The organism is Streptomyces sp. SID8374, assembly GCF_009865135.1.
GTDB lineage: Bacteria > Actinomycetota > Actinomycetes > Streptomycetales > Streptomycetaceae > Streptomyces.
Genome location: NZ_WWGH01000001.1, coordinates 794047 through 909389, shown reverse-complemented (window position 1 = coordinate 909389; position 115343 = coordinate 794047). Strand labels below are relative to the sequence as shown.

Genomic DNA, 115343 nt, shown 5'->3' with positions numbered 1-115343 from the left:
CGCCGACGGCATGTACCCGCCCATGCAGCTGGACGACGGGGTGGACTACTACCTCAAGCCGATGAACTGCCCGATGCACAACCTGATCTTCGACGCGCGCGGCCGCTCCTACCGCGAACTGCCGCTGCGCCTTTTCGAGTTCGGCACGGTGTACCGGTACGAGAAGTCGGGCGTCGTGCACGGCCTCACCCGCTCGCGCGGCTTCACGCAGGACGACGCGCACATCTACTGCACCAAGGAGCAGATGGCGGAGGAGCTGGACCGCACGCTCACCTTCGTGCTGAACCTGCTCCGCGACTACGGGCTCACCGACTTCTATCTGGAGCTCTCCACCAAGGACCCGGAGAAGTACGTCGGCTCGGACGACACCTGGGAGGAGGCCACCGAGACGCTCCGCCAGGTCGCCGAGAAGCAGGGCCTGCCCCTGGTCCCGGACCCGGGCGGCGCTGCGTTCTACGGCCCGAAGATCTCCGTGCAGTGCAAGGACGCCATCGGCCGCACCTGGCAGATGTCGACCGTGCAACTCGACTTCAACCTGCCGGAGCGCTTCGACCTGGAGTACACCGGCCCCGACGGCTCCAAGCAGCGCCCGGTGATGATCCACCGCGCCCTGTTCGGCTCCATCGAGCGCTTCTTCGCCGTGCTCCTGGAGCACTACGCGGGCGCCTTCCCGGTCTGGCTCGCCCCGGTCCAGGCCGTCGGCATCCCGATCGGCGACGCCCACATCCCCTACCTCCAGGAGTTCGCCGCCAAGGCGCGCAAGCAGGGTCTGCGGGTGGACGTGGACGCCTCCTCGGACCGGATGCAGAAGAAGATCCGCAACGCTCAGAAGGCGAAGACGCCCTTCATGCTCATCGTGGGCGACGACGACATGAATGCGGGCACGGTGTCCTTCCGCTACCGCGACGGTTCGCAGGAGAACGGTGTTCCGGTGGATCAGGCGCTGGCCAAGTTGGTCGACGTGGTCGAGCGTCGGGTCCAGGCATGACCGGTCCCCGCTGACGCGGGGTGTCCCGAGGATTCGGAAGCAGCACAGGACGAAGGTTGCGTGGTCCCCGCACAGGCGGGGCTCGGCCCCCGGAGCGCTAACCCCGCTCCGGGGGCCGTTTCTCGTCCTCCCGGGTGAACATCTGGATCAGCCACGACGAGAACGACCCCGTCACCGCCCCCAGCAGCGCGAGACCGCACGCCATCAGCCCCGCCGCCACCACCCGCCCCCAGAACGTGACCGGTGCGGCATCCCCGTAACCGACCGTCGAGAGCGTCGCGCACGCCCACCACACCGCGTCGCCGAACGTGCGGATGGAGGCGCCCGGGGCGTCGCGCTCCAGGCGGTACACCGCGAGCGAGGCGGAGAAGCCGAGCAGGAGGGCGCTCAGGCCGGCGTACGACATCACCCGGGCGTACAGGTTCAGCCGCGGCCGGTCGTGGCGCTGCTGCACCGCCGAGTAGACCTTGACCATCTGGAGCGGGCGCAGCAGCGGCAGCAGGAGGACCAGGGTGTCCAGCCAGTGCCTGCCGATGAAGCGTGCGCCCAGACCGCTGAGGCGCAGCCGTACCGTGTAGTCCACCAGGAACAGCAGCCAGGTCGACCAGACCAGGGTCAGGGAGATGTCGTGCCACGGCTGGGCGTCGTGCGGGGCCAGCACCCGGAACGCGTACCCCGCCAGGAAGAGCAGGGAGGCGGCGAAGAGCGGAAGCTCCGTGCGCTGCTCCCAGCGGGTCAGCCGGGCGGGGGCCTCCGGGGCGGGTCGCTCGCTCATCGCCTCAGCATCGCCGGGCGGACTCGGGCGCGGCCCCGGCGACACGCTCCGCGCGGGTGACGCAATATGCTGATCGGCATGACGAGTGAGCCGGAGCAGCAGATCGGCGTGGGGACGCCCGACGCGTTTCAGCGTCTGTGGACGCCCCATCGGATGGCGTACATCCAGGGCCAGGACAAGCCGAGCGGTTCGGGCGCCGAGGACGGCTGCCCGTTCTGTTCGATTCCGGCGAAATCCGACGAGGACGGCCTCGTGGTGGCGCGCGGCGAGCACGTCTACGCGGTGCTGAACCTCTACCCGTACAACGGCGGGCACCTCATGGTCGTCCCCTACCGGCACGTCGCCGACTACACGGAGCTGGACGGTCCGGAGACGGCGGAGCTGGCGGACTTCACCAAGCGGGCGATGGCGGCCCTGCGCGCCGCCTCCGGGGCGCACGGCTTCAACATCGGCATGAACCAGGGCTCCGTCGCCGGCGCCGGGATCGCCGCCCATCTGCACCAGCACCTGGTGCCGCGCTGGGGCGGGGACACCAACTTCATGCCGGTCATCGGCCACACCAAGGTGCTGCCGCAGCTGCTGGGGGACACCCGGGCGATGCTGGCGGATGCCTGGCCGACCGGCTGAGCGATCCGGCGCGTACGGAAGAGGGCCCCGCCGATCGTGCCGGTGGGGCCCTCTTCCGTACGTACGGTCATGCGTCGTAGACGTCCGCCTTGCGCGGGGAGGGGTCCTGGACGAGGCCGCTCAGTATCATCGACCGGCTGTCGAAGCGGTCGGTGTCCACGCCGTTCTCCGCGAGGACCCGCATCGCCGCCGAGTGGACCACCCGCAGCACCGGCGTCGCGGCCCGCATGGCGTCGTCTGCCATGAAGCGGTGGTTCCACGGCTTGGCGGCCCAGGCGTGCCGCAGTCCGAAGGGCTCGGGGAGCACTATCTTCCCGCCCAGGTAGTCCAGCAGCGGCGGATACCAGGTGAAGGGCGCCCGCAGCGCGAGCCGGACGACCTCCCTCGGCTCCACCACCGGCAGCTGGATGTCCCGGGTCTCCCAGAACCTGACGGTCTTGTTCACCGTCTTCGTCCGGGCGGCCGGCTTGGCGAAGAACAGCCCGTGCACCGGGCCCAGCGCATGGCCGGTGACCTCGATGCGCAGCGTCTCGTGGAGCACGGTCACCGTGATCATCATCGTGATGACGAGCTGACCGTCCCAGAGGGTGAACTGCACGCCCAGGTAGTGCCGGTCACCGCTGCCGAACTGCTGGTGGTTGCAGATCCGCTGTATCTCGTGCGGCTTCACCTGGAAGGTCGCGACGTCCTCCCCTTCGGGGCGGGTGACGGAGTCCGCGTTCTCGCCGATGGGGGAGACGATCCAGTGCTTCACGGACGGCTTGGGGAAGCCGCCGGTGTTCAGCGGGCCGCGCTCCAGCATCTTCAGCTGGTCGTGGATGATCCGGATCAGATCCCAGCTGCGGAACTGGTGGATCTCCTTCGTCGGGTCCTTCGGCGTCAGCTCCTCGGCCAGCTGCCAGCTGCCCCACCGGGTGCCCATGCCCAGGATGCCCTTGGGGCCGGCGTAGAAGACCGCGTTGGACTGCTGCTCGGCGGAGAGCTTCTCCAGCCCCTGGCGCAGCGCCTCGCGCGCGGTCTCGTTGGGGTTCTTCGGCACCGCCTCCGGGATCTTGGCGATCACCCCGGTGCCGGAGAGCAGCCCGCCCCAGCGGGCCCGCAGGTCCTGGGCCGAGGTCTCCGCGATCCGCTTGGCGAGGAACCAGCCGATCAGCGGCGCCACGATCGCGGCCCGGACGTAGAGCGGCCAGAAACCGTCCGTGGGCAGCTTCCACAGCAGGACCAGCGCACCGACCCCGAACGCGGCGAGCAGCACCGTGCCGACCGCCCGGAACGCGCCGTCCTTCGACTTGGCGAGGGCGTCCTTGATACGGAAGGCGATGACCCAGGCGATCATCCCCGGCAGGAACAGGAAGCCGAACACCGCGGTCACCAGCGTCAGCCGGGTGTCGCGCGCCTTGCGGAGGTTGTTCGCCGACAGGCAGTGCTCCACCACCGTCTGCGGATCGGTGCCGAAGGACTGGATCAGCGCCGCACGGGAGCCGCCCAGCATCCGCTCCTGGACGGCGCGGGAGAACGCCTCACCCAGATTGGGCTTGAAATAGTCGGACTTGAAGAGCTTGGAGGAGCCCGGCTTCACCGTCGACTTGTGCCACTCGCTGTTGGCGTCGAGGATCACGTCCACCGGGCTGTCGCGGTACGCCGCCGAGGCCAGGGCGTTGGTCGCCACCGACTGGCCGCCGGACCCCTGGATCGGGATCTGCGCCCCCGGTGAGAAGTCGAATACGTCGTTGGCCACTGTCTGTCGCCCCCACTCGCCGCACGGTCTGCTCCTGCGGTGTGCCCAACTACCGTACGCGGCATACCTTCTGAGCTGCGCCCACAGCGTATCGTCCACGCCCGCGCACCGCCCGTCACCCGACGGGACGCGGGCGGTGTTTGCGACAGTGCGCCGGTCACGCGCCGGGTGATCCGTTCCCCTGCTCCGCGCGCACCCGGTCGGCCAGCTGCGGCGGCATCGCCTCGAACCGGGCGTGCGTACGGTCGAAACGCCCGGTGCCGTGGGTCAGGGAGCGCAGGTCGAGTGCGTACCGGCCGATCTCCGTCTCCGGCACCTCGGCCCGTACGAGGGTGCGCCCGCCCGGACTCTGCTCGGTGCCCACCACCCGGCCCCGCCGCCCCGACAGGTCGCTCATCACCGGACCCACATAGTCGTCCGGCACCAGCACGGAGACCTCGCAGACCGGCTCCAGGAGCTGGATACGGGCGTCCGCCGCCGCCTCGCGCAGGGCGAGCGCCCCGGCGGTCTGGAAGGCGGCGTCGGAGGAGTCCACCGAGTGCGCCTTGCCGTCGAGGAGGGTGACGCGTACGTCGACGAGCGGGTGCCCGGCGGACAGGCCCCGGGCGGCCTGGGCCCGTACCCCCTTCTCCACCGACGGGATGAACTGGCGCGGCACCGAACCGCCGACGACCCTGTCCACGAACTCGATGCCGCTGCCCGTCGGCAGCGGCTCCACCTCGATCTCGCAGATCGCGAACTGGCCGTGCCCGCCGGACTGTTTGACGTGCCGTCCGCGCCCGGCCGCCCGGCCGCCGAACGTCTCGCGCAGCGCCACCCGGTGCGGTTCGGCGTCGACCTGGACGCCGTAGCGGCTGCGCAGCCGGTCCAGGGCGGCCTCCTGGTGGGCCTCGCCCAGACACCACAGGACGACCTGGTGGGTGTCCGGGTTCTGCTCCAGGCGCAGGGTGGGGTCCTCCGCGATCAGCCGGGCCAGAGCCTGGGAGAGCTTGTCCTCGTCCGCCTTGCCGTGCGCCTTCACGGCCGTCGGGAGCAGCGGGTCCGGGGTCGACCAGGGCTCTATGAGGACCGGGTCGCCGGAGGCGGAGAGGGTGTCGCCGGTCTCCGCCTCGCCCAGCCGGGCCACGCAGACCAGATCACCCGCGACGCACCGGTCCACCGGATGCTGCTGCCGGCCGAACGGCGAGGTCAGGGACGTCACCCGGACCTCCGCCTCATGGCAGGGGCGCGGCTCCTGCCCCGCCGCGTCCAAGCCGTGGCCGCACAGGTGGACGGTGTCGTCGGGCCGCAGGGTGCCGGAGAAGACCCGGACCAGCGAGATGCGGCCCGCGTACGGGTCGGACGACGTCTTGACGACCTCCGCGAGCAGCGGGCCATCCGGATCGCAGGTGGGGGCGGTCCTGGGTTCGCCGGAGGGGGTGGTGACGGTGGGCGGGGTGCGCTCCAGCGGGGTCGGGAAGCCGCGCGTGATCAGCTCCAGCAGCTCCACGGTGCCGATGCCCTGCCGGGCGCCCTCGGCGGCGGGGGCGGCCGCGAGGACGGGGAAGAAGGTGCCCCGGGCGACCGCCCGCTCCAGATCCGCGATCAGTGTCGATATGTCGATGTCCTCGCCGCCGAGATAGCGGTCCATGAGGGACTCGTCCTCGCTCTCGGCGATGATTCCCTCGATCAACCGGTCCCGGGCCTGTGCGAGGGCCTCCTCCTGCTCCGGCGCGGGCGGCAGCTCGGCCCGCTCCCCGGAGGCGTAGTCCAGGATCCGCTGCGTGAGCAGCCCGGTCAGCCCGGTGAGCGGCGCGTGCCCGTCGGCGCCCTCGGGCCCCAGCACCGGCAGATAGAGAGGCAGTACGGCATCGGGGTCGTCCCCGCCGAACGTCTCCGCGCAGATCCGGGTCATCTCCTCGAAGGAGGTGCGCGCGGTGTCGAGATGGGTGACCACGATCGCCCTCGGCATCCCGACCAGCGCGCACTCCTCCCACACGGCCCGGGTCGTCGCGGCCACGGACTCCGCCTCCTGGGCCGCCGAGACGACGAAGAGGGCCGCGTCCGCCGCCCGCAGACCGGCCCGCAGCTCCCCGACGAAGTCGGCGTACCCGGGGGTGTCCAGCAGATTGACCTTGCAGCCGTCCCACGCCACCGGCACCGTCGAGAGGTGGACGGAGCGCCGTCGCCGCCGCTCCATCTCGTCGTGGTCGGAGACGGTCGCCCCGTCCTCGACCCGGCCCGCCCGGTTGAGCGCCCCCGCCGTCAGGGCAAGCGCCTCGACCAGCGTGGTCTTGCCCGATCCGCTGTGGCCGACCAGCACCACGTTCCGTACGGCGGAGGGATGGCCGGCCGCCGGTACGCCTCCGGCGGCTCCGGGGTGTGCGTGCGTCTTCTCGCCCATGGTGTGCCTCCCGGTGGGTGACGCGGTACGGGAGGGGAGCAGCCGACCGCGCTGGGTGTCCGGCGGGTACGGGAGAGCCGCCGAGGCGGCCTCGGTCCTTCGAGCTTGGCACCCGGGCGGCGAGGCGTCCATACGTCGGGCGCGGGGCCCGCGCCTGCCCGTGACACCCCTGCGGGCGGGTGCCCGTCCGGTGGAGGGCACCGGTCGTGACTACGATGGGCCAGCCGGTGGCCGAAGGGGCCGCTCGGCCAACCGAACCCTCGGGAAAGCCATGCTGAACAAGTACGCGCGTGCATTTTTCACGCGTGTCCTCACCCCGTTCGCCGCCCTGCTGCTCCGCCTCGGGGTCAGCCCCGACGCGGTCACTCTCATCGGCACGGCCGGAGTGATGGCAGGTGCGCTGGTCTTTTTCCCGATGGGGGAGTTCTTCTGGGGCACCATCGTCATCACGGTCTTCGTCTTCTCGGACCTCGTCGACGGCAACATGGCGCGGCAGGCCGGGATCTCCAGCCGGTGGGGAGCCTTCCTCGACTCCACGCTGGACCGGGTCGCCGACGGCGCGATCTTCGCCGGCTTCGCCCTCTGGTACGCGGGCAGCGGTGACGACAACGTCCTGTGCGCCGTCGCCATCTTCTGCCTGGCCAGCGGCCAGGTGGTCTCGTACACCAAGGCGCGCGGCGAGTCGATCGGCCTGCCGGTCGCGGTGAACGGGCTGGTGGAGCGCGCCGAACGCCTGGTCATCTCGCTGGTCGCCGCAGGCCTCGCCGGACTGCACAAGTTCGGCGTCCCGCACATCGACATCCTGCTGCCGATCGCGCTGTGGATCGTCGCCGTGGGCTCCCTGGTGACGCTGATCCAGCGCGTGGTGACCGTACGCCGTGAGTCCGCCGAGGCCGACGCGGCCTCCGCCGGCAGCGGACCGGCGGACCGGTGAGCGCGCTGAAGGGCCGGATCACCGACGGCCTGTACGGACTGGGCTGGGGCGCGGTGAAGAAGCTGCCCGAGCCCGCCGCCACGGCCCTCTTCCGCACCATCGCCGACCGCACCTGGAAGCGGCGCGGCAAGAGCGTGCTGCGCCTGGAGTCGAACCTGGCGCGGGTCCTCCCGGAGGCGGGCCCGGAGCGGCTGGCCGAGCTGTCCAAGGCCGGGATGCGCTCGTACATGCGGTACTGGATGGAATCGTTCCGGCTGCCCACCTGGACCCCGGAGCGGATCAGGGCGAGCATCGACGTCAAGGACGTTTACCACCTGACCGAGGGCCTGGACGCCGGGAAGGGCGTGGTCATCGCCCTGCCGCACCTGGGCAACTGGGACCTCGCCGGAGCCTGGGTCACCACCGAACTGAAGGTCCCCTTCACCACCGTCGCCGAACGGCTGGAGCCCGCCACGCTCTACGACCGGTTCGTCGCCTACCGCGAGGGCCTGGGCATGGAGGTCCTGCCGCACAGCGGTGGCGCCGCCTTCGGCACGCTGGCCCGGCGGCTGCGCGCGGGCGGACTGGTCTGCCTGGTCGCCGACCGGGACCTCTCCTCCTCCGGGGTCGAGGTGTCGTTCTTCGGCGCCACCGCCCGGATGCCCGCGGGCCCGGCACTGCTGGCCCAGCAGACGGGCGCACTGCTGCTGCCGGTGACGCTCTGGTACGACGGCACGCCGGTGATGCGCGCACGCGTCCACCCGGCGATCGAGATGCCGGAGGAAGGCACCCGCGCCGAGAGGACGGCCGCCATGACCCAGGCCCTGGCAGACGCCTTCGCCGGGGGCATCGCGGAGCACCCGGAGGACTGGCACATGCTCCAGAGGCTCTGGCTGGACGACCTGGAACCCCGGGGAGAGCGCGCGTGAGGACCGAAGCCCCGGGGGAGCGCGTGACGGCCGAACCCCGGGAAGAACGCACATGAAGACCGGACTCCGGGGAGAACGCACGTGAAGATCGGCATCGTCTGCCCGTACTCCTGGGACGTACCGGGCGGCGTGCAGTTCCACATCCGGGACCTGGCCGAGCACCTCATCGGGCTCGGCCACACCGTCTCCGTCCTGGCCCCGGCCGACGACGAGACCCCGCTGCCGCCCTACGTCGTCTCGGCGGGCCGAGCCGTCCCCGTCCCGTACAACGGCTCCGTCGCCCGGCTGAACTTCGGCTTCCTCTCCGCCGCCCGGGTCCGCCGCTGGCTCCACGACGGCACCTTCGACGTCATCCACATCCACGAGCCGACCTCCCCCTCGCTCGGCCTGCTCGCCTGCTGGTCGGCGCAGGGCCCGATCGTGGCCACCTTCCACACCTCCAACCCGCGCTCCCGGGCGATGATCGCCGCGTATCCGATCCTCCAGCCCGCCCTGGAGAAGATCAGCGCACGGATCGCGGTGAGCGAGTACGCCCGGCGCACGCTGGTGGAGCACCTCGGCGGGGACGCCGTGGTCATCCCGAACGGCGTCGACGTCGGCTTCTTCGCCAAGGCCGAGCCGAAGCCCGAGTGGCAGGGCCAGACCCTCGGCTTCATCGGCCGCATCGACGAACCCCGCAAGGGCCTGCCCGTCCTGATGAAGGCGCTGCCCGCCATCCTCGCCGCCCGCCCCGAGACCCGGCTGCTGGTCGCGGGGCGCGGGGACGAGGAGGAGGCGGTGGCATCGCTGCCCAAGGAGCTGCGCGAGCGCGTGGAGTTCCTCGGCATGGTCAGCGACGAGGACAAGGCCCGGCTGCTGCGCAGCGTCGATGTGTACGTGGCCCCGAACACGGGCGGCGAGAGCTTCGGCATCATCCTGGTCGAGGCGCTGTCGGCGGGGGCGCCGGTGCTCGCCAGCGACCTGGACGCCTTCGCGCAGGTGCTGGACCAGGGCGCGGCGGGCGACCTCTTCGCCAACGAGGACGCCGACGCGCTGGCCGCCGCCGCGATCCGGCTGCTGGGCGACCCGGAGCGCCGGGCCGGACTGCGGGAGCGGGGCGAGGCCCACGTACGACGGTTCGACTGGGCGACCGTGGGGGCCGACATCCTCGCGGTGTACGAGACGGTGACGGACGGGGCCGCGTCGGTGGCGGAGGACGAGCGGTCGGGGCTGCGGGCGCGGTTCGGGCTGGCGCGGGACTGAAGGAGGGGCGGGGGCTCCAGCCGAACGCGGGGCGGGGGCTGCCCGTTGCGGTCGGGGCCTCTGCTGAAGGCGGGGCCGGGCCCGCCCGTTGAAAGGGCCGGGCCCCGGCGACGGTAGCGTGTGCGACCGTGACCGTAACCCTCATCGTCTGGATCGTCGTCGCCCTCATCGCGATCGGCGTCTACCTCAGCTGGACCGCCGGCCGCCTGGACCGCCTGCACTCCCGGATCGACGCCGCCCACGCCGCCCTCGACGCCCAACTCCTGCGCCGCGCCTCGGTCACCCAGGAGCTGGCCACCTCCGGCGTCCTGGACCCGGCCGCCTCCATCGTGCTGTACGAGGCCGCGCACGCCGCCCGGCAGGCCGAGGAGGACCACCGCGAGGTCGCCGAGAGCGAGCTGAGCGCCGCCCTGCGTGCCGTCTTCGGTGAACCGGCCCAGGTGGAGGCGGTGAAGGAGGTCCCCGGCGGGGAGGACGCGGCCACCGAACTGGCCGCCGCCGTACGCCGCGTACCGATGGCCCGCCGCTTCCACAACGACTCCGTGCGCGCCGCCCGAGCGCTGCGCCGGCACCGCACCGTACGGCTGTTCCGGCTGGCCGGGCACGCGCCGTTCCCGCTCGCCTTCGAGATGGACGACGCCCCGCCGGTGGCTCTGGCGAACCGTCCAGGAACTTAGTTTTGGGCGGAAAACGATCCACGCCCTCCCTATTGGCCCTTGCTGTGGACTGCTCCCACAGCGTTTGCTCGGCGATGCAGTAATTCAGCGTCTTTCACCGAGTGAGGTCCCGTGTCCACGCTTCCCAGCACCCCGCAGTCCGCCGAGTCCCCCGCCACCGGCACCGCCCGCGTCAAGCGCGGCATGGCCGAGCAGCTCAAGGGCGGCGTGATCATGGATGTCGTCGACGCCGAGCAGGCGAAGATCGCCGAGGACGCGGGCGCCGTGGCCGTCATGGCCCTGGAGCGGGTCCCGGCCGACATCCGCAAGGACGGCGGCGTGGCCCGGATGTCCGACCCCAACATGATCGAGGAGATCATCGGGGCCGTCTCCATCCCCGTCATGGCCAAGTCCCGCATCGGCCACTTCGTCGAGGCCCAGGTCCTCCAGTCCCTCGGTGTCGACTACATCGACGAGTCCGAGGTCCTCACCCCGGCCGACGAGGTCAACCACAGCGACAAGTTCGCCTTCACCACCCCCTTCGTCTGTGGCGCCACCAACCTGGGCGAGGCCCTGCGCCGTATCGCCGAGGGCGCGGCCATGATCCGCTCGAAGGGCGAGGCCGGTACCGGCAACGTCGTCGAGGCCGTCCGCCACCTGCGCCAGATCAAGAACGAGATCGCCCGCCTGCGCGGCTTCGACAACAACGAGCTGTACGCCGCCGCCAAGGACCTGCGCGCCCCCTACGAGCTGGTCAAGGAGGTCGCCGAGCTCGGCAAGCTGCCGGTCGTGCTCTTCTCCGCAGGTGGTGTCGCCACCCCGGCCGACGCCGCGCTGATGCGCCAGCTCGGCGCCGAGGGCGTCTTCGTCGGCTCCGGCATCTTCAAGTCGGGCGACCCGGCCAAGCGTGCCGCCGCCATCGTCAAGGCCACCACCTTCTACGACGACCCGAAGGTCATCGCGGACGCCTCCCGCAACCTGGGCGAGGCCATGGTCGGCATCAACTGCGACACCCTGCCCGAGTCCGAGCGCTACGCCAACCGCGGCTGGTAACCACTGATGAGCGACACCCCTGTGATCGGCGTCCTGGCTCTCCAGGGCGACGTACGGGAACACCTGATCGCCCTGGCCTCGGCTGACGCCCAGGCCAGGCCGGTCCGGCGCCCCGAGGAACTCGCCGAGGTCGACGGCCTTGTCATCCCCGGCGGCGAGTCCACCACCATGTCCAAGCTGGCGGTCCTCTTCGGCATGATGGAGCCGCTGCGCGAGCGGGTCCGGGCCGGGATGCCGGTCTACGGCACCTGCGCCGGGATGATCCTGCTGGCCGAGAAGATCCTCGACCCTTCCCCAAGCTCTCAGCTCCGTTCGAGCAGGGGATACCCCATTTCGGGCCAGGAGACCGTCGGCGGCATCGACATGATCGTGCGCCGCAACGCCTTCGGCCGGCAGAACGAGTCCTTCGAGGCCGCGGTCGAGGTCGACGGCATCGACGGCGGCCCGGTGGAGGGCGTCTTCATCCGCGCCCCCTGGGTGGAGTCCGTCGGGGCCGGGGCCGAGGTGATCGCCGAGCACGGCGGCCACATCGTGGCCGTACGGCAGCGAAATGTCCTCGCCACGTCGTTCCATCCCGAACTGACCGGCGACCATCGCGTGCACGCCCTGTTCGTGGACATGGTGCGCGCGGTGAAGTGAGCGGACCCCGGTAGGATCTCTCGGGTTCGACTCGATTTTGGTGACGCGAAGGAGAAGGCAGATGTCCGGCCACTCTAAATGGGCTACGACGAAGCACAAGAAGGCCGTGATTGACGCCAAGCGCGGCAAGCTCTTCGCGAAGCTGATCAAGAACATCGAGGTCGCGGCGCGCTCCGGCGGCGTGGACCCCGATGGCAACCCCACCCTCGTCGACGCCATCCAGAAGGCGAAGAAGAGTTCCGTCCCGAACAAGAACATCGACTCCGCGGTCAAGCGCGGCGGCGGTCTCGAAGCGGGCGGCGCCGACTACGAGACGATCATGTACGAGGGTTACGGCCCCAACGGTGTCGCGGTGCTCATCGAGTGCCTCACCGACAACCGCAACCGTGCCGCGTCCGACGTACGTGTCGCGATGACCCGGAACGGCGGCTCCATGGCCGACCCGGGCTCCGTCTCGTACCTCTTCAACCGCAAGGGCGTCGTGATTGTCCCCAAGGGCGAGCTGGGCGAGGACGACGTCCTCGGCGCGGTCCTCGACGCCGGTGCCGAGGAGGTCAACGACCTCGGTGAGACCTTCGAGGTGGTCAGCGAGGCCACCGACATGGTCGCGGTGCGCACCGCGCTCCAGGAGGCGGGCATCGACTACGACTCCGCCGAGGCCAACTTCCTGCCGACCATGCAGGTGGAGCTGGACGAAGAGGGCGCACGCAAGATCTTCAAGCTCATCGACGCGCTGGAGGACAGCGACGACGTGCAGAACGTCTTCGCCAACTTCGACGTGTCCGACGAGGTCATGGAGAAGGTCGACGCCTGAGGCGCGATCCGCACAGCTCGGTGCCACGTGACGACGGGCCGACGGGGACACCCCGTCGGCCCGTCGTCCTGTCGGATGCGACGGATTGTCAGCGCGAGCCGATAGCCTGCGGGAACAGATGAACGAGTGGGCAGGGCGAGCAGCGAGGACAGGGGGCCCCATGCGGGTTCTGGGCGTTGACCCGGGGCTGACCCGGTGCGGTGTCGGCGTGGTCGAAGGGGTCGCGGGCCGCCCGCTGACCATGCTCGGCGTCGGCGTCGTGCGCACCCCCTCCGACGCGGAGCTCGGCGACCGGCTCGTCGCCATCGAGCGCGGCATGGAGCAGTGGCTGGACGAGCACTCCCCGGGTTACGTGGCCGTGGAGCGGGTCTTCGCCCAGCACAACGTGCGTACGGTGATGGGCACCGCCCAGGCCAGCGCGGTGGCCATGCTCTGCGCCGCCCGCCGCGGCATCCCCGTCGCCCTGCACACCCCCAGCGAGGTCAAGGCCGCCGTCACCGGATCGGGCCGCGCCGAGAAGGCGCAGGTCGGAGCCATGGTGACCCGGCTGCTGCGGCTGGACGCACCGCCCAGGCCGGCCGACGCCGCCGACGCCCTCGCCCTCGCGATCTGCCACATCTGGCGGGCGCCCGCGCAGAACCGGCTCCAGCAGGCCGTCGCCGCCCACCGCACCCCGGGCGCCTCCCGTACGCAGGGCACGCCGGGCATCTCCCGTACGCCCGGCGCATCGCGCACCCCCCGCACACCTCGCACGCTGAAAGGCCCCACCGCATGATCGCCTTCGTCTCCGGCCCGGTGGCCGCCCTCGCCCCGACCACGGCCGTCATCGAGGTCGGCGGCATCGGCATGGCCCTCCAGTGCACCCCGCAGACCCTGGCCGGCCTGCGCGTCGGCCAGGAGGCCAGGCTCGCCACCTCCCTCGTCGTCCGCGAGGACTCCCTCACCCTGTACGGCTTCGCCGACGACGACGAGCGCCAGGTCTTCGAGCTGCTCCAGACCGCCAGCGGTGTCGGCCCCCGCCTCGCCCAGGCCATGCTCGCCACCCACAGCCCGGACGCGCTGCGCCTGGCCGTCTCCACCGGCGACGAGAAGGCCCTCACGGCCGTCTCCGGCATCGGGAAGAAGGGCGCCCAGAAGCTGCTGCTGGAGCTGAAGGACCGGCTCGGCGAACCGGTCGGTGCGCACATCGGCCACCAGGGCATCGGCACCCCCGTCACCTCCGGCTGGCGCGACCAGCTCCAGGCCGCGCTCATCGGCCTCGGCTACGCGACCCGCGAGGCCGACGAGGCCGTCAGCGCCGTGGCCCCACAGGCCGAGGCAGCCGTCGCCGAAGGCGTGGCACCCCCCGTGCCGCAGCTGCTGCGGGCCGCCCTACAGACTCTCAACCGCGCACGCTGACCGGCACCGAACCACCGAAGAGGCCCTTGATGAACTGGGACGAGACCGGACCCGAGACCGACGAGCCCACCGGGCCCGTCTTCGACGACCGGCTGGTCGACGCGGACGCGGACGGTGAGGACACGGCGGTCGAGGCGGCCCTGCGCCCCAAGGACCTGGACGAGTTCGTCGGCCAGGAGAAGGTCCGCGAACAACTCGACCTGGTCCTCAAGGCGGCCCGCGCGCGCGGCGCCACCGCCGACCACGTGCTGCTCTCCGGCGCCCCCGGCCTCGGCAAGACCACCCTCTCGATGATCATCGCGGCGGAGATGAACGCCCCGATCCGGATCACCTCGGGCCCCGCCATCCAGCACGCCGGCGACCTCGCGGCGATCCTCTCCTCCCTCCAGGAGGGCGAGGTCCTCTTCCTCGACGAGATCCACCGCATGTCCCGGCCCGCCGAGGAGATGCTCTACATGGCGATGGAGGACTTCCGCGTCGACGTCATCGTCGGCAAGGGCCCCGGCGCCACCGCGATCCCCCTCGAACTGCCCCCGTTCACCCTGGTCGGCGCCACCACCCGGGCCGGACTCCTGCCGCCCCCGCTGCGCGACCGCTTCGGCTTCACGGGGCACATGGAGTTCTACGCCCCCACCGAGCTGGAGCGCGTCATCCACCGCTCCGCCCGCCTCCTCGACGTCGGCATCGACGTGGAGGGCGCCGCCGAGATCGCCGGACGCTCCCGTGGCACCCCCCGTATCGCCAACCGCCTGCTCCGCCGGGTCCGGGACTACGCCCAGGTCAAGGCAGAGGGCACGATCGACCGGGAGATCGCGGCGGCGGCCCTGAAGGTGTACGAGGTTGACGCCCGGGGACTCGATCGGCTGGACCGTGCGGTGCTCGGCGCGCTGCTCAAGCTCTTCGGCGGCGGGCCCGTCGGCCTGTCGACTCTCGCGGTCGCGGTGGGGGAGGAGCGGGAGACCGTCGAGGAGGTCGCCGAACCCTTCCTCGTACGGGAAGGACTGCTGGCCAGGACCCCGCGCGGGCGGGTCGCCACCCCCGCGGCCTGGGCACATCTGGGCCTGGTCCCGCCGCAGCACGGAGCAAAGGGACAACAGGGCCTGTTCGGGGCGTGATGCGTCACAGGTTCGCGTATACAGGAACCTGGGTGCCATGCTGGGCGTTGTTCCAACGATGCGGACTCGCTTAGACTCCGCCGATGCCGCCCTTAAAGGTCGGTGTACCCACCCCCGTATATACAGGCCGCATTCCAGCGCGGTCGTGCGAAGGAATTCCCGTCCCGTGGATATCTTGACTCTCCTCCCCTTCATCGTGCTCATCGGGGCCATGTTCCTGATGACCCGCTCCGCCAAGAAGAAGCAGGCGGCGGCCGCGCAGATGCGCAACGACATGCAGCCCGGCACCGGCGTCCGGACGATCGGGGGCATGTACGCGACCGTCAAGGAAGTCCACGACGACACCGTGCTCCTCGAGGTCGCCCCCGGCGTGCACGCCATCTACGCGAAGAACGCGATCGGTGCCGTCCTGGACGACGCGGAGTACAACCGCATCGTGCACGGCGACGACGAGGAGCTGGACGCGGACGGCACGGTCGTCCCCGACGACGCCTCCTCGCTGACCGGTGAGCCCGACGCGGAGAAGGCGGACATCGCCAAGATCGACCTGGGCAAGGACGAGACGGCCGACGACGCCGAGCCCGAGGACGCCGCGGCCAAGGACGGCAAGGACGCCAGGAGCGAGGGCAAGACCGACGGCGAGTCCGGCACCAAGTAGTTCTCACGATCCCGGGGACGTCGCGCGCCCACCGGCGCGCGGCGTCCCCGGGACCGTGCAGGTCGTCTGCGGGGGCGGGTCCCCACAACACTTCGTGGCCGCTCGGGCGCGTACCCGGCGCGGGGCGGTTGGACAGGGAGAAACAAGAAGGTGGCAGCACCCAAGAAGGGCCGAGGGCCGTCCGGCGGTCAGGGGAGGCCGGGGCGTTCCCTGGTCATGATCCTCATCGCCATGGTCGCGCTCACCGGCGGGATGTTCCTGTCCGGGCACACCACGCCGCGGCTGGGTATCGACCTGGCCGGCGGGACGTCGATCACGCTGGAGGCGCAGAACCAGCCCGGCAAGCCCAACGCGATCAACCCGACCAACATGGACACCGCGGTCGGGATCATCGAACGGCGTGTCAACGGACTGGGCGTCTCCGAGGCCGAGGTCCAGACCCAGGGCGATCGCAACATCATCGTCAACATCCCCAAGGGGACGGACTCCAAGCAGGCCCAGGCGCAGGTCGGTACGACCGCCCAGCTCTACTTCCGGCCCGTTCTGACGGTGGCGGCGAGCGGCCCCGAGCAGCCCGCGCCCTCCGGCACCCCGACCCCCTCGGGCAGCGCCACCCCGAGCGGCGGGGCGACCCCGAAGGCCGACGACAAGGGCGAGGAGGCCACCGATTCGGAGGCCACCCCCTCCCCGAGCGCCACCAGCCAGGGCCGCGCGGTCACCGAGGGCCTGAAGAAGGCCCCCACCCCGACCCCCACGGACTCCGGTGAGCCCAAGCCGTCCGACACCCCCGAGGCATCGCCCTCGGCGGACCCGGCGACGGCGAAGCTCCAGGAGGAGTTCGCCAAACTCGACTGCACCGACCCCGAGCAGCGTGCGGCGGCGGGCAAGAACGCGCTGCCCACCGACTCCATCGTCGCCTGCGGCTCGAACGTCCCCGGCAGCTACGAGAAGTACGTGCTCGGCCCCGCCGAGGTCTCCGGCAGTGACGTCGACGACGCCAAGGGCGCCATCGACCAGCAGACCGGCGAGTGGATCGTGTCGATGGAGTTCACCTCCGGCGGCGCCAAGAAGTTCCAGACGATCACCAGCCGGCTCTCGCAGCAGCAGCCGCCGATGAACCAGTTCGCGATCGTCCTGGACGGCGAGGTCGTCTCCGCGCCCTCGGTGCGCACGGCGCTCAGCAAGAACGCCCAGATCTCCGGCAGCTTCAACCAGCAGTCCGCCGAGGACCTCGGCAACATCCTCTCCTACGGTGCGCTCCCGCTGACCTTCGAGGAGGTCAGCGTCACCACCGTGACCGCCGCCCTCGGCAGCGAGCAGCTCAAGGGCGGCCTGATCGCCGGTGGCATCGGGCTCGCGCTCGTCGTGATCTACCTGGTCGCCTACTACCGGGGCCTGGCGTTCATCGCCCTGCTCAGCCTTCTGGTCTCCGGCGTCCTGACGTACACGATCATGTCCCTGCTGGGCCCGGCCATCGGCTTCGCGCTGAACCTCCCGGCGGTCTGCGGCGCCATCGTCGCGATCGGCATCACAGCGGACTCGTTCATCGTGTACTTCGAACGCGTGAGAGACGAGATCCGCGAGGGCCGCACGCTCCGCCCGGCCATCGAACGCGCCTGGCCCCGCGCCCGGCGCACCATCCTGGTCTCCGACTTCGTGTCGTTCCTGGCGGCCGCGGTGCTCTTCCTCGTCACCGTCGGCAAGGTCCAGGGCTTCGCGTTCACGCTCGGCCTGACCACGCTGCTGGACGTCGTCGTGGTGTTCCTCTTCACCAAGCCCCTGATGACGCTGATGGGCCGGACCAAGTTCTTCTCCAAGGGCGGTCCCTGGTCCGGTCTGGACCCGAAGCGGCTCGGCGCCCAGCCGCCGCTCCGCCGCTCGCGCCGTGTCAGCGCTTCCACCGAACCGAAGGAGGCGTGAGATGTCGCGACTCGGCAATCTCGGCGCCCGGCTCTACCGAGGCGAGGTCGGTTACGACTTCATCCGCAACCGGAAGATCTGGTACGGCGTCTCGATACTGATCACCATTACGGCCATCATCGGCGTGGCGGTCGGCGGCCTGAACATGGGCATCGAGTTCAAGGGCGGCGCGGTCTTCACGACCGACACCAAGGCCAAGATCTCCACCGCCCAGGCCACCGAGGTGGCGACCGACGCCTCCGGCCACCTGGCCATCGTCCAGGAGCTCGGCAACGGCGGCCTGCGCATCCAGATCACCGAGGTCGACACGGCGAAGGCCAACGAGATCAAGGAGACCCTCTCCGACGAGCTCGGCATCCCCGCCAACGACATCAACGCGGACCTGGTCGGCCCCAGCTGGGGCGAGCAGATCGCCAACAAGGCATGGACCGGTCTCGGGGTCTTCATGATCCTGGTGGTGGTCTATCTGGCCATCGCCTTCGAGTGGCGGATGGCCGTCGCCGCCCTCATCGCCCTGATCCACGACATCACCATCACGGTCGGTGTCTACGCACTGGTCGGCTTCGAGGTCACCCCGGGCACGGTGATCGGTCTGCTGACCATCCTCGGTTACTCCCTGTACGACACGGTGGTGGTCTTCGACAGCCTCAAGGAGGGCCAGAAGGACATCACCAAGCAGACCCGCTACACGTACAGCGAGATCGCCAACCGGTCGATCAACAGCACGCTGGTCCGCTCCATCAACACCACCGTGGTGGCGCTGCTGCCGGTGGCCGGCCTGCTCTTCATCGGTGGCGGTGTCCTCGGCGCCGGCATGCTGAACGACATCTCGCTGTCGCTGTTCGTCGGTCTCGCCGCCGGTGCGTACTCCTCGATCTTCATCGCCACGCCGCTCGTCGCCGACCTCAAGGAACGCGACCCGCAGATGAAGGCCCTGAAGAAGCGGGTCCTCGCCAAGCGCGCGGCCGCCGCCGCGCGGGGCGAGTCCCCCGAGGACGACGGCCCCGCGTTCCGCCAGGACGACGAGGGCGCCGAGACCGCGGGCGCCGTCGTGGGCCAGCGTCAGCAGCCCCGCGGCCACGGCCGCACCCCGGGGAAGCGCTGATGACCAGCACCACCGAATCCGTCAGGGAGCTGCTGCTCAGCCGGATCCGCGATGTCGCGGACTATCCGAAGCCGGGCGTGGTGTTCAAGGACATCACCCCGCTGCTGGCGGACCCGGTGGCCTTCACGGCGCTCACCGACGCCCTCGCGGAGCTGTGCGTACGGCACGGCGCCACGAAGATCGTCGGCCTGGAGGCGCGCGGCTTCATCCTGGCCGCGCCGGTCGCGATCCGGGCGGGCATCGGCTTCGTCCCGGTCCGCAAGGCCGGGAAGCTCCCCGGAGCCACGCTCGCCCAGTCCTACGAGCTGGAGTACGGCAGCGCGGAGATCGAGATCCACGCCGAGGACCTCGCCGCCGAGGACCGGATCATGGTCATCGACGACGTCCTGGCCACCGGCGGCACCGCCGAGGCCTCGCTGGAGCTCATCCGGCGGGCCGGTGCCCAGGTCGCGGGCGTCTCGGTCCTCATGGAGCTCGGCTTCCTGTCGGGCCGGGCCCGGCTGGAGCCCGGCCTGCGGGGCGCCCCGCTGGAAGCGCTGATCACGGTCTGAGCACCCCCGTACAGGAAGGGCGGGCACCCGGGAACATCCGGGTGCCCGCCCTTCGTTCTCCAAGCTCTCACCGTCCCCGGGCGAGGACCTGCCGGGGGATCGTTACCATGGGCTCTCCGGGTACCCCGGATCCGCACGAGGAGCGCTCTTGCCAGACGAGGCCCAGTCAGCCGCCGCCCCGCAGCCCGACAAGCCCGTGGCGGCCCCCGCCACGACCGGGAAGGCCGCGCCCTCGAACGCGCCGAAGCCCGCGCCCCCGGAGCCCGAGGCGGCTCCCGCGCGCCCCCAGGCCCCCGCGAAGCCCGCCGGAGAGACGAAACCGGCCACGCCCGCGAGCCCGCCGCCGAAGGCCCAGCCCGCCGAGCCGGCCGCCGCACCGCAGCCGAAGCCCCCGGCCCCCACGCCCCCGGCGCCCGTGAAGCCCGCCGCCCCCGCCGGGTCCGCGCCCCGCTCCGGCGGCTCCTCCAACCGCGTGCGGGCCCGCCTCGCCCGGTTGGGCGTACAGCGCTCCAGCCCGTACAACCCGGTCCTGGAACCCCTTCTGCGTACGGTCCGGGGCAACGACCCCAAGATCGAGACGGCCACCCTCCGCCAGATCGAACGCGCCTACCAGGTGGCCGAGCGGTGGCACCGGGGCCAGAAGCGCAAGAGCGGCGACCCGTACATCACGCACCCCCTCGCCGTCACCACGATCCTCGCCGAGCTGGGTATGGATCCGGCCACCCTGATGGCCGGGCTGCTGCACGACACCGTCGAGGACACCGAGTACGGCCTGGACACCCTCAAGCGCGAGTTCGGCGACCAGGTCGCCCTCCTCGTCGACGGCGTCACCAAGCTGGACAAGGTCAAGTTCGGCGAGGCCGCGCAGGCCGAGACCGTACGCAAGATGGTCGTCGCCATGGCCAAGGACCCCCGGGTCCTGGTCATCAAGCTCGCCGACCGGCTGCACAACATGCGCACCATGCGCTACCTGAAGCGGGAGAAGCAGGAGAAGAAGGCCCGCGAGACGCTGGAGATCTACGCCCCGCTGGCGCACCGGCTGGGCATGAACACCATCAAGTGGGAGCTGGAGGACCTCGCCTTCGCGATCCTCTACCCCAAGATGTACGACGAGATCGTCCGCCTCGTCGCCGAGCGGGCCCCCAAGCGCGACGAATACCTCGCCATAGTGACCGACGAGGTCCAGTCCGACCTGCGCGCCGCCCGCATCAAGGCCACCGTCACCGGCCGCCCCAAGCACTACTACAGCGTCTACCAGAAGATGATCGTGCGAGGCCGCGACTTCGCCGAGATCTACGACCTGGTGGGCATCAGGGTCCTCGTCGACACCGTCCGCGACTGCTACGCGGCGCTCGGCACCGTCCACGCCCGGTGGAACCCGGTGCCCGGGCGGTTCAAGGACTACATCGCGATGCCCAAGTTCAACATGTACCAGTCGCTGCACACCACGGTGATCGGCCCCAGCGGCAAGCCCGTCGAGCTCCAGATCCGTACGTTCGACATGCACCGCCGCGCCGAGTACGGCATCGCCGCCCACTGGAAGTACAAGCAGGAGGCCGTGGCGGGCGCCTCCAAGGTGCGCACCGACGTCCCCAAGAACACCGGCCGCGGCCAGGACACCGTCAACGACATGGCGTGGCTGCGCCAGCTCCTGGACTGGCAGAAGGAGACCGAGGACCCCAGCGAGTTCCTGGAGTCCCTGCGCTTCGACCTCTCGCGCAACGAGGTCTTCGTCTTCACGCCGAAGGGCGACGTGATAGCGCTGCCCGCCGGCGCGACCCCCGTCGACTTCGCATACGCCGTCCACACCGAGGTCGGCCACCGGACCATAGGAGCACGCGTCAACGGGCGGCTCGTCCCGCTCGAGTCGACCCTCGACAACGGCGACTTGGTGGAGGTCTTCACCTCCAAGGCGGCCGGCGCCGGGCCCTCCCGGGACTGGCTCGGCTTCGTCAAGTCGCCGCGCGCCCGCAACAAGATCCGCGCCTGGTTCTCCAAGGAGCGCCGCGACGAGGCCATCGAACAGGGCAAGGACGCCATCGCGCGGGCCATGCGCAAGCAGAACCTGCCGATCCAGCGCATCCTGACCGGCGACTCCCTGGTCACCCTCGCCCACGAGATGCGCTACCCCGACATCTCCTCGCTGTACGCGGCGATCGGCGAGGGCCATGTCGCGGCGGCCGGTGTCGTACAGAAGCTGGTGCAGGCGCTCGGCGGCCACGACGAGGCCAACGAGGACCTGGCCGAATCCACCCCGCCCTCGCACGGCGGCCGCAGCAAGCGCCGCGCCAACGCCGACCCCGGTGTCGTGGTCAAGGGCGTCGAGGACGTCTGGGTCAAGCTCGCCCGCTGCTGTACGCCGGTGCCGGGCGACCCGATCATCGGCTTCGTCACCCGGGGCAGCGGCGTCTCCGTGCACCGCGCCGACTGCGTCAACGTGGAGTCGCTCTCACAGCAGCCCGAGCGCATCCTCGATGTGGAGTGGGCGCCCACCCAGTCCTCGGTCTTCCTGGTCGCCATCCAGGTCGAGGCGCTGGACCGCTCCCGGCTGCTCTCCGACGTCACCCGGATCCTCTCGGACCAGCACGTCAACATCCTCTCGGCGGCCGTCCAGACCTCCCGCGACCGGGTGGCCACCTCACGCTTCACCTTCGAGATGGGCGACCCCAAGCACCTGGGCCACGTCCTGAAGGCCGTACGCGGCGTGGAGGGCGTCTACGACGTCTACCGGGTCACCTCGGCCCGCAGGCCGTAACAGCGGACACGAGGAGGGCCCCGGTACGCATCGCGTACCGGGGCCCTCCTCGTGTCAGGCTTCTCAGCCGCCGAACTCCTCCAGGCCCTTCAGCGCCTGGTCCAGCAGCGCCTGCCGGCCCTCCAGCTCCTTGGCCAGCTTGTCCGCCCGGGCGTTGTTGCCCGAGGCGCGCGCGGTGTCGATCTGGCCGCGCAGCTTGTCCACGGCCGCCTGGAGCTGACCGGTCAGACCCTCGGCGCGGGCCCGCGCCTCCGGGTTCGTCCGGCGCCACTCGGACTCCTCGGCCTCCTGGAGCGCCCGCTCCACCGCCTGCATCCGGCCCTCGACCTTGGGCCGTGCGTCACGCGGTACGTGGCCGATGGCCTCCCAGCGCTCGTTGATGCCCCGGAAAGCGGCGCGGGCCGCCTTCAGGTCCTTCACCGGCACCAGCTTCTCGGCCTCGGCGGCGAGCTCCTCCTTGAGCTTGAGGTTCTCGCCCTGCTCGGCGTCGCGCTCCGCGAAGACCTCGCTGCGGGCGGCGAAGAAGACGTCCTGGGCACCGCGGAAACGGTTCCACAGGTCGTCCTCGGCCTCGCGCTGGGCGCGGCCCGCCGCCTTCCACTCGGTCATCAGGTCGCGGTAGCGCGCGGCCGTGGCCACCCAGTCCGTGGAGCCGGACAGCGCCTCGGCCTCGGTGACCAGCTTCTCCTTGGCCTTGCGGGCGTCCTCGCGCTGGGCGTCCAGCGCGGCGAAGTGGGCCTTGCGCCGCTTGGAGAACGCCGAGCGGGCGTGCGAGAAGCGGTGCCACAGCTCGTCGTCGGACTTGCGGTCCAGGCGGGGGAGACCCTTCCAGGTGTCCACCAGCGCACGCAGCCGCTCACCGGCCGACCGCCACTGCTCGCTCTGCGCCAGCTCCTCCGCCTCGGCGACCAGCGCCTCCTTGGCGTGCTTCGCCTCGTCGGTCTGCTTGGCCTTGAGGATCTTGCGCTCCTCGCGCCGCGCCTCGACCGTCGCCACGAGCGCGTCCAGGCGCTTGCGGAGTGCGTCCAGGTCGCCCACCGCGTGGTGCTCGTCCACCTGCTGGCGCAGATGCCCGATCGCGGTCGTCGCGTCCTTCGCCGACAGGTCGGTGGTCTTCACCCGCCGTTCGAGGAGGCCGATCTCGACCACAATGCCGTCGTACTTGCGCTCGAAATAGGCCAGAGCCTCCTCGGGGGAACCGGCCTGCCACGATCCGACGACCTGCTCGCCGTCGGCTGTACGCACGTACACGGTGCCCGTCTCGTCGACGCGGCCCCACGGGTCGCTGCTCACAGCGCCTCCTCCACCTGATGCCTGCGAGGGGGTTCGCCCCCCGGGCATCGTCCACAGTTTCCTCGGGCGGGCCTCGCCCGCCCTGCACAACGCCAATCTAGGCGACCGGCCGCCCGGCTGTCCGCACTCCGCGCGGCCGAAATTATCCGCTCCCGCCCGGCGGCCCGGGGTGTGCGGGTGTCTTGTCGACCAGGCCGGGCTCGCGGGGCCCGATCGACAAGACACCCCCTGGAGCCGCCCCGGGGGCCGTGCGGCCGGATCAGTCCTTCTTCACGGTCGCCTTCTCGATCTCCACGGCCTTCTTCGGCGCACCGTCGCCCGCTCCGCCCTCGACACCCGCGGCGCCGACCTTCTCGACGGCCTTGAGCGAGGCCTTGTCCAGCTTGCCGAACGGGGTGTACGTGGGCGGCAGCTTCGTGTCCTTGTAGACCAGGAAGAACTGGCTGCCGCCGGTGCCCGGCTGGCCGGTGTTGGCCATCGCCACCGTGCCCGCGGGGAACGTCACCGTGCCGTCGTCGCCCGCCTCGCCGAGCGCCTTGAGGTTCTCGTCGGGGATGTTGTAGCCGGGGCCGCCGGTGCCGTCGCCCTTGGGGTCGCCGCACTGGAGGACGAAGATGCCCTGCGTGGTGAGGCGGTGGCACTTCGTCCCGTCGAAGTAGCCCTTGTCGGCGAGCGCCTTGAAGGAGTTCACCGTGTGCGGGGTCTTCGCCGCGTCCATGGCGAACGCTATGTCGCCCCGGCTCGTCCCCAGCGACATCGTGTACGTCGCCTTCTTGTCGATCTCCATCGGCGGCGCGGGAGCCTTGCTCTCGGTCTCCGAAGGCGTCGGCTCCGGGCTCTGACTCGCGGCCGCCTCGGTCTTCTTGTCGTCCTTGCCGTCGTCCTTGCCCGCCACGACGAACGCGCTCACACCCGCGACGGCGACCACGGCCACCGACGCCGCGACGATCGCGGTGATGCGCCTCGTCCGGCGACGGGCTTCCTCCCGGCGCTTCTGCTGGCGCTCGAACTTCTCCCGGGCGAGCTGCCGCCGCCGCTGTTCGCTGCTGGACACCGGTTGGGCTCCTTGTACGTCGTGAGATCGGGGCTGGGCTGCCCGTACCGTATATGGGTTACCTGTGTCATGAGGAGCGCCGGTAGGCTCTGATCTGCTGCATCCGCCGCTGCGGCCGCATCCTCCGGACGAACATTAAGGACGATCGTGCTCATTGCCGGGTTCCCCGCCGGGGCCTGGGGGACCAATTGCTACCTGGTCGCCCCCGCCGCCGGTGAGGAGTGCGTGATCATCGACCCGGGCCACCAGGCCGCCCAGGGCGTCGAGGAAGCGCTGAAGAAGCATCGGCTCAAGCCCGTCGCCGTCGTGCTCACCCACGGCCACATCGACCATGTCGCCTCGGTCGTCCCCGTCTGCGGCGCCCATGACGTCCCCGCCTGGATCCACCCCGAGGACCGCTACATGATGAGCGACCCGGAGAAGGCGCTCGGCCGCTCCATCGGGATGCCGCTCATGGGCGAGCTGACCGTGGGGGAGCCGGACGACGTCAAGGAGCTGACCGACGGGTCGAAGCTGACCCTGGCCGGGCTGGAGTTCGGCGTCTCGCACGCGCCCGGCCATACCAAGGGGTCGGTGACGTTCAAGATGCCCGAGGCCGCGGACATCCCGCCGGTCCTCTTCTCGGGCGACCTGCTCTTCGCCGGCTCCGTCGGACGTACCGACCTCCCCGGCGGCGACCACGCCGAGCTCCTCGAATCGCTGGCCCGTGTGTGCCTGCCCCTCGACGACTCGACCGTGGTGCTGTCCGGCCACGGCCCCCAGACGACCATCGGCCGCGAGCGCGCCTCCAACCCGTTCCTGAACGGTCTGGACGCGGCGCCGCGCCGAGGAATGTAGACGAGAGACGTAAACGTGAGCACCTTCCAGGCCCCCAAGGGCACGTACGACCTGACCCCGCCGGACTCCGCCAAGTACCTGGCGGTGCGCGAGGCCATCGCCGCGCCCCTGCGCGACTCCGGCTACGGCTACATCGAGACACCCGGCTTCGAGGACGTCGAACTCTTCGCGCGCGGCGTCGGTGAGTCCACCGACATCGTCACCAAGGAGATGTACACCCTCACCACCAAGGGCGGCGCCGAGCTGGCGCTGCGCCCCGAGGGCACCGCGTCCGTCCTGCGCGCCGCCCTGGAGGCCAACCTCCACAAGGCCGGCAACCTCCCGGTCAAGCTCTGGTACTCCGGCTCGTACTACCGCTACGAGCGCCCGCAGAAGGGCCGCTACCGCCACTTCTCGCAGGTCGGCGCCGAGGCCATCGGCACCGAGGACCCGGTCCTGGACGCCGAGCTGATCATCCTCGCCGACCAGGCGTACCGCTCGCTGGGCCTGCGCCAGTTCCGCATCCTGCTGAACTCGCTCGGCGACAAGGAGTGCCGCCCCGTCTACCGCGAGGCGCTCCAGACCTTCCTGCGCGACCTCGACCTCGACGACGAGACCCGCCGCCGCATCGAGATCAACCCGCTGCGCGTCCTGGACGACAAGCGGGCCGACGTACAGAAGCAGCTCACCGACGCCCCCAAGCTCCGCGACTACCTCTGCGACGCCTGCCAGGCGTACCACGAGGAGGTCCGCGCACTGCTGACGGCGGCCGGAGTCGTGTACGAGGACGACGAGAAGCTCGTGCGCGGCCTCGACTACTACACCCGCACCACCTTCGAGTTCGTCCACGACGGCCTGGGCTCCCAGTCCGCGGTGGGCGGCGGCGGGCGCTACGACGGCCTCTCCGAGATGATCGGCGGCCCCGCGCTGCCCTCGGTCGGCTGGGCCCTCGGCGTGGACCGCACGGTCCTCGCCCTGGAGGCGGAGGGCGTCGAACTGGACCTGCCCGTCACCACCAGCGTCTACGCCGTCCCGCTCGGCGAGGAGGCCCGGCGGGCCCTGTTCGCCGTCGTGACCGAGCTGCGCCGCGCGGGCATCGCCGCCGACTTCGCCTTCGGCGGCCGCGGCCTCAAGGGCGCGATGAAGAGCGCCAACCGCTCGGGCGCGCGCTACACCCTGGTGGCGGGCGAGCGTGATCTCGCCGAGGGCGTCGTCCAGCTCAAGGACATGGAGTCCGGCGAGCAGAACGCGGTGCCGCTGGCCGAGGCCGTCGCGGAGCTGACGAAGCGCCTCGGCTGACCGAGCTGCGAGCGGGGCGCGGGCGGCAGGACCTGAGGTCCTGCCGCCCGCGCCTCTCGCGTTCACAGCAGCCCGTGGCGCATCGCCCCTGTCACCGCTGCGGTCCGGTCGCTGACGCCCAGCTTGCCGAAGACCCGCAGCAGATGGGTCTTCACCGTCGACTCGCCGATGAACAGCCGCCGCCCGATCTCCGCGTTGGTGCACCCCTCCGCCACCAGCCGCAGCACCTGCGTCTCGCGCTCCGAGAGCCGGGGCAGCTCCGGCGCTTCGCGCAGCTGGTCCACCAGCCGGGTCGCCACCGTCGGTGCGAGCACGGTCTCGCCCCGGGCCGCGGCCCGGATCGCGTCCGCCAGCTCCGCCCGGCCCAGGTCCTTGAGCAGATAGCCGGAGGCCCCCGCCTCCACCGCGCGCAGGATGTCGCTGTCGCTCTCGTACGTGGTCAGCACGACGACCCGGCACGGCAGCCCGGCCGCACGGATCCGGCGGATCGACTCGACGCCCCCGCCGCCCGGCATCCGCAGGTCCATCAGCACGATGTCCGGCAGCAGTTCGGCGCAGAGCGCCTCCGCGCGCGGACCGCTGGACGCCTCGGCCACCACGTCGAGGTCCGGCTCGGCGTCCAGCATCCCGCGCAGCCCCTCCCGCACGACGGGGTGGTCGTCGGCCAGCAGGACTCGGATCATCGGGAACTCCTTCTAGGGGGCGTCCGCGGACGGGACGGTCGGGGGCAGCGGCAGGGTCACGGTGACCGAGGTCCCGGCGCCCGGCGCGCTGCGGACCACCGCGCCGCCGCCCGCCTCCTCGGCCCTGGCCCGTACGCCGTCGAGACCGTAGCCCTCGCGCGGCGCCCGGGGGTCGAAGCCGCACCCCTCGTCCCGTACGGACAGGGTCAGGGCGTCGGAGGCGTACGTCAGCACGACGGTCACCGGTACGGACGGGCCCGCGTGTTTACGGGTGTTGGCGAGGGCCTCCTGGCAGGCGCGCAGGGCGACGACCTCGTACGCGGTCGGCAGCGGCCGGACGTCGCCGGTCACCGTCAGCAGCGCCGGGGCGCCGGTCTGCGCGGCGTGCCGGTCGGCGAGCCGGCGCAGGGCGTCCGCCAGCGAGTTGCCGGCCAGATCGGCCGGTGAACCGCCGGCCACCAGCGCCCGGGCCTCGGCGAGGTTCTCCCGCGCGGTCCGGGTCATCAGCGCCACATGGCGCCGGGCCTGCGGCAGATCGTGGTCCAGCTCGGACTCGACGGCCTGGGAGAGCATCAGCAGGCTGGTGAAGCCCTGGGCCAGGGTGTCGTGGATCTCCCGCGACATCCGTTCCCGCTCCGCCAGCGCCCCGTGGGCCGTCGACAGCCGGGCGATCTCCTCGCGGCCCGCCTCCAGCTCGGCGATCAGCGCGGCCCTCTCGCGGCTCTGGACGATGATCCGCGTCATGGACCGGCCCAGGAAGGCGCTGAACGCGAAGGTCGCCACCGCCAGCAGGAACCGGAACCCGGCCTCGCCGGCCGTCGGATGCCACAGCAGCGTCCAGCCGGCGAGCGGCACCGCGCCCATCCCGGCCAGCACCCACAGCGCGTCCCGCAGCCGCAGCAGCATGAAGCACTGCGGGGCCAGCGCGAACGTGACCAGCTGCGTCTCGCCGACCAGCATCGCCGTGGGCAGGAAGAGCAGCAGCGCTCCCACCACATAGCGGCGGGCCGGCCCCTCGGACCCGGTGTCGTCCAGCATGGCCCGTCGGCCGGCCAGGACGTACCACGGCAGGTTCAGCGCCACGATCGCGGCCGCTGTCACGCGGACCGGCCACGATGGTTCGGCGGCCCCCAGCACCACGGCGAGGGTGACGATCCAGACGACGGCGAAATACCCGTCCCAGGGGCGCACCGACCGGACCCGGACGTCGGAGTCCCGGGCTTCGGCGGCCCTGGTCAGCCGTCGCGCCGGTTCTTCCAGCGAAAGGTCAGCAGACACAGCAGCAATCCTCCGATGCACCACGCGCCCAGCACGAGGGCGACCCGTCCGAACTCCCAGCCGCCCGCCTGCTCCAGCACGGCGGCGGACTCCGGCAGGAAGACTCCGCGAAAGCCCTGGCACATCCACTTCAGCGGGAACAGGGCGCCGATGTTCAGCATCCACTCCGGGAGTTCGCTCGCCGGGATGTAGACGCCGGAGATGAACTGGAGCACCAGGAACGGCAGGATGATCACCGAACCCGCGCTCCGGCCCGACCCGGGCAGGCTGCTGATCGCGATGCCGAGCAGTGTGCAGGCCGCCGTCCCGAGCAGGAAGATCCAGCCGAACGTCAGCCAGCGGGCCGCGTCCCCGGGCAGCTCGAGATCGTACAGTCCCACTCCGACGGCCAGCAGGACGGCCGCCTCCAGGGCGCCGGTGACCAGGACCAGCCACACCTTTCCCAGGAAGTAGGCGGCGGGCGGCATCGGTGTGGAGATGAGCCGGCGCAGCAGCAGTTCGTCGCGCTCGATCGCGATGGAGATACCGAGCGACTGGAAGCTGGTCGCCATGATGCCCGCCCCGAGCATCGCGGCCACGTAGAGCTGCGAGACGGGGACGCCGGTGGCCGCCTCGTTCCCGCCGAAGATCGAGGCGAGCAGCACCAGGAGGACGACGGGGAAGGCGAGGGAGAAGACGACCTGGTCGCGGCGGCGGAAGAACTGCTTCAGCTCCAGGCCGCCGCGCAGCAGGCCCAGGCGCCATGCGCCGGGCAGGTGGGAGGTGTCCGGCGCGGTCATCGGGCCACCTCCGACTGCCCGGTGAGCCGCAGATAGACGTCTTCGAGCGTGGGCCGGGTGACCAACAGCCCCGGGACCTCCCCGCCGAAGCGGTCGGCGAGCGCGGCGACCGTACGGGTCGGCGTCCCGGTCTCCTCCGCACGCGGCGATCCGTCGGGTTCCGTCCACCGGACCGTCGCCCGCCCGCCGTACCGGGCCCGCAGCTCCTCGGGACTTCCCTCGGCGACCGCGCTGCCCGCCGCGACGACGACGAGCCGGTCGGCGAGCGCCTCGGCCTCCTCCAGGTAGTGCGTGGTCAGGAGAATGGTGGTGCCGCCGTCCGCGAGCAGCCGGATCAGCTCCCAGAACTGCCGCCGGGCGGCCGGATCGAAACCGGTGGTCGGCTCGTCGAGGAGGAGGAGTTCGGGGGAGCCGATCACTCCGAGCGCCACATCGAGGCGGCGCCGCTGACCGCCCGAGAGGGCCTTGGTGCGGGCTCCCGCCTTCGCCTCCAGTCCGACCAGGGCGATGGTCTCGTCGGGGTCGCGCGGGTGCGGGTAGTAGCGGGCGAAGTGCCGGACCGTCTCCCGTACCGTCAACTCGGCGGGCGCGGATTCATCCTGCCAGACGATCCCGACCCGGGACCGTTGACGGCGGCCGGCCGTCGCGGGGTCGGCTCCGAGGACCTCCACGCTGCCCGCGTCCCGGTCCCGCTGTCCCTGGAGCACGCCCACGCAGGTGCTCTTCCCCGCACCGTTCGGGCCGAGCAGTCCGCACACCTCACCGCGGTGGATGTCCAGGTCCAGGCCGTCCAGAGCGCTCACACCGCCGTATCGCTTGCGCAGTCCGCGCACGTTCACCACGAGTTCCGTCATGGCCCCGAGCATTCCGCGCCGCCGCCGGTTCCCTGCCCACCGGACGTACACCTTTATGTCCATCGAACGGTTGACCAGTACGGGGGTGCGGCACAATGACCTTGCCCGGCTGACCACTCGGTGACGGAACGGCGATATGACGACTGCTGCGGTAGACCACGACCTCTCCTCCGACCAGGGCGAGGGCGGCGGCAAGCGCGCCTTCGGGGCCGGACGGGGTCTCGCCCTGCTCCTGGTGATCACCGGCGCGGCCGGTCTGCTGGCCTCCTGGGTCATCACCATCGACAAGTTCAAGCTGCTGGAGGACCCCTCCTTCACGCCCGGTTGCAGCCTCAACCCGGTCGTCGCGTGCGGCAACATCATGAAGAGCGAGCAGGCCTCCGCGTTCGGGTTCCCCAACCCGATGCTCGGCCTGGTCACGTACGGCATGGTCATCGCGATCGGGGTGGGCCTGCTCGCCGGCGCCCGCTACCGCAGCTGGTTCTGGCTCGGCCTCAACGCGGGCACCCTCTTCGGGGTCGGCTTCTGCACCTGGCTCCAGTACCAGTCGCTCTACAACATCAACTCGCTCTGCCTGTGGTGCTGCCTGGCCTGGGTCGCGACGATCATCATGTTCTGCTACGTGACCACGCACAACATCAAGCACCGCATCCTCCCCGCGCCCGCGTGGCTGCGGAACGGACTGACCGAGTTCCACTGGGTGCCGCCGGTGCTGTGGATCGGGATCATCGGGATGCTGATCCTGACGCGCTGGTGGGACTTCTGGACCAGCTGACCGGCACCTACCACTCTCGTAGGTGCTTCTGGACCAGCTGACGGGCGCCCGCCGGCCAGGGCGTTGTCAGTGGGGTCGCATAGGCTTCATGACGTGGAGCCCGACCTCTTTACCGCAGCCGCCGAAGACCGCCAGGAGAAGGACCCGTCCAGCAGCCCCCTCGCTGTCCGGATGCGTCCCCGTGTCCTTGATGAGGTCGTCGGCCAGCAGCATCTGCTGAAGCCGGGCTCGCCGCTGCGCCGGCTCGTCGAGGGGAGCGGCGGTCCGGCCGGTGCCTCGTCGGTGATCCTGTGGGGCCCGCCCGGCACCGGGAAGACGACCCTGGCGTACGTGGTCAGCAAGGCCACCAACAAGCGCTTCGTGGAGCTCTCCGCGATCACCGCGGGCGTCAAGGAGGTCCGGGCCGTCATCGAGAGCGCGCGCCGCGCCACCGGTGGCTTCGGCAAGGAGACCGTCCTCTTCCTGGACGAGATCCACCGCTTCTCCAAGGCCCAGCAGGACTCCCTGCTCCCCGCCGTGGAGAACCGCTGGGTGACGCTGATCGCCGCGACCACGGAGAATCCGTACTTCTCGATCATCTCCCCGCTGCTCTCGCGCTCGCTGCTCCTCACCCTGGAGCCGCTGACCGACGACGACCTGCGCGATCTGCTGCGCCGGGCGCTGACCGACGAGCGCGGGCTCGGCGGAGCCGTCACCCTGCCCGAGGACGCGGAGGCGCATCTCCTGCGTATCGCGGGCGGCGACGCGCGCCGGGCGCTCACCGCCCTGGAGGCGGCGGCCGGTGCGGCGCTCGCCACGCACGAGGCGGAGATCACGCTGGAGACGGTCGAGGCGACCGTCGACCGGGCCGCCGTGAAGTACGACCGCGACGGCGACCAGCACTACGACGTCGCCAGCGCGCTCATCAAGTCGATCCGCGGCTCCGACGTGGACGCCGCCCTGCACTATCTGGCCCGGATGATCGAGGCGGGGGAGGACCCCCGGTTCATCGCCCGGCGGCTGATGATCTCCGCCAGCGAGGACATCGGCCTCGCCGACCCCACCGCGCTGCCGACGGCGGTGGCGGCCGCCCAGGCCGTCGCCATGATCGGCTTCCCGGAGGCGGCGCTCACCCTCAGCCACGCCACGATCGCCCTCGCGCTCGCTCCCAAGTCCAACGCGGCGACGCTCGCCATCTTCGCCGCGCAGGAGGATGTCCGAAAAGGGCTCGCGGGCCCCGTCCCGGCCCATCTGCGCGACGGCCATTACAAGGGTGCGGCCAAGCTCGGCCACGCCCAGGGCTATGTCTATCCGCACGACGTGCAGGGCGGTATCGCCGCCCAGCAGTACGCCCCGGACGCGGTCCGCGACCGGCTCTACTACACCCCCACCCGGCACGGCGCCGAGGCGCGGTACGCGGATGTGGTGGAGCGGGTCCGTGAGCGCCTGGGCCGTGGTGGCGGCGGCACGGACCCGTCCTGACGTACGGGCGGCGGCTCCGGGATCAGGACGCGGCCGCCTCGAAGAGGGTGTGCATCGCCCGTCGCAGCTCGGTGACGTCCCGTACCGGCTCCGGGAACTCGAAGCGGGCGTCGAAGCACGACCCCTTGTCCTCCACGAAGCGCACCCGCAGCCCGAAGCGGTCCAGCGCCACCGGCACGGCCGTGGGCTGGTGGGAGGAGCAGGCCCGCGCCGTGCGCTCGCCGAGCAGCCCGCACAGGGTGCGCATCTGGTCGTCGTGGGCGGAGTGCAGGTGCTGGAGCAGCTCCGCCTCGTGGCCGGCGAGCGGGTCGGGGGCGGCGTCGCGGAAGTCCTCCGCCTCGATGTCCTCGGCGCCCCAGAGGTCGTCCACGTACGCCTCACCGAATTCGAGGCGCAGCATCATGCGGCCCGGTTCCGCGATGCCGGGTACGGAGGTGAGCCAGCCGGAGACCCAGGCGCGGCCGCGGATGCGGTGCGGGACGGAGACCGGGGCGACGTCCGTGATCTCCAGCACGGCCGTCAGCTCGTCGCCCTGGGCGTGCGTCGCGGCCCGAACTGCCGGGGAATCCGCGGGGAATTCGAGGAACAGGTCGCCCTCGGGCCCTACGCTCCGGCTCTCCGGAACCAGGGGTTCGGCCCGGGCCAGATCCAGCCCCGGTACGACGAGCAGCGCGGAGCAGGTACTCTGTACGAGAGTTCGTGTGCGCTCGGCTGCTGACGGCATCCGAGTGTTTTCAAGCCCGCTGGGACGCGGCTGACCACGATCAGATCGGCCTTCCGTCGTAGCAGCACCTTCAGGTGTGCTGCCGCTGTCTGTGCTGTCCGTGACGTGAGTGGTGTTCCCAGGGCGAGACATGCGATCTCCTTGAGTAAGGTAAGCCTAACCTAACCTACAACGGAGGTCTGGAGAACGTGCCTAACCAGTCGCGTCCCAAGGTCAAGAAGTCGCGTGCCCTCGGCATCGCTCTGACGCCCAAGGCTGTCAAGTACTTCGAAGCTCGTCCGTACCCGCCGGGCGAGCACGGCCGTGGCCGCAAGCAGAACTCGGACTACAAGGTCCGTCTGCTGGAGAAGCAGCGCCTGCGTGCGCAGTACGACATCAGCGAGCGCCAGATGGCGCGCGCCTACGACCGTGCCAAGAAGGCCGAGGGCAAGACGGGCGAGGCGCTGGTCGTCGAGCTCGAGCGCCGTCTCGACGCCCTGGTCCTGCGTTCGGGCATCGCCCGCACCATCTACCAGGCCCGTCAGATGGTCGTCCACGGCCACATCGAGGTCAACGGTGGCAAGGTCGACAAGCCGTCCTTCCGCGTGCGCCCCGACGACGTCGTCCAGGTCCGCGAGCGCAGCCGCACCAAGGTCCCCTTCCAGGTGGCCCGCGAGGGTGGCTACGACACCGACGGTGAGACCCCGCGCTACCTCCAGGTGAACCTGAAGGCCCTGGCCTTCCGCCTGGACCGGGACCCGAACCGCAAGGAGATCCCGGTGATCTGCGACGAGCAGCTCGTCGTCGAGTACTACGCCCGCTGATCCAGGCGTAGCCGCTCTCACCAGCGCTCCGGCCCGCCCCTCCCTGTCATCCGGGAGGCGGCGGGCCTTCGCGTTCCCCTGGCGGCGGGACCACCCTCCGCCCCGGACGTGTCGCGGTGCCCCCGAGCCCCGCCACCACCGCCCCCGCCGAGCGCCCGCTCCACCACGGCGGCCCGGTCCAGCCGCCGCCCGACCCGCAGCCCCGCCTCGTACGCCGCGTCCCCCAGCTCCCGCCGCACCTGCTCCTCGCACTCCACCCGGGGCCGCCCGAAGTACACCGAGCCGAACAGCGGCGGCCCCACCGACGGCCAGATCCGCTCCGCCGCCCCCTGGAGCACCGCCGCCTCCCCGGCATCCCCCTCCACCGCCGTCACCAGCGCCAGCAGCTCCAGCGAGAGCGCCGTGGCCAGCAGGTCGTCGAAGGTCCGGCCGATCGACAGGCACTCCCCGAGCATCCGCCGCGCCCGCTCCGGCAGCCCCCGCCGCAGCGCCGCGTACGCCAGGACGTAGAGCGCGTACGCCTGCGCCCACCGCTCCCCGTGGTCCTCGCAGAGCTCCCGGACCTCCTCGCAGATGTCCGCCGCCGCGTCCAGATCGCCCTGGAACGCCACCGCCATGGCCAGCTCCACCTGCGCCATCACCACACTGCTGTTCAGCTCGCCGATCTCCCGGTAGCGGCCGAGCGCGTCACGCAGCAGCTCCTCGGCGCGCGCCGGGTCGTCCGTGACGATCGCCAGGCAGCCCGTGCGGTGCACCGCGTACGCCGTCGCCGTGGCGTCCCCGGACCGCTCGGCCTCCTCCCGGCACTCCTGGAGCGCCGAGATCGCCGCGACCGCGTCGCCCTGGAGCACCGCCACGTACCCCAGCACCCACAGCACCTTCAGCCGCGAGGCGTCGTACGGGGTCGGCTCCTCCAGTACGTGCTCCAGCCAGTACCGGCCCTCCGACAGCCGCCCGCACCCGACCCAGTAGAACCAGAGGGAACCCGCCAGATGGTGCGCCAGGTGCACCTCGTCGGGGCTCTCCATGGAGCACTCCATCGCCCGGCGGAGATTGGGCAGCTCACTGTCGATCCGCGCCGCCACCTCCGCCTGGCGCGGCGAGAACCAGTCCAGCTCGCACCAGGTCGCCAGGCCCAGGAACCAGTCCCGGTGGCGGCGCCGCATCCGCCGGGTGTCCCCGGCCGCCGCCAGCCACTCGGCGCCGTACTCGCGGACCGACTCCAGCAGCCGGTAGCGGGTGCCCACCACGCCGTCCTCGCGCTCCACCACGGACTGGGCCAGCAGCTCCTCCAGTACGTCGAGGACCGAGTCGGCCGGCAGACCGGCGCCGCCGCAGATGTACTCGGCGGCCTCCAGGTCGAACTGCCCGGCGAAGACCGAGAGCCGCGCCCACAGCAGCCGCTGCTCGGGCGTGCACAGCTCGTGGCTCCAGCCGATCGCCGTACGCAGCGCCCGGTGGCGGGGCGGGGCGCCGCGGCTGCCGCCCGTCAGCAGCCGGAACCGGTCGTCCAGGCGCAGCAGCACCTGGTCCACCGAGAGGGCGCGCAGCCGCCCGGCGGCCAGTTCGAGCGCCAGCGGGATCCCGTCGAGGCGGTGGCAGAGCTCCAGGGCGGCCGCCCGGTCCCCGGCCGTCGGCTCCCGGTCCGGCCGCACCGCGCGGGCCCGTCCCCAGAACAGCTCCACCGCGTCCTCGTCGCACATAGGGGCGAGGGTGAACGTCACTTCACCGTCCACCAGGAGCGGGCGGCGCCCGGCCGCGAGCACGCGGAGCCCCGGCGCCCGGCGCAGCAACTCCCGTACGAGATCGGCACAGCCGTCGACGAGGTGCTCGAACCCGTCCAGCACCAGCAGCGCCCGGCGCTCGCGGAGGTGCTCGACGAGGACGGCGCGCGGGGCCCTGCCGGTGTGGTCGGTCAGCCCCAGCGCCTCGACCACGGCGTGTTCCAGCAGGCCGGGATCGTGGACGGCGGACAGCTCGGCGAGCCAGACCCCGTCGCAGTACCGTTTCTCCAGCAGCGCGGCGACCCTGCTGACGCACCGGGTCTTGCCCACGCCCGCCACCCCGACGACGGTGACGAGCCGGGATTCCGCCAGCAGACCGCCCAGCGCGGCCAGTTCGTCCTCGCGGCCCACGAAACGGTTCAGCTCCGCCGGGACGTTGCCGGCCGGGACGTTGCGGGCCGGGGAGGCGGAACGGGAGTCCGGATCGTCCGGGTTCGTGGAAGGGTGCTGCAGGCGTCGCATGAAACACGCAGGGTACTGGCCTGGATGCTCTCCGTACAATCGCGTCGTCGAACTACGGTGCCGCTCCCGGAGAATGCCGCAGGGCCCGCCGGGAATGCGGTAGGGGAGCGGATGCGCGGCGCGATAGGCTCGTGGGACGACGATCGGGCGCGCGGGCGGGAGCCGGCCGCACCGACGGGGACAGGCCCCGCAGGGGCCCGGTGACAAGCAGACAAGCGACGAGCAGAGAGCGGTGCACAGTGTCCGGTGGAGAGGTGGCCGGGATTCTCGTGGCCGTCTTCTGGGCGATCCTGGTCTCGTTCCTCGCCGTGGTGCTGGTGAGGCTCGCCCAGACGCTCAAGGCGACCACCAAGCTGGTGGCGGACGTGACCGAACAGGCCGTCCCGCTGCTGGCCGACGCCTCGGCGACGGTACGGTCCGCACAGACCCAGCTGGACAAGGTCGACGCCATCGCGAGCGACGTCCAGGAGGTCACCTCCAACGCCTCCGCGCTCTCCACCACCGTCGCCTCCACCTTCGGCGGCCCGCTCGTCAAGGTCGCCGCGTTCGGCTACGGCGTCCGGCAGGCCCTCGGCCGCCGCACCGCCCCCGAGCCCGAACCGGAACCGGCGCGGAGCCGCTCCTCCCGCCGCACGGTGATCGTCGGCCGGACCGTACCTTCGGCGCGTGGACGTAAGCGCGAACGCCGAAACACCCGCGGACAGAAGGACTGATCCAGCGATGTTCCGCCGCATGTTCTGGTTCACCACCGGCGCAGCCGCCGGTGTCTGGGCCACCACCAAGGTCAACCGCAAGCTCAAGCAGCTGACGCCCGAGAGCCTCGCCGCGCAGGCCGCGGACAAGGCGATCGAGACCGGCCACAAGATCAAGGACTTCGCACTCGACGTCCGCGAGGGAATGGTCCGGCGCGAAGCCGAACTGGGCGGCGCCCTGGGCCTGGAGGCACCGGTCGACCCCGACCTCCCCGTACAGCGGCACTACGCCGTCGAGGCGGCCGAGCCCGCCGCGCACCCGAACACGTACCGCAAGCTCCCCTACAACCCGAACAACCGGAATGAGGACCACTGATGGAGTCGGCTGAAATCCGCCGCCGCTGGCTGAGCTTCTTCGAGGAGCGCGGTCACACCGCCGTGCCTTCGGCGTCGCTCATCGCGGACGACCCGACTCTGCTGCTGGTCCCCGCGGGCATGGTCCCCTTCAAGCCGTACTTCCTCGGCGAGGTCAAGCCGCCCGCCCCGCGCGTCACCAGCGTGCAGAAGTGCGTGCGTACGCCGGACATCGAAGAGGTCGGCAAGACCACCCGCCACGGCACCTTCTTCCAGATGTGCGGCAACTTCTCCTTCGGGGACTACTTCAAGGAAGGCGCCATCCAGCTCGCCTGGGAGGCGCTGACCAACTCCGTCGAGGACGGCGGCTACGGCCTCGACCCCGAGAAGCTCTGGATCACGGTCTACCTCGACGACGACGAGGCCGAGGCCATCTGGCGCGACAAGATCGGCGTCCCCGCCGAGCGCATCCAGCGCCTGGGCAAGAAGGACAACTTCTGGTCTATGGGCGTCCCCGGACCCTGCGGCCCGTGCTCCGAGATCAACTACGACCGCGGCCCCGAGTTCGGCGTCGAGGGCGGCCCCGCCGTCAACGACGAGCGCTACGTGGAGATCTGGAACCTGGTCTTCATGCAGTACGAGCGCGGCGCCGGCGACGGCAAGGAGGACTTCCCGATCCTCGGGGACCTGCCGTCGAAGAACATCGACACCGGTCTCGGCCTGGAACGTCTCGCGATGATCCTCCAGGGCGTGCAGAACATGTACGAGACCGACACCCTGCGCGTCGTCATGGACAAGGCCACCGAGCTGACCGGCGTCCGCTACGGCGCCGAGCAGTCCACCGACGTCTCGCTCCGCGTCGTCGCCGACCACATCCGTACGTCGGTGATGCTCATCGGCGACGGCGTCACCCCCGGCAACGAGGGCCGCGGCTACGTCCTGCGCCGCATCATGCGCCGCGCCATCCGCAACATGCGCCTGATGGGCGCCACCGGCTCGGTCGTCAAGGACCTGGTCGACGTCGTGATCGACACGATGGGGCTCCAGTACCCCGAGCTGATCACCGACCGCAAGCGCATCGAGACGGTCGCGCTCGCCGAGGAGGCCGCCTTCCTCAAGGCCCTCAAGGGCGGCACCAACATCCTGGAGACCGCCGTCACCGAGACCAAGGCCGCCGGCGGCCAGGTCCTCCCGGGCGACAAGGCGTTCCTGCTCCACGACACCTGGGGCTTCCCGATCGACCTGACCCTGGAGATGGCCGCCGAGCAGGGGCTCTCCGTGGACGAGGACGGATTCCGCCGCCTCATGCAGGAGCAGCGCGACAAGGCCAAGGCCGACGCCCGCGCCAAGAAGACCGGCCACGCCGACCTCTCCGCCTACCGCGAGGTCGCCGACAACTCCGGCGCCACCGAGTTCACCGGCTACACCTCCACCGCCGGTGAGTCCACCATCGTCGGCCTGCTGGTCGACGGGGTGCCCTCGCCCGCCGCCACCGAGGGCGACGAGGTCGAGGTCGTCCTCGACCGCACCCCCTTCTACGCCGAGGGCGGCGGCCAGCTCGCCGACACCGGCCGCATCCGGCTGGACACCGGCGCGGTGATCGAGATCCGCGACGTGCAGAAGCCGGTCCCCGGCGTCCACGTCCACAAGGGTGTCGTCCAGGTCGGCGAGGTGACGGTCGGGGCCCCGGTCTTCGCCTCCATCGACTCCACCCGCCGCCGGGCCATCGCCCGCGCCCACAGCGCCACCCACCTCACCCACCAGGCGCTGCGCGACGCGCTCGGCCCGACGGCCGCCCAGGCCGGCTCCGAGAACTCCCCGGGCCGCTTCCGCTTCGACTTCGGTTCGCCCGCCGCCGTTCCCGGCACGGTCCTCACCGACGTGGAGCAGAAGATCAACGAGGTCCTCTCGCGCGAACTCGACGTCCAGGCCGAGGTCATGTCGATCGACGAGGCCAAGAAGCAGGGCGCCATCGCCGAGTTCGGCGAGAAGTACGGCGAGCGGGTCCGGGTCGTCACCATCGGCGACTTCTCCAAGGAGCTGTGCGGCGGCACCCACGTCCACAACACCGCCCAGCTCGGCCTGGTCAAGCTGCTCGGCGAGTCCTCCATCGGCTCCGGCGTACGCCGCATCGAGGCCCTCGTCGGCGTGGACGCGTACAACTTCCTCGCCCGGGAGCACACGGTCGTCGCCCAGCTCCAGGAGCTGGTCAAGGGCCGTCCCGAGGAGCTCCCGGAGAAGATCGCGGGCATGCTCGGCAAGCTGAAGGACGCCGAGAAGGAGATCGAGAAGTTCCGCGCGGAGAAGGTCCTCGCGGCCGCCGCCGGACTGGTCGAGTCCGCCAAGGACGTCCGGGGCGTCGCCCTGGTCACCGGCCAGGTCCCCGACGGCACCTCCGCCGACGACCTGCGCAAGCTGGTCCTGGACGTGCGCGGCCGCATCCAGGGCGGCCGCCCGGCCGTCGTGGCCCTGTTCACCACGGCCAACGGCCGCCCGCTCACCGTCATCGCCACCAACGAGGCCGCCCGCGAGCGCGGACTCAAGGCCGGTGACCTGGTGCGTACGGCCGCCAAGACGCTCGGCGGCGGTGGCGGCGGCAAGCCGGACGTCGCCCAGGGCGGCGGCACGAACCCGGCCGCCATCGGTGACGCGGTCGCCGCAGTCGAACGCCTCGTCACCGAGACGGCGTGACGAGCGGGATGACGCGGATGCGCCGGGGCCGACGGCTCGCCGTCGACGTAGGGGACGCCCGGATCGGGGTCGCCTCGTGCGACCCCGACGGGATCCTGGCCACGCCGGTGGAGACCGTGCCGGGACGCGATGTCCCGGCCGCCCACCGGCGGCTCCGCCAGATCGTCGAGGAGTACGAGCCGATCGAGGTCATCCTCGGTCTGCCGCGCTCCCTCGGCGGTGGCGAGGGCCCCGCGGCAGCCAAGGTCCGCGACTTCGCCCAGGCGTTCGCCCGTTCGATCGCACCCGTTCCGGTGCGGCTGGTGGACGAGAGGATGACCACAGTGACGGCCGCTCAGGGCATGCGCGCCTCGGGCGTGAAGTCCAAGAAGGGCCGATCTGTCATCGACCAGGCTGCCGCTGTGGTGATCCTTCAGAACGCTCTGGAGTCCGAACGGGCGTCAGGCAATCCCCCCGGCGAGGGCGTCGAAGTGGTTGTCTGATCGCGATACGGTAACGTTCCGCGCGATGCGTCGGTGGTTCGAACAAACACCGCACAGCGAAGCGAAGAGACGGAACGTCGTCTCGCGGCTCTAGGGGATCGATGACTGAGTATGGCCGGGGCCCCGGCTCCGAACCGTGGCATCCCGAGGACCCCTTGTACGGGGACCAGGGATGGGGAGGCCGTCAGGCCGCCCACGGCCAGGGCCAGTACGGCGACCAGCAGCAGTCCTATCCGCAGGACCCGTACGCCCAGAACCACCAGCAGCACCAGGACCCCCAGCAGTACCAGCAGCATCAGTACGACCAGCAGCAGTACCCGCAGTACGAGCAGCAGGCGCACCAGCACCAGCAGCAGTACGGCGCGCAGCACCAGGACCCGTACGGCCAGCAGCCTCCCGCCCAGCCGCAGTACGACGGCGGCTGGGACTCCGGTCAGCAGGCCGCCGTGCCGTACGGGGCCGAGCCCCAGGACCCGTACTACGCCCAGCAGCAGGCGGGGTACGGCGAATCGCACGACTACTACGGCACGCCCGATGCCTACCCCCCGCCGCAGCCGCCGGGCCGCCGCGAGGCCGAGCGCCGGCAGCCGGAGCAGCAGAAGCCGTCGACGGACTGGGACCCGGACGAGCCGCAGGAAGAGACGCATCCTTTCTTCACCGGCGCCGACGAGCCCGCCGCCCGCGAGCCCCGCGACGACGACGATGACCCGGACGACGACGCCTCGCGCTCCGCACGGCGGGACCGCGGCGACGGCGAGCGCCGGGGCGGCAAGGGCAAGAAGAAGAGCCGCAACGGCTGCGCCTGCCTGATCGTCTCCCTCGTCCTGGTCGGCGGCCTCGGGGGAGTGTCGTACGTCGGCTACACCTACTGGAAGAAGCAGTTCGGCGCCCCGGCCGACTTCGCGGGGTCGGGCACCGACGAGCAGGTCGAGGTCGAGATCCCCGAGGGGGCGCTCGGCTACGACATCGCGAACATCCTGCGCAAGCAGGGCGTCATCAAGTCCTCCGACGCCTTCGTGGCGGCGCAGAACAGCAACCCCAAGGGCCGGTCGATCCAGGCCGGCGTCTACCTCCTGAAGAAGGAGATGTCGGGGGCCAGCGCGGTGGAGCTGATGCTCGACCCCAAGAGCCAGAACGCCTTCGTGATCCCCGAGGGGACCCGTAACGTCACGGTCTACGCCAAGATCGACGAGCGGCTGGGGCTGGCGAAGGGCACCACGGCGAAGATCGCCAAGACCAAGGCGGAGTCGCTGGGCCTGCCCGACTGGGCGGACGACAACCCGGACGTGAAGGACCCGCTGGAGGGCTTCCTGTACCCGGCGGCCTATCCGGTCGCCAAGGGGTCGAAGCCCGAGGACGCGCTGAAGCGGATGGTCACGCGGGCGAACAAGGAGTACGACAAACTCGACCTGGAAGCCGTCGCCAAGAAGCACAAGCTGGACGGGCCGTGGCAGGTCATCACGGTGGCGAGCCTGGTGCAGGTGGAGGGCAAGACCCACGACGACTTCCGGAAGATGGCCGAGGTCGTCTACAACCGCCTCAAGCCCACCAACACCGAGACGAACCAGCTGCTTCAGTTCGACTCGGCGTTCAACTACCTCAAGAAGCAGAGCAACATCAACATCAGCGAGTCCGAGATCCTCAGCAACAAGGACCCGTACAACACGTACACGCAGAAGGGCCTCACACCGGGGCCCATCAGCAACCCCGGTGCCGATGCGCTCGGCGCGGCCCTGAACCCCACGACGGACGGCTGGCTGTACTTCGTCGCGACGGACGGTCAGCACAAGACCGAGTTCGCCAAGACCTACGACGAGCACCTCAAGCTCAAGGAAAAGTTCGATGCCATCGGTTGAGGCCCGCCGGGCCGCCGTCCTCGGCTCGCCCATCGCCCACTCGCTCTCCCCGGTGCTGCACCGCGCCGCCTACGCCGAGCTGGGCCTCGACCACTGGTCCTACGACCGGTTCGAGGTCGACGAGGCGGCGCTGCCCGGCTTCATCGAGGGGCTGGACCGCTCCTGGGCCGGGCTCTCGCTGACCATGCCGCTCAAGCGGGCGATCATCCCGCTGCTGGACGAGATCAGCCCGACAGCCGCCTCGGTGGAGGCCGTCAACACGGTCGTCTTCACCGGGGACGGCCGCCGGATCGGCGACAACACGGACATCCCCGGCATGATCGCCGCCCTGCGGGAGCGCGGGGTCGAGAAGGTCGAGTCCGCCGCCGTCCTCGGCGCCGGCGCCACCGCCTCCTCCGCCCTCGCCGCGCTCGCGGTCATCTGCGCCGGACCGGTCACCGCCTACGTACGCAGCCGGGAACGCGGCGACGAGATGCGCGGCTGGGGACAGCGCCTCGGCGTGGACGTCAGGGTCGCGGACTGGGCCGAGGGCGCCCGCGCGCTGGAGGCCCCCCTCGTCATCGCCACCACCCCGGCCGGAACGACGGACGCCGTGGCCGCCGACGTACCGCAGAACCCGGGCATCCTCTTCGACGTGCTGTACGAGCCCTGGCCGACGGCGCTGGCCGCCGCCTGGTCGGCGCGCGGCGGCACCGTCGTCGGAGGGCTGGACCTCCTTGTGCACCAGGCGCTGCTCCAGGTCGAGCGGATGACGGGCCGGAGCCCGGCCCCGCTGGCGGCCATGCGGCAGGCCGGGGAAGCCGCGATCGCGTCCCGCTGACACGTTCGACCTGATGAAGTGGTGTCCGGTTCCTGGACCGGCGGCCGGACACCGAGCACAGTCGTGGGAGGATCGACGGCGGCGGGCCGGGGCCGCGCACCCGGTCGTGCCGTCGGATTTTCAGGCGCGAGCATGAGGGAGCACCTTTGAGCAGGTTGCGCTGGCTGACCGCGGGCGAGTCGCACGGCCCCGCACTGGTGGCGACGCTGGAGGGCCTTCCCGCCGGCGTCCCGGTCACGACGGAGATGGTGGCCGAGGCGCTCGCCCGGCGACGGCTCGGTTACGGCCGCGGTGCGCGGATGAAGTTCGAGCAGGACGAGGTCACCTTCCTCGGCGGCGTACGGCACGGTCTCACCATGGGCTCCCCGGTCGCCGTCATGGTCGGCAACACCGAGTGGCCCAAGTGGGAGCAGGTCATGTCGGCCGACCCGGTCGACCCCGACGAGCTGGCCAAGCTGGCCCGTAACGCGCCGCTGACCCGCCCCCGCCCCGGCCACGCCGACCTGGCGGGGATGCAGAAGTACGGCTTCGACGAGGCCCGGCCGGTCCTGGAGCGCGCCAGCGCCCGGGAGACCGCCGCGCGCGTCGCCCTCGGGGCCGTCGCCCGCTCCTACCTCAAGGAGACCGCGGGCATCGAGATCGTCAGCCATGTCGTGGAGCTGGCCGCCGCGAAGGCGCCGTACGGCGTCCACCCGGTCCCCTCCGACGTGGAGAAGCTGGACGCCGACCCGGTCCGCTGCCTGGACGCCGACGCCTCCAAGGCGATGGTGGCCGAGATCGACCAGGCCCACAAGGACGGCGACACCCTCGGCGGAGTCGTCGAGGTGCTGGCGTACGGCGTGCCCGTCGGGCTCGGCTCGCACGTCCACTGGGACCGCCGCCTGGACGCCCGGCTCGCCGCCGCGCTCATGGGTATCCAGGCCATCAAGGGCGTCGAGGTCGGCGACGGCTTCGACCTGGCCCGGGTCCCCGGCTCGAAGGCGCACGACGAGATCGTCGCCGCCGACGACGGCATCAAGCGCACCTCCGGCCGCTCCGGCGGCACCGAGGGCGGGCTCACCACCGGCGAGCTGCTGCGGGTCCGCGCCGCGATGAAGCCCATCGCCACCGTGCCGCGCGCCCTGGCCACCGTGGACGTCGTCACCGGCGAGGCCGCCAAGGCCCACCACCAGCGCTCCGACGTCTGCGCCGTCCCGGCCGCGGGCATCGTCGCGGAGGCGATGGTCGCCCTGGTCCTGGCCGACGCCGTCGCGGAGAAGTTCGGCGGCGACAGCGTGGCCGAGACCCACCGCAACGTCCAGTCGTACCTCGACCACCTCCAGATCCGATGACCGGCCCCCTGGTCGTCCTCGTCGGCCCGATGGGCGTCGGCAAGTCCACCGTCGGCGAACTGCTCGCCGCCCGGCTCGGCACCGGCTACCGGGACACCGACGCGGACGTCGTGGCCGAGGCCGGCAAGCCGATCGCGGAGATCTTCTACGACGAGGGCGAGGAGCACTTCCGGGCCTTGGAGCGCCGGGCCGTCGAAGCGGCCCTCGCCGGACACGCGGGAGTCCTCTCCCTCGGCGGCGGGGCCGTCCTGGACGGGACGACCAGGGAGCTGCTGGCCGGCCGCCCGGTCGTCTACCTCTCCATGGACGTGGACGAGGCCGTCCGCCGCGTCGGGCTCAACACCGCCCGCCCGCTGCTCGCGGTCAACCCGCGCCGGCAGTGGCGCGAGCTGATGGACGCCCGCCGCCCCCTCTACGAAGAGGTCGCCACCGAGGTCGTCACCACCGACGAACGCACCCCCGAAGAGGTCGCCCAGGCGATCATCGACGTACTGGAACTGCCGGAGGGCGCAGCCGCCCCCGGCGTGGAGAACACCGGCATGACAGAGCAGGGCCCCACCCGCATCCAGGTCGCAGGCTCGGCGGGCACCGACCCGTACGAGGTCCTCGTCGGCCACCAGCTCCTCGGCGAGCTGCCCCAGCTCATCGGCGACCGCGCCCAGAGGGTCGCCGTCCTGCACCCCGAGGCGCTCGCCGAGACCGGTGAGGCGGTCCGCCAGGACCTCGCCGACCAGGGGTACGAGGCCATCGCCATCCAGCTGCCCAACGCCGAGGAGGCCAAGACCGTCGAGGTCGCCGCCTACTGCTGGAAGGCGCTCGGCCAGACCGGCTTCACCCGTACCGACGTGATCGTGGGCATCGGCGGCGGTGCCACCACGGACGTCGCCGGGTTCGTCGCGGCCAGCTGGCTGCGCGGGGTGCGCTGGATCGCGATCCCCACCACCGTGCTCGGCATGGTCGACGCGGCCGTCGGCGGCAAGACCGGCATCAACACCGCCGAGGGCAAGAACCTCGTCGGCGCCTTCCACCCGCCCGCCGGGGTCCTCTGCGACCTCGCCGCCCTGGACTCGCTGCCGGTCCACGACTACGTCTCCGGCATGGCCGAGATCATCAAGGCCGGTTTCATCGCCGACCCGGTCATCCTCGACCTGGTCGAGGCCGACCCCGAGGGCGCCCGCACGCCCGCCGGACCGCACACCGCCGAGCTGATCGAGAGGTCGATCCGGGTCAAGGCCGAGGTCGTCTCCAGCGACCTCAAGGAGTCCGGACTCCGCGAGATCCTCAACTACGGCCACACGCTGGGCCACGCCATCGAGAAGAACGAGCGCTACAAGTGGCGCCACGGCGCGGCCGTCTCCATCGGCATGGTCTTCGCCGCCGAGCTGGGCCGCCTCGCCGGACGCCTCGACGACGCCACCGCCGACCGGCACCGCAGCATCCTGGAGTCCGTGGGCCTGCCGCTCACCTACCGGGGCGACCAGTGGCCCAAGCTGCTGGAGAACATGAAGGTCGACAAGAAGTCCCGCGGCGACCTGCTGCGCTTCATCGTCCTGGACGCCCTCGGCAAGCCCACCGTCCTGGAGGGCCCCGATCCGGCCGTGCTGCTCGCCGCCTACGGGGAGGTCTCCGCGTGACCCGCAGGGTCTTCGTCCTGAACGGCCCCAACCTCGGCCGCCTCGGCTCCCGTGAACCCGACGTCTACGGTGCCACCTCCTACACCGGACTCGTCGAGACCTGCACCGCGCTCGGCAAGGAGCTCGGCTTCGACGTCGACGTACGCGAGACGAACGACGAGGGCGAACTGATCCGCTGGCTCCACGAGGCGGCGGACGGTTCGATCCCGGTCGTCATCAACCCGGGCGCCTTCACGCACTACTCGTACGGCATGCGGGACGCGGCCGCCCAGCGCACCGCCCCGCTGATCGAGGTGCACATCTCCAACCCGTACGCCCGCGAGGAGTTCCGGCACACCTCCGTCATCGCCCCGGTGGCCACGGGCACGATCGCCGGATTCGGCATCGGCTCCTACCGGCTCGCCCTGCGCGCCCTCGCCGACGAACTGACGGACTGACAGCCCCCGGGTGCCCACGGGCACTCCGTGCCCTCCCGGGCCGTTCACCCTGAGGCGGCCCGGGAAGGTACGGTAGCCGTCCCATCAGCGTGAGTCGCGGTTACGAGACGGAGTGGCACCGGATGCAGCACGCAGTGGGGGCCCCGCTGCCGCCGCCCCAGGGACCCGGGAACGGGCCCGCGGGCTGGTCGCACCAGGCCCAGCACCCCGGCCACCCCGGACCGCAGGGCCCGCCCCCGATACCCCCGCCGCCCCCCGGCCAGGCCCCGCACGCTCCGGCCCCGGGCCAGGCCCAGCAGCCGCCCGCTCCCGGCCAGGCCCCGCAGCCCCCGGCCCCGGGCCACGCCCCCCAGCCCCAGGCTCCGCAGTACGGCTGGAGCGGCACCGGACCCACTCCGCCGCCTTCCGGCGGCCAGCCCACCGGCCACATCCAGCTGCCCCCCGGCGGCCCGGTGCCGCTGCCCGCACCCCCCGCCGAGCCCGGCACCGGCAGCGCCACGCTCGCCGTGCTGCTGATCGGCCCGGCGGGCGCGGGCAAGACCACCGTGGCCCGGCTCTGGGCGGCCCGCCGCCGGGTGCCCACCGCCCACGTCTCCCTGGATGACGTCCGCGAATGGGTCTGCTCCGGCTTCGCCGACCCGCAGGCAGGCTGGAACGACCACTCCGAGGCCCAGTACCGGCTGGCCCGCCGCACCTGCGGCTTCGCCGCCCGCAACTTCCTCGCCAACGGCATCTCCTGCATCCTCGACGACGCCGTCTTCCCCGACCGCCCCGTCGTCGGCCTCGGCGGCTGGAAGCGCCATGTGGGCCCCGGGCTGCTGCCCGTCGTCCTGCTGCCCGGCCTGGAGATCGTCCTGGAGCGCAACGCCGCCCGCAGCGGCAACCGCAGGCTCTCCGACGAGGAGGTCGCCCGCATCCACGGCCGGATGGCCGGCTGGTACGGCTCCGGGCTCCCGATCATCGACAACTCGACGTACGACGTGGAGACCACCGCCCGCGTCCTGGACGACGTGCTCGCCCGCTCCATCGCCTCCCCGCCCACCTGGTAGCGGCCGGAGTTCAGGCCCCCTCCGGGGAAACGACTGCCTGTTCCGGGGAAAACGACTGCCTATAGGGTGCCGCGGCCGCATACAAGGGCGCTGCGGCACCCCGCCCCCCGGTCGGATGCGCCGGCCGAGCGGGGAGCCGGATTCGTTCGTACGCTCGGAGCATGTCTGAGGTGCACGCCGTCCGACGCGGGCTGCTCCGCGACCGGTGCGCCGCCGCGGGGTCCGCGGCCGCCCTGGTCTCCCGCCCCGCCAACGTCCGCTATCTCGCGGGCGGAGCGCCGCCCGGCGCCGTGCTGCTGCTCGGCCCCGGCGAGGACGTTCTGCTCTGCCCCCGCGCGCCCGTCGGCGACCCCGGCCACGGGCGGCCCGACGAGGCGCTCCGGGTCGATGTGCTGCCCGTCCCGGACGGGGACCCGGTGGTCGAGGCCGCGGGGCTCGCCGCCGCCTCGGGCGCGGACTCGCTCGCCGTGGAGGAGCACGACCTGACCGTGGCCCGGCACCGCGCCATGGGGCAGGCCGCACCGGGCCTCCGGCTGGCCGATCTGGGCTTCACCGTCGAACAGCAGCGGATCGTCAAGGACGAGGAGGAGATCGGCTGTCTGCGCATCGCCGCGGAGATCACCGACCAGGCCCTCGGCGAACTCCTCGAATCGATCCTGGTCGGCCGCACCGAGCGCCATCTCGCGCTGGAGCTGGAGCGCCGCCTGGTCGACCACGGGGCCGACGGCCCCGCCTTCGCCACCTCCGTGGCCACCGGCCCCAACTCCGGCCAGGGGCGGCACCGGCCCTCCGACCGCCGGGTCGAGGAGGGGGATTTCCTCTCCGTCCGGCTGGGCGCCAACTACCACGGCTACCGCTGCGAGATCGGCCGGACCTTCGTCATCGGCACCGCACCCGCCCAGTGGCAGATCGACCTCTATGACCTCGTTTTCGCCGCTCAGCGGGGAGGCAGGGAGGCTCTGGCGCCGGGCGCCGCCTACCGGGACGTGGACCGCGCGGCCCGCCATCCGCTGGAGTCCGCGGGGTACGGAGAGGGCCTCCAGCCGAGGACCGGGCACGGTGTGGGGCTCGAAATCGAGGAGGACCCGCAATTGGCACCGACAGCCATGGGTAAACTGGACGCTTGTGTGCCGGTCACCGTCGAACCGGGGGTCCACCTCCCGGGCCGGGGCGGTGTCCGGATCGATGACACGCTCGTCGTGCGCCCTGAGGCGGACGGCGGACCCGAGCTACTCACCATGACGACCAAGGAACTGCTCGCGCTCTAGCGCGCATCCCCGGTCGTTCCACCAGCTTCAGTCCAGGAGATTCCGCAACCGTGGCTTCCACGAACGACCTCAAGAACGGCCTGGTGCTCAAGCTCGACGGAGGCCAGCTCTGGTCCGTCGTCGAGTTCCAGCACGTCAAGCCCGGCAAGGGCCCCGCCTTCGTGCGCACCAAGCTCAAGAACGTGCTCTCCGGCAAGGTCGTCGACAAGACGTTCAACGCCGGTGTGAAGGTCGATACGGCCACCATTGACCGCCGCGACATGCAGTTCTCGTACATGGACGGCGAGTACTTCGTGTTCATGGACATGGACACGTACGACCAGCTCATGGTCGACCGCAAGGCCGTCGGCAACGCCGCCAACTTCCTGATCGAGGGCTTCACCGCCTCCGTCGCCCAGCACGAGGGCGAGGTGCTCTACGTCGAGCTGCCCGCCGCGGTCGAGTTGACCATCCAGCACACGGACCCGGGCGTCCAGGGCGACCGCTCCACCGGTGGCACCAAGCCCGCCACCCTGGAGACCGGTTACGAGATCGGCGTGCCGCTCTTCATCACCACCGGCGAGAAGATCAAGGTCGACACCCGCACGGGCGACTACCTCGGCCGGGTGAACAGCTAACCGTGGCTGCCCGGAACAAGGCCCGCAAGCGCGCCTTCCAGATCCTCTTCGAGGCCGACCAGCGCGGCGAGTCCGTGCAGAGCGTCCTCGCGGACTGGGTCCGGCACTCGCGGACCGACGACCGTCAGCCGCCGGTCGGCGAATTCACGATGGAGCTGGTCGAGGGGTACGCCCAGTACGCGGACCGAATCGACGACCTCATCGTCACCTATGCCGTGGACTGGGAGATCGACCGCATGCCGGTCGTCGACCGCAGCATCATCCGGCTCGGCGCGTACGAGCTGATCTGGATGGACGAGACCCCGGACGCCGTGGTGATCGACGAGGCGGTCCAGCTCGCCAAGGAGTTCTCCACCGACGACTCCCCGTCGTTCGTGAACGGCATGCTGGCCCGCTTCAAGGACCTCAAGCCGAACCTCCGCCGGGAGCAGTAGCCCCGGAGGCGGGCCGATCGGCCACGCACGCCACGAAGGGCCCACGGTCAGCCGACCGTGGGCCCTTCGGCGTACGGGCCACCCGTACGGACGGAAAACGCCGGGCCGGCGGGGCCCGAAGGCTCCCGCCGGCCCGGCGGCACGTTTCTGCTGATGGGCCCGCCGTGGGCGGCGGACCCGGACCTCTCGGTCTCGGTCTCAGCTCTCGTCGTGGGAGACCGCGCGACGCGCGTCCGCGTCCAGCACGCCCCAGCTGATCAGCTGCTCCGTCAGCACGGACGGCGACTGGTCGTAGATCACGGCGAGGGTGCGCAGGTCGTCCTGGCGGATCGAGAGCACCTTGCCGTTGTAGTCACCGCGCTGGCTCTGGATGGTCGCCGCGTAGCGCTGGAGCGGACCGGCCTTCTCCGGCGGGACATGGGCGAGGCGCTCCAGGTCCAGGACGAGCTTCGGCGGCGGCTCGGCGGCCCCGCCCGGAGTCGTACCGGGCAGCAGCTCCTGCACCGGGACCCCGTAGAAATCCGCCAGCTCGGCGAGGCGCTGTACGGTCACGGCACGGTCGCCGCGCTCGTACGAACCGACCACGACGGCCTTCCAGCGGCCCTGTGACTTCTCCTCCACGCCGTGGAGGGAGAGGCCCTGCTGGGTGCGGATGGCACGGAGTTTGGCCCCGAGCTGTTTTGCGTATTCGCTGGACATATGGCTCCCCGGACGCTGGAACAGTGTGCGGCTCCGCCGCGTGGCTGGTAACTCACTGTGAGGTTACGCAGCGTTACTTGGATGCGTCAAGCCGAATGGTCCGGACCGGCACCTCCAGGGGGCGGGGCCAAGGCCTTACGCAAGCCCTGGTAACGTGGATGACGTAATTTCGACGTCCTTTAAGGTCCGTCCCGTGAGGCGGAGAAGGAGGTCCGTTTCTTATGGACGCACAGCACGACGACACCGGCAACGCGGCGCGCCCCGTTCTCGAGGCCCCCGACATCGCCCGTGTTCTGACCCGTATCGCCCACGAGATCGTCGAACGCGCCAAGGGCGCCGACGACGTGGTGCTGCTCGGCATCCCGACGCGGGGCGTCTTCCTCGCCCGCCGGCTCGCCGACAAACTCGAAGAGATCACCGGCCGGAAGATGCCGGTCGGCTCCCTCGACATCACCATGTACCGCGACGACCTGAGGCTGCGCCCGGCGCGCGCCCTGGCCCGTACGGACATCCCCGGCGAGGGCATCGAGGGGAAGCTGGTCGTCCTCGTCGACGACGTGCTCTTCTCCGGCCGCACGATCCGCGCCGCACTCGACGCGCTCGGCGACATCGGCCGCCCGCGCGCCGTGCAGCTCGCGGTCCTCGTCGACCGCGGTCACCGCGAACTCCCGATCCGCGCCGACTACGTCGGCAAGAACCTCCCCACGTCGCTGCGGGAGACGGTCAGGGTCCAGCTCGCCGAGGAGGACGGCCGCGACGCCGTGCTGCTCGGTGTCCAGCAGGCCGCTCCCGCGGACGCGCAGTAGCCCGAGCCCTCCTGTACGCCCCTTCGGGGGACGTACGGCCCGCTCCTGCGCGCCCGCACGCCTTCAACACTCCTCCAGCCACCGGAGAACCCCAGATGAAGCGCCACCTCATCTCGGCCGCCGACCTCACCCGCGACGACGCCGTCCTGATCCTCGACACCGCCGAGGAGATGGCCCGGGTCGCGGACCGGCCGATCAAGAAGCTTCCCACCCTGCGCGGCCGTACCGTCGTCAACCTCTTCTTCGAGGACTCGACCCGGACCCGTATCTCCTTCGAGGCCGCCGCCAAGCGGCTCTCCGCCGACGTCATCAACTTCTCCGCCAAGGGCTCCTCCGTCTCCAAGGGCGAGTCCCTCAAGGACACCGCGCTGACTCTGGAGGCGATGGGCGCCGATGCCGTCGTCATCCGGCACGGAGCCTCCGGCGCCCCCTACCGGCTCGCCACCTCCGGCTGGATCGACGGGGCCGTGGTCAACGCCGGCGACGGCACCCATGAGCACCCGACCCAGGCCCTGCTGGACGCCTTCACCATGCGGCGCCGCCTCGTCGGGGCCGACGCCGGACTCGGCCGGGACCTCGACGGCCGCCGGATCACCATCGTCGGCGACATCCTGCACAGCCGCGTCGCCCGCTCCAACGTCCATCTGCTCACCACCCTGGGCGCACACGTCACCCTGGTGGCCCCGCCCACCCTGGTGCCCGTCGGCGTCGAACAGTGGCCCTGCGACATCAGCTACAGCCTGGACGACGTGCTCGCGAAGTCCGATGCGGTGATGATGCTGCGTGTGCAGCGCGAACGGATGAACGCCGCCTACTTCCCGACCGAGCGCGAATACTCCCGCCGCTACGGCCTGGACGGCCAGCGCATGGCGAAGATGCCCGAGCACGCCATCGTCATGCACCCCGGCCCGATGGTCCGCGGCATGGAGATCACCGCCGAGGTCGCCGACTCCGACCGCTGCACGGTCGTGGAGCAGGTCGCCAACGGCGTCTCCATCCGGATGGCCGTCCTCTACCTGCTGCTCGGCGGCTCCGACACCGCCCTGTCAGCCCCCACTCGTACCGAGAGCCCCGCCCGTACCGAGGAGACCAAGTAACCATGAGCAAGATCCTTATCCGCGGTGCGCGGATCCTCGGCGGCGAGCCGCAGGACGTGCTGATCGACGGCGAGACCGTCGCCGAGGTGGGCACCGGCATCGAAGCCCCCGAGGGCGGCACCGTCGTCGAGGCGGCGGGCCAGATCCTGCTGCCCGGCCTCGTCGACCTCCACACCCATCTGCGCGAGCCCGGCCGCGAGGACTCCGAGACCGTCCTCACCGGCACCCGGGCAGCGGCGGCGGGCGGCTTCACCGCCGTCCACGCCATGGCCAACACCTTCCCCGTCGCCGACACCGCCGGCGTCGTGGAGCAGGTCTGGCGCCTGGGCAAGGAGTCCGGCTACTGCGACGTCCAGCCCGTCGGCGCCGTCACCGTCGGGCTGGAGGGCAAGCAGCTCGCCGAGCTCGGCGCGATGCACGACTCGGCCGCGGGAGTGAAGGTCTTCTCCGACGACGGCAAGTGCGTCGACGACGCGGTCATCATGCGCCGCGCCCTGGAGTACGTGAAGGCCTTCGACGGCGTCGTCGCCCAGCACGCCCAGGAGCCCCGCCTCACCGAGGGCGCCCAGATGAACGAGGGCATCGTCTCCGCCGAACTCGGCCTCGGCGGCTGGCCCGCCGTCGCCGAGGAGTCGATCATCGCCCGCGACGTCCTCCTCGCCGCCCACGTCGGCTCCCGCGTCCACATCTGCCACCTCTCCACCGCCGGTTCCGTGGAGATCGTCCGCTGGGCCAAGTCCAAGGGCTGGAACGTCACGGCCGAGGTCACCCCGCACCACCTCCTCCTCACCGACGAGCTGGTCCGCTCGTACAACCCGGTCTACAAGGTGAACCCGCCGCTGCGCACCGAGGCCGACGTCATGGCCCTGCGCGAGGCGCTCGCCGACGGCACCATCGACTGCGTCGCCACCGACCACGCCCCGCACCCGCACGAGGACAAGGACTGCGAGTGGGCGGCGGCCGCCATGGGCATGGTGGGCCTGGAGACCGCGCTCTCCGTCGTCCAGCAGACGATGGTGGACACCGGCCTGATCGACTGGGCGGGCGTCGCCGACCGCATGTCGTTCCGCCCCGCGGCCATCGGCCGCCTCGAAGGACACGGCCGCCCCGTCTCGGCGGGTGAGCCCGCCAACCTCACGCTGGTCGATCCGGCATACCGTGGAGCCGTGGACCCCGCGGGCTTCGCGTCCCGCAGCCGAAACACCCCCTACGAGGGGCGTGAGCTGCCGGGCCGCGTCACCCATACCTTCCTGCGGGGCCGTGCCACGGTCGTCGACGGGAAGCTCGCGTGACAACTCTTACCCCCCTGTACCTCCTGGCCGCCGAGCAGAAGTCGGCGGAAGTGACGGACTGGTCCGCCCGCATCGCCTGGGTGATCGGCCTGCTGGTCTTCATCGCCCTCGTCTACTGGCTGATGCGCCAGGGCTGGAAGTGGCGCGGAAGCCTCCAGTCTGACCTGCCCGAGCTCGCGGCCGCCCCCGAGGGCTTCGCCGACGACGAGGTGCTCCTGACGCTCACCGGGCGCTACCACGCCTCCACCACCGCCGGGCAGTGGCTGGACCGCATCGTCGCCCACGGCCTCGGCACCCGCAGCCGCACCGAGCTCACGCTCACCGCTCACGGCCTGAACGTCGTACGCCCCGGCGCCGACGACTTCTTCATCCCGGCCGAGGCCCTGCGCGAGGCCCGCCTCGACAAGGCGCTCGCAGGCAAGGTCCTCCCCGAGGGCGGCCTGCTGATCATCACCTGGGCGCACGGCGAGACCCGGATCGACTCCGGCTTCCGCTCCGACCACGCGGCCGAGCACCAGGCCTGGGTCGACGCCGTCAACCACCTCACCAGCACCACTACGGAAGGCACCGCACGATGACGATCTCCACCCGGGGGGCCCAGGCTCCCGCCGTACTCGTCCTGGAGGACGGCCGTGTGTTCCACGGTCGTGCTTATGGGGCCGTGGGGGAGACCTTCGGTGAGGCGGTGTTCTCGACCGGGATGACCGGTTACCAGGAAACGCTGACTGACCCGTCGTATCACCGTCAGGTGGTGGTGATGACGGCCCCGCACGTGGGCAACACCGGTGTGAATGATGAGGATCCGGAGTCGGCGCGGATCTGGGTGTCGGGGTATGTGGTCCGTGACCCTGCGCGGAAGCCGTCCAACTGGCGCTCGCAGCGGACGCTGGACGAGGAGTTGGTGGCCCAGGGCGTCGTCGGGATCAGCGGCGTCGATACGCGTGCGCTGACCCGGCATCTGCGGGAGCGCGGGGCGATGCGGGTGGGCATCTTCTCGGGGAACGCGGTCGCGGATGAGGGGACGCTGCTGGCCCGCGTCCGTCAGGCCCCGGAGATGACGGGTGCGGACCTGTCGGCTGAGGTCGCCACCAAGGAGGCGTACGTCGTTCCCGCGATCGGGGCGAAGAAGTTCACGGTCGCGGCGGTGGATCTGGGGATCAAGGGGATGACGCCGCACCGGATGGCGGAGCGGGGTATCGAGGTGCATGTGCTGCCCGCGACGGCCACTTTGGATGAGGTGTATGCGGTCAAGCCGGATGGCGTCTTCTTCTCCAACGGCCCGGGCGACCCGTCGACCGCCGACCACCCGGTCGCTCTCATGCGGGGTGTCCTGGAGCGGTCCACGCCCCTTTTCGGCATCTGTTTCGGGAACCAGATCCTGGGACGGGCGCTGGGTTTTGGTACGTATAAGTTGAAGTACGGGCATCGGGGGATCAATCAGCCGGTGCAGGACCGCACCACGGGCAAGGTCGAGGTGACCGCGCACAACCATGGCTTCGCCGTCGACGCCCCCTTGGACAAGGTCTCCGACACGGAGTTCGGCCGCGCCGAGGTGTCCCATGTCTGCCTGAACGACCAGGTGGTGGAGGGTCTCCAGCTCCTGGACCGCCCCGCCTTCAGCGTGCAGTACCACCCGGAGGCGGCCGCCGGCCCGCACGATGCCGCGTATTTGTTCGATCGTTTCGTTTCTCTGATGGAGGGCCAGCGTGCCTAAGCGCTCCGATATCCAGTCCGTCCTGGTCATCGGCTCGGGTCCGATCGTCATCGGCCAGGCCGCCGAGTTCGACTATTCCGGTACCCAGGCCTGCCGCGTCCTGAAGGCGGAGGGGTTGCGGGTCATTCTGGTGAACTCCAACCCGGCCACGATCATGACCGACCCCGAGATCGCCGATGCCACCTATGTGGAGCCGATCACCCCGGAGTTCGTCGAGAAGATCATCGCGAAGGAGCGCCCTGACGCCCTCCTGCCCACCCTGGGCGGCCAGACCGCGCTGAACACGGCGATCTCCATGCACGAGCAGGGGGTGCTGGAGAAGTACGGTGTCGAACTGATCGGCGCGAATGTGGAGGCGATCAACAAGGGCGAGGACCGCGACCTGTTCAAGGGCGTCGTGGAGGCGGTGAAGGCGAAGATCGGCTACGGCGAGTCCGCCCGCTCGGTGATCTGCCACTCCATGGACGACGTCATCAAGGGCGTTGACACCCTCGGCGGCTACCCCGTCGTCGTGCGCCCCTCCTTCACCATGGGCGGCGCGGGCTCCGGCTTCGCCCACGACGAGGAGGAACTGCGCCGCATCGCCGGCCAGGGCCTCACCCTCTCTCCGACCACCGAGGTGCTCCTGGAGGAGTCGATCCTGGGGTGGAAGGAGTATGAGCTGGAGCTGATGCGGGACAAGAACGACAATGTCGTGGTCGTCTGTTCCATCGAGAACTTCGACCCCATGGGCGTCCACACCGGCGACTCCATCACCGTCGCCCCCGCCATGACCCTCACCGACCGCGAGTACCAGCGGCTCCGCGATGTGGGTATCGCGATCATCCGCGAGGTGGGCGTCGACACCGGTGGCTGCAACATCCAGTTCGCCATCGACCCCACCGACGGGCGGGTCATCGTGATCGAGATGAACCCGCGGGTTTCCCGCTCCTCCGCCCTCGCCTCCAAGGCCACCGGTTTCCCGATCGCCAAGATCGCCGCGAAGCTGGCGGTGGGGTACACGCTGGATGAGATTCCGAACGACATCACGGAGAAGACCCCGGCCTCGTTCGAGCCGACTCTCGACTATGTGGTGGTGAAGGCTCCGCGGTTCGCGTTCGAGAAGTTCCCCTCCGCCGACTCGACCCTGACGACGACGATGAAGTCGGTGGGCGAGGCGATGGCGATCGGCCGGAACTTCACCGAAGCCCTCCAGAAAGCGCTGCGCTCGCTGGAGAAGAAGGGCTCCCAGTTCGCCTTCACCGGCCCCACCGGGGACAAGAAGGAGTTGCTGGAAGAGGCCGTACGCCCCACGGACGGTCGGATCAACACCGTCATGCAGGCGATCCGGGCCGGTGCGACGCAGGAGGAGGTTTTCGAGGCGACGAAGATCGACCCCTGGTTCGTCGATCAGCTTTTCCTGGTCAAGGAGTACGCGGACGAGCTGGCCGCTGCGGACAAGCTGGAGCCTGAGCTGCTGGCCGAGGCGAAGCGGCACGGGTTCTCCGACGCCCAGATCGGTGAGATCCGCGGCCTGCGCGAGGATGTGGTGCGCGAGGTGCGGCATGCGCTGGGGATCCGGCCGGTGTACAAGACGGTGGATACGTGTGCGGCGGAGTTCGCGGCGAAGACGCCGTACTTCTACTCCTCCTACGACGAGGAGTCCGAGGTCGCCCCCCGCACCAAGCCCGCGGTGATCATTCTGGGGTCGGGGCCGAACCGGATCGGGCAGGGCATCGAGTTCGACTACTCCTGCGTCCACGCCTCCTTCGCGCTGTCGGATGCGGGGTACGAGACGGTGATGGTCAACTGCAACCCGGAGACGGTCTCCACGGACTACGACACCTCCGACCGGCTCTACTTCGAGCCGCTCACCCTGGAGGACGTCCTGGAGATCGTCCACGCCGAATCCCTGGCCGGTCCGATCGCCGGGGTCATCGTGCAGCTGGGTGGTCAGACGCCGCTGGGTCTGGCGCAGGCGCTGAAGGACAACGGGGTGCCCGTCGTCGGCACGTCCCCGGAGGCGATCCACGCGGCCGAGGACCGTGGCGCGTTCGGCCAGGTCCTCGCCGAGGCAGGGCTTCCGGCCCCGAAGCACGGGACGGCGACCACGTTCGCCGGGGCGAAGGCGATCGCGGACGAGATCGGCTACCCGGTCCTGGTCCGGCCGTCCTATGTGCTGGGCGGGCGGGGTATGGAGATCGTGTACGACGAGGCCCGCCTGGCCTCCTACATCTCCGAGTCCACCGAGATCAGCCCCACCCGCCCCGTCCTGGTCGACCGGTTCCTGGACGATGCGATCGAGATCGATGTCGATGCGTTGTACGACGGCACCGAGCTCTACCTGGGCGGTGTCATGGAACACATCGAAGAGGCCGGCATCCACTCCGGCGACTCCGCCTGTGCCCTGCCCCCGATCACTTTGGGCGGGTTCGACATCAAGCGGCTGCGCGCCTCCACCGAGGCCATCGCGCGTGGTGTCGGGGTGCGGGGGCTGATCAACATCCAGTTCGCGCTGTCCGGGGACATCCTCTACGTCCTGGAGGCCAACCCCCGCGCCTCGCGCACGGTTCCCTTCACCTCCAAGGCGACCGCTGTTCCCCTGGCCAAGGCCGCCGCCCGGATCTCCCTGGGCGCGACCGTCGCCGAACTCCGCACCGAAGGCCTCCTGCCCAAGACCGGTGACGGCGGCACCCTGCCGCTGGACGCGCCGATCTCCGTCAAGGAAGCCGTGATGCCCTGGTCGAGGTTCCGGGACATCCACGGGCGGGGTGTGGACACGGTGCTGGGGCCGGAGATGCGCTCCACCGGTGAGGTGATGGGTATCGACTCCGTCTTCGGGACCGCGTACGCCAAGTCGCAGGCCGGGGCCTACGGGCCGCTGCCCACCACCGGGCGGGCGTTCATCTCGGTGGCGAACCGGGACAAGCGCTCGATGATCTTCCCGGCGCGTGAGCTGGTCGCGCACGGGTTCGAGCTGATGGCCACCTCCGGCACCGCCGAGGTCCTCAAGCGCAACGGGATCAACGCCACCATCGTGCGCAAGCAGTCCGAAGGGGAGGGCCCGAGCGGGGAGAAGACGATCGTCCAGCTCATCCATGACGGGCAGGTCGACCTCATCGTCAACACCCCCTACGGCACCGGCGGCCGCCTCGACGGGTACGAGATCCGCACCGCCGCCGTCGCCCGCTCCGTCCCGTGCCTGACCACGGTCCAGGCACTCGCCGCGGCCGTCCAGGGCATCGACGCCCTCAACGGCGGCGACGTCGGCGTCCGCTCCCTCCAAGAACACGCCGAGCATCTGACGGCGACGCGCGACTAGCAGCCCAGCAGGGGGACACCGGAAACGGTGTCCCCCTCTCTGTGAGGACACCCCTTCATGTACAAGTTCTTCTTCCGGCTGGTCTTCAAGCGGATGGACCCCGAGCAGGCGCACTACACCGCCTTCCGCTGGATCCGGCTGGTCGCCCGCATCCCCGTCCTGCGCACCTTCGTCGCCGCCGCTCTCGCGCCGCGCTACAAGGAGCTGCGCACCGAGGCGTTCGGCCTGCGGATGCACGGCCCCTTCGGGCTGGCGGCCGGGTTCGACAAGAACGCCGTCGCGATCGACGGCATGGCGATGCTCGGCTTCGACCACATCGAGATCGGCACCGTCACCGGCGAACCGCAGCCCGGCAACCCCAAGCAGCGCCTCTTCCGCCTCGTCGCGGACCGTGCGCTGATCAACCGCATGGGCTTCAACAACGAGGGCTCCGTCGCCGTCGCCGCCCGCCTCGCCTCCCGCAACCCGGTCTTCCGCACCACGGTCGGCGTCAACATCGGCAAGACCAAGGTCGTGCCGGAGGCCGAGGCCGCCGCCGACTACGTGAAGTCCACCGAGGCTCTGGCCGCCCACGCGGACTACCTGGTCGTCAACGTCTCCTCGCCCAACACGCCGGGCCTTCGCAATCTCCAGGCCACCGAGTCCCTGCGGCCCCTGCTGACCGCCGTCCGCGAGGCCGCCGACCGTACCGTCACCACCCGCCGCGTACCGCTGCTCGTCAAGATCGCGCCGGACCTCGCCGACGAGGACGTGGACGCGGTCGCCGACCTCGCCGTAGAGCTGGGTCTCGACGGGATCATCGCCACCAACACCACCATCGCCCGCGAAGGCCTCGGCCTGAAGTCCGCCCCCGCCCAGGTGGCCGAGACCGGCGGGCTCTCCGGCGCACCCCTCAAGGAGCGCTCCCTGGCGGTCCTGAGCCGCCTGTACGCCCGTGTCGGGACCCGGATCACCCTGGTGGGTGTCGGGGGCGTCGAGAGCGCCGAGGACGCCTGGCAGCGCATTCTGGCCGGTGCCACCCTCGTACAGGGCTACAGCGCCTTCATCTACGAGGGTCCCTTCTACGCACGCGCGATCCATAAGGGCCTCGCCGCCCGGCTCGCCGCGTCTCCCTACGCCACCCTCGCCGAAGCCGTCGGCGCCGAGACCCGGAAGAAGGCCGCCCTGTGACCCTCGAACCCTTCGGCGCGCGGCTGCGCCACGCCATGGACACCCGCAGGCCGCTCTGCGTCGGCATCGACCCGCACGCCTCCCTGCTCACCTCCTGGGGGCTGAACGACGACATCGCCGGTCTTGAGCGCTTCACCCGGACCGTGGTGGAGGCGCTGGCCGACCGGGTCGCCGTCCTCAAGCCGCAGTCGGCGTTCTTCGAGCGGTTCGGGTCGCGGGGCATCGCCGTACTGGAGAAGGCCGTCGAAGAGGCCCGGGCCGCCGGTGCGCTGGTCCTGATGGACGCCAAGCGCGGCGACATCGGCTCCACCATGGGCGCCTACGCGGCGACCTACCTGGACAAGGACTCCCCGCTCTTCTCCGACGCGGTCACCGTCTCCCCGTATCTCGGGTTCGGCTCCCTGCGGCCGGCGCTGGACGCGGCCGCCGTCTCCGGCGCGGGCGTCTTCGTCCTCGCCCTCACCTCCAACCCGGAGGGCGCCGAGGTCCAGCGCGCCACCGCCGCCGACGGCCGCTCGCTGGCCCAGCTGATGCTGGACCACATGGCGGCGGAGAACGAGGGGGCCGCCCCGCTCGGCTCGGTCGGTGCGGTGGTCGGGGCGACGCTCGGCGACGCGGGGGTGAACCTGGCGATCAACGGACCGCTCCTCGCGCCCGGCATCGGTGCCCAGGGGGCGACCCCGGCGGATCTTCCGGCGGTCTTCGGCGACGCGGTCGGCAACGTCGTGCCCAGCGTGAGCCGGGGCGTGCTGCGCCACGGTCCGGACGCGTCAGGGCTGCGCGAAGCGGCCGGACGGTTCGCGGACGAGGTCCGCAGCGCCGTCTCCGGCAGTTGACCCTGGCACGTTTACCGGCTGCTGACGAATTACTGGCCGGAAACCCGGTGGTTATGCGGCAAATGTCCTGGTCGGCCAAGGCTGACCAGGACTTTTCGTCTGTTCTCGCTGACTACAGCGGCCCTGGCCGCTAGTCTCCGTCGAGAGCAGCCGAGCAGAGTGTGTTCGTCGCTCACCTGGTGGAGGGCGTCCAGCTTCCCCACCGGTCCGTATCCGACAGATCGACATCCGAGGTGACGTAGGCGTGGCTCTTCCGCCCCTTACCCCTGAACAGCGCGCAGCCGCGCTCGAAAAGGCCGCCGCGGCTCGCCGGGAGCGGGCCGAGGTCAAGAATCGACTCAAGCACTCCGGCGCCTCCCTCCACGAGGTCATCAAGCAGGGCCAGGAGAACGACGTCATCGGGAAGATGAAGGTCTCCGCCCTCCTGGAGTCCCTGCCCGGCGTCGGCAAGGTCCGCGCCAAGCAGATCATGGAGCGTCTCGGCATCTCCGAAAGCCGCCGGGTCCGGGGTCTCGGCTCCAACCAGATCGCGTCCCTGGAGCGTGAGTTCGGCGGCAGCGCCGCCTGACGTTCCGCCCGGCGTTCTCAGGCACCCCTGAGAACCTGGATAATCGCTCCATGGCTGCAACAACCCGGGGGACGTCCCCCGTACCCCCGGACGTACGTCCGCGGCTGACCGTGCTCTCCGGCCCCTCAGGGGTCGGCAAGAGCACGGTCGTCGCTCATATGCGCACCGTGCACCCCGAGGTCTGGCTCTCCGTGTCGGCGACGACCCGCAAGCCCCGCCCCGGGGAGCGCAACGGTGTCCACTACTTCTTCGTGGACGACGAGGAGTTCGACAAGCTCGTCGCCAACGGTGAGCTGCTGGAGTGGGCCGAGTTCGCGGGCAACCGCTACGGCACACCGCGCCGCGCCGTACTCGACCGCCTGGAGGCGGGCGAGCCGGTCCTGCTGGAGATCGACCTCCAGGGTGCCCGGCTGGTCCGCCAGTCCATGGACGACGCGCGCCTGGTCTTCCTGGCACCGCCGAGCTGGGAGGAGCTGGTGCGCCGGCTCACCGGCCGGGGCACCGAGGCGCCCGAGGTGATCGAGCGCCGGCTGACCGCGGCGAAGGTCGAACTGGCCGCCGAGGCCGAGTTCGATACGACGCTCGTCAACACCTCCGTCGAGGACGTGGCCCGTGAGCTGCTAACGTTGATGCTTCAGACTTAGATCTCTTTGATCTTTGATCTTTATCCCCTTCGGAAGGCAGAGAGTGTCCTCTTCCATCACCACGCCCGAGGGCATCATCAACCCGCCGATTGATGAGCTCCTCGAGGCCACCGACTCGAAGTACAGCCTGGTCATCTACGCCGCCAAGCGCGCGCGTCAGATCAACGCGTACTACTCGCAGCTCGGCGAAGGCCTCCTTGAGTACGTCGGTCCGCTCGTCGACACCCACGTGCACGAGAAGCCGCTGTCGATCGCGCTCCGCGAGATCAACGCGGGCCTGCTGACCTCCGAGCCCATCGAGGGCCCCGCTCAGTAAGCAGGACAGCACCTCGCACCCCCATCAGGCCCGGCGGCCCGTTCCGCCGGGCCTGAGGTGTGTCCGGGGCCGGGTGGGAGCAGGCTTCACGCGGTGAGGCAGCATGGGAGCTACGTTCTTACGTTGCCGAGTGCGGGGAGACGCAGTGGACAAGCCGAAGGTCGTCCTGGGGGTCAGCGGGGGCATCGCCGCCTACAAGGCGTGCGAGCTGCTGCGCCGGCTGACCGAGTCCGGGCACGATGTACGGGTCGTCCCGACCGCCGCCTCGCTGCACTTCGTCGGCGCCGCCACCTGGTCCGCGCTCTCCGGCCACCCCGTCTCCGACCAGGTCTGGGACGATGTCCACGAGGTGCCCCACGTACGGATCGGGCAGGGTGCCGACCTCGTCGTCGTCGCCCCGGCCACCGCCGACATGCTGGCCAAGGCCGCCCACGGGCTCGCCGACGACCTGCTCACCAACACGCTCCTGACCGCCCGCTGTCCGGTGGTCTTCGCCCCCGCCATGCACACCGAGATGTGGGAGCACCCGGCCACCCAGGAGAACGTCGCCACCCTGCGCCGCCGGGGCGCCGTCGTCATCGAACCTGCCGTGGGGCGCCTGACCGGCGTCGACACCGGCAAGGGCCGGCTGCCCGACCCGGGCGAGATCTTCGAGGTCTGCCGCCGGGTGCTGGCGCGCGGGGTCACCGAACCCGACCTGGCGGGCCGCCATGTGGTGATCAGCGCGGGCGGCACCCGCGAGCCCCTGGACCCGGTGCGCTACCTCGGCAACCGGTCCTCCGGAAAGCAGGGGTACGCACTGGCGCGCACCGCCGTGGCCCGGGGCGCCCGCGTCACCCTGATCGAGGCCAACACCCAGCTGCCCGACCCGGCCGGGGCCCATGTCGTACGGGTCGGCACGGCCGTCCAGCTCCGGGAGGCCGTGCTGAAGGCGGCCGCCGACGCGGACGTCGTGGTGATGGCGGCGGCCGTGGCCGACTTCCGGCCCGCCGAGTACGCCACGGGCAAGATCAAGAAGAAGGACGGCGAGGAGGCGCCCGCCGTCACCCTGGTCCGCAACCCCGACATCCTCGCCGAGGTCGCCGCCGAGCGGCCCCGGCCGGGTCAGCTCGTGGTGGGATTCGCCGCCGAGACCGACGACGTCCTCGCCAACGGCCGGGCCAAGCTCCGCCGCAAGGGATGCGATCTGCTCGTGGTCAACGAGGTGGGGGAGCGCAAGACCTTCGGCTCCGAGGAGAACGAGGCGGTCGTCCTCGGCGCCGACGGAACGGAGACCTCCGTGCCGTACGGACCCAAGGAAGCGCTTGCCGACACGGTCTGGGACCTCGTTTCGGGAAGGTTCCAGGAGATGTGACAATCAACCCCCCGGGTGAGCCAGAGTGGTTCATAACGGGGCGAAACCACCGTTCGTGGCGGTGGATTATCCTTCAGGTGTCCGGTGTGTCACGGGCTGTCGCGCTCCAAAGGGCGAGACGCATGCCCCGGCCGCCGGACGTGACCGATAAACTGGTCGACGGTACGTGCCGAGCGCAGCTCTCGGGCGTGCCACCCATGATCAGCCAGCAGCCGCTGCAACCCCAGGGAGCGATGTGTCCCGCCGTCTCTTCACCTCGGAATCTGTCACCGAGGGTCACCCCGACAAGATCGCTGACCAGATCAGCGACACGATCCTCGACGCGCTCCTGCGCGACGACCCCGCTTCGCGCGTCGCCGTCGAGACCTTGATCACCACCGGTCTGGTGCATGTCGCGGGCGAGGTCACGACCAAGGCCTACGCCGACATCCCCAACCTCGTGCGCAACAAGGTGCTGGAGATCGGCTACGACTCCTCCAAAAAGGGCTTCGACGGTGCCTCCTGTGGCGTCTCGGTCTCCATCGGCGCGCAGTCGCCGGACATCGCGCAGGGCGTCGACACCGCGTACGAGAAGCGGGTCGAGGGCGATGAGGACGAACTCGACAAGCAGGGCGCGGGCGACCAGGGCCTGATGTTCGGGTACGCCTGCGACGAGACCCCCGAGCTCATGCCGCTCCCGATCCACATCGCGCACCGCCTCTCGCGGCGGCTGTCCGAAGTGCGGAAGAACGGGACCATCCCCTACCTCCGCCCCGACGGCAAGACCCAGGTCACCATCGAGTACGACGGTGACAAGGCGGTCCGCCTGGACACCGTGGTCGTCTCCTCGCAGCACGCCAGCGACATCGACCTGGACTCGCTGCTCGCGCCCGACATCCGCGAGTTCGTCGTGGAGCACGTGCTCACGCAGCTCGTCGAGGACGGCATCAAGCTGGACACCGACGGCTACCGCCTCCTGGTGAACCCGACCGGCCGCTTCGAGATCGGCGGCCCGATGGGCGACGCCGGCCTCACCGGCCGCAAGATCATCATCGACACCTACGGCGGCATGGCCCGCCACGGTGGCGGCGCCTTCTCGGGCAAGGACCCGTCCAAGGTCGACCGCTCGGCGGCGTACGCGATGCGCTGGGTCGCCAAGAACGTGGTGGCCGCCGGCCTCGCCACCCGCTGCGAGGTCCAGGTCGCCTACGCGATCGGCAAGGCCGAGCCGGTCGGTCTCTTCGTCGAGACCTTCGGCACCGCCGCCATCGACACGGAGAAGATCGAGAACGCGATCGGTGAGGTCTTCGACCTCCGCCCGGCCGCGATCATCCGTGACCTCGACCTGCTCCGCCCGATCTACGCCCAGACCGCCGCGTACGGGCACTTCGGCCGCGAGCTCCCCGACTTCACCTGGGAGCGCACCGACCGCGTGGACGCCCTCCGCGCGGCCGCCGGTCTCTAGCAGCACCGAAGCAGCACCGCACAGCTCATGACAGCGGGACCCGGCCACCGAACGCGGTGGCCGGGTCCCGCTGCTCTGCGCCCGGCCGCCTTTGTCGGTGCGGTCCGGGCTGTCAGTGCCGTCTGGTAGGAATTTGGCTGTGAGCAGCGAGAACGAGCAGTCCGCCGAGCCCGGTGCGGGGGCGCCCGAGCCCGGTGCCGGGGCGCCGGAGCAGCTTGCGCTGATCCGGGAGACCGTGCGCCAGGCCAAGGTGCCGCGCGCCAAGCCGCGCACCTGGCGCGGCGCCCCGCTGGCCAAGGAGCTGCCCGTGGCCCGGGTGCTGGTCAACAAGGGGGTCCTCCACCTCGACCAGTTCTTCGACTACGCGGTCCCCGAGGAGCTGGACGCCGACGCCCAGCCGGGCGTTCGCGTACGGGTGCGGTTCGGGGCCGGGCGCCACAACGTGCAGGGCGGACGGCGCGAGGGCGGCGGTCTGATCGACGGGTTCATCGTGGAGCGCCGCGCCGACTCCGACTACCAGGGCACGCTGGCCGCCCTCGCCTATGTCGTCTCCCCGGAGCCGGTCCTCGGGCCCGAGCTGCTCGCCCTCTCCCGCGCGGTGGCCGACCGGTACGCGGGCAGCCTCGCCGATGTCCTCCAGCTCGCCGTCCCGCCCCGCAACGGCCGCGCCGAGTCCAAGCCCTCCCCGGAGCCGCTGCCTCCGCCCCCGCCCCCGGAGCCGGGCACCTGGGAGCGGTACGGACAGGGCCCCGCCTTCCTCCGCGCCCTGGCCGAGGGCGGTGCGCCCCGGGCGGTCTGGACGGCGCTGCCCGGACCGCACTGGCCCGCCGAGATCGCCCGCGCCGTCGCCGCCACGCTCTCCTCGGGGCGCGGCGCGCTCGTCGTCGTCCCGGACGGGCGGGTCGCCGCACGGATCGACGCCGCCCTGACCGAGGCGCTCGGTGCGGGCAGGCACGCCCTGCTCACCGCCGAATCCGGCCCCGAGAAGCGCTACCGCCAGTGGCTCGCGGTGCGCCGGGGCTCGGTTCGAGCGGTCGTCGGGACCCGCGCCGCCATGTTCGCCCCCGTCCGCGACCTCGGCCTGGTCGCCGTCTGGGACGACGGGGACTCCAGCCACAGCGACACCAACGCCCCCTTCCCGCACGTCCGCGAGGTCCTGGAGCTGCGGGCCGCCCAGGGCCGGTGCGCCTTCCTGCTCGGCGGGACCAGTTGCACGGTCGAGGCCGCCCAGCTCGTGGAGAGCGGCTGGGCGCTGCCCCTGCTCGCGGACCGGGAGCAGCTGCGGCGGGCCGCGCCCCTCATCCGTACGGTCGGCGACGGCGAGCTGGCCCGGGACGGCGCCGCCCGCTCGGCCCGGCTGCCCAGCCTCGCCTGGCAGACCGTGCGCGACGGCCTGCGCAGCGGCCCGGTGCTCGTCCAGGTGCCCCGGAGGGGTTACGCGCCCCGCCTCGCCTGCGAGCGCTGCCGCACCCCCGCCCGCTGCCGCCACTGTGCCGGGCCCCTGGAGGCGCCGGACCAGCAGGATCTGAACTGCGCCTGGTGCGGGCAGGCCGAGCGCGCCTGGCAGTGCGCGGAGTGCGGCTCGAACCGGCTGCGCGCCCAGATCGTCGGCGCCCGTCGCACCGCCGAGGAGCTGGGCCGCGCCTTCCCCACCGTGCCCGTCCGCACCTCGGGGCGCGACCACATCCTGGACGCGGTCCCGGCCGCCCCGGCGCTGGTCGTCTCCACACCCGGCGCCGAACCCGTCGCCGAGGGCGGCTACGCGGCGGCGCTGCTCCTGGACGGCTGGGCGATGCTCGGCCGGCCCGACCTGCGGGCGGGGGAGGAGGCGCTGCGCCGGTGGACGGCGGCGGGCGCACTCGTACGCGGGCAGGAGGAGGGCGGCACGGTGGTGATCGTCGCCGAGCCGACGCTGCGCCCGGTGCAGGCACTGGTCCGCTGGGACCCGGCCGGTTTCGCCCGCCGTGAGCTGGCGGACCGGGCCGAGCTGCGCTTCCCGCCGGTCTCCCGGATGGCGTCGGTGACAGGCCCGGCGGAGGCCCTGGCTTCCTTTCTCGCAGCTGCCGAACTGCCGCCGGAGGCCGAGCTGCTGGGGCCGGTGCCGGTCCCGTCGGCGGAGCCGGGGCGCCCGCGCAGACCGTCGGACGCGCCCCCCGGCGAGAGCTGGGAGCGCATGCTGATCCGGGTGGTGCCCGGGCGCGGGGCGGCGCTCGCGGGCGCGCTCAAGACGGCGCAGGCGGCGCGTACGGCCAAGGGCGGGGGAGACCAGGTGCGGATCAGGATCGATCCGCCGGACATCGGGTGAGAGCCCTGAGGTAGAGAGGGGCGGCGGGCCGGGGAGACCGCCGCTCCGGTGACGTACGTACGGCTTCGTGGTCAGCCGTTGCGCGGGCCCGGGAAGGCGCCGGGGCGCAGCTCCTCACGGACCGGCTGCGCGCCCACCGACGGCTGGGGCGGCATGGAGCGGGCCGCGGGGACGGAGGGCACGGCGGACATGGATCCGCCGGAGGACGATCCCGGCAGGCCTGGAGCCACGGAGACCGGGCGGGGCGTCGCCGCGTTCTCCGTGTTCGCCTCGGCTGTGGACTGGGCGTTGGTGGCCCGGCGCGTCCCGTAACGGCGGTGCACCGCCTGCTTGGTGACGCCCAGGGCCGAGCCCACCGCGTCCCAGGAGAAGCCGAGCGAGCGGTCGAAGTCCACCGCGGCGGTGACCAGGGTCTCGACGCTGTCCCGCAGCTCCTGGGCGAGGCGGACGGTGGGGGCCGGGGCCCTGCCGTAGACGACGAAGCCCGCGGAGGGGCCGGAGCGGCGCGGGCGGTAGACGTTGCCCAGCTGGGCGGTGAGTGTGCGCAGCGCGTCCACCTGCCGCCGGACCCGCTCGATGTCCCGCACCAGGAGATGCAGGCTGGCCCGCGCTTGGGCGTCGTGGGTTGCGTGGTCGGCCATGAAGAAGCCTCTCGAACCGGCGTTGAAAGGGATCGGGCCGCATCGGGGCGGCCCGCTTCGGTCAATCTCCTTTGACCAACGCCCGAGCCGGGTATGTGGTCACGCCATCGGGGCGTATGTGCATATGCACGGGGCGTGCGCGGCGCACGTGCGCCCCCTGAACGCCCGCTGGTCGTAGCGGCTGAGCCCCCCGGTCACCGGACGGGCCGTGGCGGCTGAGCCCCCTGATCGCCGGGCGGGCGGAAGCGGCTGAGCCCGCCGTGCGCCCTGGAGGCCACCCCCTAGACTGGTGTGCTGCTCGTCACCGTACGTCCTGGCCCCGCAGAGCCCGAGAATCCCGCAGAGCCCGAGCGCCCCGCAGCATCCGAGAACTCCGCGGGGCCCGAGAGTCCGAGAAGCCCGAGAGGCAGTCAGCCACCCATGAAGCTCGTCTTCGCCGGCACCCCCGAGGTCGCCGTCCCCGCCCTGGACGCCCTGATCGCCTCCGACCGCCACGAGGTGGCCGCCGTCGTGACCCGGCCCGACGCCCCCGCCGGGCGCGGCCGCCGGCTGGTGGCCAGTCCGGTGGCCGAGCGGGCGGCGGAGGCCGGGATCGAGGTCCTCAAGCCGGTGAAGCCCCGGGACGAGGAGTTCCTGGCCCGGCTGCGGGAGATCGCCCCGGACTGCTGCCCGGTCGTCGCCTACGGGGCGCTGCTCCCCAAGGTGGCCCTGGACGTTCCCGCCCGCGGCTGGGTCAACCTGCACTTCTCGCTGCTGCCCGCCTGGCGTGGCGCGGCGCCCGTGCAGCACTCCGTGATGGCCGGGGACGAGGTGACCGGCGCCTCGACCTTCCTGATCGAGGAGGGGCTGGACTCCGGCCCGGTCTACGGGGTCCTCACCGAGGAGATCCGCCCCACCGACACCAGCGGCGACCTGCTGACCCGGCTGGCCTTCGCCGGTGCCGGGCTCCTCGCGGCCACCATGGACGGCATCGAGGACGGCACCCTGCACGCGGTCCCGCAGCCGCACGAGGGCGTCACCCTGGCCCCGAAGATCACCGTGGAGGACGCCCAGGTCGACTGGTCGGCCCCCGCCCTGCGCGTCGACCGCGTGGTGCGCGGCTGCACCCCCGCGCCCGGCGCCTGGACCCTGTTCCGGGGCGAGCGGCTCAAGCTCGTCCAGGCGACGCCCGTCCTGGACCGCACCGACCTGGCGCCCGGCGAGCTGGCGGCGGCGAAGAACAACGTGTACGTGGGCACCGGCTCGCACGCCGTCGAACTGCTCTGGGTCCAGCCGCAGGGCAAGAAGCCGATGAAGGCCGCCGACTGGGCGCGCGGCGTCCGCATCGCCCACGGCGAGCTGCTGGGGCTGTAGCACCTCCCGTACGAGAAGCCCGGAGAACCTCTCGTACGAGGGGCCGGGGGCGGCGACGTACGCTGGGAGGGTTCGCCCTCTCACCATCTGCGGAGCACCTTTCACGTGAACGACCAGCCGCGTCGCCGTCCCGCCAAGCCCCACCGCCGCCCCCAGAAGGACCCCGTCCGGTTCCTCGCCTTCGAGGCGCTGCGGGCCGTCGACGAGCGGGACGCGTACGCCAACCTCGTGCTGCCCCCGCTGCTGAAGAAGGCCCGCGCCAAGGGCGACTTCGACGGGCGGGACGCGGCGCTGGCGACCGAGCTGGTCTACGGGACGCTGCGCCGCCAGGGCACGTACGACGCGATCGTGGCGGCCTGCATCGACCGGCCGCTCCGCGAGGTCGACCCGCCGGTCCTCGACGTACTGAACATGGGCGTCCACCAGCTGCTGGGCACCCGCATCCCCACCCACGCGGCCGTCTCCGCCAGTGTGGAGCTGGCCCGGGTGGTGCTGGGCGAGGGGCGGGCGAAGTTCGTCAACGCGGTGCTGCGCAAGGTCACCGCGCACGACCTGGACGGCTGGGTGGAGAAGGTCGCGCCCTCCTACGAGGAGGACGCCGAGGACCACCTCTCCATCGTCCACTCGCACCCGCGCTGGATCGTCTCGGCGCTCTGGGACGCGCTTGGCGGCGGGCGTGCCGGGATCGAGGACCTGCTGGAGGCCGACAACGAGCGGCCCGAGGTGACGCTGGTGGCCCGGCCCGGCCGCTCCACCACCGACGAGCTGGTCAAGGCGCTCGGCGAGGACAACTCGCTGCCGGGCCGCTGGTCGCCGTATGCCGTACGGATGGCCGAGGGCGGCGAGCCCGGTGCGCTCACGGCGGTCCAGGAGGGCCGGGCGGGCGTCCAGGACGAGGGCAGCCAGCTGGTGGCCGCCGCGCTCGCCGCCGCCCCCGTGGAGGGCCGGGACACCCGCTGGCTGGACGGCTGCGCGGGCCCCGGTGGGAAGGCCGCCCTGCTGGCCGCCCTCGCCGCCGACCGGGGCGCGACCCTGCTGGCCGCCGAGAAGCAGCCGCACCGCGCCCGGCTGGTGGAGCGGGCGCTCGCCGGGAACCCGGGCCCGTACCAGGTGGTCACCGCCGACGGCACCCGTCCGCCGTGGCGGCCCGGCACCTTCGACCGCATCCTGATGGACGTCCCGTGCTCCGGTCTGGGGGCGCTGCGCCGCCGCCCCGAGGCCCGCTGGCGGCGTCGCGCCGAGGACCTGGAGAGCTTCGCCCCGCTCCAACGCGGCCTGCTGCGCGAGGCGTTGAAGGCCGTACGGGTCGGTGGCGTCGTCGGCTACGCGACCTGCTCGCCGCATCTCGCCGAGACCCGGGTGGTCGTCGAGGACGTGCTGAAGGGGCGCGGCGGGGAGCCGGTGGAGGCCGAGTGGGTCGACGCCCGGCCGCTGATGCCCGGGGTGCCCGCGCTGGGGGACGGACCCGACGTCCAGCTGTGGCCGCACCTGCACGGGACGGACGCCATGTATCTCGCTCTGCTGCGCCGGACCGGCTGAATATCGCCCCGTCAGAGGGGCCTCCCGGATGGCAAAGGAACAGTAAAGCGCAGGCAAAATGCGCAGAATGTGCGAACTGTGATGGCCGGGTGAGCCTTTGGCGACGGCCGAGGCGAGCAACCGGCCCGGAACGTGGCAGGCTTGGGTCATGGCGCAGATCAACCCCAGCATCCTGTCCGCCGATTTCGCACGTCTCGCCGAGGAGGCGAAGGCCGTCGAAGGCGCGGACTGGCTCCACGTCGACGTGATGGACAACCACTTCGTGCCCAACCTGACCCTCGGCGTGCCGGTCGTCGAGGCGCTCGGCAAGGCCACGGACACCCCGCTGGACTGCCACCTCATGATCGAGGACCCGGACCGCTGGGCCCCCCAGTACGTGGAGGCGGGCGCCGGTTCGGTCACCTTCCATGTGGAGGCCGCGGCGGCGCCGGTGCGCCTCGCGCGGGAGATCCGGGCGAAGGGGGCGCGGGCGTCCATGGCGCTCAAGCCCGCGACGCCGATCGAGCCGTACGAGGACCTCCTCCCCGAACTCGACATGCTCCTGATCATGACGGTGGAGCCGGGCTTCGGCGGCCAGGCCTTCCTGGACATCATGCTGCCGAAGATCCGCCGCACCCGGGAGCTGATCGGCAAGCACGGCCTCGACCTCTGGCTCCAGGTCGACGGCGGGGTCTCCGCCACCACGATCGAACGCTGCGCGGAGGCGGGCGCCGATGTCTTCGTGGCGGGTTCCGCGGTCTACGGGGCCGAGGACCCGGCGGCGGCGGTGCGGGGTCTGCGGGCCCAGGCGGAGGCGGTCACGGCCGCCGCGCCCTGGGCATGCGGCCACTGAACAAAGGGCAGATGAACGCGGCCCGACGGGGCCGATCAAGGATCGCCGGATCTGACAGGATGAAGGCGTATCGGGCGTGTGAACAGCAGTGAGGAGATCGCGGTGTCTGGCATCTCGGCGGGTCGGTCAGCCATGCGGATGGGACCCGCGGAGCTGGTGCAGGCGGCGGCCATGGCCCGCCGGTTCTACCTGGAGGGCAAGTCCAAGATCCAGATCGCCGAGGAGTTCGGCGTGAGCCGCTTCAAGGTGGCCCGGGTCCTGGAGACGGCCCTGGAGCGTGATCTCGTACGGATCGAGATCCGGGTGCCGGCCGAGCTGGACGCCGAACGCTCCGACGCGCTCCGGGCCCGCTACGGGCTGCGCCACGCGGTCGTCGTCGAGTCCCCGGCCGAGGAGCAGGAGGACGCCCCCGACCCGGAGAACCTGGGCGAGGTCGCGGCCGACCTGCTGGGCGAGCTGGTGGCCGAGGGCGATGTGCTCGGCCTGGCCTGGGGCCGCTCCACCATCCACATGGCCGCTGCGCTGGACCGGCTGCCGCCCTGCACGGTCGTCCAGCTGACCGGGGTCTACGACGCGGGCACTGCCGAGCGCGGCTCCGTCGAGGCGGTCCGCCGGGCCGCCCAGGTCTCCGGCGGCGAGGCCCACCCCATCTACGCCCCGATGCTGCTGCCCGACCCGGCCACGGCCGCCGCGCTGCGCGAGCAGACGGGCATCGCCCGCGCCTTCGAATACTTCGACAAGGTGACGGTCGCCGCGGTCTCCATCGGCTCCTGGGAGCCGGGCATCTCCACGGTCCACGACATGCTCTCCGACGAGGAGCGTGCCCACTACGCCTCCCTCGGTGTGGCCGCCGAGATGTCCGCGCACCTCTTCGACTCCGACGGCCGCAGAGTCGGCCGCGACCTGGGCGAGCGCTGCATCACCGTGGAGGCGGACCGGCTGCGCCGGATCCCCGAGGTGGTGGCGATCGCGGGCGGGCTGCGCAAGGCCGCGGCGATCGGGGCCGTACTGCGCTCGGGTCTGGTCACCAGCCTGGTGACGGACACCGCCGCCGCCGACTACCTGCTCACCGAGTCGGCGGCCGGTGTGCGCCCGGCGCTGGAGCGGGCGGACCCGGACGGCGAGTGAAGCCGACGTGAGGAGGCCGGGCACCCTCAGGAGTGCCCGGCCTCCTCACGTACCACCTCACCCCTGACGTGGAGCCTCCGCCGCGCAGGGCGCCCCCGCCTCCGCGTGGTCGGGCGCTATCCCCAGCACGGTCTCCTCCAGATACTCCTGGGGCTCCTCGTACTGCGCCACGTCGGCCGGGTTGTAGCGCGGGGTCTGGCGCGACCAGTCCAGGTTCCCCCGCATCCAGCTGCGCATCCCCTCCAGGTAGGGCACCAGCAGACCGGTCAGCTCCGGATACATCTCCAGCAGCTCGTCCTCGGCGGTCAGGAACCGCTCCGTCTCCAGCGCCAGCCGCTCCGCGACATGGTCCAGCGCCTGCTGCTCGCCCAGCCCCCGGTGGTGGCGGACCAGGTGGACGAGGTTGTGGATCTCGCCGAGCACCTGCTCCTTCTCGAAGGAGTAGACGTCGTTGGCCCAGCACACATGGTTGCAGGAGGCTTCCAGGGCGGTGATGAACCGGGGGTCGTTGTGGAGCGACTCCGGGGCCTCGATGCCGGTGACGATCTCTATGAGGTCCATGCAGACGTGGATGGCCCCGGTGTGCCGCCGCTTGGCGATGTACACCTCCTCCGACGGCACCACGTCGTTCGCGCGGTTGCCCGCCTCCCAGGTGGTGGCCGTCGTGAGGTAGGTGATCAGATGCCAGGCGAACCTGGTCCGCCAGTGGGGCGCCGCGCTCGGCGTCGTACGTTCCCACAGGTCCATCAGCGCTATCACGGCGGCCGGCAGCTCCTCGCCGGGCAGGGGCTCCGGAGCGGTGCCGTCCACGACGGCGCGCATCCGCTCCACCACGGCGCGCACCAGCTCGGGGGAGCGGCCGAGATGGCCGTCGTCCAGCTGGTCGTCGACGAGGAAGAGCCAGACGAACCAGTCGGCCACCAGATCGAGGTGTTCCGGTCCGGCCGTCGGGTAGACCATGCCGACGAACGCGCCGAAATCGGCTTGTTCGAAGCGGTTCATCGCGGACTCGCGGTGCACCAGGCCCGTCTGTCTGATCCAGGTGGCCAGGTGACCGCGTGTGTGCCCGACGTGCGGGTTGGTCCGCTGGGGGAACGGGCAGTAGATGTCCGGCAGTTCGCTGTCCACAGGCGGATCTGGATCCTCTCCGGTCATACGGTGTGCCAGGGCCGCCGATGTGCCGGAGTGGCACCTCGGACACCCCCGAGACCTGCGGCTTTGAAGCTACCTGACCCCTTGTCACCGGGTCCAGAGATGGTGATCACGAATGAATCGAATCCTGTTCGGGTAGAGTCCGTGGGTAAGGCAGGTTCCACTTGCCCGGGACCCCCCGACCGCCTCCCTGGAGGCCTCCAAGCGCCTTTTGGAGGAACAGACGAACGCGGGGGTCTTTTGCTGTGTCTTCGTGGAAACGACCTGCACCGTTTCGTATGAAAAAATGAGTGTTATGCGCTTTCTTGAGCCGGGCACCGGTCGCTACACAGACTCCTCCGTGGTTCCGTACGACCTCACGTACGACGACGTCTTCATGGTCCCGGGCCGTTCCGCCGTCGGATCCCGCCAGTCCGTGGACCTCTCCTCGCCCGACGGCACAGGGACGACGATTCCGCTCGTGGTCGCCAACATGACCGCCATCGCGGGCCGCCGGATGGCCGAAACCGTCGCCCGCCGCGGCGGGCTCGTCGTCATCCCCCAGGACATCCCGATCGAGGTCGTCACCGACGTCATCACCTGGGTCAAGACGCGCCACCTCGTCCTGGACACCCCGATCGAGCTGGCCCCGGGCCAGACCGTCGCCGACGCGCTCTCCCTGCTGCCCAAGCGGGCGCACGGCGCGGGCGTCGTCGTGGACGAGGACCGCCGTCCGGTCGGCGTCGTCACCGACCACGACCTGACCGGCGTCGACCGCTTCACCCAGCTCTCCGAGGTCATGTCCAAGGACCTGGTGGTCCTGGAGGCGGACATCGACCCGCGCGACGCCTTCAACAAGCTGGACGGCGCCAACCGCAAGCTCGCCCCCGCCGTGGGCAAGGACGGCCGGCTCGTCGGCATCCTCACCCGGAAGGCCGCCCTGCGCGCCACCCTCTACACCCCCGCCACCGACGACCAGGGCCGGCTGCGCATCGCGGCCGCCGTCGGCATCAACGGCGATGTGGCGGGCAAGGCCAAGCAGCTCCTGGACGCGGGCGTCGACACCCTCGTCGTGGACACCGCCCACGGCCACCAGGAGTCCATGATCGCCGCGGTGAAGGCCGTACGGGCGCTGGACCCGCAGGTCCCGATCGTCGCGGGCAACATCGTCGCCGCCGAGGGCGTACGCGACCTGATCGAGGCCGGAGCCGACATCATCAAGGTCGGCGTCGGCCCCGGTGCCATGTGCACCACCCGGATGATGACCGGCGTCGGCCGGCCGCAGTTCTCCGCCGTCCTGGAGTGCGCCGCCGAGGCGAAGAAGCACGGCAAGCACGTCTGGGCGGACGGCGGCGTCCGCCACCCGCGCGATGTCGCCATGGCGCTCGCCGCCGGCGCCTCCAACGTCATGATCGGCTCCTGGTTCGCGGGGACGTACGAGTCGCCCGGCGACCTCCAGCAGTCCGCCGACGGGCGTTACTACAAGGAGTCCTTCGGGATGGCCTCGGCGCGCGCCGTGAAGAACCGCACCTCGGACGAGTCCGCGTACGACCGGGCCCGCAAGGCGCTCTTCGAGGAGGGCATCTCCACCTCGCGGATGTTCCTCGACCCGACCCGCCCGGGCGTCGAGGACCTGATCGACTCGATCATCGCGGGCGTCCGCTCCTCCTGCACCTACGCGGGTGCGGCCTCCCTGGAGGAGTTCGCCGAGAAGGCGGTCGTCGGCGTCCAGAGCGCCGCCGGATACGCCGAGGGCAAGCCGCTGCACGCCAGCTGGAGTTGATCCCGCCGATCCGCGGCTTTCCCGCCCCTTCCGGTGTTTTCCACCGGGAGGGGCGGTGCCGTATACGGCCCTTCCGGGGTGGCCGGGATCCCGCTTCAACTCTGTTGAAACATAAGTAATATGAAGCGCAATCAGCTGCCTCCCTCTCTGCGGTAAGGGATCTCATGTCCTTCTTCACTGACCTGGCCCATCAGTACATCGACGGCGAGTGGAGGCCGGGGAAGGGGTCCTGGGACATCATCGACTTCAACCCCTTCAACGGCGAGAAGCTCGCCTCGATCCCCGTCGCCACCGCCGAGGAGGTCGACCAGGCCTACCGCGCGGCCGAGCGCGCCCAGCAGGCGTGGGCCGACACCAACCCGTACGCCCGGCGCGGGGTCCTGGAGAAGGCGCTGCGCATCGTCGAGGAGCGCGAGCCGGAGATCGCCGAGGCCATCGTCGCCGAGCTCGGCGGCACCCACCTGAAGGCCGGCTTCGAACTGCACCTGGCCAAGGAGTTCCTGCGCGAGGCCATCCAGCTCGCCCTGCGCCCGGCAGGCCAGATCCTCCCCTCGCCGACCGAGGGCAAGGAGAACCGGGTCTACCGGGTGCCCGTCGGCGTCGTCGGGGTCATCAGCCCTTTCAACTTCCCCTTCCTGCTCTCCCTCAAGTCCGTCGCCCCCGCCCTGGCCCTCGGCAACGCGGTCGTCCTCAAGCCGCACCAGAACACCCCGATCTGCGGCGGCACCCTGCTGGCCAAGGTCTTCGAGGACGCCGGACTGCCCGCCGGGCTCCTCAACGTCGTCGTCACCGACATCGCCGAGATCGGCGACACCCTGCTGGAGCACCCGGTACCGCAGGTCATCTCCTTCACCGGCTCCGACAAGGTCGGCCGGCACGTCGCCACCGTCTGCGCCGCCAACCTCAAGCGCGCCGTCCTCGAACTCGGCGGCAACAGCGCCCTGATCGTGCTGGACGACGCCGACGTGGACTACGCGGTCGACGCGGCCGTGTTCAGCCGCTACGTCCACCAGGGGCAGGTCTGCATGGCCGCCAACCGGATCCTGGTCGACCGGGCGGTCGAGGCCGAGTTCACCGAGAAGTTCGTCGCCAAGGTCGCCTCCCTCACCGTCGGCGACCCGGCCGACCCGGCCACCCAGATCGGCCCGCTGATCAACTCCTCGCAGGCCGAGTCCATCTCCCGGCTCGTCGACGAGACCGTCGCCGCAGGCGCCACCGCCCTGCTCCACGGCCGCGCCGACGGCAACGTGGTCAGCCCCTCCGTGCTGACGGGCCTGCCCGCCGACTCGCCCGTCCTCCAGCAGGAGATCTTCGGCCCGGTCGCCCTGCTCGTCCCCTTCGACGGCGAGGACGAGGCCGTCCGCATCGCCAACGACACCCCCTACGGGCTCAGCGGCGCCGTCCACACCGGCAACATCGAACGCGGGGTGCGGGTCGGGCAGCGCATCCACACCGGCATGATCCACATCAACGACGGCACCGTCCACGACGAGCCCATCGTCCCCTTCGGCGGCGAGAAGAGTTCGGGCCTCGGCCGGCTGAACGGCGAGTCGATGGTGGAGGCCTTCACCACCCAGAAGTGGATCTCCGTCCAGCACGGCCGCTCGCAGTTCCCCTTCTGACCCGCGGTTCCCGTCCCGGGGGCGTCGTTCCCGGCCCACGGGCCACCCACGACTGCTGCGCCGAGCACGCCCGCGACGGCGGCTCATGGTCTACTGCGGGAGGCGGCACCCGCCGCCTCCCGCCGGCCAGACCCACCGCAGAGAAGTGAACCGCCCGACGTGCGCCTGAACGACCTCGACGAACGCATCGTCCACGCCCTCGCCGAAGACGCCCGGCGCTCCTACGCCGACATCGGCGCGATCGTAGGCCTCTCCGCCCCCGCCGTGAAACGCCGCGTCGACCGGCTCCGCGCGGAGGGCGCGATCACCGGCTTCACCGTGCGCGTCGACCCGGCCGCGCTCGGCTGGGAGACCGAGGGGTTCATCGAGATCTATTGCAGCCGCAACACCTCCCCGGAAGCGATCAAGCAGGGCCTCGCCCGCTACCCGGAGATCGCCGCCGCCTCCACCGTCACCGGGGACGCCGACGCGGTGGTCCAGGTCTTCGCCGCCGACATGCGCCACTTCGAGCAGGTGCTGGAGCGGATCGCGGGGGAGCCGTACGTGGAGCGCACGAAGTCGGTGCTGGTGCTCTCACCGCTGCTGCGCCGGTACTCGGCTGAGGCCCCGCCGGCCTGAAACAGGTGGCGCACATCACCCCGCTGACCTGCGGTGATGTCCGACGCAACATTTCGTCGTCACAGAGCCTGAGCGCGCAACGAATCGACGGTCGGTGCGCAACACTCGCGCCTTGTCCGGGGCCTCGGGCGCCACGTACCTTCGATACGTCTCCCCACCCCGCCCGCACCGCCCGAGGTCAGCCATGCCGTCGTTGCGTACCGCCCTGCTCCAGAGCTCCGGCCGGCCCGGTGCCGTCGCCGAGAACCTGAAGACGCTGGCCGAGGCCGCCGCGCGCGCCGCCGACACGGGCGCCCGGCTGCTGGTCGCCCCCGAGCTGTTCCTGACCGGGTACGCCATCGGCGACGCGGTCCCCGAGCTGGCCGAGCCCGTCGACGGTCCCGGCGCCCGGGCCGTGGCCGAGATCGCCGTACGCCATGGCCTCGCGGTCCTCTACGGCTACCCGGAGCGCGACGGCGAGCGGATCTTCAACGCCTCCCAGCTGATCGGCTCCGACGGCACGCGGCTGGCGAACTACCGCAAGACCCACCTCTTCGGCTGCTTCGAGCAGGAGTGGTTCACCCCCGGCGAGCAGACCGTCGTCCAGGCCGACCTGGACGGTATCCGGATCGGGCTGCTGATCTGCTACGACGTCGAGTTCCCCGAGAACGTACGGGCGCACGCCCTCGCAGGCACCGACCTGCTGCTGGTGCCCACCGCGCAGATGCACCCGTTCCAGTTCGTCGCCGAATCCGTCATCCCCGTACGGGCCTTCGAGAGCCAGATGTACGTGGCGTACGTCAACCGCACCGGACCGGAAGGCGAGTTCGAGTTCGTCGGGCTGAGCTGCCTGGCCGGCCCCGACGGCACCGTACGCACCCGCGCGGGCCGCGGTGAGGAGCTCGTCGTCGGCGAGGTGGACCCCGAGTTCCTGGCCGCCTCGCGCGCTGCCAACCCCTATCTCAACGACCGCCGCCCCGGTCTGTACGGCTCCCTCGGCTGAGCCCGCCCCCCACAGCTTCCCTCGTCAGTCATCGCGCAAGGAGTCCGTACCCCATGACGTCCACGGTGCCCAACGCCGTCCAGCACACCGACGCGGCCGCCCCGCCGATCACCATGTTCGGGCCGGACTTCCCGTACGCGTACGACGACTTCCTCGCCCACCCCGCCGGGCTCGGCCAGATACCGGCGACCGAGCACGGCCAGGAGGTCGCCGTCATCGGCGGCGGGCTCTCCGGCCTCATCGCCGCGTACGAGCTGATGAAGATGGGCCTCAAGCCCGTCGTCTACGAGGCGGACCGGATCGGCGGCCGGCTGCGCACCGTCGGCTTCGACGGCTGCGACCCCTCGCTCACCGCCGAGATGGGCGCGATGCGCTTCCCGCCGTCCTCCACGGCGCTCCAGCACTACATCGACCTTGTGGGCCTGGAGACCCGGGCCTTCCCCAACCCGCTCTCCCCGGCCACGCCCTCCACCGTCGTCGACCTCAAGGGCGAGTCGCACTACGCCGAGACCATCGACGACCTGCCCCAGGTCTACCGCGATGTGGCGAACGCCTGGAACGCCTGCCTGGAGGAGGGCGCCGACTTCTCCGACATGAACCGGGCGCTGCGCGAGCGCGACGTCCCGCGCATCCGCGAGATCTGGGCCAGGCTCGTCGAACAGCTGGACAACCAGACCTTCTACGGCTTCCTCTGCGCCTCCGACGCCTTCAAGTCCTTCCGGCACCGCGAGATCTTCGGCCAGGTCGGCTTCGGCACCGGCGGCTGGGACACCGACTTCCCCAACTCCATCCTGGAGATCCTGCGCGTCGTCTACACCGAGGCCGACGACCACCACCGCGGCATCGTCGGCGGCAGCCAGCAGCTCCCGCTGCGCCTGTGGGACCGCGAGCCGCAGAAGATCGTCCACTGGCCGCTGGGCACCTCGCTGGCCTCCCTGCACGGCGGCGAGCCGCGCGGCGCCGTGACCCGGCTGACCCGTACGGCGGGCAACCGCATCACGGTCACCGACGCCACCGGCGACATCCGCACCTTCCGGGCGGCCGTCTTCACCGGCCAGTCCTGGCTGCTGCTCTCCAAGATCGACTGCGATGACGCGCTCTTCCCGATCGACCACTGGACGGCGATGGAGCGCACCCACTACATGGAGTCGTCCAAGCTGTTCGTGCCGGTCGACCGGCCGTTCTGGCTGGACAAGGACGAGACCACCGGCCGCGACACCATGTCGATGACGCTCACCGACCGGATGACCCGGGGGACGTACCTCCTGGACGACGGCCCGGACAAGCCCGCCGTCATCTGCCTCTCCTACACGTGGTGCGACGACAGCCTGAAGTGGCTGCCGCTCTCCCCGCAGGAGCGCATGGAGGTCATGCTCAAGTCGCTCGGGGAGATCTACCCGAACGTCGACATCCGCAGCCACATCATCGGCAACCCGGTCACCGTCTCCTGGGAGAACGAGCCCTACTTCATGGGCGCGTTCAAGGCGAACCTGCCCGGCCACTACCGCTACCAGCGGCGGCTGTTCACCCACTTCATGCAGGACGAGCTGCCTGAGGACAAGCGCGGGATCTTCCTCGCGGGCGACGACATCTCCTGGACGGCAGGCTGGGCCGAGGGCGCCGTGCAGACCGCGCTGAACGCGGTGTGGGGCGTCATGCACCAGTTCGGCGGGGCGACCGACCCCACCAACCCGGGCCCCGGCGACGTCTTCGACGAGATCGCACCGGTGGAGCTTCCGGAGGACTGAGCCGGGGACGGTGGGCGTACGCGGGCGTCAGCGGCCCGGGGTGAGCAGGAAGCGCACCACGAGCCCGGCGCCCGCGTCGGTCTGCTGCCGCAACTCCCCGGCCAGCGCGGGGAGTCCGCGCAGCCGCCAGAGCACCCGGGCCGCCGACCAGGCCGCCTCACGGGCCCGCTCCAGGCTCCACGAACTCACCAGGTGGGCCAGCGGATCCGCGATCGTGAGCCGATCGGGACCGGGCATCAGCTCGTCGTGGATCCGCTCCTCCAGCGATGCGAGGAGATCACCCACGCGCTCGAACTCCCCCTCCAGCGCGGCCAGTTCGCAGCCGCGCGTACGGCAGGCGTCCACCACGGCCAGGGCCAGGTCGTGCGCCACGTGCGCATGGAGCCCGGCCAGGGCGAACTGCACCGGACGTACGCCGGGATGGCGCCGATAGGGGAGCAGCGGACGCCAGCACTCCGGCGGCCGCCCGCCCGCCTCCGCCGTGGAGAGGGCCGACAGATAGCGCTCCGCGAGCCGCGCCTCCAGCGTGCCGGAGGCCTGCCGGGCTGCGCCGCCATGGTGAGCAGGGCCCCCGTGACCGCCGCCCCCGCTCACCGGCACCGGGTCGGTGCACACCGTCGTCAGATACGCCTCGTGGAAGACCGCGACACCATCTCCGGGCGGCCACCGGTGGCGGAACGCACGCATCCGCTGGATCACCGTGTCCACCTCCGCCACGAGGGTGCCGGGGCCGGCCGGTTCCGTGAACTGTTCGGTCTGCGCCATGTGCGGAGCGTCCCAGCCATAGGCTCGGCTCGGCGCCCCCCGGCCGAAGGTTCATCGGAACGGACGAACGACGGGTGCCGGAAAAGGGGTTCGAGGAGTGCCGGGCAGACGCGCGCAGCGCCGCACCACCCACCGGGCCCGCCGCCGCGCCGCCCGCCGCCACGGCCTGCTGGCCGTCGCGTCGGCCGTCGTGGCGATCGGTGCCACGGCCGGGCTGATCGAGGCCGGGCAGGACGACCGCCGCCGGACCACCGCCGTACCGGAGCCCTCGCCTCCGCCGGTCCTCCAGCCGCTGCCCGCGGTCCCGACGCCGACCGCCCCCGTACGCCCCACCGCCTCATCCACCACCGCCCCCACCCCGGCGCCGCCGCCCCCGTCTCCGTCGCCCAGCCCTTCCCGTACGAGCGCTGCCCCCGCGACGACCTCTCCGGCCCCCAGGAGCGGCCTCTTCCGCCACCCGGGGTCCCAGGTCGTGGAGTGGGTGCGGGCCAACCCCGACGACCCGCGCCGCCCGCTGATCGAGTCCCGGATCGCGGCGCAGCCTGCGGCGGTCTGGTTCGCGCGGTACAACCCGGGGGAGATCGCCGGGGAGGTCCGCGCGGTCACCCGGGGCGCGGCCGCCGCCGGACGGACCCCGGTGCTCGTCCCGTACGCCATACCCGGCCGGGACTGCGGCGGGGCCTCGCAGGGCGGGGCGCCGGACATCGCGGCGTACGACGCCTGGATACGGGAGTTCGCCCAGGGGCTCGGCGCGGGCCCGGCGATCGTGATCCTGGAACCGGACGCCATCGCCCTCTCCGACTGCCTCACCGCCGAGGGACGCTCGGCCCGCTTCGCCGCGCTGGCCCGCGCCGGATCAGCCCTGCGCGCGGCCGACCCGAAGGCCAGGGTCTACTTCGACGGCGGCCACTCCGGCTGGCACCCGGCCTCGAAGCAGGCGGCCGCGCTCCGGGCGGCGGGGGCGGCCACCAGCGGCGACGGCATCTTCACCAACGTGGCCAACTTCCGCCCCACCGCCGAGGAGCGGGCCTACGCCCGCCAGGTGCTGGCGGCCCTCGGCGGCCCGCCCGGCCTCGGCGCCGTCATCGACACGAGCCGCAACGGCAACGGCGCGCCCCCGGCCGGCCAGTGGTGCGACCCCGAGGGCCGGGCGCTGGGACAGCCCCCGACGACGCGGACCGGCGAGGACCGGATCGACGCCTATCTGTGGGTGAAGCTGCCGGGGGAGTCCGACGGCTGCTCGGCCGCACCGGGCGCCTTCTCCCCGGAGTACGCGCACGGCCTGGCGACGGGCTGACCCCCCCGGCGTACGGCTCAGGACTTCTCGGGGCGGTCCGGCTCCTCGTCGTACGCCGACGTCCCCGCGTCCAGCAGCGGTTCCTGGGTCTTCAGGTGCGCCGGGGCGAAGGCGCGCAGCACGTGGTAGCCGGTGATCACGACGAGGGTGCCGAGCGCGATACCGCCCAGCTCGAAGTTGTCGGTGATCTTCAGGGTGACGCCGCCCACGCCGATGATGATGCCCGCGGCGGCCGGGACGAGGTTGAGCGGATTGCGCAGGTCCACCCGGCCGTTGAGCCAGATCTGCGCACCGAGCAGGCCGATCATCCCGTACAGGATCACCGTGATCCCGCCGAGCACCCCGCCCGGGATCGCCGCGACGACCGCGCCGAACTTGGGGCAGAGGCCGAAGAGCAGCGCGAAGCAGGCCGCCGCCCAGTAGGCGGCCGTGGAGTAGACGCGGGTCGCGGCCATCACGCCGATGTTCTCGGAGTACGTGGTGTTCGGCGGGCCGCCCACGGCGGTGGAGAGCATCGACGCCGCGCCGTCCGCCGCGATGGCGGTGCCGAGCTTGTCGTCCAGCGAGTCGCCGGTCATCTCGCCCACGGCCTTCACATGGCCCGCGTTCTCCGCGACCAGTGCGATGACGACGGGCAGGGCGACCAGGATCGCGGACCACTCGAAGGCCGGGGCGTGGAAGGAGGGCAGGCCGATCCAGTCCGCCGCGCCCACGCCCGAGAGGTCCAGGCGCCAGTGGTCCACGGCCTCCGCGCCGCCCGCCGGCGAGTGGATCTTGCCGAACACCAGGTCCAGCACCCAGGAGAGCACATAGCCGAAGACCAGCCCGAGGAAGATCGCGATCCGGGAGAGGAAGCCGCGCAGGCAGACCACGGCCAGGCCGGTGAAGAGCATCACCAGCAGCGCGGTCCACTGGTCCTGCGGCCAGTACGTGGACGCGGTCACCGGCGCCAGGTTGAAGCCGATCAGCATCACCACCGCGCCGGTCACCACCGGCGGCATCGCCGCGTGGATGATCCGCGCGCCGAACCGCTGCACCGCGAGGCCCACCAGGAACAGGACGGCGGCGACCACCAGCACCGCACCCGTGATGGTCGCCCTGTCACCACCGCTCGCCCGGATGGTGGCCGCGACGCCGACGAAGGAGAGCGAGCAGCCGAGGTAGCTCGGCACCCGGCCCTTCGTCGCCAGCAGGAAGATCGCGGTCGCGACACCGGACATCATGATCGCGAGGTTCGGGTCGAGACCCATCAGCACCGGCGCGACGAACGACGCCCCGAACATCGCCACCACGTGCTGGGCGCCGAGTCCGAACGTACGGGGCCAGGAGAGCCGCTCGTCGGGGCGGACCACCGCCCCGGGCGCGGGGGTCTTCCCGTCGCCGTGCAAGGTCCAGCGCACGCCGAAGCTCATGGTTGCTCCCTGAAGGTCTGCTCGGTGTGCCGGCCGGTCTGCGATCCGGTATTCGGTGTTCACCTGCGGAAAAGATCAGCGCCATGGTAGTGGTGCGGTGGTTGGCGGCCGCATCGAGGTCGGCCGCCCTGCCGCCACGTCGGAGGCTCAGCTTCCGGACGGGCTCTTCGTCGCCGCACCGCCCACCGCCGAGCCGGAGCCGGAGCCCGTACCGGAGCCGATGACCTTCCGGTCGCCCGCCCGCAGCACCCCGGCCCCCAGCACCAGGCCGAACGCCAGCAAGGTCACCACGCCGAAGGAGACCACCAGCGAGGTCGCCTCCGCCAGCGAGCCGATCGCGGAGGGGGCGATCAGCCCCGAGGTGTACGTGATGGTGGCGACGCCCGCGATGGCCTGGCTCGGGTTCGGCCCGCTGCGCCCGGCCGCCGCGAAGGCCAGCGGCACCACGACCGCCACGCCGAGCCCCAGCAGCCCGAAGCCGCCCATCGCCGCCGCGGGGGAGGGCGAGAACACCACGAGCAGCCCGCCCACGGTGGCCAGCGCCCCGCCCGTCCGTACGGTCCGCACCGCGCCGAACCGGTCCACGATCCGGTCCCCGGCGAGCCGCGCCACCGCCATCGTCAGGGCGAACGCCGTGGTGGAGGCGGCCGCGACCCCGTCCGAGCTGCCCAGGATGTCCCGCAGGTAGACCGCCGACCAGTCCAGGCTGGCGCCCTCGGCGAACACCGCGCAGAACCCGACGGCCCCGATGATCAGCGCCGACCTCGGCGGCAGGGTGAAGCGCGGCGGCGGCTCCTCGTCCGGCTCGCTGCGCAGGTCCAGCACGCCCTGGCAGGCGGCCAGACCCAGCGCCGTCAGCACCAGCGCGGCGAGCGTGTGGTGGAGACGGGCGTCGGCGCCGATGTGGGCGGCGACCGTGCCCGCCGCCGAACCGATCAGCGCGCCCACGCTCCACATCCCGTGCAGTCCCGACATGATCGACCTGTCGAGACGGTTCTCCACCTCCACACCCAGGGCGTTCATCGCCACGTCGGACATCCCGGCCGTGGCCCCGTAGACGAAGAGGACGGCGCACAGCGTCAGCAGGTTGGGCGCCAGCGCGGGCAGGGTCAGCGCCAGCGTCCACAGGGCGAGCAGCCCGCGCAGGGCGGTCCGGGCGCCGAAGCGGTGGCTGATCCGGCCCGCGAGCGGCATCGCGATCGAGGCGCCGATCGCCGGGAAGGCCAGGGCGAGGCCGAGCTGACCCGCGCTCACCCCGGCGTGGTCCTGGATCCAGGGCACCCGGGTCGCGAAGCTGCCGGTCACCGCCCCGTGCACCGCGAAGACGGTGGCGACGGCGATCCTGGCCCGCCGCACCTGCTCCGTGCTGTGGACCGCGGCGGCGGTCGGTTCCTTCGTCATGCGGCTGTGCCCTCCCCTGGAAAAGCCGGTCTGCGTCGCGAGGCAGCCGGACTGCGTCGCGTAAACTATCAGGAACCCTGCCTGATAAATAGTTCTTCAGGGTCGCTCCCGTCGCCGACCCGGGAAAGAGGCTCCGCAGTGGTCTGGAAGGATCCCGGTATGCCCGCATCACCGAGCACGGCTCGGGCCATCAACGACCGCCTCGCCCTGCAACTGCTCCAGCAGGACGGCCCGTTGACCGCCACCCAGCTGAAGACCCTGACCGGACTCTCCCGCCCCACCGTCGCCGACCTGGTCGAACGGCTCAGCAGCGCCGGCCTGATCCATGTCGTCGGCGAGTCCGGAGCCGTCCGCCGGGGCCCCAACGCCAAGCTGTACGGGATCGTCGCCGACCGGGCCCACCTCGCCGCCCTCGACGTACGCACCGGCAGCGTCTCCGTGGTCGTCGCCGACCTGCTCGGCACGACGCTCGCGGAGGCCACCCTGCCCATCGCCGACGACACGGGCACCGGGCCCGCCGTCGAACAGGCCGTCGCCCTCCTGGAGCGCACCGCCCGCGAGGCGGGGTCCGTCCCCCTGCACAGCGTCGGCATCGGGGCCCCGGGCCTGATCGACCCGGCCACCGGCGAACTGCGCGACAGCACCGGGCTGCCCGCCTGGCACCGGGGCCTGGTCCGGGTGCTCCAGCAGCGGCTCCCGGCGGCCGTCCTCGTCGAGAACGAGACCAACCTCGCCGCCGTCGCGGAGCACCGGGCCGGGGCCGCCCTCGACCGCGAGACGTTCGTCCTGATCTGGCTGGGCCAGGGCATCGGGGCCGCCGTGATGCTGGACGGCAAGCTGCGGCAGGGCGCGTCCGGCGGTGCGGGGGAGATCGGCTTCCTGCCGGTGCCGGGGGTGGCCGGGCTGCCCTCGGCCGTCGACTGCGAGGGCGGGTTCTACTCCCTGGCCGGTTCGGCGGCCCTCTGCGAACTCGCCGCCCGGCACGGCATCGAGGGGCCGCTGGAAGCGCCGTCGGAGGCCGCCGCCGTGGCCGCCGTACGCACGGCGCTGGCGGCGGGGGAGCGGGGTGAGCCGTTCCTCGACGAACTGGCCGACCGCCTCGCCCTCGGGGCGGCGGCCGTCGTCTCGGTCCTGGACCCCGGCTGCGTACTCCTGGCGGGCGCGGTCGGCGAGGCGGGGGGCGCCCCGCTGGCCGCCCGGGTCGAGGAGCGCCTCGCCCGGATGTCACCGCTGCGCACCGAGGTCCGGGCCGGTTCGCTGGGGGACGGGGCGGTGCTGCGCGGGGCACTGATCGCCGCCCGGGACGCGGCGCAGGACGCGCTGTTCACGCCGGGCGGGTGACCGGTCCGACGGACGGCGGCGCGGTGCTTGGCCCGAACGGCGGCGCGGGCCCGGGCGGCTGAGGAACCGTACGACTGAGGCTGCTCAGCCTGTACGGCGGTGCCTAGCCGGTACGCCGGGCTCAGCCCGTACGTCGGCGGCGCTCATCCCGTACGGTGGTCGCCCAGCCGGTACGGCGGTGCTCAGCCCGTACGGCCGGGCTCATCCCGAACGGCGGCGCTCAGCCCGTACAGCGGTCGCTCAGCCGGTACAGCCGTGCCCACCCCGCACGGTCATGCCCAGCCCGCGCGCCTGGGGAGCCGTACAACTCCGGTCGCTCAGCCCGCCCGCCGATGCCGCCGCGCCAGGAACTCCTCGAACGTCACCGCCCCCACCGCATGCTCCGGGCTCAGATGTCCGCCGCTCCGGTACCCCGCGTACGTCTTCCCCGCCAGCCGCACCGGCACCACCCGCCGCCTGCGCCCCGTCGTACGGAGATAGACCCCGGCCAGGTCGCTCAGCTCCCGGACCTCGGGGCCGCCCAGGTCCGGCACCCGGCCCGCCGGAGTGCCGAGCGCCAGGGCGGCCAGCCGGTCGGCGACCTCGCCGCTGTCGACGGGCTGGACCGATACCCCGGCGGGCACCGGCAGTACGGGGAGCTTCGCCGCACCGGAGACGATGGACAGGACCAGGTCGTGGAATTGCGTGGCCCGCTGGATGGTCGCGCCGATCCCGGAGTCCTCGATCATCCTCTCGACCCGGCGCTTGACCGTGTAGTAGCCGAGCGGCACCCGGTCCACGCCCACGATCGAGATGTAGACCAGATGGGGGACCCCGGCCCGCTTCGCCGCATCGATGAGGTAGCCCGCCGCCCGGTCGTCACCGCCGCGCGGAGAGGTGGCGCAGTGCACGATCGCGTCGACCCCGTCGACCGCAGCGTCCAGCCCTCTGCCGTCGCGCAGATCGACGGCGTACGAGGGGGAGCGGCGGCTGAGAGCGCGGACGTCGGCTCCCTCGGTGCGCAGCCGGTCGGCGACCTGGCGGCCGAGCGTTCCGGTGGCGCCGGTGACCAGAATCGTCGTCATGGGGTCAGCCTGCCAGAGGCCGGTTCCGATCGCGGCGGGAGCGCGGGAGCGCGGGAGCGAGGGAAGCCCCGGCGGTGGACGCCGGGGCTTCCTGGGGGGTGGCCGGCGGCGAGCGGGGGGTGGTCCGCTCACCGCCGTACGGCCGCTGGTGCTAGCAGGCGCCCTGGTCCTTCCAGACGCCCCACTCGCCGGTGGTGCCGGGCTTCTCGCCCTTCGTCCACCACGAGGCCTTCCACTGGCGGCCGTCCTGGCTGACGGTGGAGCCGCCGCCGTACTCGGTGGCCGCGTTCCACGCCGGGGCCGTGCAGGTGCCGCCCGGCTGCGTCGGGGTCGGCGTGGGCGTCGGCGTGGGACCGGTCGGGTCCGGGGTCGGGGTCGGGGTCGGCGTCGGGTTGGTGCCGGTGCCGGGCTCCACCACGGTCGTACCGCGGGCCAGGTCACCGGCGAGGGAGTAGGACTTCCCGCCGAAGGTCACGGTCCAGTTGGACGGCGTGGAGGTCGGCAGGTAGTAGACGAAGTCCAGCTCCACCGAGGCGCCGGGGGCCAGGGTCTGCCAGGCCGGGAGCTTCAGGGAGACCCGGTTGTAGGGGCCCTTGAGCCCGCCGATGTTGTTGGCGGCCGTGTGGTCGCTGCGGATGATCGACGTACCGAAGCCGGACTGGTCCTTGGCGTTGGCCGGGGCGGAGGTGGAGTAGTCGAACTGGAACTCCGTACCGCCGGGCAGCGTGGCCTGGGTCCGGTTGGTGATCTTCAGCTTGGGGCTGATCGGGTAGTTGGAGTCACCGAGGGCGAACTGGCCGAAGGAGACATCGATGTTGAGGGCCTCGGTGGGCAGGGTGACCGTGGAGCGCTTCGCGCCGTAGGGGGCCGCCGACTTGAAGGCGTCGTACATCGCGGTGGTCAGCGTGTTGCCGGTCTCGTACTGGCCCTTGGCGGCGTTCCACTTGTAGTCGCCCGCCAGCTCCCAGATCATCGTGCCGCCGATGCCCTTGTCGACCACGTACTGGGCCTTGCGCTGCACCGACTGCTCGTCCTCGGTGGAGAGGAAGACCTTCTTCTGGGCGTTCCACAACCACGGGGCGACCAGCGTGGAGTCGTACTTGCGGACGTAGGTGCCGGTCAGCTGGGTGTTCGCGGGGAAGCCGTAGCTGGTGAGGTAGTCGCCGACGATGCCCTTCTCCAGGTTCTTGGCGTGCCACATCGGGTTGGAACCGGCCGGCGACTCCTGGCCGTTGTCGTCCTTGTCGTGCCACAGGTTGTCGATGCCGACCGCGCCGTCACCGCACTTGGTCAGCCCCGCGCCCGCCGGGCAGTTGGTCGTGGCGGCCTTGCCCCAGAGGCCGTCGGTGCCGCCCTGGACGTTCTTGAAGCCGCGGGTGTAGTACGGCAGGCCGATGTTGATGCGGCCGGCCGGCATGGAGCCGCGGAAGTAGTGGTAGGCCCAGTCGGTGTTGAGGTAGCCGACCCCGCCGTACTGCGAGGTGCTGTAGACACCGGCCTGTGCCAGCTCGTTGTCCTTGCCGTCGTCGAACAGCTGGGCGTTCGGGCCGACGTACTCGTTCCAGGCGCCGTGCAGGTCGTAGGACATGATGTTGACGTAGTCCAGGTACTTCTGCATCTGGTACGTCTCCATGCCCCGCAGCAGGTAGCCGGAGGAGGGGGCGGCGACGGTCAGCAGGTAGTGCTTGCCGTCGGCGGCGCCCGCGCGGTCCAGCTTCTCGCGGAGGGTCTTCATCAGGGCGTCGTAGCCCTTCACCAGGCCCGCGCGGCGGCCGTTGGCCAGCGCGTGGTCCATGGGGTTGCCCGCGTCCTTCATGGACGTCGCGTACTCGTAGTCGATGTCGACGCCGTTGAAGCCGTACTTCTTGATGAAGGTGACGGCCGAGTCGGCGAAGGTGTTGATGCCGGTCTGGTTGACCGAGCCGTCGGCGTTGGTCGCCATCGAGTAGAAGCCGCCGGAGTTGACGCGCTTGCCGTCCGGGCCGAAGTAGCCGCCGGTCTCGGCCCAGCCGCCCACGGAGACCAGGGTCTTCACGTCCGGGTGCTGCTTCTTGTACTTGGTCAGCAGGTTGAAGTGCCCCTTGTAGGGGAGCGTCGGGTCCATCTCGGCGCCCGCGACACCGGGCCAGGTCATCCCGGTGGAGGCGTTGTCGGCGCCGTCGGGGCCGACCGAGAGCTTGTTGGAGCTGTCGACGTGCGCGAAGGCGTAGTTGAGGTGCGTGACCTTGTCCCAGGGGATGTCGGGGACCAGGTAGGCGTCCTTGCCGTCCTTGCCGGTACGCCAGTTGGTGAAGTAGCCGATGACGCGGCGCTTGTGGTCGGCGCCCATCTTCTCGCGGCCCTCACCGTCGTAGACGGTGCAGTAGGGGACGTCGACACCGGGGGTCTTGTAGAGCCCGTCGGGGCGACAGGACTCGTGGTCGGTGGCGGCGGCCGACGGGGTGGCGGCGAGGGAGGTCATCAGGAGGCCGGCGACAGCGGCGCCGGCGGCGAGCAGCGTGGCTCTCGCTCTGGTGGGGGACAGCATGTGGACGTTCCTCCTGGGGAGGTCGGCAGAACACAACTGGCAAAGGGGGTGGGTCGTGTCGGGGTCCCGGTGTGCGCACACCGTGGGACCGAACCTCGGAGGTGACGCAGAGATTAAGAGGACTAGACCAGTGCGTCAATAGGTCTGGACCTTTACCGCTCAACTTTCTGAATGACTACGTTGTCACCGACATGTCGGATTTCCTCTGGGCGGGTTTGCGCCAGGTGTCCTGTGACCCAGCCCACATCGCTCACCCGCATGGCCGAGGAGCGTCCGTGGCAGACTGGTTCCGTACCAGTAGCAGCGCACTCCGGGGTCGGTGCAATTCCGAACCGGCGGTTATAGTCCGCGACCCGTCCGCAGCCAGCGGCCGGTTGACCAGGTGGGATTCCTGGACCGACGGTTAAAGTCCGGATGGGAGGCAGTGCGCGGCGGTTCTTCATCGGTACGCCGCCGTAGGCGGACGCATGGCCGGGATTCTCCGGACCCCTGCGTCCCTTCTTCGGTTTTCGGCGTTTCCCCTGGTGAGCCGCTTCATCTGTCGTCATCGACAGGCCCCGGAGTCCGTGCCCGAAGAGGCAGGAGGACCCGGTGGCCACCGCAGCCGACATCACCGCCATGGGCCGAGCCGTCACGCTCGCCGCCCGCGGTCTCGGCTCCACCAGCCCCAATCCGGTCGTCGGATGTGTCATCACCGACGCCTCCGGAGCCCTGGCCGGTGAAGGCTTCCACCAGCGCGCAGGAGGGCCCCACGCCGAGGTCCACGCCCTGCGCGCGGCCGGCGAGCGGGCCCGGGGCGGCACCGCCTACGTCACCCTCGAACCCTGTAACCACACCGGCCGCACCGGCCCCTGCGCCCAGGCCCTCCTGGAGGCCGGGATCAGCCGGGTCGTGTACGCGGTCGGGGACCCGAACCCGCAGGCCACCGGCGGTGCCGACACCCTGCGCGCGGCCGGGGTCCAGGTCGAACAGGGCCTCCTCGCCGAGCAGGCCGAGGCGGGCAACGCCGCCTGGCTGACCTCGGTGCGCCTGGGCCGCCCGTACGTCCTGTGGAAGTACGCCGCCACCCTCGACGGCCGTATCGCCGCCGCCGACACCACCAGCCGCTGGATCACCTCGCCCGAGGCCCGCGCCGACGTCCACCGGCTCCGCGCCGAGGCCGACGCGGTGATCGTGGGCTCGGGCACCGCCCGCGCCGACGACCCCCAGCTGGGCGTACGCGGCATCGACGGCGCCACCCAGCCCCTGCGGGTCGTCGTCGACACGAACGCCACGGCCGTCAAGCCCGGCGCCCGGGTCCTCGACGACACCGCGCCCACCCTGGTCGCGGTCGCCGAGGACGCCCCGGCCGGCCACCTCCCCGAGGACACCGTCCTGCGGCTGCCCCGCGCCGCCACCGGCCCCGGCCTGGACCTCGACGCCCTCCTCGCCGCCCTGCACGGGCGCGGCGTCCTCTCCGTACTCCTCGAAGGCGGCCCCACCCTCGCCGGAGCCTTCGTCGCCGCGGGAAAGGTCGACAAGGTCGTCGGCTATCTCGCCCCGGTTCTGCTCGGCGCGGGCCCCGCGGCCCTCGGCGACGCCGGAATCACCACCATCTCCGGGGCGTTGCGCCTCGATGTGATCGAGACGGTCCGCATCGGCCCCGATCTGCGCATCACCGCCGCCCCCGCCCCTGCTCGGAAGGGAAACTGAGTGTTCACCGGAATTGTCGAAGAACTGGGTGAGGTCACCGCCGTCGAGGAGCTCGCCGACGCCTCCCGCTTCCGGCTGCGCGGCCCCGTCGTCACCGACGGCGCCAAGCACGGCGACTCCATCGCGGTGAACGGCGTCTGCCTCACCGTCGTCGAGACCGGCGAGGGCGAGTTCACCGCCGATGTGATGGCCGAGACCCTCAAGCGCTCCAGCCTCGGTGCCCTCACCACCGGCTCCCGCGTCAACCTGGAGCGCCCGATGGCGCTCGGCGGCCGGCTCGGCGGACACATCGTCCAGGGGCACGTGGACGGCACCGGCACCATCGTGGAGCGCGCCCCTTCCGAGCACTGGGAGATCGTGAAGGTCTCCCTGCCGCCCGAGCTGACCCGGTACGTCGTCGAGAAGGGCTCCATCACCGTCGACGGCGTCAGCCTCACCGTCGTCGAGGCGGCGGCCGACTACTTCACCATCAGCCTCATCCCCACCACCCTCGCCCTGACCACGCTCGGCCACAAGCGGCCCGGCGACCCGGTCAACCTGGAGGTGGACGTCATCGCCAAGTACGTGGAGCGGCTGCTCGGCGACCGGTCCGGTTCCGTACAGGGCCTGCTGCCGAGCGACCGGGCCGCCGGGCAGGACCCGCTGCCGGGAAGCGACCGGGCCGGGCAGGACCCGCGATGAACGCCGTCTCCTGGCTCAACTCCGAGGCCTTCACCGTGTTCGGCCAGCACATCAAGTGGGCCGACATGATCGGCAACCTGATCGGCCTGGCCGCCCTGGCCCTCGGCTGGCGGCGCTCCATCTGGACCTGGCCCGCCCAGCTCCTCGCCGGCGCCATCCTCTTCACCGCCTTCGCCTCCGCCCACCTCTCCGGCAGCGCGGGCAAGCAGCTGGTCGTCATCGTCGTCGCCCTGTGGGGCTGGCAGGCCTGGAAGCGGGGCAAGCAGCAGGCCCAGGACGGGTCCCTCGCCGTCCGCTTCGCCACCTGGCGCGAGCGCGGTGTGCTGATCGGCGCCGCCGCCCTCGGCACCCTCGCCGTCGGCGGCCTGTTCACCCTGTTCCCGTCGCTCTCCTGGGACCCGTGGCCGGACGCGTACATCTTCGTCGGCACGGTCGTCGCGATGTACGCCCAGGCCAAGGGCATGGTCGAGTTCTGGTTCGCCTGGCTCCTGGTCGACCTCGTCGGCGTCCCCCTGAACTTCGCCAACGGCTTCGCCTTCTCCGGCTTCGTCTACATCATCTACGGCGCCCTCGTCCTGTGGGGCATGCGCGACTGGTGGCTGCGTACGCGGACACCCGCTCTGGAAGGAGCCACGGCATGACTGCTCAGCCCACCTGGCTGCACCCCGGCCACGACCCGCTCGCCGAAGACCTCTCCCTGGACCCGGTGGAGCAGGCCATCCGTGACATCGCCGCCGGCCGGCCCGTCGTCGTCGTGGACGACGAGGACCGCGAGAACGAGGGCGACCTCGTCATCGCCGCCGAGATGGCGACCCCGGAGATCGTCGCCTTCATGATGAGCGAGTGCCGCGGACTGATCTGCGCACCCATGGAGAGCGACGAGCTGGAGCGGCTCGAACTCCCGCAGATGGTCGCCGACAACACCGAGTCGATGCAGACCGCCTTCACCGTCTCCGTCGACGCCTCCGCCGCCCACGGCGTCACCACCGGCATCTCCGCCGCCGACCGCGCCACCACCCTGCGGATGCTCGCGGGCGGCACCGCCGGACCCGGCGACTTCGTCCGCCCCGGCCACATCTTCCCGCTGCGCGCCCGCTCCGGCGGCGTCCTCGTCCGCAACGGCCACACCGAGGCCGCCGTCGACCTCGCCAAGCTCGCCGGACTGCGCCCGGCCGGAGCGATCGTGGAGATCGCGGGGGAGGACGGCACCATGCTGCGCCTGCCCGAGCTGATCCCCTTCGCCCGCAAGCACGGCCTGACGATCATCTCCATCGAGGACCTGATCGCCTACCGCCGCAGCGCCGAGCCCACCGTCCGCCGCGAGGCCGCCACCCGCCTGCCCACCGCGTTCGGCGACTTCACCGCGTACGGCTACCGCTCCACCGTCGACGGCGTGGAACATGTCGCCCTCGTCCACGGCGACGTCACGGAGAACGGCGGCGAGGACATCCTCGTCCGCATCCACTCCGAGTGCCTGACCGGCGACATCTTCCAGTCCGCCCGCTGCGACTGCGGCCCCCAGCTGCACGCCTCCATGCAGCGCATCACCGAGGAGGGCCGGGGCGTCGTCGTCTACCTCCGCGGCCACGAGGGGCGCGGCATCGGCCTGCTCTCCAAGCTCCGCGCGTACGAACTCCAGGAGCGCGGCGTGGACACCCTCGACGCCAACCTGGAGCTCGGCCTGCCCGCCGACGCCCGCGACTACGCGGCCGGCGCCCAGATCCTCAAGGACCTCGGCGTACGCAGCCTGCGGCTGATGACCAACAACCCCGACAAGACCGCGGCGGTCCTGCACCACGGGCTCGCCGTCACCGGCCGGGAACCCATGCCCGTGCAGGCCGGCGAGCACAATCTGCGGTACCTGCGCACCAAGCGCGACCGCATGGGCCACGACCTGCCCTGGCTGGACGGCGCCCCCGCGTCGCCCTGCGCCAACCAGTAACCACCGAACCCCGTAACGAGTATCAGGAGAACCATGAGCGGCAAGGGTGCACCCGAACTGTCCGTACGCAACTGCGCCGACCTCCGGGTGGCCGTCATCGCGGCCCAGTGGCACGAGAAGGTCATGGACGGTCTCGTCGACGGCGCCCTGCGTGCCCTGCACGAGCTGGGCATCGACGAGCCGACGCTGCTCCGCGTCCCCGGCTCCTTCGAGCTGCCCGTCGTCGCCAAGGTGCTCGCCGGCCGCGGCTACGACGCGATCGTCGCCCTCGGCGTGATCATCCGGGGCGGCACCCCCCACTTCGAGTACGTGTCCCAGGGCGTCACCATGGGCCTCACCCAGGTCACCGTCGACACCGGCGTCCCCGTCGGCTTCGGCGTACTGACCTGTGACACCGAGGAGCAGGCCCTCGACCGGGCGGGCATCGAGGGGTCCAACGAGGACAAGGGGCACGAAGCGGTCACGGCCGCCGTCGCCACCGCGGCCACGCTGCGGACCGTCAGCGAACCCTGGCGCTGAGTGGGCCCCGGCGACCCCGTATTCTGAGGACCATCATGGCGAACAAAACCTTCGAAGAGCTCTTCGCCGAGCTCCAGCTCAAGGCCGCCGAAGGCGACCCCTCCACCTCGCGCACCGCCGAACTGGTGGACAAGGGCGTGCATGCCATCGGCAAGAAGGTCGTCGAGGAGGCCGCCGAGGTCTGGATGGCCGCCGAGTACGAGGGCAAGGAGGCCGCTGCCGAGGAGATCTCGCAGCTGCTCTACCACGTCCAGGTGATGATGGTCGCCCGCGGGATCTCCCTCGACGACGTCTACGCCCATCTCTGAGCCCGCCCCGAGCACCGCACGTCACAGCCCTTTCTCCCTCCCTCCGCACAAAGGAACCTGACCTCATGCTGCGCATCGCCGTCCCCAACAAGGGTGCACTCTCCGGCTCTGCGATGGCCATGCTCCATGAGGCCGGCTACCAGCAGCGCAAGGAGTCCAAGGAACTGGTCCTGGTCGACCCGGAGAACGAGGTCGAGTTCTTCTACCTCCGCCCCCGGGACATCGCGATCTACGTCAGCTCCGGCAAGCTGGACATCGGGATCACCGGCCGGGACCTGCTCCTGGACTCGGGCGCGGACGCCGAGGAGATCCTCCAGCTCGGCTTCGCCCGCTCCACCTTCCGTTACGCCACCAAGCCCGGCACCGCCGCGGGCCCGCAGGACTTCGACGGCATGACGATCGCCACCTCCTACGAGGGCATCGTCGACGCGCACCTCAAGGAGGCCGGGGTCAAGGCGTCGATCGTCCACCTCGACGGCGCGGTCGAGACCGCCATCGAGCTGGGCGTCGCCCAGATCATCGCCGACGTCGTCGAGACCGGCACCAGCATGCGCAACGCCGGACTCGAAGTGATCGGCGACCCGATCATGACCTCCGAGGCCGTCGTCATCCGCCGCAACGGCGCCCCGACCGACGACCCCAAGGTCCAGCAGTTCCTCCGCCGCCTCCAGGGCGTCCTGGTCGCCCGGTCCTACGTGATGATGGACTACGACTGCCGCGTGGAGCACCTGGAGCGCGCCGTCGCCCTCACCCCGGGCCTGGAGTCGCCGACCATCTCCCCGCTGCACCACGAGGGCTGGGTCGCCGTCCGCTCCATGGTCGCCGCCAAGGAAGCCCAGCGGATCATGGACGACCTGTACGAGCTCGGCGCCCGCGCCATCCTCACCACGGCCATCCACGCCTGCCGCCTCTGACGGCCCCGGGCGCCCCGCCCGGGGCGCCCTCCGGCCACCGCACACCCTCGCGAGAGAAGACCCGATGTCCGCGCCCCGGCCCGAGCTCCCCACCCTCCCGGTCACCTTCCGGCCCACCCTCACCCGGGTGGTCCTGCTGAGCGTGGGCCTGGCCATGTTCCTCGTCATCACGGCCATCGCCCTGATGCTGGAGCGGCTCAACCCGGGGGAGCGGATCACCTTCATCTTCGTCGCCGCGCTCTTCCTCGGTGTCCTGGCCCTGCTCAGCAGGCCCAGGGTCACCGCCGACGACACCGGGGTCACCGTCGTCAACATCACCCGGACCCGCAGGCTGGCCTGGGAGGAGATCCTCCGCGTCAACCTGCGCTCCGGCGACCCCTGGGTCTTCCTCGACCTCAGCGACGGCACCAGCATGCCCGCCCTCGGCATCCAGCCCGGCATCGCCAAGGAGCAGGCCATCCGCGACGCCCGCGCCCTGCGCGCCCTCACCGAGTCCCGGTCCACCGCAGGCGACGACACCCCCTGACCGGCGGAGCACCCGCGCCGCGCGGCGCCGGGTTGTCTACTCTGGTGGGCGGCGGCGCCCCGTGCGCCCCGCCCCGCCCGATCCACCGGCCCCCCCCAGCGGGGGCCCGCGGGGCCTTCCTGCGACCCAAGGAGTGACTCCCTCCAGCAATGGACGGATCGTCCGGTAGTACCTGCGCCGCCCCTTCCCCGGAGGCGGCGGCCTCATGACCACCCCTCTGCTGCTCCTCGCGGCGGCCTTCCTCCTCATCCTCGCCAACGGATTCTTCGTGGCAGCCGAATTCGGGCTCGTCACCGTGGACCGGCCCGACGCCGAACGCGCGGCCGCCGAGGGCGACCGACGGGCCCGTACCGTCGTCGACGCCCTGCGCGAACTCTCCTTCCAGCTCTCCGGCACCCAGCTCGGCATCACCATCACCTCGCTGGTCGTCGGCATGCTCGCCGAACCGGCCCTCGCCCAGCTGCTGGCCGGACCCCTCACCGCCACCGGACTGCCCGCGGGCGCCGTCCCCGGCGTCGGTGTCGTCATCGGTATGCTGCTCGCCTCCGCCGTCCAGATGGTCGTCGGCGAACTGGTCCCCAAGAACTGGGCGGTCTCCCGGCCGCTCCAGGTCGCCCGCTTCGTCGCCGGACCGCAGGCCCGCTTCGCCACCCTGCTGCGCCCCGTCATCACCGCGCTGAACACGCTGGCCAACCGGCTGGTGCGGCTCTTCGGCGTGGAGCCCACCGACGAGCTGGCCTCCGCCCGCACCCCGGGCGAACTGGTCTCCCTGGCCCGCCACTCCGCCGAGGCCGGCACCCTGGAACAGGACACCGCCGACCTCTTCGTACGGACCCTCTCGCTGGCCGGGCTCACCGCCCAGCACGTCATGACCCCCCGGGTGAAGGTCAGCGCCCTGCACTCCTCCGCGACCGCCGAGGACGTCCTCAACCTCACCCGCGCCACCGGCCTCTCCCGCTTCCCGGTCTACCTGGACCGCATCGACGAGGTCGTCGGCATGGTCCACCTCAAGGACGCCCTCGCCGTCCCCGCCCACGAGCGGCTGCGCACCCCGGCCGGGCGGATCGCCGTCGCCCCGCTCCTGGTGCCCGGAACCCTGCCGGTGGAGCGGCTGCTGCGGCGGCTGCGCCACGAGCAGCCGATAGCCGTCGTGGTCGACGAGTACGGCGGCACCGCCGGGGTCGTCACCCTGGAGGACATCATCGAGGAGCTGGTCGGCGAGGTCCGCGACGAGCATGACGCGGAGGGGGCGGACCGCCCCGAACTCACCTCCGCCACCGGCGAGGACGGCCGCCCGGTCTGGGACGCCGAGGGCAGCTGCCGGGTCCACACCCTGCGCCGGGCGGGCCTGGAGCTGCCGGAGGGGCCGTACGAGACCGTCGCCGGGCTCGTCGCCGACCTGCTCGGCCGCATCCCCGCCCCCGGCGACCTGGCCGAACTCCCCGGCTGGCGGATCACCGTCCGCCAGGTCGGCCACAACCGCGCGGAGCGGGTCCGCTTCACCCAGGTCCCCGGACCGCAGCCGCAGCGGCCCGCACACGCCCTGCTGGAGGCCGTGCGATGAGCCTGCTCCACCTCCTGTTCGCCGCCCTCCTCGTGCTGGCGAACGGCTTCTTCGTCGGCGCCGAGTTCGCCCTCGTCTCCGTCCGCCGCAGCCAGATCGAACCGCTGGCCGCCCAGGGCTCGGGCCGGGCCCGCACGGTCCTGTACGGGCTGGAGAACCTGCCGCGCATGATGGCCGCCGCCCAGTTCGGCATCACCGTCTGCTCGCTCACCCTCGGAGCCGTCGCCGAGCCGACCGTGGCCCGCCTCCTGGAACCGGTCTTCCACCTGGCCCGCATACCCGAAGGGCTCATCCACCCGCTCGGCTTCGCGCTGGCGCTCGCGCTCGTCGTCGTCCTGCACCTGGTCATCGGCGAGATGGTCCCGAAGAACCTCGCCATGGCCGCCCCCGAGCGCACCGCCCTCTGGCTCAGCCCCGGCCTGGTCGCCTTCGCCCGGCTCTGCCGTCCGGTCACCACCGCGCTGGGCGCCTGCGCCGGTCTGGTGCTGCGGCTCTTCGGCGTCGAACCGAAGGACGAGGTGGAGGCCGTCTTCACCAGCGAGCAGCTCAACCGCCTGGTCGAGGACTCCGGCCAGGCCGGGCTGCTCGGCCCCGAGGCGCAGGAGCGCCTGGAGGACGCCCTGGTCCTGGGCAGCCGGCCGGTCACCGATGTCCTGCTGGAGCGGGGCGGCCTGGTGACCGTGGACCCGTCGGTGACCCCGCGCCGGGTCGAGGAGCTGACGGTACGGACCGGCTTCTCCCGCTTCCCCGTCTGCGCGGAGGGCGGGGGAGGCCCGTTCATGGGCTACCTGCACGTCAAGGACGTCCTGGAGCTGGAGGACGCCGACCGCGCGGTCCCGCAGCAGCTCTGGCGCCCGATGACGACCGTACGGGCCGAACTCCCCCTCGACGACGCCCTGACGGTGATGCGCCGCGCCGCGACCCACCTGGCCCAGGTCGCGGACGGCTCGGGGCGCATCCTCGGCCTGGTGGCGATGGAGGACGTCCTGGAGACGCTGGTGGGCGAGGTCCGCGACCCGGCCCACCGGGTGGTTCCGGTACCCCTGCGCACGGTGGACGCGGCGGGTACGGAGGACCGGGCCCTGGCCTCCTGAGGGGTACGGGGCCGGGCGCGGTGGATCCGAGGGGTACGAGGTCGGGCGAGGCGGAACCGAGGCGTACGGGGTGGGGCGGGCCCGGAATCCTCCGGCCGACCCGACCCCGTACCGCCCGGTCCTGAGGCCCTACACCCCGCCCGGCTCCTGCTTCCCCCGGCCCACAGGACCGCGCCCCGACAGCACCTCGCCGTACGCCTGCATCAGGTCCGGCAGCCGCAGCGTGGACAGGTCCTCCCGGCTCAGCGTCCCGGTGTACCCGGAGAGCCGCAGATCGCGGTAGGCGCAGCTCTTCTCGTACAGCGTGCGCAGGAAGCGGCCGTTTCCCAGCTCGTCGATCCAGCCCTGGTCCACCACATGGCCGCTGATGGAGCGCAGCTCGTCTATGGCCTCCTCGTCCCACACGTCGTCGTTCTCGGCGGCCAGCACGCTGCCGATCGCGGTGAGTTCGAGCGGGCGGTAGCTCGGGAAGTCGACCCGGCTGGTGAACCGGGAGGAGAGCCCCGGGTTGGTGGCGAGCAGGCGGTCCATGCCCTCCGGGTACCCCGCGAGGATGACGACGAGGTGGTCCCGGTTGTCCTCGGCCCGCTTCAGGAGGACCTGGAGGGCTTCGTCGCCGTACGCGTCGCCCTTGCTGTAACCGGAGTTGGCCAGGCTGTACGCCTCGTCGACGAAGAGCACCCCGCCGAGCGCCGAGTCGATCAGCTCATTGGCCTTCACCGCCGTCTGCCCCAGGAACTCACCCACCAGGTCCGCTCGTTGGGCCTCGATCAGATGGTCGCCGCCGAGCAGCCCCAGCGCGTAGAAGACCCGGCCGAGGATGCGGGCGACCGTCGTCTTGCCGGTGCCGGAAGGGCCGGAGAAGACGAAGTGGCGCTTCGGCGGCTGGACCGGGAGCCCCTGATCGGCCCGCAGCCGGGCCATGTTGAGCTGTGCGGAGAGCGCCTTCACCTGCCGCTTCACCGGTTCCAGGCCGACCATGCGCTCCAGCTGGGCCAGCGCCTCGGCCAGCAGGACCGGATCGCTCGGCCCGGCCGGGAACGGCGGCGGCTTCCGGGTCTTCGTGCGCCGGGCACCCTCGACGGGGGCGGCCGGGGAGAGCACCGGGTCCTCGCCGTCGCCGAGCAGCCCGGCGTCACCGATGGACCACGGCTCGCGGCCGTCCACCAGATCCGTGCCCAGCGTCGCGTCGCCGTCCGCAAGCGCCTCCGCCCCCGCACCGCCCGCGCCGAAGCCGGTCAGCATCACGGCGGCCAGGTCGGCGGACTCGTCGTACCCGTCGCCCTCGGAGATCGCGGCGAGGCGGGCCGAGGTGTCCATGAACGCCGGGTCGACCCGGTGCACCGCCCGGTACAGCGGCAGGGCCGCCGCACTGCGCCCGGTGCCTTCGTGGGCCCGCGCCAGCCAGTAGCGCAGCTCCTTGCGCTGCGGCTGCTCGCTGCGACAGCGCATCAGGGCGGCCGCCAGCAGCGGTTCGGCCTGCCCGTACATCTCCAGCCGGACCCGGGCCATGCCCCCGAAGAGCCCCGCCTCTATGCCCAGCATCGGATCGTCGACGAGCTGCTCCGTATACCGCACCAGCTGCTCCCAGTCCTTGACCAGGTACGAGCGGCAGGCGTGCAGGAACCGCACCTGCGGGTCCGCGTCCACGGGCGGCAGCCCCGCCAACGCCCGGTCCAGCTCCGGCACATGGCGCCCGTCCAGCCAGTGCGAGGCGTGGGCGAGCAGCAGATCGCGCGGGCTCTCCAGCAGCGGCTGCACCCACCACCCCAGCCAGTACCAGGAGTTGAGCGGCCGACGGTGCCGGGCCCGCTGTTCGCCGAAGCGGTCACGGTGCCGGTACATGCGTAAGAGCGCGGTGGCGGTGTCGATGCGCAGGGCATGGAGGCCGAGCCAGCCGTCCGCCATGCCGGGATCGATCCGTACCGCAGCTCTGAACTCCTCCTCGGCCTGCGGGTAGGCGCCCATCGTGTAGGCGTCCATGCCACGCAGCCAGGCGAGGTCGGCGGGGGCCTGTGCGCCCTGTGTGCCGATGTCCATCAGGTCCCCCACACAAAACCGTTCCCCCAGGATGTCCCGCCCGCACAGCATGCCCACCGGAGCGTGCCGAATCACTGCGCGGAGGAAGGGAATTGACCGCACCGGGGTGCATCGTACCTGCGCAAGGGGGAGAGGACCGGTCAACGGCGGATCATGCGGGCGGTGACCGAGGGTGAACGGATCGCTCTGCGTGGTCGCCGGACGGCGGTGCGCGCACAGGACGAAGCCCCCGATCACGGGGGAACAACCGGGGGCTTCGCGTCTGCGGGGGCTCCGAAAAGCCTCACATTGAGAACGTAAGACCAGTACGGCCCCTCGGTCAAGCCGAGTTGAGGCACTTCCGGGCTGATTTCCGACTGCTCAGTACGGAGGCGTGTGCTGCCTACCGTCCGTGACGAAACGGTTCGCTCCCGCTGTCACCCCGGGCCCCTCCAGCCACGCGTACCCCTCGGGCAACTGACGTACCAGCACATCGGCGTACGGGCGCGAAGGGTCCCCGGTGAAGTGCGCCTCCTCGGCGGCGGTCCACCCGTCCCAGAACTCCGTGAGCCTCGCGCCGTCCCGCGCTCTCCCGCGCCCCCACGACACCTCCCGCTCCAGCTCCATCCAGCAGAGCGCCGCCAGCCACGGCCGCACCTCCCAGCGGCCCGCTCCGACGCCCTCGACCAGCATCACCGGAGCCGGTTCCAGCGTCCGCGCCGGGCCGAAGCGCCGCTCGGTCCAGTCGTACGGCGCGTACCGCGCATCCTCGCCGCGCGCGAGCGGCAGGAGCACCTGCTCCCGCAGCCGCCCCACCCAGCCGAACAGCTCCTCGTGGGTGGCGAGATCGTCCAGATGGAGCACCGGCGCACCCCCCAGCGCCTCCGCCAGCCGGGCGGCGAACGTGCTCTTGCCCGACCCCGCGTGCCCGTCCACCGCGACGAGCCGGACCGGCCCGCAGGACGGGGGCAGCGAGCGGAGGGCGTCGGCGTGGCGGGCCAGGTCGGTCATGGCCCCAGCGTACGGGCCAGGGGTCGATGAGCCCGGCCCGCCGCAGGTCACGCCAGTGGTCCAGACCCATATTGGTGGCGCGGCACAGGCCGAATCACTGGCCCGACCGAGCCGGGAGACGGGATAGTTGGGCCACCGATCGGCATCCGCAGCCCCACTCCCACCCATGACCGGGGGTCTCGCCCATGACCAGTCCGACCTCACGCAGGACCGTCCTCACCGCCGCACTCGCCACAGCGGCCGCCGCGGCATCAGCCGGACCCGCGGCGGCCGCACCCGCACCGTCGCCCTCCGCACCCCAGGCAGCCGCACCCCTCGTGGACAACCACTTCTGGCACACGTACACCGACTGGCGCTCGGGCTCCGGCGACGGCACCCGGGTCCTCGCGGGCACCCGTCCCGGCCTGGCCATCGCCACCACCGCCGGCCGCACCGACTACACCGACCCCCACACGGGGGAGAGCGCCGCCTGGGAGTACGCCACCTGGACCTCGCCGCTCCACCGCTCGGCCGTCCCCGCCACCGAGCTGATCACCTCCTGGAACGCCCGTACGCCCGCGGGCACCTGGATCGCGGTCGAGTTGAGCGCCACCTATGCCGACGGCACGACGACCCCCTGGTTCGTGATGGGCCGCTGGGCCTCGGGCGACGGCGACATCCGCCGCACCTCGGTGGACGACCAGGGGGATCTGTACAGCTCGGTCTGGACCGACACCCTCTCGGTGGACGACGCGGCCACCGGCGTACGGTTCGCCTCGTACCGCCTCCGCCTCACCCTGTACCGCACCCCCGGCAGCCGCCTCACCCCCACGGTCCGGCGCGTCGGCGCGATGGCCTCCGACATCCCCGACCGCTTCACCGTCCCGGCGAGCACTCCGGCCCACGCCCGCGAACTGCGCGTCCCGCGCTACTCGCAGAACGTCCACATCGGCCAGTACCCCGAGTACGACAACGGCGGCGAGGCCTGGTGCAGCCCCACCTCCTCGCAGATGATCATCGAATACTGGGGCCGCAAACCCACCGCCGAGGACCTCGCCTGGGTCCGGCCGGGCCTGCCCGACCCCCAGGTCTGCCACGCCGCCCGGTACACGTACGACTACCAGTACGGCGGCTGCGGCAACTGGCCCTTCAACGCCGCCTACGCCGCCACCTACCGGGACCTGAACGCGGTCGTCACCCGCCTCGGCTCGCTCACCGACCTGGAGCGGCTGGTCCACGCCGGAATCCCCGTCATCACCTCGCAGTCCTTCCTCCAGGAGGAGCTGCCCGGGGCGGGCTACGGGACAGCGGGCCATCTGATGACGGTGGTCGGCTTCACCCGCGCAGGCGATGTGATCGCCAACGACCCCGCGTCCCCGGACAACGAGGCGGTACGCCGCGTCTACCGGCGCCGCGACTGGGAGAACATCTGGCTGCGCACCAAGCGCTACGACGCGAGCGGCCGGGTCAGGAGCGGTACGGGCGGGGTCTGTTACGTGTACTGGCCGTCGGGGCCGACACCGGGTCAGCGCCGCGTGCTGCGCTCGCTCGGCCTGCTGTGACTCCGTCAAGGAGGCCTTGGAGCAGGGGAGTTGATCCGACGGTGCGATAAGTTGACGGGGTGACCGACCTCGAATCGCGCATCGACACGACCCGGCCTCACACCGCCCGGATATGGAACTACTGGACCGGCGGCAAGGACAACTACCCGGTCGACCGCGAGGCCGGCGACCGGATCCGGGCGCTGCACCCCGGGATCGGGGAGTACGCGAAGGCGGACCGGCTGTTCCTGGGGCGGGCGGTGCGCCATCTGGCCGAGCGGGAGGGCATCCGGCAGTTCCTGGACATCGGGACGGGGCTGCCGAGCGCCGACAACACGCACGAGGTGGCCCAGCGCGTCACCCCCGACGCGCGGGTCGTCTACGTGGACAACGACCCGCTCGTCCTGGCGCACGCCCGCGCCCTGCTGGTAGGGACGCCCGAGGGGCGCACCGACTATCTGGACGCCGACCTGCGGGACATCGACACGGTTCTGGCCGCCGCGGCGAAGACCCTCGACCTCTCGCAGCCGGTCGCGCTGATGCTGCTCGGGGTCGTCATCTTCATCGAGGACGACGAGGAGTCGTACGGAGTCGTCCGCCGGCTCATGGACGCCCTCGCCCCCGGCAGCCACCTGGTCCTGTCCCACACGGTCACCCACCCCGACATGCCGGACGTCGACGAGGCGGTGGCGTTCTGGAACGAGCACGGCACCCCGAAGCTCACCCAGCGGACCCCGGCCGCCGTCGCCCGCTACTTCGACGGGCTGGAGCTGCTGGAGCCCGGGGTGGTGTCCTGCTCCGCGTGGCGGCCGGAGGAGCAGGTGCCGGACGTCGCGATGTACGCGGGCGTCGGCCGTAAGTGAGCGCTCGGGTGAGGCGCCCGGCCGGGTGACCCGGCCGAGCGCCTCCTGCCGGAGACTCAGGCGGTACGCCGCTGTCGCCGGACCGCCCCCACCACCACGTCGACCACCAGGAACCCGGCCAGGGTCACCCCCAGGACGGGCAGCGCCCAGCCCAGGGCGATGACCGCCGGGATGCCCAGGACCAGGACCGGCAGCGGGAGCCGCCGCCACGCCCCGCACTCCGGGGCCTTGCCCACCAGCGCCTGGCGGTCGTCGCGGGTGGGGCGGCGCTGCCACCACATGCGGTAGCCCCAGACGATCACCGCCGTCAGGCCCAGGGCGAGGAGCGCCAGCACGATCTGGTTGACGACCCCGAACAGCACGCCCATGTGCCCCTGCACGCCGAGCTTGCTCAGCTTGGACAGGGCCGGGTGGTCGGCCCAGTAGGTGCGTGAGGTGATCTCGCCGCCGGCCGTGTCCACGGCCACCCGGTCGTAGTGCACCGGCCAGACGTTGTCGTTCTGCGCCACGGTCCAGGCGCTCGCCGCGTCCGCCGCAGGCGTGACCACCACCGTGCCGCCGAGACCCGCGTCCCGTGCCGCCGCGAGGGCCGCGTCGAAGTCGGCCGGGTCGGCGTCGGCCGTCGCTTCGCCGGAGCCGCCGTGCTCGGCGTGTTCCGCGTGGTCCCCGGCCGGGGCCTCCTTGCCCGGCAGCGCGGTGTCGAGGGCCGGGGCGTTGCCGTTCGCCGCGTCCAGGAGCAGGCCGAACCGCTCACCCGCGTAGTTCGACCAGGTGAGCCCGGTGGCGCTGAGGAAGAGCAGCCCCAGCGCCAGCCACACCCCGGTGGCCGCGTGCCAGCTGCGCGTCCGGCGCACACCCCGGGCCCCGCGCTCGGGAAGCAGCACGCCCCGCGCCGACTTCGCCCGCCGTCCCCGGCCGCGCCCGATCCACAGGACGAGGCCGCCCGCGACGGCGACCCAAAGCCAGCTCGCGGCGACCTCGGAGTACAGGCGGCCCGTCTCGCCGAGGTTGAGGTTGCGGTGGAGGTCGTCCAGCCAGGTGGTGAGCGGCGTCGACCCGAACCAGGTCGTCAGCTCACCCCGTACCTCGGCGGTGTACGGGTCGACGAACACCGTCCGCTGCTTCTCGCCCAGCTCCGGCACCGCGAGCACCACCCGGGTGGTGTCCTCGGGGCCCGGCGGGGTGACCACCGACGCCACGGTCCCCTCGGGGTACGCCGCCCGCGCGGCGGCTATCTGCTCGGCCAGCGGGCGGGGCGCGTCCCCGGCCTTCTCGACCCGCAGCTGGTCGCCGTACACGAGCTGGTCGAGTTGGGGCGTGAAGGTGTACGCCAGCCCGGTCAGCGCGGCCACCAGCAGGAAGGGGGCGACGAGCACACCGGCGTAGAAGTGGAGCCGGACCAGGAGGTGCCTTACGGCTTCCCAGGAGCGGGCCGGCCGGGGCTGGTCGGTGGCGGGTTGCGTGAGGGTGTCCGGTTTCGCGGGGCCGTCCGGCGCGTCGGGGGCGGGTTTCGCGCTGCCGTCCGGTCTGTCGGCGTCCGGCTCGGCCGACGCCGGGGCGTCGGTGGGGTCGTGGTCGTTCTGCGGTATTTCTTCGGTTCTGTGAGACATGGGTGCTCCTCGGAGGGCAGGCCGCAGGGAGACTCCGTGGACCTGCCGGTGGGGGACCGGGTCCTGCCCGGGCGGTGGGAAGCGGTGGCCGCCGCGACCCGATGGCTCCCGCACGCACGCTTCATGGCGCCGGATCACTCCGGCGCTCGCGGCTGCTGGGTGCGGAGGCCGTCAGGCCACAGCCGCCACCGGCGGCCCACGGCGGTGGCAGGACCGGGCGAGGAGCGCCCCGAACCTGATCCGCACGACCACCGGCGGCGCCGGGCGCGACCAGGGCAGGCAGGGGAGCGAAGGGGCGGACCTGAGGGCGATACGGGGGACGACCAGGGCCGCGAGGCGCCGCAGCACCCGCTCCCCGTGGATCACGCAGAGGGCCGTTCCGAGGGTGGCCGCCGCATGGGCCAGGGTCATCCCGGCGTCCATGGTGTGCCCGTCGGCGTGCCCACCGGACTGCCCGGCCATGGCGTGCTCGTGTCCGGCCGCCATCGCGGAGTGCGGTGTGCCGCCGGGCGCCGACGAGAGGAAGTGGAAGGCGCCGTGCAGGGCGAACTGTGTCCCGCCCAGCACCAGCGTCACGACGTCGAAGCGGCGTCGCCGGCCGCCGAAGAGCAGAGCCCCTTGCGCGGTGAGCCCGAGGAACAGAAGGGCGAGCACTCCCGCGCCGGGCAGGTGCCCGCCCGCCGCGACATGGCTCACGGCACCGAGGAGCAGGCAGGCGGAGCCGCAGAGCAGGCCCCTGGCCGCTCGCGTCGGCCAGCCGCCCCGTGCACGCATGGAGACAAGGTAGCCAGCGCCTGCGTGCGCTCCGACCCGGGGTCCTCCGTCACGGTCTCTTCCCATGGGGCAGTAGTCGGCCACGTGGCCGAAAAAGTTCCCATACGTTCGGGCAGAAGTTTTCCCGTACGCACGGGTGAACGTTGCCGCCGTACGAACACCGTGTGGTCCGGCCTCCGAAGCGTCCACCGGGCCCACGCGGCTGTCCTACGCTCCGACGGCGGTGCGGCGCATACGGCACCGCGCCCCGACCCGTCATCGGAGGACCGGACATGCCGAGGCCCCCGCGGTCCACGGCATGAACGGCCGACCGGGCCGGACCCCGGCCGCCACCGACCCGAGCCGCCTGCTCACCCGGCCGATGCTCCTGCTGCTGGCGGCTTCGGTCGGCGGAATGGGCGGCTTCTACCTCCTGCTGTCGGTGCTCCCCCTGTACGCCGCGTCGGCCGGCGGGGGGCGGCCTGGGGGCCGGGCTGACCACGGGCGCCATGATGCTGGCCACGGTCCTGGCGGAGCCCGCGGTTCCGTGGTTCCTCAGGCGGTTCGGCCACCGCGCGGTCGTGGGCGCGGGCCTGCTCCTGCTGGGCGTCCCGGCGGCGGCACTGTGCCTGTGGGCCTCGTTCCCGCTGACGCTGGGGGTCTGTCTGGCGCGCGGTGTGGGCCTGGGCATCGTCGTCGTCGCGGGCACGAAACTGGCCGCCGAACTCGCGCCGCCCGGCCGGCGGTCCGAGAGGCCCTGTACGGAGTGAGCCTGGGCATCCCGTCGGTGCTCGGGCTGCCCGCCGGGGTCTGGCTGAGCGACCGCCTCGGCTTGGGGCTTCGCCGTGGCCGCCGCGCTCCTGCCGGCCACTCTGGTCCCCGCCTGTCAGGACAGGCGATCCGCCGAAACTCCCGGCCGCGGCCTCACCGGGCCGTCAGGCCCCACTCCGCCGCCAACAGCTCATAGCTGCGCACGCGGTCGGCGTGGCCGTGCGTGATCGTCGTGACGATCAGCTCATCCGCCTCCGTGGCCTCCCGCAAGGTCCGCAGCTGCTGGGCGACTTGGGGTGCGGTGCCGAATGCGTCTCGAACCCCGCGTCGGGGGCGTAGGTGCCCGCCAACAGGGCCAGGATGTCGGCCACTTGTTGGTCTTACGCCTGCGACTCGGCCCCCGGCAGCTGGAGCAGCCTCCGGTGCAGGGCGAGGCGCGGCGAACGGTACAGGTGCTCGTTGGAGTAACGGCCGGGTATGAGCAGCCCGTTGGGCGCCCGCCTTTTGACGGCCTCCGCCACCCCCTCCGTCGCAGGCGTGCCCCTCTCCGCCGATCCGCCCGAGCGCCCGAGCGCCCGAGCCCCAGGTCGAACCGGCCCGGGTGCACGGCGTCCAGCAGCCCGAACTCCTCCACCACCGACAGCGCCGTACGGTGGCCGAGTTGCAGCGCCCCCGAGCCGAGCCGGATCGCCGACGTCACCGCCGCGGCGAGCGCCAGCACCACGGCCGGGCACGTGCCCGCGACCCCGGGGTTGAGGTGGTGCTCGGCGAACCAGTAGCGGCTGTAGCCGAGTTGCTGGCCCGGCGGACCAGGTCGAGGCTGTTGCGTAACGCCTGCCCGGCCGTCGATCCGGTGGAGACCGGCACGAGGTCCAGGACGGCGAGCGGGGTGCTGGTGGAGGACACGATGAGGTTCCCTGTGCGGCAAGAGGCAGCGGTACGGGGCCGGTCCGGCCGTAACGTACGGAGGCCGCCGGAAGCGGGTCAATCACTTCCCGGCGCTGGCAACGCGACCTTCATGCGCGGCAGTTCGGGGGAGACGCCGAAGGGGCGGGGCGCCCGTCCGGCACCCCGCCCCTCCCGTACTCCGCGAGCGGCTAGTCGATCGCCTTGATCAGTTCGCCGTTCGTGGTGTCACCGCTCAGCTCCCAGAAGAACGTGCCTCCCAGGCCCTGCTCGTTCTTGTACTCCATCTTGGTGCCGATGGTCTCCGGGGTGTCGTAGCTCCACCAGTCGTTGCCGCAGTGGGCGTACGCCGTACCGGCCACCGTGCCCGAGACGGGGCAGCTGCCCTTGAGGACCTTGTAGTCCTCGATGCCCGGCTCGTACGTGCCCGCCGCCGCGCCGGTCGCGCTGCCGCCGGGCTCGGTCTGGGTGACGCCGGTCCAGCCGCGGCCGTAGAAGCCGATGCCGAGCAGCAGCTTCTCCGACGGGATGCCCAGCGACTTCAGCTTGGAGATCGCGGCGTCGGAGTTGAAGCCCTCCGTCGGGATGCCCGGGTAAGAGGTCAGCGGGGAGTGCGGGGCTGTGGGGCCCTGCGCCGCGAACGCGCCGAAGAAGTCGTACGTCATCGGCAGGTACCAGTCGAGGTGCTGCGCCGCCCCCGCGTAGTCCACCGCGTCGATCTTGCCGCCGTCGGAGCCGTCCGCGGTGATCGCCGAGGTGATCAGGTTGTCGTTCCCGAAGGCCTTGCGCAGCTCGCCGAGCAGCTCGCCGTAGGCGTCCCGGCCGCTGGTGTCACAGGTCAGACCGCAGGCGTTGGGGTACTCCCAGTCGATGTCGATGCCGTCGAAGACATCGGCCCACCGCGGGTCCTCCACCAGGTCGTAGCAGGACTTCGCGAAGGCGGCGGGGTTCTGCGCGGCCTCACCGAACCCGCCCGACCAGCTCCAGCCGCCGAAGGACCAGAGGACCTTGATGTCCGGGTGGAGCTCCTTCAGCTTGCGCAACTGGTTGAAGTTGCCGCGCAGTTCCTGGTCCCAGGTGTCGGCGACCCCGTCGACCGACTCCTCGGCGGTGTACGCCTTCTCGTAGTCGGCGTAGGAGTCGCCGATCTGGCACTTGCCGCCGGTCACGTTGCCGAAGGCGTAGTTGATGTGGGTGAGCTTGTCCGCCGAACCCGACGTCACGATGTTCTTGACGTGGTAATTGCGGTCGTACGTGCCCCAGTTGGTGAAGTATCCGATCACCTTGTCGCCGGCCGCCGTGGGGGCGGCCTGGGCGGCGGCCGGGGCCGTGGCCGGCTGTGCGGTGGGGGCCGCGCCTGCCGGGGACGTACCTGCGACGCCGAGCAGGGTGGCGCCGAGCGCCGCCGTACAGGCGGCCGCGGCGAGCGCCCGGAGCCGGGCGCGGGGACGGTGCGGTGTGAGCATCGTGGCTCCTCGTGGGGGAGGGCTGGTGCGTGGGGGTGCAGGCCGAACTCCGGGCCGTACGCGCCCGGTTTGGCATGAACGCGGTAAGGCGTTCGGTTGGAACCGTAGAAGGACTAGACCAGTTGGGTCAATGGTTCGGACCAATCCGCTGATCATCGCCGTCGCCCCCGACCCCTCTGACCAGCCCGTCACCCCGTGACGTCAGGCATCCGATCGGGCATACTCAACCCGCCACAGCCGCCGTCCCGCGCCCCCCGAGACCCGGGAGGGCAGGATCGGCTGGGCAGTCTGTTTTTCCCGGCCCGACTCCGGGAGATCACCCGGCGGCGCCTCTCACACCCCGAGCGCGCGACCGTCGCAACGCCCGACAGGGAGGAGAGCGCCGTCATGTCCGACCGTGCCCCGCAGCAGGTGGAACGCCGTCTGCCCACCGAGGAGTCCCGGCAGCTCGTCGCGCTCGTCCGCGACATCGTGTCCAAGGAGATCGCTCCCCGGGCGGCCGAGGAGGAGGACGCCGGCCACTTCCCGCGCGAGGTCTTCACCCTCCTCTCGGAATCCGGCCTCCTCGGGCTTCCCTACGACTCCGCCCACGGCGGCGGCGACCAGCCCTACGAGGTCTACCTCCAGGTCCTGGAGGAGCTCGCCGCGGCCCGCCTCACCGTCGGCCTCGGCGTCAGCGTCCACTCCCTGGCCTGCCACGCCCTCGCCGGATACGGCACCGCCGAGCAGCAGGCCGCGCACCTTCCCGCGATGCTCTCCGGCGGCCTGCTGGGCGCCTACTGCCTCTCCGAGCCGGCCTCCGGCTCCGACGCCGCCTCCCTGCGCACCAAGGCCGTACGCGACGGCGACGACTGGGTCATCACCGGCACCAAGGCGTGGATCACCCACGGCGGCGTCGCCGACTTCTGCACCGTGCTCGCCCGCACCGGCGTGGAGGGCCCCCGGGGCATCACGGCCTTCCTCGTCCCCGGTGACGCCGAGGGCCTGAACGCCGCGCTCCCCGAGAAGAAGATGGGGATGAAGGGCTCGCCCACGGCCCAGCTCAACTTCGACGGCGTACGGGTCGGTGACGACCGGCGCATCGGCGAGGAGGGCCAGGGCTTCGCCATCGCCCTGTCCGCGCTGGACTCCGGGCGCCTCGGCATCGCCGCCTGCGCCATCGGGGTCGCCCAGGCGGCCCTGGACGAGGCCGTGCGGTACGCCACCGACCGGCGCCAGTTCGGCCGCCCCATCGCGGACTTCCAGGGGCTGCGGTTCATGCTCGCCGACATGGCCACCCAGATCGAGGCCGGCCGGGCGCTCTACCTGGAGGCGGCACGGCTGCGCGACGCGGGGGAGCCCTTCTCCCGCCAGGCCGCCATGGCCAAGCTGTTCTGCACGGACGCGGCCATGCGGGTGACCATCGACGCCGTCCAGGTGCTCGGCGGCTACGGCTACACGCTGGACTTCCCCGTCGAGAGGTTCATGCGCGAGGCCAAGGTGCTCCAGATCGTGGAAGGCACCAATCAGATCCAGCGCATGGTCATCGCGCGCCACCTCGCGGGTCCGGAGACCCGCTGACCCCGCTGGGGGGTGTCCGGCCCATCCCGCCTGGCCGGACACCCCCCAGCGGCCGGTCCGACCAGGCGGGCAGGGCCGCGGCCTGGTTCCACTCCGGGTCGCGGTGGCCCGGCACGGTCCGGCCGCTGCTCTGCCAGTGCCGCAGCAGAGCGCTGTAGATGGGCGGATCGGCGGGCGAGGCCATCGGGGAGTTCCCGGTCGACCGGGGCAGCGGCTGCGGCTGCGGAACCGATTCTTCGGAAGCCGGTGGAACGAGCCGGCGGCGCCCCGAGCCGACTGGTGAGTGCAGCGTCGTCATACCGGGTGAACGCGCCGGGGCGGGCCCGGGTCACTGCCGCCGCCAACCGAGTGCCAGTTCGGCGGGTGCCCTGGAGCACCCGCCAGGGGGCGTCCTCCAGGGCCGCCGACAGCGGCTCAGGCGGCCTCTCGCCGCAGCCGGTCCATACGCAGCGGGCGCGAGCCCGGGCCGCCCGCGTGGGAGAAGGGCTGCATCCGCCAGTCGAGTCCCTGGGGGAGCGTCAGCAGCAGCGCCGCCTCCTGCTCCTGGGGGTCCAGCGTCTCGTCGGCGGGCCGGGCGTCCGCCGCGACGCGGCCGGTACCGGAGCAGACGGTGAGCACGAACGGGTTCCACGGGGTGGGGCACCGGGCGTGCTCCGGCAGCACGTCCTCGTCGGCCAGCAGCGCGATCGGCTGGGCGCAGTCCGGGCAGACCACCCGGAACATCTCGAACATGTCGTAAACATCGGCGCCTTCGTCCTCGTCGGGATCGACAGGCTCCGGTTCGGTACGTCCGGTGAGCTTGATGCTCTGCATGGGATCTTCCCCCCTCGGGTGGGCCGGCACAGCGCCACGGCCTCGACCACAGCAAGCACTTCCCTCCGTGTGCGGCCGATAACCGCGAGGGACCCTGCTACCGACCCGTAGGTCTGTGGTCTTCGTCACATGCCCCCCGCAGGTGCCGTTCCGTGACCCCGCGCGACTGTGCCGACAGGCACCCGGGGCCATAGGTTGATCCGCATGGAGGAGCTGGACCGTCAGATTGTGGAGTTGCTCGTCAAGGACGGGCGGATGAGCTACACCGACCTGGGCAAGGCCACCGGCCTGTCCACCTCGGCCGTTCATCAGCGCGTCCGCCGGCTTGAGCAGCGCGGGGTGATCCGCGGCTATGCCGCGGTGGTCGACCCCGAGGCCGTCGGGCTGCCCCTCACCGCGTTCATCTCGGTGAAGCCGTTCGACCCCAGCGCGCCCGACGACATCGCGGAGCGGCTCGCCGGGGTGCCCGAGCTGGAGGCCTGTCACAGCGTCGCCGGGGACGAGAACTACATCCTCAAGGTGCGCGTGGCGACCCCGCTGGAGCTGGAGCACCTGCTCACCCGGATCCGCTCGCTGGCCGGCGTCTCGACCCGTACGACCGTCGTCCTGTCCACCCCGTACGAGGCGCGGCCCCCGCGCGTCTGAGGGGGGCGCGGGAACCCCGCTCCCCGGCAGGCGCGAGACTGGTCCCATGACCGAGAGCACCGCCCCCCAGAGCGCCCCCGACCACCGCACCCTGCTGCTGCGAGGGGGAGACGTCCACAGCCCGGCCGACCCGTTCGCCACCGCGATGGTCGTGGAGCGCGGGCATGTCGCCTGGGTGGGCTCCGAAGGGGCCGCCGACGCCTTCGCGAGCGGCGTCGACGAGGTGGTCGACCTGGAGGGCGCCCTGGTCACCCCGGCGTTCACCGACGCCCACGTCCACACCACCGCCACCGGCCTGGCTCTCACCGGGCTGGACCTCTCGGGCGCCCGTACGCTCCCCGAAGCCCTCGGCCTGGTTCGTGCGTTCGCGAACCGGCACGGAGCCGCCGACGTCCTGCTCGGCCACGGCTGGGACGCTGCGCGGTGGCCCGAACAGCGCCACCCCTCGCGCGCCGAACTCGACGAGGCGGCCGGCGGCCGGGCCCTGTACCTGCCCCGCATCGACGTGCACTCCGCCGTCGTCACCACCGCCCTGCTGGACCTCGTCCCCGGCGTCACCACGATGGCCGGATACCACCCGGACGCACCGCTGACCGGCGACGCCCACCACGCCGTACGCGCCGCCGCGCACGCCGCGCTCACCCCCGCCCAGCGGACCGCCGCCCAGCGCGCCGCACTCGACCACGCCGCATCCCTCGGCATCGGCACCCTCCACGAGTGCGGCGGACCCGAGATCTCCGACGAGGACGACTTCACCTCGCTCCTGGCCCTCGCCGCCGAGCGGCCGGGACCCCGGGTCTTCGGCCTCTGGGCCGAGGAGATCGCGGATGAGAAGGGCGCCCGCCGCATCCGGGAGCTCGGCGCCATCGGCGCGGCCGGCGACCTCTTCGTCGACGGCTCCCTCGGCTCGCACACCGCCTGCCTCCACCAGCCGTACGCCGACGACCCGCAGACCGGCACCGCCCACCTGGACGCCGCCCGGATCGCCGCCCACGTCACCGCCTGCACCGAGGCCGGCCTCCAGGCGGGCTTCCACGCCATCGGCGACGCCGCCGTCACCGCCGTCGTGGAGGGCGTACGGGCCGCCGCCGAGACGCTCGGCCTGGCCCGGGTCCGCGCCGCCCGCCACCGGGTGGAGCACGCCGAGATGCTCACCCCGGAGACGATCGCCGCCTTCGCCGAGCTGGGCCTCACCGCCTCCGTCCAGCCCGCCTTCGACGCCGCCTGGGGCGGTCCCGACGGCATGTACGCCCAGCGCCTGGGCGCGGAGCGGGCCGCGACCCTGAACCCGTACGCCGCCCTCCTGCGGGCCGGAGTGCCGCTCGCCTTCGGCTCCGACAGCCCGGTCACCCCCCTCGGCCCCTGGGGGGCCGTGCGGGCCGCCGCCCACCACCGCACCCCCGAGCACCGCATCTCCGTCCGGGCCGGGTTCACCGCCCACACCCGG

The 115343-nt window shown here is 71.7% G+C and carries 102 protein-coding genes, 1 pseudogene and 1 riboswitch (2 of these 104 only partly in view); of the genes and pseudogenes, 76 read left to right on the top strand and 27 right to left on the bottom strand.

Going from position 1 to position 115343, the window contains the following annotated elements:
- A protein-coding gene (gene thrS, locus GTY67_RS04040) for a threonine--tRNA ligase (protein WP_093693453.1) crosses the window boundary here: on the top strand, positions 1-988 show its end. Its footprint begins 989 nt before the window's first position; 988 of the gene's 1977 nt are visible here — the last part of the coding sequence; its start codon lies off the left edge, out of view; its stop codon occupies positions 986-988.
- A 97-nt stretch (positions 989-1085) separates the two neighbouring features.
- Here the strand turns inward: thrS and GTY67_RS04035 are convergent, their stop codons facing one another.
- Positions 1086-1763 carry a potassium channel family protein gene (locus GTY67_RS04035; protein ID WP_161277805.1) on the bottom strand — a complete coding sequence of 226 codons (678 nt, stop codon included), beginning with the start codon at positions 1761-1763 and terminating at the stop codon, positions 1086-1088.
- Between the two features lie 66 nt (positions 1764-1829).
- Here GTY67_RS04035 and GTY67_RS04030 point away from each other — a divergent pair, with 66 nt between their 5' ends.
- Positions 1830-2390 (top strand): HIT domain-containing protein, encoded by a 561-nt coding sequence (locus GTY67_RS04030; RefSeq protein WP_093693455.1) that lies wholly within the window; start codon positions 1830-1832, stop codon positions 2388-2390.
- A 67-nt stretch (positions 2391-2457) separates the two neighbouring features.
- Here GTY67_RS04030 and GTY67_RS04025 read toward each other — a convergent pair whose 3' ends face one another.
- Both GTY67_RS04025 and GTY67_RS04020 read right to left on the bottom strand, forming a co-directional pair.
- Positions 2458-4128, bottom strand: coding sequence for a hypothetical protein (locus GTY67_RS04025; protein WP_093693456.1), 1671 nt, complete (start codon positions 4126-4128; stop codon positions 2458-2460).
- Between the two features lie 157 nt (positions 4129-4285).
- Positions 4286-6511: an elongation factor G-like protein EF-G2 gene (locus GTY67_RS04020; protein WP_161277804.1), complete on the bottom strand. Its 2226-nt coding sequence runs from the start codon at positions 6509-6511 to the stop codon at positions 4286-4288.
- Positions 6512-6782: 271 nt separating this feature from the next.
- On the opposite strand from GTY67_RS04020, the gene pgsA reads away from it, so the two are divergent.
- The 15 genes from pgsA to GTY67_RS03945 all read left to right on the top strand — a co-directional run bounded on the left by pgsA (position 6783) and on the right by GTY67_RS03945 (position 22259).
- On the top strand, positions 6783-7445 hold the full coding sequence (pgsA, locus tag GTY67_RS04015; protein ID WP_093693458.1) for a phosphatidylinositol phosphate synthase: 663 nt from the start codon (positions 6783-6785) through the stop codon (positions 7443-7445).
- Positions 7442-8353, top strand: a complete 912-nt coding sequence (locus GTY67_RS04010) for a phosphatidylinositol mannoside acyltransferase (protein WP_093693459.1) — start codon at positions 7442-7444, stop codon at positions 8351-8353. The genes pgsA and GTY67_RS04010 overlap by 4 nt, the downstream gene beginning before the upstream one ends.
- Before the next feature lie 81 nt (positions 8354-8434).
- Positions 8435-9595 (top strand): glycosyltransferase family 4 protein, encoded by a 1161-nt coding sequence (locus GTY67_RS04005; RefSeq protein ID WP_093693460.1) that lies wholly within the window; start codon positions 8435-8437, stop codon positions 9593-9595.
- Positions 9596-9723: 128 nt separating this feature from the next.
- On the top strand, positions 9724-10272 hold the full coding sequence (locus GTY67_RS04000; protein ID WP_161277803.1) for a LemA family protein: 549 nt from the start codon (positions 9724-9726) through the stop codon (positions 10270-10272).
- 111 nt (positions 10273-10383) lie between these two features.
- Positions 10384-11304 (top strand): pyridoxal 5'-phosphate synthase lyase subunit PdxS, encoded by a 921-nt coding sequence (gene pdxS, locus GTY67_RS03995; RefSeq protein ID WP_003970325.1) that lies wholly within the window; start codon positions 10384-10386, stop codon positions 11302-11304.
- Between the two features lie 6 nt (positions 11305-11310).
- Entirely contained in the window at positions 11311-11943 is a 633-nt protein-coding gene (gene pdxT, locus GTY67_RS03990; protein WP_093693462.1) for a pyridoxal 5'-phosphate synthase glutaminase subunit PdxT, read from the top strand.
- Positions 11944-12004: 61 nt separating this feature from the next.
- A complete protein-coding gene (locus tag GTY67_RS03985) occupies positions 12005-12757 on the top strand; it encodes a YebC/PmpR family DNA-binding transcriptional regulator (RefSeq protein ID WP_026242063.1) in 753 nt (250 codons plus the stop codon).
- A gap of 160 nt (positions 12758-12917) precedes the next feature.
- Positions 12918-13532, top strand: coding sequence for a crossover junction endodeoxyribonuclease RuvC (gene ruvC / locus GTY67_RS03980; protein WP_093693463.1), 615 nt, complete (start codon positions 12918-12920; stop codon positions 13530-13532).
- On the top strand, positions 13529-14155 hold the full coding sequence (gene ruvA / locus GTY67_RS03975) for a Holliday junction branch migration protein RuvA (RefSeq protein ID WP_161277802.1): 627 nt from the start codon (positions 13529-13531) through the stop codon (positions 14153-14155). Before ruvC ends, ruvA begins: the two co-directional genes overlap by 4 nt.
- A 29-nt stretch (positions 14156-14184) precedes the next feature.
- Positions 14185-15270 carry a Holliday junction branch migration DNA helicase RuvB gene (gene ruvB / locus GTY67_RS03970; protein WP_161277801.1) on the top strand — a complete coding sequence of 362 codons (1086 nt, stop codon included), beginning with the start codon at positions 14185-14187 and terminating at the stop codon, positions 15268-15270.
- Positions 15271-15436: 166 nt separating this feature from the next.
- Entirely contained in the window at positions 15437-15928 is a 492-nt protein-coding gene (yajC, locus tag GTY67_RS03965) for a preprotein translocase subunit YajC (RefSeq protein ID WP_161277800.1), read from the top strand.
- Positions 15929-16078: 150 nt separating this feature from the next.
- Positions 16079-17848 carry a protein translocase subunit SecD gene (gene secD / locus GTY67_RS03960; protein ID WP_161277799.1) on the top strand — a complete coding sequence of 590 codons (1770 nt, stop codon included), beginning with the start codon at positions 16079-16081 and terminating at the stop codon, positions 17846-17848.
- Between the two features lies 1 nt (position 17849).
- Positions 17850-18953, top strand: a complete 1104-nt coding sequence (secF, locus tag GTY67_RS03955) for a protein translocase subunit SecF (RefSeq protein ID WP_093693468.1) — start codon at positions 17850-17852, stop codon at positions 18951-18953.
- Entirely contained in the window at positions 18953-19504 is a 552-nt protein-coding gene (locus tag GTY67_RS03950; RefSeq protein ID WP_161277798.1) for an adenine phosphoribosyltransferase, read from the top strand. Before secF ends, GTY67_RS03950 begins: the two co-directional genes overlap by 1 nt.
- Positions 19505-19652: 148 nt before the next feature.
- Entirely contained in the window at positions 19653-22259 is a 2607-nt protein-coding gene (locus GTY67_RS03945; protein ID WP_161277797.1) for a bifunctional (p)ppGpp synthetase/guanosine-3',5'-bis(diphosphate) 3'-pyrophosphohydrolase, read from the top strand.
- Positions 22260-22322: 63 nt separating this feature from the next.
- On the opposite strand, the gene GTY67_RS03940 is transcribed toward GTY67_RS03945, so the two are convergent.
- Both GTY67_RS03940 and GTY67_RS03935 read right to left on the bottom strand, forming a co-directional pair.
- Positions 22323-23552 (bottom strand): DUF349 domain-containing protein, encoded by a 1230-nt coding sequence (locus tag GTY67_RS03940; protein WP_161277796.1) that lies wholly within the window; start codon positions 23550-23552, stop codon positions 22323-22325.
- Positions 23553-23811: 259 nt separating this feature from the next.
- Positions 23812-24606 carry a peptidylprolyl isomerase gene (locus tag GTY67_RS03935; protein ID WP_161277795.1) on the bottom strand — a complete coding sequence of 265 codons (795 nt, stop codon included), beginning with the start codon at positions 24604-24606 and terminating at the stop codon, positions 23812-23814.
- Positions 24607-24753: 147 nt separating this feature from the next.
- On the opposite strand from GTY67_RS03935, the gene GTY67_RS03930 reads away from it, so the two are divergent.
- Positions 24754-25443, top strand: coding sequence for an MBL fold metallo-hydrolase (locus GTY67_RS03930; RefSeq protein ID WP_093692827.1), 690 nt, complete (start codon positions 24754-24756; stop codon positions 25441-25443).
- Positions 25444-25458: 15 nt separating this feature from the next.
- Entirely contained in the window at positions 25459-26721 is a 1263-nt protein-coding gene (gene hisS / locus GTY67_RS03925) for a histidine--tRNA ligase (RefSeq protein WP_161277794.1), read from the top strand.
- Between the two features lie 62 nt (positions 26722-26783).
- Here hisS and GTY67_RS03920 read toward each other — a convergent pair whose 3' ends face one another.
- Genes GTY67_RS03920 through GTY67_RS03905 form a run of 4 tightly spaced genes read right to left on the bottom strand, consistent with a single transcriptional unit; the run spans position 26784 to position 30315 of the window.
- Positions 26784-27404 (bottom strand): response regulator transcription factor, encoded by a 621-nt coding sequence (locus tag GTY67_RS03920; protein WP_161277793.1) that lies wholly within the window; start codon positions 27402-27404, stop codon positions 26784-26786.
- Between the two features lie 12 nt (positions 27405-27416).
- The gene (locus GTY67_RS03915; protein ID WP_161277792.1) at positions 27417-28682 is read right to left on the bottom strand and encodes a sensor histidine kinase; all 1266 of its coding nucleotides are present in this window, start codon (positions 28680-28682) and stop codon (positions 27417-27419) included.
- Entirely contained in the window at positions 28640-29461 is an 822-nt protein-coding gene (locus tag GTY67_RS03910; RefSeq protein WP_161277791.1) for an ABC transporter permease, read from the bottom strand. Before GTY67_RS03910 ends, GTY67_RS03915 begins: the two co-directional genes overlap by 43 nt.
- Positions 29458-30315: an ABC transporter ATP-binding protein gene (locus GTY67_RS03905; protein ID WP_093692854.1), complete on the bottom strand. Its 858-nt coding sequence runs from the start codon at positions 30313-30315 to the stop codon at positions 29458-29460. Before GTY67_RS03905 ends, GTY67_RS03910 begins: the two co-directional genes overlap by 4 nt.
- A 136-nt stretch (positions 30316-30451) precedes the next feature.
- Between GTY67_RS03905 and GTY67_RS03900 the strand changes: the two genes are divergently transcribed.
- Positions 30452-31090 carry a vitamin K epoxide reductase family protein gene (locus tag GTY67_RS03900; RefSeq protein WP_161277790.1) on the top strand — a complete coding sequence of 213 codons (639 nt, stop codon included), beginning with the start codon at positions 30452-30454 and terminating at the stop codon, positions 31088-31090.
- A gap of 93 nt (positions 31091-31183) precedes the next feature.
- Entirely contained in the window at positions 31184-32551 is a 1368-nt protein-coding gene (locus tag GTY67_RS03895) for a replication-associated recombination protein A (RefSeq protein ID WP_161277789.1), read from the top strand.
- A gap of 22 nt (positions 32552-32573) precedes the next feature.
- Here GTY67_RS03895 and GTY67_RS03890 read toward each other — a convergent pair whose 3' ends face one another.
- Complete coding sequence (locus GTY67_RS03890) at positions 32574-33275, bottom strand: DUF2470 domain-containing protein (protein ID WP_161277788.1); 702 nt, start codon at positions 33273-33275, stop codon at positions 32574-32576.
- Positions 33276-33463: 188 nt separating this feature from the next.
- Here GTY67_RS03890 and rpsD point away from each other — a divergent pair, with 188 nt between their 5' ends.
- A complete protein-coding gene (gene rpsD, locus GTY67_RS03885; protein ID WP_015607373.1) occupies positions 33464-34078 on the top strand; it encodes a 30S ribosomal protein S4 in 615 nt (204 codons plus the stop codon).
- 17 nt (positions 34079-34095) lie between these two features.
- Here the strand turns inward: rpsD and GTY67_RS03880 are convergent, their stop codons facing one another.
- On the bottom strand, positions 34096-36324 hold the full coding sequence (locus tag GTY67_RS03880; RefSeq protein WP_161277787.1) for an AAA family ATPase: 2229 nt from the start codon (positions 36322-36324) through the stop codon (positions 34096-34098).
- Positions 36325-36578: 254 nt separating this feature from the next.
- Here GTY67_RS03880 and GTY67_RS03875 point away from each other — a divergent pair, with 254 nt between their 5' ends.
- From GTY67_RS03875 to nusB, 13 genes are all read left to right on the top strand, one after another.
- The gene (locus GTY67_RS03875; RefSeq protein ID WP_093692836.1) at positions 36579-37037 is read left to right on the top strand and encodes a DUF948 domain-containing protein; all 459 of its coding nucleotides are present in this window, start codon (positions 36579-36581) and stop codon (positions 37035-37037) included.
- Between the two features lie 7 nt (positions 37038-37044).
- Positions 37045-37392, top strand: a complete 348-nt coding sequence (locus GTY67_RS03870; protein WP_161277786.1) for a DUF6167 family protein — start codon at positions 37045-37047, stop codon at positions 37390-37392.
- A complete protein-coding gene (alaS, locus tag GTY67_RS03865) occupies positions 37392-40061 on the top strand; it encodes an alanine--tRNA ligase (protein ID WP_093692838.1) in 2670 nt (889 codons plus the stop codon). The genes GTY67_RS03870 and alaS overlap by 1 nt, the downstream gene beginning before the upstream one ends.
- 8 nt (positions 40062-40069) lie before the next feature.
- The gene (gene ruvX / locus GTY67_RS03860) at positions 40070-40543 is read left to right on the top strand and encodes a Holliday junction resolvase RuvX (RefSeq protein ID WP_176727551.1); all 474 of its coding nucleotides are present in this window, start codon (positions 40070-40072) and stop codon (positions 40541-40543) included.
- Between the two features lie 101 nt (positions 40544-40644).
- A complete protein-coding gene (mltG, locus tag GTY67_RS03855; RefSeq protein ID WP_161277785.1) occupies positions 40645-42399 on the top strand; it encodes an endolytic transglycosylase MltG in 1755 nt (584 codons plus the stop codon).
- Complete coding sequence (locus GTY67_RS03850; protein WP_161277784.1) at positions 42386-43219, top strand: shikimate dehydrogenase; 834 nt, start codon at positions 42386-42388, stop codon at positions 43217-43219. The genes mltG and GTY67_RS03850 overlap by 14 nt, the downstream gene beginning before the upstream one ends.
- A gap of 146 nt (positions 43220-43365) precedes the next feature.
- A complete protein-coding gene (aroC, locus tag GTY67_RS03845; RefSeq protein WP_161277783.1) occupies positions 43366-44550 on the top strand; it encodes a chorismate synthase in 1185 nt (394 codons plus the stop codon).
- Positions 44547-46184 carry a 3-dehydroquinate synthase gene (aroB, locus tag GTY67_RS03840; protein ID WP_161277782.1) on the top strand — a complete coding sequence of 546 codons (1638 nt, stop codon included), beginning with the start codon at positions 44547-44549 and terminating at the stop codon, positions 46182-46184. The genes aroC and aroB overlap by 4 nt, the downstream gene beginning before the upstream one ends.
- Positions 46181-46621, top strand: coding sequence for a type II 3-dehydroquinate dehydratase (gene aroQ, locus GTY67_RS03835; protein ID WP_093692844.1), 441 nt, complete (start codon positions 46181-46183; stop codon positions 46619-46621). The genes aroB and aroQ overlap by 4 nt, the downstream gene beginning before the upstream one ends.
- Positions 46622-46743: 122 nt before the next feature.
- Positions 46744-47670, top strand: coding sequence for a Pro-rich N-terminal domain-containing protein (locus GTY67_RS03830; protein ID WP_161277781.1), 927 nt, complete (start codon positions 46744-46746; stop codon positions 47668-47670).
- 161 nt (positions 47671-47831) lie between these two features.
- Positions 47832-48938, top strand: coding sequence for a M24 family metallopeptidase (locus tag GTY67_RS03825; protein ID WP_093692846.1), 1107 nt, complete (start codon positions 47832-47834; stop codon positions 48936-48938).
- A gap of 50 nt (positions 48939-48988) precedes the next feature.
- Positions 48989-49555: an elongation factor P gene (gene efp / locus GTY67_RS03820; protein ID WP_093692847.1), complete on the top strand. Its 567-nt coding sequence runs from the start codon at positions 48989-48991 to the stop codon at positions 49553-49555.
- 2 nt (positions 49556-49557) lie between these two features.
- Positions 49558-49989 (top strand): transcription antitermination factor NusB, encoded by a 432-nt coding sequence (gene nusB, locus GTY67_RS03815; protein WP_015607359.1) that lies wholly within the window; start codon positions 49558-49560, stop codon positions 49987-49989.
- Between the two features lie 198 nt (positions 49990-50187).
- On the opposite strand, the gene bldD is transcribed toward nusB, so the two are convergent.
- Complete coding sequence (bldD, locus tag GTY67_RS03810; protein ID WP_006123181.1) at positions 50188-50688, bottom strand: transcriptional regulator BldD; 501 nt, start codon at positions 50686-50688, stop codon at positions 50188-50190.
- Positions 50689-50909: 221 nt separating this feature from the next.
- Between bldD and pyrR the strand changes: the two genes are divergently transcribed.
- From pyrR to GTY67_RS03740, 14 genes are all read left to right on the top strand, one after another.
- Positions 50910-51494, top strand: coding sequence for a bifunctional pyr operon transcriptional regulator/uracil phosphoribosyltransferase PyrR (gene pyrR, locus GTY67_RS03805; protein ID WP_161277780.1), 585 nt, complete (start codon positions 50910-50912; stop codon positions 51492-51494).
- Between the two features lie 95 nt (positions 51495-51589).
- On the top strand, positions 51590-52591 hold the full coding sequence (locus GTY67_RS03800) for an aspartate carbamoyltransferase catalytic subunit (RefSeq protein ID WP_161277779.1): 1002 nt from the start codon (positions 51590-51592) through the stop codon (positions 52589-52591).
- Between the two features lie 2 nt (positions 52592-52593).
- A complete protein-coding gene (locus tag GTY67_RS03795) occupies positions 52594-53883 on the top strand; it encodes a dihydroorotase (RefSeq protein WP_161277778.1) in 1290 nt (429 codons plus the stop codon).
- The gene (locus GTY67_RS03790; RefSeq protein ID WP_161277777.1) at positions 53880-54461 is read left to right on the top strand and encodes a hypothetical protein; all 582 of its coding nucleotides are present in this window, start codon (positions 53880-53882) and stop codon (positions 54459-54461) included. Before GTY67_RS03795 ends, GTY67_RS03790 begins: the two co-directional genes overlap by 4 nt.
- Entirely contained in the window at positions 54458-55597 is a 1140-nt protein-coding gene (gene carA / locus GTY67_RS03785; RefSeq protein WP_161277776.1) for a glutamine-hydrolyzing carbamoyl-phosphate synthase small subunit, read from the top strand. Before GTY67_RS03790 ends, carA begins: the two co-directional genes overlap by 4 nt.
- The gene (gene carB, locus GTY67_RS03780) at positions 55590-58898 is read left to right on the top strand and encodes a carbamoyl-phosphate synthase large subunit (protein ID WP_161277775.1); all 3309 of its coding nucleotides are present in this window, start codon (positions 55590-55592) and stop codon (positions 58896-58898) included. Before carA ends, carB begins: the two co-directional genes overlap by 8 nt.
- 57 nt (positions 58899-58955) lie before the next feature.
- Entirely contained in the window at positions 58956-60068 is a 1113-nt protein-coding gene (locus GTY67_RS03775) for a quinone-dependent dihydroorotate dehydrogenase (protein ID WP_093692769.1), read from the top strand.
- The gene (gene pyrF / locus GTY67_RS03770; protein WP_161277774.1) at positions 60065-60904 is read left to right on the top strand and encodes an orotidine-5'-phosphate decarboxylase; all 840 of its coding nucleotides are present in this window, start codon (positions 60065-60067) and stop codon (positions 60902-60904) included. Before GTY67_RS03775 ends, pyrF begins: the two co-directional genes overlap by 4 nt.
- 244 nt (positions 60905-61148) lie before the next feature.
- A complete protein-coding gene (locus tag GTY67_RS03765; protein ID WP_014157387.1) occupies positions 61149-61472 on the top strand; it encodes an integration host factor in 324 nt (107 codons plus the stop codon).
- 50 nt (positions 61473-61522) lie between these two features.
- On the top strand, positions 61523-62116 hold the full coding sequence (gene gmk / locus GTY67_RS03760) for a guanylate kinase (RefSeq protein WP_093692771.1): 594 nt from the start codon (positions 61523-61525) through the stop codon (positions 62114-62116).
- 43 nt (positions 62117-62159) lie between these two features.
- Positions 62160-62432, top strand: coding sequence for a DNA-directed RNA polymerase subunit omega (gene rpoZ, locus GTY67_RS03755; protein ID WP_015607348.1), 273 nt, complete (start codon positions 62160-62162; stop codon positions 62430-62432).
- A 145-nt stretch (positions 62433-62577) separates the two neighbouring features.
- A complete protein-coding gene (gene coaBC / locus GTY67_RS03750) occupies positions 62578-63786 on the top strand; it encodes a bifunctional phosphopantothenoylcysteine decarboxylase/phosphopantothenate--cysteine ligase CoaBC (protein ID WP_161277773.1) in 1209 nt (402 codons plus the stop codon).
- Between the two features lie 235 nt (positions 63787-64021).
- Positions 64022-65230, top strand: coding sequence for a methionine adenosyltransferase (gene metK, locus GTY67_RS03745; RefSeq protein ID WP_093692773.1), 1209 nt, complete (start codon positions 64022-64024; stop codon positions 65228-65230).
- 139 nt (positions 65231-65369) lie between these two features.
- Positions 65370-67535 (top strand): primosomal protein N', encoded by a 2166-nt coding sequence (locus tag GTY67_RS03740; protein WP_161277772.1) that lies wholly within the window; start codon positions 65370-65372, stop codon positions 67533-67535.
- Between the two features lie 71 nt (positions 67536-67606).
- Here GTY67_RS03740 and GTY67_RS03735 read toward each other — a convergent pair whose 3' ends face one another.
- Complete coding sequence (locus GTY67_RS03735; protein ID WP_093692775.1) at positions 67607-68176, bottom strand: hypothetical protein; 570 nt, start codon at positions 68174-68176, stop codon at positions 67607-67609.
- Positions 68177-68596: 420 nt separating this feature from the next.
- Here GTY67_RS03735 and fmt point away from each other — a divergent pair, with 420 nt between their 5' ends.
- From fmt to GTY67_RS03715, 4 genes are all read left to right on the top strand, one after another.
- Positions 68597-69529, top strand: a complete 933-nt coding sequence (gene fmt / locus GTY67_RS03730; RefSeq protein WP_161277771.1) for a methionyl-tRNA formyltransferase — start codon at positions 68597-68599, stop codon at positions 69527-69529.
- 105 nt (positions 69530-69634) lie between these two features.
- Complete coding sequence (locus GTY67_RS03725; RefSeq protein ID WP_161277770.1) at positions 69635-71068, top strand: transcription antitermination factor NusB; 1434 nt, start codon at positions 69635-69637, stop codon at positions 71066-71068.
- Between the two features lie 148 nt (positions 71069-71216).
- Positions 71217-71900, top strand: coding sequence for a ribulose-phosphate 3-epimerase (gene rpe / locus GTY67_RS03720; protein ID WP_093692778.1), 684 nt, complete (start codon positions 71217-71219; stop codon positions 71898-71900).
- A gap of 132 nt (positions 71901-72032) precedes the next feature.
- On the top strand, positions 72033-73028 hold the full coding sequence (locus GTY67_RS03715) for a sugar-binding domain-containing protein (RefSeq protein ID WP_031127654.1): 996 nt from the start codon (positions 72033-72035) through the stop codon (positions 73026-73028).
- Positions 73029-73085: 57 nt separating this feature from the next.
- Here the strand turns inward: GTY67_RS03715 and GTY67_RS03710 are convergent, their stop codons facing one another.
- The gene (locus tag GTY67_RS03710) at positions 73086-74156 is read right to left on the bottom strand and encodes a terpene cyclase (protein WP_093692779.1); all 1071 of its coding nucleotides are present in this window, start codon (positions 74154-74156) and stop codon (positions 73086-73088) included.
- Positions 74157-74475: 319 nt separating this feature from the next.
- Here GTY67_RS03710 and GTY67_RS03705 point away from each other — a divergent pair, with 319 nt between their 5' ends.
- From GTY67_RS03705 to GTY67_RS03685, 5 genes are all read left to right on the top strand, one after another.
- Positions 74476-75942: a GuaB1 family IMP dehydrogenase-related protein gene (locus GTY67_RS03705; protein ID WP_161277769.1), complete on the top strand. Its 1467-nt coding sequence runs from the start codon at positions 74476-74478 to the stop codon at positions 75940-75942.
- Between the two features lie 164 nt (positions 75943-76106).
- Complete coding sequence (locus GTY67_RS03700; RefSeq protein ID WP_161277768.1) at positions 76107-77564, top strand: aldehyde dehydrogenase family protein; 1458 nt, start codon at positions 76107-76109, stop codon at positions 77562-77564.
- Positions 77565-77723: 159 nt separating this feature from the next.
- Positions 77724-78182 (top strand): Lrp/AsnC family transcriptional regulator, encoded by a 459-nt coding sequence (locus GTY67_RS03695; RefSeq protein ID WP_015607336.1) that lies wholly within the window; start codon positions 77724-77726, stop codon positions 78180-78182.
- A 184-nt stretch (positions 78183-78366) separates the two neighbouring features.
- Positions 78367-79164: a carbon-nitrogen hydrolase family protein gene (locus GTY67_RS03690; RefSeq protein ID WP_161277767.1), complete on the top strand. Its 798-nt coding sequence runs from the start codon at positions 78367-78369 to the stop codon at positions 79162-79164.
- A 53-nt stretch (positions 79165-79217) separates the two neighbouring features.
- Entirely contained in the window at positions 79218-80912 is a 1695-nt protein-coding gene (locus GTY67_RS03685; RefSeq protein ID WP_093692783.1) for an NAD(P)/FAD-dependent oxidoreductase, read from the top strand.
- A 27-nt stretch (positions 80913-80939) separates the two neighbouring features.
- On the opposite strand, the gene GTY67_RS03680 is transcribed toward GTY67_RS03685, so the two are convergent.
- Positions 80940-81677, bottom strand: a complete 738-nt coding sequence (locus tag GTY67_RS03680) for a DUF5995 family protein (RefSeq protein ID WP_161277766.1) — start codon at positions 81675-81677, stop codon at positions 80940-80942.
- Positions 81678-81774: 97 nt separating this feature from the next.
- On the opposite strand from GTY67_RS03680, the gene GTY67_RS03675 reads away from it, so the two are divergent.
- Entirely contained in the window at positions 81775-82974 is a 1200-nt protein-coding gene (locus GTY67_RS03675) for a glycoside hydrolase family 6 protein (RefSeq protein ID WP_161277765.1), read from the top strand.
- Positions 82975-82991: 17 nt separating this feature from the next.
- Here GTY67_RS03675 and GTY67_RS03670 read toward each other — a convergent pair whose 3' ends face one another.
- Together GTY67_RS03670 and GTY67_RS03665 are read right to left on the bottom strand one after the other, a co-directional pair.
- Positions 82992-84386, bottom strand: a complete 1395-nt coding sequence (locus GTY67_RS03670; RefSeq protein ID WP_161277764.1) for a solute carrier family 23 protein — start codon at positions 84384-84386, stop codon at positions 82992-82994.
- Between the two features lie 147 nt (positions 84387-84533).
- Positions 84534-85787 (bottom strand): MFS transporter, encoded by a 1254-nt coding sequence (locus GTY67_RS03665; RefSeq protein ID WP_161277763.1) that lies wholly within the window; start codon positions 85785-85787, stop codon positions 84534-84536.
- A 159-nt stretch (positions 85788-85946) separates the two neighbouring features.
- Between GTY67_RS03665 and GTY67_RS03660 the strand changes: the two genes are divergently transcribed.
- On the top strand, positions 85947-87128 hold the full coding sequence (locus GTY67_RS03660) for an ROK family transcriptional regulator (protein WP_161277762.1): 1182 nt from the start codon (positions 85947-85949) through the stop codon (positions 87126-87128).
- Between the two features lie 317 nt (positions 87129-87445).
- Here GTY67_RS03660 and GTY67_RS03655 read toward each other — a convergent pair whose 3' ends face one another.
- Both GTY67_RS03655 and GTY67_RS03650 read right to left on the bottom strand, forming a co-directional pair.
- On the bottom strand, positions 87446-88192 hold the full coding sequence (locus tag GTY67_RS03655; RefSeq protein ID WP_161277761.1) for an NAD(P)H-binding protein: 747 nt from the start codon (positions 88190-88192) through the stop codon (positions 87446-87448).
- Positions 88193-88343: 151 nt separating this feature from the next.
- Positions 88344-90719, bottom strand: a complete 2376-nt coding sequence (locus tag GTY67_RS03650) for a chitinase C-terminal domain-containing protein (RefSeq protein ID WP_161277760.1) — start codon at positions 90717-90719, stop codon at positions 88344-88346.
- A 301-nt stretch (positions 90720-91020) separates the two neighbouring features.
- Positions 91021-91151: riboswitch (FMN riboswitch) on the top strand.
- Positions 91152-91310: 159 nt separating this feature from the next.
- On the opposite strand from GTY67_RS03650, the gene ribD reads away from it, so the two are divergent.
- The 10 genes from ribD to GTY67_RS03600 all read left to right on the top strand — a co-directional run bounded on the left by ribD (position 91311) and on the right by GTY67_RS03600 (position 99959).
- Positions 91311-92411 (top strand): bifunctional diaminohydroxyphosphoribosylaminopyrimidine deaminase/5-amino-6-(5-phosphoribosylamino)uracil reductase RibD, encoded by a 1101-nt coding sequence (gene ribD / locus GTY67_RS03645; protein ID WP_161277759.1) that lies wholly within the window; start codon positions 91311-91313, stop codon positions 92409-92411.
- Complete coding sequence (locus GTY67_RS03640) at positions 92412-93092, top strand: riboflavin synthase (protein WP_161277758.1); 681 nt, start codon at positions 92412-92414, stop codon at positions 93090-93092. It abuts the gene before it with no gap.
- On the top strand, positions 93089-93733 hold the full coding sequence (locus tag GTY67_RS03635; RefSeq protein WP_093692793.1) for a nicotinamide mononucleotide transporter family protein: 645 nt from the start codon (positions 93089-93091) through the stop codon (positions 93731-93733). The genes GTY67_RS03640 and GTY67_RS03635 overlap by 4 nt, the downstream gene beginning before the upstream one ends.
- On the top strand, positions 93730-95034 hold the full coding sequence (locus tag GTY67_RS03630; protein ID WP_093692794.1) for a bifunctional 3,4-dihydroxy-2-butanone-4-phosphate synthase/GTP cyclohydrolase II: 1305 nt from the start codon (positions 93730-93732) through the stop codon (positions 95032-95034). The genes GTY67_RS03635 and GTY67_RS03630 overlap by 4 nt, the downstream gene beginning before the upstream one ends.
- Before the next feature lie 33 nt (positions 95035-95067).
- Positions 95068-95553, top strand: coding sequence for a 6,7-dimethyl-8-ribityllumazine synthase (gene ribH / locus GTY67_RS03625; RefSeq protein ID WP_015607322.1), 486 nt, complete (start codon positions 95068-95070; stop codon positions 95551-95553).
- 35 nt (positions 95554-95588) lie between these two features.
- Complete coding sequence (locus GTY67_RS03620) at positions 95589-95861, top strand: phosphoribosyl-ATP diphosphatase (protein WP_018490177.1); 273 nt, start codon at positions 95589-95591, stop codon at positions 95859-95861.
- 65 nt (positions 95862-95926) lie between these two features.
- A complete protein-coding gene (gene hisG / locus GTY67_RS03615; RefSeq protein WP_093692795.1) occupies positions 95927-96775 on the top strand; it encodes an ATP phosphoribosyltransferase in 849 nt (282 codons plus the stop codon).
- 64 nt (positions 96776-96839) lie between these two features.
- Positions 96840-97301, top strand: a complete 462-nt coding sequence (locus tag GTY67_RS03610) for a PH domain-containing protein (protein WP_161277757.1) — start codon at positions 96840-96842, stop codon at positions 97299-97301.
- 205 nt (positions 97302-97506) lie between these two features.
- A complete protein-coding gene (locus GTY67_RS03605; protein ID WP_161277756.1) occupies positions 97507-98865 on the top strand; it encodes a hemolysin family protein in 1359 nt (452 codons plus the stop codon).
- Positions 98862-99959 (top strand): hemolysin family protein, encoded by a 1098-nt coding sequence (locus tag GTY67_RS03600; RefSeq protein WP_161277755.1) that lies wholly within the window; start codon positions 98862-98864, stop codon positions 99957-99959. Before GTY67_RS03605 ends, GTY67_RS03600 begins: the two co-directional genes overlap by 4 nt.
- A gap of 129 nt (positions 99960-100088) precedes the next feature.
- Here GTY67_RS03600 and GTY67_RS03595 read toward each other — a convergent pair whose 3' ends face one another.
- Together GTY67_RS03595 and GTY67_RS03590 are read right to left on the bottom strand one after the other, a co-directional pair.
- Positions 100089-101999, bottom strand: coding sequence for an AAA family ATPase (locus GTY67_RS03595; RefSeq protein WP_161277754.1), 1911 nt, complete (start codon positions 101997-101999; stop codon positions 100089-100091).
- 360 nt (positions 102000-102359) lie between these two features.
- Positions 102360-102989, bottom strand: a complete 630-nt coding sequence (locus tag GTY67_RS03590; protein ID WP_161277753.1) for a hypothetical protein — start codon at positions 102987-102989, stop codon at positions 102360-102362.
- 185 nt (positions 102990-103174) lie between these two features.
- Between GTY67_RS03590 and GTY67_RS03585 the strand changes: the two genes are divergently transcribed.
- Both GTY67_RS03585 and GTY67_RS03580 read left to right on the top strand, forming a co-directional pair.
- Positions 103175-104530 carry a peptidase C39 family protein gene (locus tag GTY67_RS03585; RefSeq protein ID WP_161277752.1) on the top strand — a complete coding sequence of 452 codons (1356 nt, stop codon included), beginning with the start codon at positions 103175-103177 and terminating at the stop codon, positions 104528-104530.
- A gap of 59 nt (positions 104531-104589) precedes the next feature.
- Positions 104590-105372, top strand: a complete 783-nt coding sequence (locus GTY67_RS03580; RefSeq protein ID WP_161277751.1) for an SAM-dependent methyltransferase — start codon at positions 104590-104592, stop codon at positions 105370-105372.
- A gap of 56 nt (positions 105373-105428) precedes the next feature.
- Here the strand turns inward: GTY67_RS03580 and GTY67_RS03575 are convergent, their stop codons facing one another.
- Entirely contained in the window at positions 105429-106982 is a 1554-nt protein-coding gene (locus GTY67_RS03575) for a PepSY domain-containing protein (protein ID WP_161277750.1), read from the bottom strand.
- A gap of 171 nt (positions 106983-107153) precedes the next feature.
- Entirely contained in the window at positions 107154-107636 is a 483-nt protein-coding gene (locus tag GTY67_RS03570; RefSeq protein WP_343238741.1) for a hypothetical protein, read from the bottom strand.
- Between the two features lie 608 nt (positions 107637-108244).
- Here GTY67_RS03570 and GTY67_RS03565 point away from each other — a divergent pair.
- On the top strand, positions 108245-108505 hold the full coding sequence (locus GTY67_RS03565) for an MFS transporter (RefSeq protein ID WP_161277749.1): 261 nt from the start codon (positions 108245-108247) through the stop codon (positions 108503-108505).
- Between the two features lie 381 nt (positions 108506-108886).
- Here GTY67_RS03565 and GTY67_RS35440 read toward each other — a convergent pair whose 3' ends face one another.
- The 3 genes and pseudogenes from GTY67_RS35440 to GTY67_RS03555 all read right to left on the bottom strand — a co-directional run bounded on the left by GTY67_RS35440 (position 108887) and on the right by GTY67_RS03555 (position 110878).
- A complete protein-coding gene (locus GTY67_RS35440; protein ID WP_343238758.1) occupies positions 108887-109027 on the bottom strand; it encodes a hypothetical protein in 141 nt (46 codons plus the stop codon).
- Between the two features lie 62 nt (positions 109028-109089).
- Positions 109090-109434: pseudogene (locus GTY67_RS35435) on the bottom strand (LLM class flavin-dependent oxidoreductase); the annotation flags it as partial.
- 169 nt (positions 109435-109603) lie between these two features.
- The gene (locus tag GTY67_RS03555; RefSeq protein ID WP_161277748.1) at positions 109604-110878 is read right to left on the bottom strand and encodes a glycoside hydrolase family 18 protein; all 1275 of its coding nucleotides are present in this window, start codon (positions 110876-110878) and stop codon (positions 109604-109606) included.
- A 387-nt stretch (positions 110879-111265) separates the two neighbouring features.
- Here GTY67_RS03555 and GTY67_RS03550 point away from each other — a divergent pair, with 387 nt between their 5' ends.
- Positions 111266-112438 carry an acyl-CoA dehydrogenase family protein gene (locus GTY67_RS03550; RefSeq protein WP_161277747.1) on the top strand — a complete coding sequence of 391 codons (1173 nt, stop codon included), beginning with the start codon at positions 111266-111268 and terminating at the stop codon, positions 112436-112438.
- Positions 112439-112852: 414 nt separating this feature from the next.
- Here the strand turns inward: GTY67_RS03550 and GTY67_RS03545 are convergent, their stop codons facing one another.
- Entirely contained in the window at positions 112853-113251 is a 399-nt protein-coding gene (locus GTY67_RS03545) for a hypothetical protein (RefSeq protein ID WP_161277746.1), read from the bottom strand.
- 204 nt (positions 113252-113455) lie between these two features.
- On the opposite strand from GTY67_RS03545, the gene GTY67_RS03540 reads away from it, so the two are divergent.
- Together GTY67_RS03540 and GTY67_RS03535 are read left to right on the top strand one after the other, a co-directional pair.
- A complete protein-coding gene (locus tag GTY67_RS03540; RefSeq protein WP_018490165.1) occupies positions 113456-113896 on the top strand; it encodes an Lrp/AsnC family transcriptional regulator in 441 nt (146 codons plus the stop codon).
- A 46-nt stretch (positions 113897-113942) separates the two neighbouring features.
- A protein-coding gene (locus tag GTY67_RS03535; protein ID WP_161277745.1) for an amidohydrolase crosses the window boundary here: on the top strand, positions 113943-115343 show its 5' portion. It continues 246 nt past the right edge of the window; 1401 of the gene's 1647 nt are visible here — the first part of the coding sequence; the start codon lies at positions 113943-113945; the stop codon falls past the right edge of the window.

What these genes read in the sequence shown, in the direction of transcription:
- GTY67_RS04035 (WP_161277805.1), bottom strand. Translation starts at nt 1,763, where the DNA reads ATGAGCGAGCGACCCGCCCCGGAGGCCCCCGCCCGGCTGACCCGCTGG.
- GTY67_RS04030 (WP_093693455.1), top strand. Translation starts at nt 1,830, where the DNA reads ATGCTGATCGGCATGACGAGTGAGCCGGAGCAGCAGATCGGCGTGGGG.
- GTY67_RS04020 (WP_161277804.1), bottom strand. Translation starts at nt 6,511, where the DNA reads ATGGGCGAGAAGACGCACGCACACCCCGGAGCCGCCGGAGGCGTACCG.
- pgsA (WP_093693458.1), top strand. Translation starts at nt 6,783, where the DNA reads ATGCTGAACAAGTACGCGCGTGCATTTTTCACGCGTGTCCTCACCCCG.
- pdxT (WP_093693462.1), top strand. Translation starts at nt 11,311, where the DNA reads ATGAGCGACACCCCTGTGATCGGCGTCCTGGCTCTCCAGGGCGACGTA.
- GTY67_RS03985 (WP_026242063.1), top strand. Translation starts at nt 12,005, where the DNA reads ATGTCCGGCCACTCTAAATGGGCTACGACGAAGCACAAGAAGGCCGTG.
- ruvC (WP_093693463.1), top strand. Translation starts at nt 12,918, where the DNA reads ATGCGGGTTCTGGGCGTTGACCCGGGGCTGACCCGGTGCGGTGTCGGC.
- ruvA (WP_161277802.1), top strand. Translation starts at nt 13,529, where the DNA reads ATGATCGCCTTCGTCTCCGGCCCGGTGGCCGCCCTCGCCCCGACCACG.
- ruvB (WP_161277801.1), top strand. Translation starts at nt 14,185, where the DNA reads ATGAACTGGGACGAGACCGGACCCGAGACCGACGAGCCCACCGGGCCC.
- secF (WP_093693468.1), top strand. Translation starts at nt 17,850, where the DNA reads ATGTCGCGACTCGGCAATCTCGGCGCCCGGCTCTACCGAGGCGAGGTC.
- GTY67_RS03950 (WP_161277798.1), top strand. Translation starts at nt 18,953, where the DNA reads ATGACCAGCACCACCGAATCCGTCAGGGAGCTGCTGCTCAGCCGGATC.
- GTY67_RS03920 (WP_161277793.1), bottom strand. Translation starts at nt 27,404, where the DNA reads ATGATCCGAGTCCTGCTGGCCGACGACCACCCCGTCGTGCGGGAGGGG.
- GTY67_RS03910 (WP_161277791.1), bottom strand. Translation starts at nt 29,461, where the DNA reads ATGACCGCGCCGGACACCTCCCACCTGCCCGGCGCATGGCGCCTGGGC.
- GTY67_RS03905 (WP_093692854.1), bottom strand. Translation starts at nt 30,315, where the DNA reads ATGACGGAACTCGTGGTGAACGTGCGCGGACTGCGCAAGCGATACGGC.
- GTY67_RS03900 (WP_161277790.1), top strand. Translation starts at nt 30,452, where the DNA reads ATGACGACTGCTGCGGTAGACCACGACCTCTCCTCCGACCAGGGCGAG.
- GTY67_RS03890 (WP_161277788.1), bottom strand. Translation starts at nt 33,275, where the DNA reads ATGCCGTCAGCAGCCGAGCGCACACGAACTCTCGTACAGAGTACCTGC.
- GTY67_RS03880 (WP_161277787.1), bottom strand. Translation starts at nt 36,324, where the DNA reads ATGCGACGCCTGCAGCACCCTTCCACGAACCCGGACGATCCGGACTCC.
- GTY67_RS03870 (WP_161277786.1), top strand. Translation starts at nt 37,045, where the DNA reads ATGTTCCGCCGCATGTTCTGGTTCACCACCGGCGCAGCCGCCGGTGTC.
- alaS (WP_093692838.1), top strand. Translation starts at nt 37,392, where the DNA reads ATGGAGTCGGCTGAAATCCGCCGCCGCTGGCTGAGCTTCTTCGAGGAG.
- ruvX (WP_176727551.1), top strand. Translation starts at nt 40,070, where the DNA reads ATGACGCGGATGCGCCGGGGCCGACGGCTCGCCGTCGACGTAGGGGAC.
- mltG (WP_161277785.1), top strand. Translation starts at nt 40,645, where the DNA reads ATGACTGAGTATGGCCGGGGCCCCGGCTCCGAACCGTGGCATCCCGAG.
- GTY67_RS03850 (WP_161277784.1), top strand. Translation starts at nt 42,386, where the DNA reads ATGCCATCGGTTGAGGCCCGCCGGGCCGCCGTCCTCGGCTCGCCCATC.
- aroB (WP_161277782.1), top strand. Translation starts at nt 44,547, where the DNA reads ATGACCGGCCCCCTGGTCGTCCTCGTCGGCCCGATGGGCGTCGGCAAG.
- GTY67_RS03830 (WP_161277781.1), top strand. Translation starts at nt 46,744, where the DNA reads ATGCAGCACGCAGTGGGGGCCCCGCTGCCGCCGCCCCAGGGACCCGGG.
- GTY67_RS03825 (WP_093692846.1), top strand. Translation starts at nt 47,832, where the DNA reads ATGTCTGAGGTGCACGCCGTCCGACGCGGGCTGCTCCGCGACCGGTGC.
- bldD (WP_006123181.1), bottom strand. Translation starts at nt 50,688, where the DNA reads ATGTCCAGCGAATACGCAAAACAGCTCGGGGCCAAACTCCGTGCCATC.
- pyrR (WP_161277780.1), top strand. Translation starts at nt 50,910, where the DNA reads ATGGACGCACAGCACGACGACACCGGCAACGCGGCGCGCCCCGTTCTC.
- GTY67_RS03800 (WP_161277779.1), top strand. Translation starts at nt 51,590, where the DNA reads ATGAAGCGCCACCTCATCTCGGCCGCCGACCTCACCCGCGACGACGCC.
- GTY67_RS03795 (WP_161277778.1), top strand. Translation starts at nt 52,594, where the DNA reads ATGAGCAAGATCCTTATCCGCGGTGCGCGGATCCTCGGCGGCGAGCCG.
- carA (WP_161277776.1), top strand. Translation starts at nt 54,458, where the DNA reads ATGACGATCTCCACCCGGGGGGCCCAGGCTCCCGCCGTACTCGTCCTG.
- GTY67_RS03775 (WP_093692769.1), top strand. Translation starts at nt 58,956, where the DNA reads ATGTACAAGTTCTTCTTCCGGCTGGTCTTCAAGCGGATGGACCCCGAG.
- gmk (WP_093692771.1), top strand. Translation starts at nt 61,523, where the DNA reads ATGGCTGCAACAACCCGGGGGACGTCCCCCGTACCCCCGGACGTACGT.
- GTY67_RS03735 (WP_093692775.1), bottom strand. Translation starts at nt 68,176, where the DNA reads ATGGCCGACCACGCAACCCACGACGCCCAAGCGCGGGCCAGCCTGCAT.
- fmt (WP_161277771.1), top strand. Translation starts at nt 68,597, where the DNA reads ATGAAGCTCGTCTTCGCCGGCACCCCCGAGGTCGCCGTCCCCGCCCTG.
- rpe (WP_093692778.1), top strand. Translation starts at nt 71,217, where the DNA reads ATGGCGCAGATCAACCCCAGCATCCTGTCCGCCGATTTCGCACGTCTC.
- GTY67_RS03715 (WP_031127654.1), top strand. Translation starts at nt 72,033, where the DNA reads ATGCGGATGGGACCCGCGGAGCTGGTGCAGGCGGCGGCCATGGCCCGC.
- GTY67_RS03705 (WP_161277769.1), top strand. Translation starts at nt 74,476, where the DNA reads ATGCGCTTTCTTGAGCCGGGCACCGGTCGCTACACAGACTCCTCCGTG.
- GTY67_RS03700 (WP_161277768.1), top strand. Translation starts at nt 76,107, where the DNA reads ATGTCCTTCTTCACTGACCTGGCCCATCAGTACATCGACGGCGAGTGG.
- GTY67_RS03690 (WP_161277767.1), top strand. Translation starts at nt 78,367, where the DNA reads ATGCCGTCGTTGCGTACCGCCCTGCTCCAGAGCTCCGGCCGGCCCGGT.
- GTY67_RS03685 (WP_093692783.1), top strand. Translation starts at nt 79,218, where the DNA reads ATGACGTCCACGGTGCCCAACGCCGTCCAGCACACCGACGCGGCCGCC.
- GTY67_RS03680 (WP_161277766.1), bottom strand. Translation starts at nt 81,677, where the DNA reads ATGGCGCAGACCGAACAGTTCACGGAACCGGCCGGCCCCGGCACCCTC.
- GTY67_RS03670 (WP_161277764.1), bottom strand. Translation starts at nt 84,386, where the DNA reads ATGAGCTTCGGCGTGCGCTGGACCTTGCACGGCGACGGGAAGACCCCC.
- GTY67_RS03665 (WP_161277763.1), bottom strand. Translation starts at nt 85,787, where the DNA reads ATGACGAAGGAACCGACCGCCGCCGCGGTCCACAGCACGGAGCAGGTG.
- GTY67_RS03660 (WP_161277762.1), top strand. Translation starts at nt 85,947, where the DNA reads ATGCCCGCATCACCGAGCACGGCTCGGGCCATCAACGACCGCCTCGCC.
- GTY67_RS03655 (WP_161277761.1), bottom strand. Translation starts at nt 88,192, where the DNA reads ATGACGACGATTCTGGTCACCGGCGCCACCGGAACGCTCGGCCGCCAG.
- GTY67_RS03650 (WP_161277760.1), bottom strand. Translation starts at nt 90,719, where the DNA reads ATGCTGTCCCCCACCAGAGCGAGAGCCACGCTGCTCGCCGCCGGCGCC.
- GTY67_RS03635 (WP_093692793.1), top strand. Translation starts at nt 93,089, where the DNA reads ATGAACGCCGTCTCCTGGCTCAACTCCGAGGCCTTCACCGTGTTCGGC.
- GTY67_RS03630 (WP_093692794.1), top strand. Translation starts at nt 93,730, where the DNA reads ATGACTGCTCAGCCCACCTGGCTGCACCCCGGCCACGACCCGCTCGCC.
- ribH (WP_015607322.1), top strand. Translation starts at nt 95,068, where the DNA reads ATGAGCGGCAAGGGTGCACCCGAACTGTCCGTACGCAACTGCGCCGAC.
- GTY67_RS03620 (WP_018490177.1), top strand. Translation starts at nt 95,589, where the DNA reads ATGGCGAACAAAACCTTCGAAGAGCTCTTCGCCGAGCTCCAGCTCAAG.
- hisG (WP_093692795.1), top strand. Translation starts at nt 95,927, where the DNA reads ATGCTGCGCATCGCCGTCCCCAACAAGGGTGCACTCTCCGGCTCTGCG.
- GTY67_RS03610 (WP_161277757.1), top strand. Translation starts at nt 96,840, where the DNA reads ATGTCCGCGCCCCGGCCCGAGCTCCCCACCCTCCCGGTCACCTTCCGG.
- GTY67_RS03605 (WP_161277756.1), top strand. Translation starts at nt 97,507, where the DNA reads ATGACCACCCCTCTGCTGCTCCTCGCGGCGGCCTTCCTCCTCATCCTC.
- GTY67_RS03600 (WP_161277755.1), top strand. Translation starts at nt 98,862, where the DNA reads ATGAGCCTGCTCCACCTCCTGTTCGCCGCCCTCCTCGTGCTGGCGAAC.
- GTY67_RS03595 (WP_161277754.1), bottom strand. Translation starts at nt 101,999, where the DNA reads ATGGACATCGGCACACAGGGCGCACAGGCCCCCGCCGACCTCGCCTGG.
- GTY67_RS03590 (WP_161277753.1), bottom strand. Translation starts at nt 102,989, where the DNA reads ATGACCGACCTGGCCCGCCACGCCGACGCCCTCCGCTCGCTGCCCCCG.
- GTY67_RS03585 (WP_161277752.1), top strand. Translation starts at nt 103,175, where the DNA reads ATGACCAGTCCGACCTCACGCAGGACCGTCCTCACCGCCGCACTCGCC.
- GTY67_RS03575 (WP_161277750.1), bottom strand. Translation starts at nt 106,982, where the DNA reads ATGTCTCACAGAACCGAAGAAATACCGCAGAACGACCACGACCCCACC.
- GTY67_RS03565 (WP_161277749.1), top strand. Translation starts at nt 108,245, where the DNA reads ATGATGCTGGCCACGGTCCTGGCGGAGCCCGCGGTTCCGTGGTTCCTC.
- GTY67_RS03555 (WP_161277748.1), bottom strand. Translation starts at nt 110,878, where the DNA reads ATGCTCACACCGCACCGTCCCCGCGCCCGGCTCCGGGCGCTCGCCGCG.
- GTY67_RS03550 (WP_161277747.1), top strand. Translation starts at nt 111,266, where the DNA reads ATGTCCGACCGTGCCCCGCAGCAGGTGGAACGCCGTCTGCCCACCGAG.
- GTY67_RS03545 (WP_161277746.1), bottom strand. Translation starts at nt 113,251, where the DNA reads ATGCAGAGCATCAAGCTCACCGGACGTACCGAACCGGAGCCTGTCGAT.
- GTY67_RS03540 (WP_018490165.1), top strand. Translation starts at nt 113,456, where the DNA reads ATGGAGGAGCTGGACCGTCAGATTGTGGAGTTGCTCGTCAAGGACGGG.